At 62.3% G+C, this 114,275-nt stretch carries 99 protein-coding genes, 4 pseudogenes and 1 riboswitch (1 of these 104 running past the window's edge); of the genes and pseudogenes, 62 read left to right on the top strand and 41 right to left on the bottom strand.

Annotated elements, in window-relative coordinates; genetic code table 11:
• Positions 1–70 precede the first annotated feature (70 nt).
• From ACRQ5Q_RS06860 to ACRQ5Q_RS06875, 4 genes are read left to right on the top strand one after another with little or no spacing between them, the layout of a single operon-like run.
• Positions 71–829, top strand: a complete 759-nt coding sequence (locus ACRQ5Q_RS06860) for an ABC transporter substrate-binding protein (protein WP_439373528.1) — start codon at positions 71–73, stop codon at positions 827–829.
• A gap of 32 nt (positions 830–861) precedes the next feature.
• Complete coding sequence (locus tag ACRQ5Q_RS06865) at positions 862–1,515, top strand: amino acid ABC transporter permease (RefSeq protein ID WP_439373529.1); 654 nt, start codon at positions 862–864, stop codon at positions 1,513–1,515.
• The gene (locus ACRQ5Q_RS06870) at positions 1,512–2,243 is read left to right on the top strand and encodes an amino acid ABC transporter ATP-binding protein (protein ID WP_439396617.1); all 732 of its coding nucleotides are present in this window, start codon (positions 1,512–1,514) and stop codon (positions 2,241–2,243) included. Before ACRQ5Q_RS06865 ends, ACRQ5Q_RS06870 begins: the two co-directional genes overlap by 4 nt.
• 12 nt (positions 2,244–2,255) lie before the next feature.
• Positions 2,256–3,542, top strand: a complete 1,287-nt coding sequence (locus tag ACRQ5Q_RS06875) for an NAD(P)/FAD-dependent oxidoreductase (RefSeq protein WP_439396619.1) — start codon at positions 2,256–2,258, stop codon at positions 3,540–3,542.
• A gap of 49 nt (positions 3,543–3,591) precedes the next feature.
• Here ACRQ5Q_RS06875 and ACRQ5Q_RS06880 read toward each other — a convergent pair whose 3' ends face one another.
• From ACRQ5Q_RS06880 to ACRQ5Q_RS06895, 4 genes are all read right to left on the bottom strand, one after another.
• Positions 3,592–3,822: a hypothetical protein gene (locus ACRQ5Q_RS06880; RefSeq protein WP_439396621.1), complete on the bottom strand. Its 231-nt coding sequence runs from the start codon at positions 3,820–3,822 to the stop codon at positions 3,592–3,594.
• Between the two features lie 194 nt (positions 3,823–4,016).
• Positions 4,017–5,606 (bottom strand): gamma-glutamyltransferase family protein, encoded by a 1,590-nt coding sequence (locus tag ACRQ5Q_RS06885; RefSeq protein WP_439373533.1) that lies wholly within the window; start codon positions 5,604–5,606, stop codon positions 4,017–4,019.
• Between the two features lie 287 nt (positions 5,607–5,893).
• The gene (locus ACRQ5Q_RS06890) at positions 5,894–6,070 is read right to left on the bottom strand and encodes a hypothetical protein (protein WP_439373534.1); all 177 of its coding nucleotides are present in this window, start codon (positions 6,068–6,070) and stop codon (positions 5,894–5,896) included.
• A 10-nt stretch (positions 6,071–6,080) separates the two neighbouring features.
• Positions 6,081–6,314 (bottom strand): DUF6894 family protein, encoded by a 234-nt coding sequence (locus ACRQ5Q_RS06895; RefSeq protein WP_018646193.1) that lies wholly within the window; start codon positions 6,312–6,314, stop codon positions 6,081–6,083.
• A gap of 196 nt (positions 6,315–6,510) precedes the next feature.
• Between ACRQ5Q_RS06895 and ACRQ5Q_RS06900 the strand changes: the two genes are divergently transcribed.
• The 3 genes from ACRQ5Q_RS06900 to ACRQ5Q_RS06910 all read left to right on the top strand — a co-directional run bounded on the left by ACRQ5Q_RS06900 (position 6,511) and on the right by ACRQ5Q_RS06910 (position 10,690).
• Entirely contained in the window at positions 6,511–8,583 is a 2,073-nt protein-coding gene (locus ACRQ5Q_RS06900; RefSeq protein ID WP_439396623.1) for a PQQ-dependent sugar dehydrogenase, read from the top strand.
• Positions 8,540–9,478 (top strand): SMP-30/gluconolactonase/LRE family protein, encoded by a 939-nt coding sequence (locus ACRQ5Q_RS06905; protein ID WP_439373535.1) that lies wholly within the window; start codon positions 8,540–8,542, stop codon positions 9,476–9,478. The genes ACRQ5Q_RS06900 and ACRQ5Q_RS06905 overlap by 44 nt, the downstream gene beginning before the upstream one ends.
• A 186-nt stretch (positions 9,479–9,664) precedes the next feature.
• A complete protein-coding gene (locus tag ACRQ5Q_RS06910) occupies positions 9,665–10,690 on the top strand; it encodes a histone deacetylase family protein (RefSeq protein ID WP_439373536.1) in 1,026 nt (341 codons plus the stop codon).
• A gap of 137 nt (positions 10,691–10,827) precedes the next feature.
• Here the strand turns inward: ACRQ5Q_RS06910 and ACRQ5Q_RS06915 are convergent, their stop codons facing one another.
• The 4 genes from ACRQ5Q_RS06915 to ACRQ5Q_RS06930 all read right to left on the bottom strand — a co-directional run bounded on the left by ACRQ5Q_RS06915 (position 10,828) and on the right by ACRQ5Q_RS06930 (position 19,533).
• A complete protein-coding gene (locus ACRQ5Q_RS06915) occupies positions 10,828–11,808 on the bottom strand; it encodes an LLM class flavin-dependent oxidoreductase (protein ID WP_439396625.1) in 981 nt (326 codons plus the stop codon).
• On the bottom strand, positions 11,805–12,536 hold the full coding sequence (locus ACRQ5Q_RS06920) for a 4'-phosphopantetheinyl transferase family protein (protein ID WP_439396627.1): 732 nt from the start codon (positions 12,534–12,536) through the stop codon (positions 11,805–11,807). The genes ACRQ5Q_RS06915 and ACRQ5Q_RS06920 overlap by 4 nt, the downstream gene beginning before the upstream one ends.
• 247 nt (positions 12,537–12,783) lie before the next feature.
• Positions 12,784–12,954, bottom strand: a complete 171-nt coding sequence (locus ACRQ5Q_RS06925; protein ID WP_439373539.1) for a hypothetical protein — start codon at positions 12,952–12,954, stop codon at positions 12,784–12,786.
• A gap of 144 nt (positions 12,955–13,098) precedes the next feature.
• On the bottom strand, positions 13,099–19,533 hold the full coding sequence (locus ACRQ5Q_RS06930; protein WP_439396629.1) for an amino acid adenylation domain-containing protein: 6,435 nt from the start codon (positions 19,531–19,533) through the stop codon (positions 13,099–13,101).
• Between the two features lie 135 nt (positions 19,534–19,668).
• Here ACRQ5Q_RS06930 and ACRQ5Q_RS06935 point away from each other — a divergent pair, with 135 nt between their 5' ends.
• From ACRQ5Q_RS06935 to ACRQ5Q_RS06945, 3 genes are all read left to right on the top strand, one after another.
• Positions 19,669–23,139, top strand: coding sequence for an ATP-binding protein (locus ACRQ5Q_RS06935; RefSeq protein ID WP_439396631.1), 3,471 nt, complete (start codon positions 19,669–19,671; stop codon positions 23,137–23,139).
• Positions 23,136–23,930, top strand: coding sequence for a protein-L-isoaspartate O-methyltransferase family protein (locus tag ACRQ5Q_RS06940; RefSeq protein WP_439373542.1), 795 nt, complete (start codon positions 23,136–23,138; stop codon positions 23,928–23,930). The genes ACRQ5Q_RS06935 and ACRQ5Q_RS06940 overlap by 4 nt, the downstream gene beginning before the upstream one ends.
• Before the next feature lie 94 nt (positions 23,931–24,024).
• Positions 24,025–24,975, top strand: coding sequence for a DUF6492 family protein (locus ACRQ5Q_RS06945; RefSeq protein ID WP_439373543.1), 951 nt, complete (start codon positions 24,025–24,027; stop codon positions 24,973–24,975).
• A gap of 37 nt (positions 24,976–25,012) precedes the next feature.
• On the opposite strand, the gene ACRQ5Q_RS06950 is transcribed toward ACRQ5Q_RS06945, so the two are convergent.
• Both ACRQ5Q_RS06950 and ACRQ5Q_RS06955 read right to left on the bottom strand, forming a co-directional pair.
• Positions 25,013–26,080, bottom strand: coding sequence for an endo-1,4-beta-xylanase (locus ACRQ5Q_RS06950; protein WP_439396633.1), 1,068 nt, complete (start codon positions 26,078–26,080; stop codon positions 25,013–25,015).
• Positions 26,077–27,165: a glycosyltransferase gene (locus tag ACRQ5Q_RS06955; RefSeq protein WP_439399702.1), complete on the bottom strand. Its 1,089-nt coding sequence runs from the start codon at positions 27,163–27,165 to the stop codon at positions 26,077–26,079. Before ACRQ5Q_RS06955 ends, ACRQ5Q_RS06950 begins: the two co-directional genes overlap by 4 nt.
• 262 nt (positions 27,166–27,427) lie before the next feature.
• Here ACRQ5Q_RS06955 and ACRQ5Q_RS06960 point away from each other — a divergent pair, with 262 nt between their 5' ends.
• Positions 27,428–28,864: a lipopolysaccharide biosynthesis protein gene (locus ACRQ5Q_RS06960; RefSeq protein WP_439396635.1), complete on the top strand. Its 1,437-nt coding sequence runs from the start codon at positions 27,428–27,430 to the stop codon at positions 28,862–28,864.
• A 247-nt stretch (positions 28,865–29,111) separates the two neighbouring features.
• A complete protein-coding gene (locus ACRQ5Q_RS06965; protein ID WP_439373545.1) occupies positions 29,112–30,674 on the top strand; it encodes a L,D-transpeptidase in 1,563 nt (520 codons plus the stop codon).
• 21 nt (positions 30,675–30,695) lie between these two features.
• Here ACRQ5Q_RS06965 and ACRQ5Q_RS06970 read toward each other — a convergent pair whose 3' ends face one another.
• The gene (locus tag ACRQ5Q_RS06970) at positions 30,696–31,508 is read right to left on the bottom strand and encodes a class I SAM-dependent methyltransferase (RefSeq protein WP_439373546.1); all 813 of its coding nucleotides are present in this window, start codon (positions 31,506–31,508) and stop codon (positions 30,696–30,698) included.
• A gap of 101 nt (positions 31,509–31,609) precedes the next feature.
• On the opposite strand from ACRQ5Q_RS06970, the gene ACRQ5Q_RS06975 reads away from it, so the two are divergent.
• The 5 genes from ACRQ5Q_RS06975 (at position 31,610) to ACRQ5Q_RS06995 (ending at position 35,075) form a co-directional block, all read left to right on the top strand.
• A complete protein-coding gene (locus ACRQ5Q_RS06975; protein WP_439373547.1) occupies positions 31,610–31,774 on the top strand; it encodes a hypothetical protein in 165 nt (54 codons plus the stop codon).
• A 73-nt stretch (positions 31,775–31,847) separates the two neighbouring features.
• On the top strand, positions 31,848–32,432 hold the full coding sequence (locus tag ACRQ5Q_RS06980; protein ID WP_439373548.1) for a HutD/Ves family protein: 585 nt from the start codon (positions 31,848–31,850) through the stop codon (positions 32,430–32,432).
• 107 nt (positions 32,433–32,539) lie between these two features.
• A complete protein-coding gene (locus ACRQ5Q_RS06985) occupies positions 32,540–33,730 on the top strand; it encodes an adenylate/guanylate cyclase domain-containing protein (RefSeq protein ID WP_439373549.1) in 1,191 nt (396 codons plus the stop codon).
• Positions 33,731–33,833: 103 nt separating this feature from the next.
• Positions 33,834–34,013, top strand: a complete 180-nt coding sequence (locus tag ACRQ5Q_RS06990) for a hypothetical protein (protein ID WP_439396637.1) — start codon at positions 33,834–33,836, stop codon at positions 34,011–34,013.
• A 264-nt stretch (positions 34,014–34,277) separates the two neighbouring features.
• On the top strand, positions 34,278–35,075 hold the full coding sequence (locus ACRQ5Q_RS06995; RefSeq protein ID WP_439396639.1) for an adenylate/guanylate cyclase domain-containing protein: 798 nt from the start codon (positions 34,278–34,280) through the stop codon (positions 35,073–35,075).
• 46 nt (positions 35,076–35,121) lie between these two features.
• On the opposite strand, the gene ACRQ5Q_RS07000 is transcribed toward ACRQ5Q_RS06995, so the two are convergent.
• Genes ACRQ5Q_RS07000 through ACRQ5Q_RS07010 form a run of 3 tightly spaced genes read right to left on the bottom strand, consistent with a single transcriptional unit; the run spans position 35,122 to position 38,031 of the window.
• Positions 35,122–36,135, bottom strand: coding sequence for an SIS domain-containing protein (locus ACRQ5Q_RS07000; protein WP_439396641.1), 1,014 nt, complete (start codon positions 36,133–36,135; stop codon positions 35,122–35,124).
• Positions 36,132–37,088 (bottom strand): N-acetylmuramic acid 6-phosphate etherase, encoded by a 957-nt coding sequence (locus ACRQ5Q_RS07005; protein WP_439396643.1) that lies wholly within the window; start codon positions 37,086–37,088, stop codon positions 36,132–36,134. Before ACRQ5Q_RS07005 ends, ACRQ5Q_RS07000 begins: the two co-directional genes overlap by 4 nt.
• Before the next feature lie 19 nt (positions 37,089–37,107).
• On the bottom strand, positions 37,108–38,031 hold the full coding sequence (locus ACRQ5Q_RS07010) for a BadF/BadG/BcrA/BcrD ATPase family protein (protein WP_439396645.1): 924 nt from the start codon (positions 38,029–38,031) through the stop codon (positions 37,108–37,110).
• A 118-nt stretch (positions 38,032–38,149) separates the two neighbouring features.
• Here ACRQ5Q_RS07010 and nagA point away from each other — a divergent pair, with 118 nt between their 5' ends.
• From nagA to ACRQ5Q_RS07060, 10 genes are all read left to right on the top strand, one after another.
• Positions 38,150–39,328 (top strand): N-acetylglucosamine-6-phosphate deacetylase, encoded by a 1,179-nt coding sequence (gene nagA / locus ACRQ5Q_RS07015; RefSeq protein WP_439396646.1) that lies wholly within the window; start codon positions 38,150–38,152, stop codon positions 39,326–39,328.
• Entirely contained in the window at positions 39,329–40,561 is a 1,233-nt protein-coding gene (locus tag ACRQ5Q_RS07020) for an aspartate kinase (RefSeq protein WP_439396648.1), read from the top strand.
• Positions 40,562–40,738: 177 nt separating this feature from the next.
• Positions 40,739–41,488, top strand: a complete 750-nt coding sequence (locus ACRQ5Q_RS07025; RefSeq protein ID WP_439373557.1) for an IclR family transcriptional regulator — start codon at positions 40,739–40,741, stop codon at positions 41,486–41,488.
• Between the two features lie 86 nt (positions 41,489–41,574).
• Complete coding sequence (locus ACRQ5Q_RS07030; RefSeq protein WP_439373558.1) at positions 41,575–42,522, top strand: amidohydrolase family protein; 948 nt, start codon at positions 41,575–41,577, stop codon at positions 42,520–42,522.
• On the top strand, positions 42,519–43,442 hold the full coding sequence (locus tag ACRQ5Q_RS07035; RefSeq protein WP_439373559.1) for an SMP-30/gluconolactonase/LRE family protein: 924 nt from the start codon (positions 42,519–42,521) through the stop codon (positions 43,440–43,442). The genes ACRQ5Q_RS07030 and ACRQ5Q_RS07035 overlap by 4 nt, the downstream gene beginning before the upstream one ends.
• 491 nt (positions 43,443–43,933) lie before the next feature.
• Positions 43,934–45,298, top strand: coding sequence for an MFS transporter (locus ACRQ5Q_RS07040; protein ID WP_439396650.1), 1,365 nt, complete (start codon positions 43,934–43,936; stop codon positions 45,296–45,298).
• A 3-nt stretch (positions 45,299–45,301) separates the two neighbouring features.
• A complete protein-coding gene (locus ACRQ5Q_RS07045) occupies positions 45,302–46,216 on the top strand; it encodes a DUF1932 domain-containing protein (protein WP_439373561.1) in 915 nt (304 codons plus the stop codon).
• 94 nt (positions 46,217–46,310) lie between these two features.
• Complete coding sequence (locus ACRQ5Q_RS07050) at positions 46,311–47,588, top strand: MFS transporter (RefSeq protein WP_439399704.1); 1,278 nt, start codon at positions 46,311–46,313, stop codon at positions 47,586–47,588.
• Entirely contained in the window at positions 47,585–48,544 is a 960-nt protein-coding gene (locus tag ACRQ5Q_RS07055; RefSeq protein WP_439396652.1) for an amidohydrolase family protein, read from the top strand. Before ACRQ5Q_RS07050 ends, ACRQ5Q_RS07055 begins: the two co-directional genes overlap by 4 nt.
• Positions 48,545–48,580: 36 nt before the next feature.
• Positions 48,581–49,258, top strand: a complete 678-nt coding sequence (locus ACRQ5Q_RS07060) for an RraA family protein (RefSeq protein ID WP_439373563.1) — start codon at positions 48,581–48,583, stop codon at positions 49,256–49,258.
• 155 nt (positions 49,259–49,413) lie between these two features.
• Here ACRQ5Q_RS07060 and ACRQ5Q_RS07065 read toward each other — a convergent pair whose 3' ends face one another.
• On the bottom strand, positions 49,414–49,911 hold the full coding sequence (locus ACRQ5Q_RS07065) for a winged helix-turn-helix transcriptional regulator (protein WP_439373564.1): 498 nt from the start codon (positions 49,909–49,911) through the stop codon (positions 49,414–49,416).
• Between the two features lie 205 nt (positions 49,912–50,116).
• Here ACRQ5Q_RS07065 and ACRQ5Q_RS07070 point away from each other — a divergent pair, with 205 nt between their 5' ends.
• The 9 genes from ACRQ5Q_RS07070 (at position 50,117) to ACRQ5Q_RS07110 (ending at position 60,235) form a co-directional block, all read left to right on the top strand.
• The gene (locus ACRQ5Q_RS07070; RefSeq protein ID WP_439373565.1) at positions 50,117–50,755 is read left to right on the top strand and encodes a 2-hydroxychromene-2-carboxylate isomerase; all 639 of its coding nucleotides are present in this window, start codon (positions 50,117–50,119) and stop codon (positions 50,753–50,755) included.
• Positions 50,756–50,815: 60 nt separating this feature from the next.
• The gene (locus ACRQ5Q_RS07075) at positions 50,816–52,363 is read left to right on the top strand and encodes a class I adenylate-forming enzyme family protein (protein ID WP_439396653.1); all 1,548 of its coding nucleotides are present in this window, start codon (positions 50,816–50,818) and stop codon (positions 52,361–52,363) included.
• Between the two features lie 45 nt (positions 52,364–52,408).
• Positions 52,409–53,146, top strand: a complete 738-nt coding sequence (locus ACRQ5Q_RS07080; protein ID WP_439373567.1) for an SDR family oxidoreductase — start codon at positions 52,409–52,411, stop codon at positions 53,144–53,146.
• A gap of 11 nt (positions 53,147–53,157) precedes the next feature.
• Complete coding sequence (locus ACRQ5Q_RS07085) at positions 53,158–54,339, top strand: acyl-CoA dehydrogenase family protein (protein WP_439373568.1); 1,182 nt, start codon at positions 53,158–53,160, stop codon at positions 54,337–54,339.
• Positions 54,340–54,361: 22 nt separating this feature from the next.
• Complete coding sequence (locus tag ACRQ5Q_RS07090) at positions 54,362–55,492, top strand: acyl-CoA dehydrogenase family protein (RefSeq protein ID WP_439396655.1); 1,131 nt, start codon at positions 54,362–54,364, stop codon at positions 55,490–55,492.
• Between the two features lie 15 nt (positions 55,493–55,507).
• Entirely contained in the window at positions 55,508–56,698 is a 1,191-nt protein-coding gene (locus ACRQ5Q_RS07095; RefSeq protein ID WP_439396657.1) for an acetyl-CoA C-acyltransferase, read from the top strand.
• Between the two features lie 19 nt (positions 56,699–56,717).
• Complete coding sequence (locus tag ACRQ5Q_RS07100; RefSeq protein ID WP_439373571.1) at positions 56,718–57,728, top strand: NAD(P)H-dependent flavin oxidoreductase; 1,011 nt, start codon at positions 56,718–56,720, stop codon at positions 57,726–57,728.
• Positions 57,729–57,801: 73 nt separating this feature from the next.
• On the top strand, positions 57,802–58,962 hold the full coding sequence (locus ACRQ5Q_RS07105) for an iron-containing alcohol dehydrogenase (protein WP_439396659.1): 1,161 nt from the start codon (positions 57,802–57,804) through the stop codon (positions 58,960–58,962).
• A gap of 73 nt (positions 58,963–59,035) precedes the next feature.
• Positions 59,036–60,235: an ABC transporter substrate-binding protein gene (locus ACRQ5Q_RS07110; protein WP_439396661.1), complete on the top strand. Its 1,200-nt coding sequence runs from the start codon at positions 59,036–59,038 to the stop codon at positions 60,233–60,235.
• A gap of 268 nt (positions 60,236–60,503) precedes the next feature.
• On the opposite strand, the pseudogene ACRQ5Q_RS07115 reads toward ACRQ5Q_RS07110, so the two are convergent.
• Positions 60,504–60,623 (bottom strand): annotated as a pseudogene (locus tag ACRQ5Q_RS07115) (LysR family transcriptional regulator); the annotation flags it as partial.
• Positions 60,624–61,057: 434 nt separating this feature from the next.
• On the opposite strand from ACRQ5Q_RS07115, the gene rpoH reads away from it, so the two are divergent.
• Positions 61,058–61,966, top strand: a complete 909-nt coding sequence (gene rpoH, locus ACRQ5Q_RS07120) for an RNA polymerase sigma factor RpoH (RefSeq protein WP_439396662.1) — start codon at positions 61,058–61,060, stop codon at positions 61,964–61,966.
• 28 nt (positions 61,967–61,994) lie between these two features.
• Here the strand turns inward: rpoH and ACRQ5Q_RS07125 are convergent, their stop codons facing one another.
• Complete coding sequence (locus tag ACRQ5Q_RS07125; protein WP_439396664.1) at positions 61,995–62,225, bottom strand: hypothetical protein; 231 nt, start codon at positions 62,223–62,225, stop codon at positions 61,995–61,997.
• A gap of 291 nt (positions 62,226–62,516) precedes the next feature.
• On the opposite strand from ACRQ5Q_RS07125, the gene groES reads away from it, so the two are divergent.
• From groES to ACRQ5Q_RS07150, 5 genes and pseudogenes are all read left to right on the top strand, one after another.
• Positions 62,517–62,831: a co-chaperone GroES gene (gene groES, locus ACRQ5Q_RS07130; RefSeq protein ID WP_439373576.1), complete on the top strand. Its 315-nt coding sequence runs from the start codon at positions 62,517–62,519 to the stop codon at positions 62,829–62,831.
• Between the two features lie 35 nt (positions 62,832–62,866).
• Positions 62,867–64,489 (top strand): chaperonin GroEL, encoded by a 1,623-nt coding sequence (gene groL / locus ACRQ5Q_RS07135; protein ID WP_439396665.1) that lies wholly within the window; start codon positions 62,867–62,869, stop codon positions 64,487–64,489.
• Between the two features lie 197 nt (positions 64,490–64,686).
• Positions 64,687–65,028: a hypothetical protein gene (locus ACRQ5Q_RS07140; protein WP_439396667.1), complete on the top strand. Its 342-nt coding sequence runs from the start codon at positions 64,687–64,689 to the stop codon at positions 65,026–65,028.
• A 521-nt stretch (positions 65,029–65,549) separates the two neighbouring features.
• A pseudogene (locus ACRQ5Q_RS07145) lies at positions 65,550–66,006 on the top strand (Hsp20 family protein).
• A gap of 12 nt (positions 66,007–66,018) precedes the next feature.
• On the top strand, positions 66,019–66,459 hold the full coding sequence (locus tag ACRQ5Q_RS07150; protein WP_439396669.1) for a PDZ domain-containing protein: 441 nt from the start codon (positions 66,019–66,021) through the stop codon (positions 66,457–66,459).
• Between the two features lie 62 nt (positions 66,460–66,521).
• Here the strand turns inward: ACRQ5Q_RS07150 and greA are convergent, their stop codons facing one another.
• Together greA and ACRQ5Q_RS07160 are read right to left on the bottom strand one after the other, a co-directional pair.
• Complete coding sequence (gene greA / locus ACRQ5Q_RS07155) at positions 66,522–67,001, bottom strand: transcription elongation factor GreA (protein ID WP_439373580.1); 480 nt, start codon at positions 66,999–67,001, stop codon at positions 66,522–66,524.
• A gap of 615 nt (positions 67,002–67,616) precedes the next feature.
• Positions 67,617–67,913, bottom strand: coding sequence for a hypothetical protein (locus tag ACRQ5Q_RS07160; RefSeq protein WP_439396671.1), 297 nt, complete (start codon positions 67,911–67,913; stop codon positions 67,617–67,619).
• Here ACRQ5Q_RS07160 and ACRQ5Q_RS07165 point away from each other — a divergent pair.
• Entirely contained in the window at positions 67,912–68,856 is a 945-nt protein-coding gene (locus ACRQ5Q_RS07165; protein ID WP_439396673.1) for an ATPase domain-containing protein, read from the top strand. The genes ACRQ5Q_RS07160 and ACRQ5Q_RS07165 overlap by 2 nt on opposite strands.
• 141 nt (positions 68,857–68,997) lie before the next feature.
• On the opposite strand, the gene ACRQ5Q_RS07170 is transcribed toward ACRQ5Q_RS07165, so the two are convergent.
• Together ACRQ5Q_RS07170 and ACRQ5Q_RS07175 are read right to left on the bottom strand one after the other, a co-directional pair.
• On the bottom strand, positions 68,998–69,495 hold the full coding sequence (locus ACRQ5Q_RS07170) for an Hsp20/alpha crystallin family protein (protein WP_439373585.1): 498 nt from the start codon (positions 69,493–69,495) through the stop codon (positions 68,998–69,000).
• 81 nt (positions 69,496–69,576) lie between these two features.
• Positions 69,577–70,032 carry an Hsp20 family protein gene (locus ACRQ5Q_RS07175; protein WP_439373586.1) on the bottom strand — a complete coding sequence of 152 codons (456 nt, stop codon included), beginning with the start codon at positions 70,030–70,032 and terminating at the stop codon, positions 69,577–69,579.
• Positions 70,033–70,924: 892 nt separating this feature from the next.
• Here ACRQ5Q_RS07175 and ACRQ5Q_RS07180 point away from each other — a divergent pair.
• A complete protein-coding gene (locus ACRQ5Q_RS07180) occupies positions 70,925–71,509 on the top strand; it encodes a hypothetical protein (RefSeq protein ID WP_439373588.1) in 585 nt (194 codons plus the stop codon).
• A 209-nt stretch (positions 71,510–71,718) separates the two neighbouring features.
• A complete protein-coding gene (locus ACRQ5Q_RS07185) occupies positions 71,719–72,501 on the top strand; it encodes a LuxR C-terminal-related transcriptional regulator (RefSeq protein ID WP_439396675.1) in 783 nt (260 codons plus the stop codon).
• Here ACRQ5Q_RS07185 and ACRQ5Q_RS07190 read toward each other — a convergent pair.
• The 4 genes from ACRQ5Q_RS07190 to ACRQ5Q_RS07205 form a co-directional block, all read right to left on the bottom strand.
• Positions 72,498–73,916 carry an HlyD family type I secretion periplasmic adaptor subunit gene (locus ACRQ5Q_RS07190; RefSeq protein WP_439396677.1) on the bottom strand — a complete coding sequence of 473 codons (1,419 nt, stop codon included), beginning with the start codon at positions 73,914–73,916 and terminating at the stop codon, positions 72,498–72,500. The two genes, ACRQ5Q_RS07185 and ACRQ5Q_RS07190, sit on opposite strands and share 4 nt — an antisense overlap.
• Before the next feature lie 50 nt (positions 73,917–73,966).
• Positions 73,967–75,703 carry a type I secretion system permease/ATPase gene (locus ACRQ5Q_RS07195; protein WP_439396679.1) on the bottom strand — a complete coding sequence of 579 codons (1,737 nt, stop codon included), beginning with the start codon at positions 75,701–75,703 and terminating at the stop codon, positions 73,967–73,969.
• Positions 75,704–75,841: 138 nt separating this feature from the next.
• Positions 75,842–76,300 (bottom strand): hypothetical protein, encoded by a 459-nt coding sequence (locus ACRQ5Q_RS07200; protein ID WP_439373591.1) that lies wholly within the window; start codon positions 76,298–76,300, stop codon positions 75,842–75,844.
• A 250-nt stretch (positions 76,301–76,550) separates the two neighbouring features.
• Complete coding sequence (locus ACRQ5Q_RS07205; RefSeq protein WP_439396681.1) at positions 76,551–77,714, bottom strand: hypothetical protein; 1,164 nt, start codon at positions 77,712–77,714, stop codon at positions 76,551–76,553.
• Positions 77,715–78,604: 890 nt separating this feature from the next.
• Here ACRQ5Q_RS07205 and ACRQ5Q_RS07210 point away from each other — a divergent pair.
• On the top strand, positions 78,605–80,554 hold the full coding sequence (locus tag ACRQ5Q_RS07210) for a PAS domain S-box protein (RefSeq protein ID WP_439396682.1): 1,950 nt from the start codon (positions 78,605–78,607) through the stop codon (positions 80,552–80,554).
• 625 nt (positions 80,555–81,179) lie between these two features.
• On the opposite strand, the gene ACRQ5Q_RS07215 is transcribed toward ACRQ5Q_RS07210, so the two are convergent.
• The 5 genes and pseudogenes from ACRQ5Q_RS07215 to ACRQ5Q_RS07235 all read right to left on the bottom strand — a co-directional run bounded on the left by ACRQ5Q_RS07215 (position 81,180) and on the right by ACRQ5Q_RS07235 (position 86,620).
• Positions 81,180–81,407, bottom strand: coding sequence for a hypothetical protein (locus ACRQ5Q_RS07215; RefSeq protein WP_439375510.1), 228 nt, complete (start codon positions 81,405–81,407; stop codon positions 81,180–81,182).
• A gap of 375 nt (positions 81,408–81,782) precedes the next feature.
• A pseudogene (locus tag ACRQ5Q_RS07220) lies at positions 81,783–82,074 on the bottom strand (site-specific integrase); the annotation flags it as partial.
• A 139-nt stretch (positions 82,075–82,213) separates the two neighbouring features.
• Positions 82,214–83,590 carry a SagB/ThcOx family dehydrogenase gene (locus tag ACRQ5Q_RS07225; RefSeq protein ID WP_439396684.1) on the bottom strand — a complete coding sequence of 459 codons (1,377 nt, stop codon included), beginning with the start codon at positions 83,588–83,590 and terminating at the stop codon, positions 82,214–82,216.
• Between the two features lie 93 nt (positions 83,591–83,683).
• Positions 83,684–85,930 (bottom strand): TOMM precursor leader peptide-binding protein, encoded by a 2,247-nt coding sequence (locus tag ACRQ5Q_RS07230; RefSeq protein ID WP_439396686.1) that lies wholly within the window; start codon positions 85,928–85,930, stop codon positions 83,684–83,686.
• A 219-nt stretch (positions 85,931–86,149) separates the two neighbouring features.
• Positions 86,150–86,620: a hypothetical protein gene (locus ACRQ5Q_RS07235; protein WP_439396687.1), complete on the bottom strand. Its 471-nt coding sequence runs from the start codon at positions 86,618–86,620 to the stop codon at positions 86,150–86,152.
• 244 nt (positions 86,621–86,864) lie between these two features.
• On the opposite strand from ACRQ5Q_RS07235, the gene ACRQ5Q_RS07240 reads away from it, so the two are divergent.
• The 3 genes from ACRQ5Q_RS07240 to ACRQ5Q_RS07250 all read left to right on the top strand — a co-directional run bounded on the left by ACRQ5Q_RS07240 (position 86,865) and on the right by ACRQ5Q_RS07250 (position 90,050).
• Positions 86,865–87,725: a VOC family protein gene (locus ACRQ5Q_RS07240; protein ID WP_439396689.1), complete on the top strand. Its 861-nt coding sequence runs from the start codon at positions 86,865–86,867 to the stop codon at positions 87,723–87,725.
• A 701-nt stretch (positions 87,726–88,426) separates the two neighbouring features.
• Positions 88,427–89,296 carry a hypothetical protein gene (locus tag ACRQ5Q_RS07245; protein WP_439396690.1) on the top strand — a complete coding sequence of 290 codons (870 nt, stop codon included), beginning with the start codon at positions 88,427–88,429 and terminating at the stop codon, positions 89,294–89,296.
• 157 nt (positions 89,297–89,453) lie between these two features.
• Positions 89,454–90,050, top strand: a complete 597-nt coding sequence (locus tag ACRQ5Q_RS07250) for a tyrosine-type recombinase/integrase (protein ID WP_439396691.1) — start codon at positions 89,454–89,456, stop codon at positions 90,048–90,050.
• A gap of 44 nt (positions 90,051–90,094) precedes the next feature.
• Here ACRQ5Q_RS07250 and ACRQ5Q_RS07255 read toward each other — a convergent pair whose 3' ends face one another.
• The 3 genes from ACRQ5Q_RS07255 to ACRQ5Q_RS07265 form a co-directional block, all read right to left on the bottom strand.
• Positions 90,095–90,661: a hypothetical protein gene (locus ACRQ5Q_RS07255; protein ID WP_439396693.1), complete on the bottom strand. Its 567-nt coding sequence runs from the start codon at positions 90,659–90,661 to the stop codon at positions 90,095–90,097.
• 144 nt (positions 90,662–90,805) lie between these two features.
• The gene (locus ACRQ5Q_RS07260; RefSeq protein WP_439396695.1) at positions 90,806–91,597 is read right to left on the bottom strand and encodes a hypothetical protein; all 792 of its coding nucleotides are present in this window, start codon (positions 91,595–91,597) and stop codon (positions 90,806–90,808) included.
• Positions 91,598–91,915: 318 nt separating this feature from the next.
• Complete coding sequence (locus tag ACRQ5Q_RS07265) at positions 91,916–92,353, bottom strand: hypothetical protein (RefSeq protein WP_439396696.1); 438 nt, start codon at positions 92,351–92,353, stop codon at positions 91,916–91,918.
• A 650-nt stretch (positions 92,354–93,003) separates the two neighbouring features.
• Between ACRQ5Q_RS07265 and ACRQ5Q_RS07270 the strand changes: the two genes are divergently transcribed.
• The gene (locus ACRQ5Q_RS07270; RefSeq protein WP_439396698.1) at positions 93,004–94,593 is read left to right on the top strand and encodes a metallophosphoesterase family protein; all 1,590 of its coding nucleotides are present in this window, start codon (positions 93,004–93,006) and stop codon (positions 94,591–94,593) included.
• 821 nt (positions 94,594–95,414) lie between these two features.
• Here ACRQ5Q_RS07270 and ACRQ5Q_RS07275 read toward each other — a convergent pair.
• The 6 genes and pseudogenes from ACRQ5Q_RS07275 to ACRQ5Q_RS07300 all read right to left on the bottom strand — a co-directional run.
• Complete coding sequence (locus tag ACRQ5Q_RS07275; RefSeq protein ID WP_439396700.1) at positions 95,415–96,269, bottom strand: TIR domain-containing protein; 855 nt, start codon at positions 96,267–96,269, stop codon at positions 95,415–95,417.
• Positions 96,270–96,637: 368 nt separating this feature from the next.
• A complete protein-coding gene (locus ACRQ5Q_RS07280; RefSeq protein WP_439396702.1) occupies positions 96,638–96,901 on the bottom strand; it encodes a hypothetical protein in 264 nt (87 codons plus the stop codon).
• A 21-nt stretch (positions 96,902–96,922) separates the two neighbouring features.
• Positions 96,923–97,330 (bottom strand): hypothetical protein, encoded by a 408-nt coding sequence (locus tag ACRQ5Q_RS07285; protein ID WP_439396704.1) that lies wholly within the window; start codon positions 97,328–97,330, stop codon positions 96,923–96,925.
• 521 nt (positions 97,331–97,851) lie between these two features.
• Positions 97,852–98,094: a hypothetical protein gene (locus tag ACRQ5Q_RS07290; protein ID WP_439396705.1), complete on the bottom strand. Its 243-nt coding sequence runs from the start codon at positions 98,092–98,094 to the stop codon at positions 97,852–97,854.
• Between the two features lie 28 nt (positions 98,095–98,122).
• The gene (locus ACRQ5Q_RS07295; RefSeq protein ID WP_439396707.1) at positions 98,123–98,275 is read right to left on the bottom strand and encodes a hypothetical protein; all 153 of its coding nucleotides are present in this window, start codon (positions 98,273–98,275) and stop codon (positions 98,123–98,125) included.
• A gap of 663 nt (positions 98,276–98,938) precedes the next feature.
• Positions 98,939–99,270, bottom strand: a pseudogene (locus ACRQ5Q_RS07300) (IS5 family transposase); the annotation flags it as partial.
• A gap of 269 nt (positions 99,271–99,539) precedes the next feature.
• Positions 99,540–99,744, top strand: a riboswitch (cobalamin riboswitch).
• A 129-nt stretch (positions 99,745–99,873) separates the two neighbouring features.
• Here ACRQ5Q_RS07300 and ACRQ5Q_RS07305 point away from each other — a divergent pair.
• The 5 genes from ACRQ5Q_RS07305 (at position 99,874) to ACRQ5Q_RS07325 (ending at position 106,455) form a co-directional block, all read left to right on the top strand.
• Entirely contained in the window at positions 99,874–102,297 is a 2,424-nt protein-coding gene (locus tag ACRQ5Q_RS07305) for a TonB-dependent receptor domain-containing protein (RefSeq protein WP_439396709.1), read from the top strand.
• A 14-nt stretch (positions 102,298–102,311) separates the two neighbouring features.
• On the top strand, positions 102,312–102,626 hold the full coding sequence (locus ACRQ5Q_RS07310) for a hypothetical protein (RefSeq protein WP_439396711.1): 315 nt from the start codon (positions 102,312–102,314) through the stop codon (positions 102,624–102,626).
• Positions 102,627–103,345: 719 nt separating this feature from the next.
• Positions 103,346–103,579: a hypothetical protein gene (locus ACRQ5Q_RS07315; RefSeq protein ID WP_439396713.1), complete on the top strand. Its 234-nt coding sequence runs from the start codon at positions 103,346–103,348 to the stop codon at positions 103,577–103,579.
• 70 nt (positions 103,580–103,649) lie between these two features.
• Positions 103,650–103,937, top strand: coding sequence for a hypothetical protein (locus tag ACRQ5Q_RS07320; protein WP_439396715.1), 288 nt, complete (start codon positions 103,650–103,652; stop codon positions 103,935–103,937).
• Positions 103,938–106,071: 2,134 nt separating this feature from the next.
• On the top strand, positions 106,072–106,455 hold the full coding sequence (locus ACRQ5Q_RS07325) for a hypothetical protein (protein ID WP_439396716.1): 384 nt from the start codon (positions 106,072–106,074) through the stop codon (positions 106,453–106,455).
• 250 nt (positions 106,456–106,705) lie between these two features.
• On the opposite strand, the gene ACRQ5Q_RS07330 is transcribed toward ACRQ5Q_RS07325, so the two are convergent.
• Positions 106,706–107,068 carry a TIR domain-containing protein gene (locus ACRQ5Q_RS07330; protein WP_439399706.1) on the bottom strand — a complete coding sequence of 121 codons (363 nt, stop codon included), beginning with the start codon at positions 107,066–107,068 and terminating at the stop codon, positions 106,706–106,708.
• An 848-nt stretch (positions 107,069–107,916) separates the two neighbouring features.
• Between ACRQ5Q_RS07330 and ACRQ5Q_RS07335 the strand changes: the two genes are divergently transcribed.
• Both ACRQ5Q_RS07335 and ACRQ5Q_RS07340 read left to right on the top strand, forming a co-directional pair.
• Complete coding sequence (locus ACRQ5Q_RS07335; RefSeq protein ID WP_439396718.1) at positions 107,917–108,540, top strand: helix-turn-helix transcriptional regulator; 624 nt, start codon at positions 107,917–107,919, stop codon at positions 108,538–108,540.
• Positions 108,541–108,667: 127 nt separating this feature from the next.
• Positions 108,668–108,934, top strand: a complete 267-nt coding sequence (locus ACRQ5Q_RS07340; RefSeq protein WP_439399983.1) for a hypothetical protein — start codon at positions 108,668–108,670, stop codon at positions 108,932–108,934.
• On the opposite strand, the gene ACRQ5Q_RS07345 is transcribed toward ACRQ5Q_RS07340, so the two are convergent.
• Positions 108,912–109,166, bottom strand: coding sequence for a PilZ domain-containing protein (locus ACRQ5Q_RS07345; protein ID WP_439396720.1), 255 nt, complete (start codon positions 109,164–109,166; stop codon positions 108,912–108,914). The genes ACRQ5Q_RS07340 and ACRQ5Q_RS07345 overlap by 23 nt on opposite strands.
• Before the next feature lie 427 nt (positions 109,167–109,593).
• Between ACRQ5Q_RS07345 and ACRQ5Q_RS07350 the strand changes: the two genes are divergently transcribed.
• From ACRQ5Q_RS07350 to ACRQ5Q_RS07370, 5 genes are all read left to right on the top strand, one after another.
• Positions 109,594–110,226 carry a LabA-like NYN domain-containing protein gene (locus ACRQ5Q_RS07350; RefSeq protein WP_439396722.1) on the top strand — a complete coding sequence of 211 codons (633 nt, stop codon included), beginning with the start codon at positions 109,594–109,596 and terminating at the stop codon, positions 110,224–110,226.
• 676 nt (positions 110,227–110,902) lie between these two features.
• Complete coding sequence (locus ACRQ5Q_RS07355; RefSeq protein WP_439396723.1) at positions 110,903–111,073, top strand: hypothetical protein; 171 nt, start codon at positions 110,903–110,905, stop codon at positions 111,071–111,073.
• A 490-nt stretch (positions 111,074–111,563) separates the two neighbouring features.
• On the top strand, positions 111,564–111,830 hold the full coding sequence (locus tag ACRQ5Q_RS07360) for a hypothetical protein (RefSeq protein ID WP_439396725.1): 267 nt from the start codon (positions 111,564–111,566) through the stop codon (positions 111,828–111,830).
• A gap of 873 nt (positions 111,831–112,703) precedes the next feature.
• Positions 112,704–114,038: an NtaA/DmoA family FMN-dependent monooxygenase gene (locus ACRQ5Q_RS07365; protein ID WP_439396727.1), complete on the top strand. Its 1,335-nt coding sequence runs from the start codon at positions 112,704–112,706 to the stop codon at positions 114,036–114,038.
• Positions 114,039–114,068: 30 nt separating this feature from the next.
• Positions 114,069–114,275, top strand: the 5' portion of a protein-coding gene (locus ACRQ5Q_RS07370) for an ABC transporter substrate-binding protein (RefSeq protein WP_439396729.1). It continues 1,482 nt past the right edge of the window; the window shows 207 of its 1,689 coding nt (coding positions 1–207); it begins with the start codon at positions 114,069–114,071; its stop codon lies off the right edge, out of view.

A 114,275-nucleotide genomic window follows, 5' to 3' on the forward strand; every position in this document is an offset into this window, starting at 1 on the left:
CGTGGGCCGCAACGTCTGCGATCAAGACATCTGCGAGCGCCGGCACCGGCCGGACCCAAAGGGGGATGCGATGAAGCGTTTTGTTCAGGCCGCAGTCGCGGCGCTCGCACTTGCGGCCGTGGCGCCGGTTTCGGCGCAGCAGGTGCTGAAGGTCGGCTCGACGCCGACAGGCATTCCCTTCACCTTCCTCGACACCAAGACCAACACCATCCAGGGCATCATGGTCGATCTCGTTACCGAGATCGGCAAGGACGCCGGCCTCAACGTGCAGATCGAGCCGATGGCGTTCTCGGCGCTGATCCCGTCGCTGACCTCGAGCAAGATCGACATCATCGCCGCCGCGATGTTCATCACCGCGCCGCGCAAGGAGGTGATCGACTTCTCCGACCCGATCTACACCTATGGTGAAGGCCTCGTGGTGCCGAAGAGCGACACGAAGGCTTACACAACGCAGGACGACCTGAAGGGCGAGACCGTCGGCGCGCAAGTCGGCACCGCCTTCGTCGACGCGCTGAAGAAGACCGGCCTGTTTGCCGACGTGAAGGCGTACGATACCATTCCCGACATCCTGCGCGACGTGAACACCGGCCGCCTCAAGGCCGGCTATGCCGACTATCCGATCCTTGCCTACAATCTGAAGCAGGGCGGCTTCCCCGAGGTGCGCCTCGTCGACGGCTACAAGCCCGTCACCGTCGGCTCTGTCGGCATCGGCGTGCGCAAGGGCGAAACCGCGCTGCTCGGCAAGATCAATGCCTCGCTCGCAAAGCTGAAGGCCGACGGCACCATCGACAAGATCCTCGAGAAGTGGGGACAGAAGGCGCAGGGTTGATTGGCAAGACCTGATCGATCGAAGGCTGCCCGATGAAAGGCTTCCTGCACGACGCCGCCGAGTTCTTCCCGATCCTGATGAACGGCGTCGCACTGACGATCGTCGTCACCATCGGCTCGCTGCTGCTCTCGACGGTACTTGGGCTGATCTGGGCGATGATGCGGGTCTCCGGCATCAAGGCGCTGTCGATGCTCAGCGCCAGCCTGATCAACGTGATCCGCGGCATCCCGATCATCGTGCTGCTGTTCTATCTCTACTTCGTCATGCCGGATCTCGGCGTCACACTGTCGGCCTTGCAGGCCGCCATCCTCGGGCTCGGCATCGCCTATTCGGCCTATCAGGCCGAAAACTTCCGGGCCGGCATCGAGGCGATCGACAAGGGACAGATCGAGGCGGCGCAGTCGATCGGCATGGGCTGGTGGCTGACCATGCGGCGCGTGGTGCTGCCGCAGGCGGTGCGCATCGTGCTGCCGCCCTACGGCAACGTCATGATCATGATGCTGAAGGACTCCTCGCAGGCCTCGACCATCACGGTCGCCGAGCTCGCACTGCAGGGCAAGCTGATCGCGTCCTCGACCTTCAAGAACACCAACGTGTTCACGCTGGTGGCGCTGATGTATCTCACCATGAGCATCCCGCTGATCCTGCTGGTCCGTCACTTCGAGAAGCGGGCCGGCAAGAAATGATCGAGCTGAGCGACGTCCACAAGAGCTTTGGCAAGGTCGAGGTGCTCAAGGGCATCACGGCTTCCGTCGAGAAGGGCGAGGTGGTCTGCATCATCGGCCCCTCAGGCTCTGGCAAGTCCACCATCCTGCGCTGTATCAACGGGCTCGAAAGCTACGATCGCGGCGAGATCGGCGTCGAGGGATTGAGGGTCGACCGCGACGCGCCGTCGATCGTGAACATCCGCACCCAGGTGTCGATGGTGTTCCAGCGCTTCAACCTGTTCCCGCATCGGACAGTGCTGGAGAACGTGGTCGAAGGTCCGCTGTTCGTGAAGAAGGAGCCGCGTGCCGAGGTGCTCGAGCGCGGCCGTGCGCTGCTTGCCCAGGTCGGCCTCGCCGAGAAGGCCGACATCCATCCACCGCAGCTCTCCGGCGGCCAGCAGCAGCGCGTCGCGATCGCGCGGGCGCTGGCGATGCAGCCCAAGGCGATCCTGTTCGACGAGCCGACTTCGGCGCTCGATCCCGAGCTCGTCGGTGACGTCCTCGGCGTGATGCGCAAGCTCGCCGACGACGGCATGACCATGGTGGTCGTCACCCACGAGATGGGCTTTGCCCGCGACGTTGCCGATCGGGTGCTGTTCATCGACGGCGGCGTCATTGTCGAGCAGGGGCCGGCGAAATCGGTGCTCAATCAACCGCAGCACGCCCGCACGCAGGACTTCCTGCGCCGCGTGCTGCATCCGCTCTGACCGGACTTCGCCATGACGACGCGCCTGCCTCTGCCGCCTTCGCTCTATGCCGACACCGCGGTCGCGCCGGTCGCGACGCCGCCGCTCGATCTCGACAAGACCGTTTCCGTCGCGATCGTCGGCGGCGGCTACACCGGCCTGTCCACCGCGCTGCATCTCGCCGAGCAGGGCGTCGAAGCGCTGGTGCTGGAGGCGCAGGAGCCGGGCTGGGGCGCATCAGGAAACAACGGCGGCCACACCAATCCTGGCCTGAAGCACGATCCCGATCAGATCGAGGCGGACTTCGGCGCCGAGCTCGGCCGCCGCATGATCGCGTTCTCCTACGGCACGACGAACTTCACCCACGATCTGATCCGCCGTTACCAGATCCCATGCGAGGCGCGGCAGAACGGCACGCTGCGCGCGGCCTACAACGAGACCAGCGCCGCTGCAATCGAGGCGACCGCGCAGCAATGCATCCGCCGCGGCATGCCGGTGTCGTACCTGAACCGCGAGCAGCTGCGCGAGATGACGGGCACCGACCGCTACATTGGTGCCATGCTGGATACGCGCGGCGGTGACCTGCATCCCCTGAGCTACGCCCGCGGCCTCGCGCGCGCCGCAATATCGGCGGGCGCAAAGGTGCATGGCGAAACGCCCGCGCTGTCGCTTCGTCGCGACGGCAATCACTGGCGCATCGAGACGCCGCGTGCGGTCGTGCATGCGGACAAGGTGCTGCTTGCGACCAACGGCTTTACCGACGATCTCTGGCCGGCGCTCCGCCGCACCATCGTGCCGGTGTTTTCCTCGATCGCCGCCACCGCGCCGCTGTCGGACGCGGTGGCCCGTTCGATCATGCCGACGCGTCCGGTTCTCTACGAGAGCGGCCACATCACCGTCTATTATCGCATCGATCAGCAGAACCGGCTTCTGATGGGCGGCCGCGGCCCGATGCGCTGGATCAGCTCGCCGCACGACGTTGCCTATCTCATGCGCTATGCGGAGAGGCTATGGCCGCAGATCAAGGGCGTCGCTTGGACCCACGGCTGGAACAGCCGCCTCGCCATCACCAAAGATCATTATCCGCATGTGCACGAGCCCGCGGAAAACGTCCTGATCTCGCTCGGCTGCAACGGCCGCGGCGTCGCGCTCTCGACGGCGATGGGCGCGCAGCTCGCCCGCCGCCTGATCGGCGGCGCCAGGGCCGAGATCGACATGCCCGTTACCGGCATCAAGCCGATCCCGATGCATGCGTTCTGGCCCGTCGGCGTGACGACCGCCGTGATTGCGGGCCGCGTGCGGGATCGGCTGGGCATTTAAAAGGCGCCGCCCTGTTACGGGCGACGCCTTGCAGGAATGCCAGCCCGCGTCAGCAGCGGCCCTGCTTCCACAGTCCGGGCGGGCAGCCGTGACCGCGCCAGCCGACCTTGCGCCCATGGTACCATCCGTACGGCGCGCCATGGTGATGATGACCCATCGAATGGCCATGACCATGGCCGTGACCGTGTCCACCGCCATGGCCGCCCTTGGCCATCACGGGACTGGTGAGCGTGAGGCCGGCTGCAACGATCAGCGAAGCTGCGAGCGCAAGTTTCTTCATGTGTGTCCTCCAGTGGGGCGAGCGCACTTGTCCGTTCAATGAACGAACGATGCGCAGCTAAGTTCCTCGCAAATGTGGACGGGTCGTGACGCTCGTGGAGATGTTCAATCGCGCATCGGCTCAACGCGTGCTGGCACATTCTCGCTCGCGACGTGCAAGCGGTTCACCGCGGGTACGCTCTCTCGTCAGCGGACTCAGGCTTCCGCCACAGCATCGGCCCAGGGCTGGAAGATGTCGACGGCGCCGGAATTGACCTCGCCCTCGCGCATCACGACGCTCGGGCAGGCGAATTTTTGCGGCAGCGCCTGCACCGGGCTCTCCTCGTAGTCGAAGCGCGCGGCCAGCGTCTTGCGTATGCCCGCCGGCAAACGTGGATCGCCGATCACCACCGCGCCCTCGCTGGCGTCGATGCGCGGCTGGTGGATGGCGGCATCCAGATCCATGCCGTAGTCCATCGCAAAGGATACGAGCTGCATCACCGACGGCAGGATGCGGCGGCCGCCGGAGGCGCCGGCCGCAAGACGCTTGCCGTCCTTCGTCTCAGCGATGACGGGCGTGTAGTTGCAGAGGCAGCGCTTGCCAGGGGCGAGCGAGTTGGTGGTGCCCGGCGTCGGGTCGAACCACATGATGCCGTTGTTCATGGCGATGCCGGTGTGCGGCGTCACGTATTTCGAGCCGAAGGACGACAGCAGCGTCTGCGTCACCGCGGCGATGTTGCCGTGGCGGTCGACCACGGAGAAATGCGTGGTGCAGGCGGGCGCGAGATATTCGGCGCCGAGCGAGCGCTTGCCGTCGGCATCGCCCATGTCCTTGAGCCGCTCGCGGAAGGCGGCCTGCAAGGCGAGCGCATATTCACCGTAAGCGGCTGCATCGGGCTCGCTTGCCGGCTTCAAATTCTGCTGCAGCAGACGCAGCGCATGCGCCAGGGTTGGCCCGGCCGTGAGCTCGGGCGTCGCATACACCTTGCCGTCGCGATAGGGAATCGCCAGCGGGTCGCGCAGATGGCTGCGGAACGCGGCGAGATCCTCCACCGACAGCGAGCCGCCATCAGCCTTGATGTCGGAGGCGATGCTCCTGGCGAGATCGCCCTGGTAGAAGTCGCGCGGCCCGGCCTCGGCAAGATGCGACAGCGTCGCCTTCAGACCGTCCAGCGGCAGCCGCGTCTCGGACTTGATGCCCCAGGGCGCGCTCGGCGGCAGGCCTTCCTTCAGGAACGTCGCCGCGCTTGCGGGATAGCGCCTGAGGTCCGCCGCCGAGTTCGCGATCGTCAGCGTGGTCCACCAATCGACCAGCATGCCTTCGCCGGCGAGTGCGACAGCCGGCGCGACCAAATCCTTCCACGGCAGCTTCGCGTAGCGCTGATGTGCCTCCTCCATGCCGGCGACGACGCCTGGCACTGCGACCGAGCCTGGCCCGTGGATGTTGCGATCGTCCTTCACCCGCGACCAGGGGAAGAGATCGGAGGCCGCACCCTGGCCGCCGAGCGGATAATCCGCAACGCGCAGACTTTGCGGCGCACACATGCCGTAGTCGATCACTTCAGTGCGATTTTCCCTGGCGCGGTGGAGCACCATCGCGCCGCCGCCGCCAATACCGCTGTTCCAGGGCTCGAGCACGTTCAGGGCAAAGGTGGTTGCCACGATCGCGTCCACGCAGTCGCCGCCCGCCGCCAGCACCGCCGCTCCCACCTCGGCCGCCCGCCGCGACTGCGCAGCGACGATGCCGCCCTTGGACTTGACGGCGGGCTTGCGGACGGTTTGGGCGAGGCTGAACTGATGAGGCATGGCGTCGTGTTTTCTGCGTCTTGTTCTATGTGTTGGATTCGTTGCGTTGGCGTCGAGGCTCCGCGTTGGCGAGCCTGCGGACAATGGCACAGTGCGGCCAACGAGAACAAAGGGAGGCGCGACATGGCAGGTGTGAAGCAAGCGCGGGGTGGCGCGGTCGGAGTTCCGACCCTCGACGAGCCCGCGAGCCTGAACGCGATGACGCCCAAACGCATCATGGCCGGGACAAGCCCCGGCCATGATGCGAAGGACACTGAATCAGCTGGAAAGCGTGGAGGCCGCAGCGCTCAGAGCGAGCGGTCGAGCCGGCTTGCCTGATACTTGGCGCGCCATTTCGGACCCGGGCCGCGCATGTAGTGAAGCTCGGGGCGGTAGGGGTTGCCGGCCACCTTCACCAGCGTCTGCCACTTGCTGACGACGAAGGTCAGGGGCTGGCGAAGCAGGCTGAGTGAAGCGAGTATCATGGCATCGACCTCAGTGCGGCTTGCCGAGCATGGCGGTGAAGGGGAGATCGAAGATCTCCTCGCCGTCGTCATCGCTGACATGGATCACCCAGTCGCGCCAGTCCTCGGCACCGGGCGTCTGGATCATCGAGTGCATGATCTGGGTCGCGCGGTCGCGCGCCTCGGTCAGACTGGCGACGGCGGCGCCGTAACGGTCGATCAGCGTGCCCTCGGTGTTGGAGCAGTGAAAATAGACCTGGACCATAAGCGCCTCCTGTAGAAAGCGATTGGGCAAACAGATACCACCCCAAGCCTTCGCGAAACATTCGGGTCGAGCCCGGTAAGGGAATTTACGGAGATTGGTCGGCACCAAAGTCGTTACAGGTTTAGTCACAGGCGAGGGATGACTGGACGGCGCCCAGGCCTCATGGAACAAGCGTCCCCGGGAGTCGGGGGCCACCGTGAACCAGTTCAAATTCGGGAGCGAACGGCAACATCTGCGCCTTCTGGCTGCGGTCTTGGCCGGCGCACTGCTCGGCTTGGCCCCGGCTTCGTCCGAACCGATCAGGAAGAGCGGCTACGCGATCGGCACCGGTAGTTGCGGCAGCGGCGACCTCGTTTTTCCCAGGATCCAGATCGACATGAAGGCGGGATTTTGCGCCGGCCTCGTTGCCAGCGAAGAGGATCGCCTCAAATTCCCACGCTCGATCGTCCAGGTGCCTGGTCGCGACCTGTTCGTGGTGGCCGACATGGGCGGCTGGGGTCACACCGACGGGCGGCTGTTGCTGCTCGATCCGCACGCGCCCCCGGGGCAACGCTTCAAGGAGCTGCTGACGGGGCTCGAATACCCGTTCGGCCTCGTCGTCGGCCCGGACAGGAAGCTCTATGCCTCGACCGCCGAGGCGATCTTCCGGTTCGACCCGCTCGCGGACAATCCACACGGCACAATCGAGACCATCGTCCGTCATATGCCCGGCCGCCGGATCACGCTGCCTGACGGCACGAAGCTCGACGAGAGTGCGCACCCGCTCAAGCAGTTCGTGTTCGATCGGAACGGCCGGCTGTTCGTCAATGTCGGCTCGCACAGCGACGACTGCATCACGCCGGCGCCGATCAACAAGCCCTGCGCCGCGGCCGAAAGCGGCTCGGCGATGGCCGCGATCTGGCTGTTCACGCCGCCCGCAGGCGGCGTCTTCCCGGCATTGAAACCTGGCGACCCTGATCCGCCGCACACGGTCTATGCGCGCGGCCTCCGCAACTCGATGGCGCTGGCGCTGCATCCGATGTTTCCGGATGCCGGCTACGCCTTTCTGCAAGGCGAGAACGGCCGCGACCTGCCCGATAACTTCAAACCGAACGAGGAGATCAATGCGATCGAGCAGGGCCGGCACTACGGTTGGCCGTATTGCTATGACCTGTCGACGCCGAGCCCCGAATTCAGGCTCGTGCTGCAATCGGGCATCTACAAATCGTTCTGCTCAGCCAATCCGCTCTACAAGCCGCCGATCTCGCTGATGCCGCCGCACGGCGCGCCGCTCGCGATGCTCTATTACCACGGAGCCAAATTTCCGGAGCTGGAGGGCAAGCTGCTGGTCGGCCTGCACGGCTACCGTCCGACCGGCAGCCGCGTCCTCATCTACGATGTCGACGATCACGGTTTCCCCAAGCCGAGCGCTCCGCCGGTGCGATATCACGTCAGTTGCGCTGCCGATCCCACGCGCAGTTTCCAGACCGACGCCGGCGAGGTCGCTGCCGCGCCCTTCGATGAGCTGATCGCAGGCTGGCACCGCGTCAACGGAGCGCGGCCGCAAGGCGCGCCGGTCGGCATGACGGTCGCGGAGGACGGCGCCATCTGGCTGGTCGAGGACAAGAACCAGACCGTGATCCGCATCGATCGCGCCGCGGGCGATCCGCCTCAGCCGCTCTCCTGCGACGCGCGCAGCCAGGCGATGATCGACCAGCTCGCGGCCTTCGTCGCCAGCGATGCGCAGAACAGCATTCGCCTCACCACCTTGCGCAAGGGCCTCGTCGAGAAGCACTGCCTCGGCTGCCATTCCGATTTCGGCCTTAAGGCAAGCCAAACTGACGCGGAGAAGGACGCAATAGCGCTGCGCTTCGTGCTGGCGCAGGACGGCTGGATCTATCCGGGAGATCCCGATGCCGGCAAGCTGCGCACACGCCTGCGCGGCCTCGGCGCCGAGAAGCTGATGCCGCCGGGCGGCGAGAGCCTGCCGAAGACGGAGGCCGGTTACACGCGCCTGCTCGATACTGCGGACCTGCTCGTCGCCAAGATGGTTCCGGGCACGCGGATGCGGATCAAGCCCGGCCCGCCGCAGCGTAAGTTTTTCAGCAAAGCCAACAAGGAATGCGGCGAAATACCGGCCGCCAAGGTCGTCGTCGTGACACAAAGGAGCGCTGTAGACAGACCCGGCTTCAGTCGCTTCTTCCGGCCGGCCGATCCCTATCTGAATGGCGAGTGCACCGACGACGATGGCTACTACATCCGGCAGGAATTTCTGGTGCCTGTGCAGTAGCATCCTGCTTGTCGCGACGCCGCCGGCCGCTGCCGAAACAAAACTGTTCGATAGCGTGCAGGTGACGCCCGCCGGCGAATACACATTCGGCATCGAAGGGCCCGCCGCCGATCTCGACGGCAACCTGTTCGTCGTTAATCTCGGCAAGCCCGGCACCATCGGCAAATTGCCCGCGGGCGCCGCCGCTTCGGCGCTGTTCGCGACACTCCCCGAAGGCAGCGTCGGCAACGCGATCCGTTTCGATCGCAGCGGCACCATGTTCATCGCCGACTACAAGAAGCACAACATCTTCGCGATGGCGAAGGGTGCGACCGAGCCTGCCGTCTGGTTTCACTCCGACGAGATGAGCCAGCCCAACGATATCACTATCGCCCGCGACGGCACGATCTATGCGAGCGATCCGAACTGGAGGGGACGCGAGGGCCACATTTGGCGCATCGCCAGGCGAGCAGACGGTACGGTGCAGGGCCAGGTGATGTCGGCGCCGCGCGCGATGGGCACTACCAACGGCATCGATCTCAGCCCTGACGGCAAGACGCTCTATGTCGGCGAATCCAGCAGCGGCCAGATCTGGTCCTATGCGATCAACGGCAACGAGCTCACCGGTGCAAAGCTTGTCAAGGCGTTCCAGCCCGACACGATCGATGGCCTGCGCACGGACGTTGCCGGCCGTCTCTATGTCGCGCGCATTCTCAAGGGCACGATCGCGCTGATGAAGCCGACCGGCGCGGTCGAGCGCGAGATCCCGCTGAGGGCCAAGGAGCCGACCAACCTTGCCTTCGGCGGCAGCGACGGCAAGACCGTCTTCGTCACCCAGCGCCAGGGCGGCTTCATCGAGGCCTTCCGCACCGACCAGCAGGGCCGCGAGCACTGTCTTCAGCGCGGGCGCTGCTGAGCCGGCGGTCTGCTTCCCGTGCAGAACAGTGGCGTGAGGGCGGCATTCTTCTTGCTTGCATCGGGCCGCCGCAGGCATCAAGACAGCTGTGGCACCGTCAAAGCGTTTTCAAGCGAAGTGGATACCGGTTCGCGCAAAAAAACGCGTCAGAACAAGAATCCAGCACGCGACCCACGGAGTGTTTCAGTGAAAGCCGTCCATACCGAACTGCACCGCAGCCACGATCCGCAATTCTTCCTGGTGCGCGGCGTCGTCAAGCGCACCACCGAGCAGCCCGAGCGCGCCGACCGCCTGCTCAAGGGCCTCAAGGACGGCAAGCATCAACTGGTCGAGCCGACGGCATTCGGGCAGGGGCCGCGCGCACGCATTCACAGCCCGGAATATCTGTCGTTCCTGAGCGAAGCTTGGAACGCCTGGACCGCGCTCGGCGATTCCGGTCCGGAGATGATCGGCAACATCCATCCCGTGCGCCACGCCGCGACCTATCCCACCCACATCGTCGGCAAGCTCGGCTGGCATACCGCCGACACCGCGGCGCCGATCGGTCCGGGCACCTGGGCCGCGGCCTGTGCCGCAACGGACGTTGCGGTCACTGCCGCGCAAATGGTGATGGATGGGGAGGATGCGACCTACGCGCTCTGCCGTCCGCCCGGCCATCACGCCTATCGCGACATGGCCGGCGGCTTCTGCTTCCTCAACAACAGTGCGATCGCCGCGGCGCATCTGCGGCTCAAGCACGAGCGCGTCGTGATCCTCGACGTCGACGTTCATCACGGCAACGGCACGCAAGGCATCTTCTACGCGCGACCGGATGTGTACACGATCTCGATCCATGCCGATCCGGTCGCGTACTATCCTTATGTGTGGGGTTACGCGCATGAGCGCGGCGAAGGCCCGGGCCTCGGCGCCAATCTCAACATTCCGCTGCCCATCGGCACCGGCGATGACGGCTACATGCAGGCGATGGACGTCGCACGCAAGGCAATCGAGTCCTTCGCACCCGGCGCCCTCGTCATCGCACTCGGCTTGGATGCCTCCGAACACGATCCGCTGAAGGGCCTCGCCGTCACCACGCCCGGCTTCCGCCGCATCGGCCAGGCCATCGCGAGGCTGGCCCTGCCGACCGTGTTCGTGCAGGAAGGCGGCTATCTCTCGGATATCCTCGGCGCGAATTTGACTTCGGTGCTGGCGGGATTTGAAGAGGCAAGGTGACTTTCGCTGAATGGACCGTCATTCTCCTTCATTGCGAGCGAAGCGAAGCAATCCAGAATCTTTCCCCGGCATCAGTCTGGATTGCTTCGTCGCAAGGGCTCCTCGCAATGACGATGTGGATGCAGTGTGATCAGTAGTCAAAACATCCCGCTTGCCGTCAGCGCCTTGCAGACGTGCTGCATCTCGGTCTCGTCCGCGACCATGTCGAGCATGATCGTGGTCAGCCCCTTCGCCGCAAACGCCCTCAGCCTGGCGCCGATCTCCTCGTAGCTGCCGACGAGATAGGGGCAGTCCGCCTGGAACGTCAGGAACGGCAGCAGCCAGTAGCCGTTGGGCTGAAGCTCGCCGCTTTGCCCCTCGTACAGCCGCCGCTTCCACACGGAGTCGCTGTTCTCAACGGTGAGTGCGAGCAGCTCGCGATCATCGGTGCTGTCGCGGAAGCGCGCCTTGGCCGCCTGCCGCGCCTCTTCGCTTCTCTCCCTTGCGAAGATGCCGAAGTTCACGCCGGGTGCCGCGAGGCCATCATCGAGATCTGGCGGCAGCATCTGCATCTTGATGCAGCCGGTCTCTCTGGCGACGCGCTGCGCCGCTTCCGATTGGCCGGCGATCAGGAATTCCGGCATCAGCTCCGCCGGCAGGCGCGGACGAAGCTGCAGGTTGCTCGCGCGATAGAACCGGCCCTTGATCGTCACCGGTCGCGGGCTCGAGAGCAGCTGGCGCATCAGCGCGACGAACTCGCCGAGCCTGACATAGCGATCGGCATGGGTCTGCTCGTCGCCGAGCCCCTGCAGGTCGCTGATCGCCGTCCCCGTGATCATGTTGAGATAGACCTTGCGACCGTAGAGCTGTGCAAAAGACGAGACGAATTTCGCCGCCGTAAACGGGTGCATGTAGACCGGGTTGACGGCGATCAACGGCGAGCTCTGCGTCGTCTTCGCCATGATGTGCTGGGCCATCGCCCAGGGCTCGACGAACACGTCGTTGCCTTCGAACAGCAGAATGCCTTCGAAGCCGTTGCGGTCGGCGAACTCCGCCACCCGCATCAGCTCACCGACATATTGCTTGGGATCGCGGTTGCGCGAGATCGCAGGGAAGACACGCAGCCGCGAGGACGTCATTCAGCGGCTTCCTGGAGCGGCCAGGCATTGTGGTTGATGGGAAGGCCGCCGCGCGCCCGGGAGCCGTCGGCGATCGCGAGGCGATGCGAGGGCGAGGGCGAGCACAGCGAGAAGTGCCAGCCGTCGGGATCGTCGGCGATGTCGGGCTTGAAGCTGATCTCGATGGCCTCGCGCGAGATCTGCATCGCGAAGGCGTCGAGCGGCAGGTTGAGGCCGAAACCCTTGGCCTTCAGATAGGCTTCCTTGAGCGTCCAATAGTCGAAGAATCGCTCTATCGCCGCCGGCTCTGGCAGCTTGCGCAACGTTTCGACCTCCTCCGGCGCAAAGAAGCGATCCGCAGTGGAAAGCGGGGCCACACTCCGTGACACGGTTTCGACGTCGACGCCGACAGCCTCATGCCCGGATACGACGCAGGCAACGCAGCCGTCGGCGTGCGACAGGCTGAAATGCAGCGCGGTCGAGGTTTGGGGCGATGCAACAAACGGGCGACCATAGCGGCCGGCCCCAAAGGACCAGGCGGTCGGAGCGACATTTGGCGCGACCTGCGACAGCGCCAGACGGAGCATGGCGTGCGCGTAAATATATTGCCGCCGATGCCGCTCGAACTTGAAACGGTCGGCGCGGATCCGTTCGTCGACCGACAGCAGCCGTCGGCACGCATCGGCTGCGCCTGGCGTGTCAATGGTCGCGATCAGTCCGACAAACAGTTCAATTCTGTCGTCTGCCATCAATTGGGCCTTTGGCGTCAGGCAGAGGCCCAAGCCCCGGCTCTGACGGAAGAATCAACTGAGCAAGAATCAACCAGTGGACCGGTCTTAGCGGTCCACCCAGGCAAATTCTTGTCGATTTGCAGGCCGGTCTTCGGGCGCAAGCTTGCGCGAGACCCCAACTCGACCAGCGAGCGGCCCGATTTAAAAACCGGAGGCCGAAAAAATGAAGCCTGAAAGATTGGTGCGGCGTCCCTGCCGACTAGTCTTACTTTTTCTTCTTGGCCTTCTTCTTCGTGCCGCCCAGCATCGAAAGGCTGGCATCGACGTCCTTCAGCGCGGACTGCAGCTTCTTCTTCTCGCCGGCCAGCAGTTTTTGCAGGGCCTTGCGGTCCTTGTCGCTCAACGAGGTACCCTTGGTAAATTTGATGAAACCCATAACGCACTCCCCCGGTTTTGAAAAAAATCGTCCAAATCAAAAAGACGCGAATAATCTTGCGCGGTGGCGCCAAATAATCAAGATGCAACTTGATCATGCACAGCTTTGACGAGTGAACCTGTATTCGACCTCGTGCACGGCCGGTCATGCCGCCTTGCGCGCGAGCAATTGGCCGAGTGGTGTGCCGGGTTGGGCAACCGCTGCCTCCAGCAGCGCGACGAGCTCTGCCATCCATGTGCGAACCGTGCCGCCGTCCAGGAGCTCGTGCTTGTAATTACATGAACCGGTGATTCCTGTCGGGCGCTCTTTCAGCATGAGCGACAGCCAGGTCTGGTCGATCGGCAGCACCGGCTGGCCCTCGCGCGCGACGTTTCCGATCGATTGCACCGCAATCTCCGGCAGGTCGAGCGGCTGGCGCAGCGGATTCTGCAGCGTGAAATAGACCTGGAGCAGCGCTGCGGGGTCGATCCCCTCCCGCTCCAGATGGTCGGCCAGCATGTTGAACGGCAGCTCCTGCCGTGCATGCGCATCGAGCACGCTCTGGCGTACCCGGTTCAGGGCCTGCGTGAACGACAGATCCGCAGTGATTGTCGTACGGACGATCACCGTGTTCTCGAACGGGCCGACGATGCGGTCGGTGTCCGGCTGGGCGCGATTGGCCATGGCGGTGGCGACCGAGATGTCGGTGCGGCCGGTCCGCGCCAGCAGCACGGCCTTCAGGCCGGTGAGCAGGCACATGAACAGCGTGCCATTGTGCTGACCGGCGAACGCTGTGAGCCGTGCGATCAGATCGGGCTCGAGCCCGAGCGGATGGTGCCCGGTGGACGCGCCCGGGTCCGCTTCGCCCTCGAAGATCGCGGCCGCGCCGCGCAGATTCTCCGTCCAGTCGGCGGCCTGGCGGCGGGCGGCGTCGGTGCCGCACCACCAGCGCTGCCAGCGCGCGACGTCCGAAAAGGCCGGAGGCGTCGGGAGCGGCGGCGCGGGGCGCCTGGCCAGCGCCGCATAGCGGTTCGACAATTCGTCGAACAGCACGCCGATCGACCAGCCATCGGCAATGACATGATGGATCGTCAGCAGCAGCACGTGGTCGTCGGCATGGAGCCGCAACAGCCGCGCCCGCAATAGCGGCGGCCGCGCGATGTCGAACGGCGTATAGGTCTCCTGTTCGATCAGCAGATCGATCTTCCGCAGTTCGAGCGCCTTGCGCCGCTTGTTGTTGTGCGGCCGACCGTCGCCGATGACCTCGACGGTGAGGACGGGCCCGAGCTCGCTGGGAGTGGCGATGCGGCTGACGGGCTCGTCGCCGTTCCGGCCGAAACCGGTCCGCAGCGATTCGTGGCGGCGCACGATGTCGCCGAATGCTTGCGCGAGGATGGCCGGATCGAGCGGGCCCTCTAGACGGAAGGCAAAGGGCAGGTTGAACAGCGGCAGGCCGGGCAGTTTCTGCTCGATCCGAATCATCTGGTCCTGTGCCATCGAGAGCGTCGGCGGCCCGCTTGCGATCAGCCGCGAGATGCTTGTGGCAAGGTTGCGCGGCTTCGCTGCCACGGCTTCGTCGACACGACGGGCAAGCTCTTCGACGGTCGGCGCTTCGAAAATGGTCTTGATCGGCAGCGATACGCCGAGCGCGCGGGCGACGCGCGCCATCACCTGGCCGGCCAGCAGCGAATGGCCGCCGAGATCGAAGAAATTGTCTGTCACTCCCAGGCTCTCGACCTTCAGCAGGTCGATCCAGATGTCGGAGAGCACCTTTTCGGTGAAGCGCCGCGCCGGCACGGCGGCATCGGGGTCGGTCGTTTGCAGCTGCGCGGGCGCCAGCAGCGCGGAGCGATCGATCTTGCCATGGGCGTTGAGCGGCACCTGGTCGAGGAACAGGAAGGCGGAGGGGACGGCATGGCCGGGCAGCCGGCTCTTCAGGAATTCGCGCAGGTCGCTGGCGCTGACCCGGCTGCCGGGCTTCGCAACGATATGGGCGATGAGCCTGACATCGCCGCTCGCCTCGCGGCGCGGTTCGACGATGCCGGTGCGCACGCCAGGATGGTCGGCAAGCGCATTCTCGATCTCCTTGAGCTCGATGCGGTAGCCGCGGATCTTGACCTGATGGTCGGCGCGGCCGAGGCATTCGATCATGCCGTCGGTGCGGCGACGGGCGAGATCGCCGGTGCGGTACAGGCGGGAGCCCGCCTGGCGCGAAAACGGATCGGGCAGGAACCGCTGCCGGCTCTGCGCGGGATCGTTGACATAGCCACGGCCGACGCCGGCGCCGCCGATGCAGAGCTCGCCGGTCACGCCGACCGGCTGCGGCTGGAGGTCGGCGTCGAGCACGTAGAGCTGGGTGTTCGGCAGCGGCGCGCCGACCGGAACGTTGCCCGTCGCTATCGCGGGCGCCCTGGTCAGACGATGAAGCGACACGTCGTCGGAACATTCCGACGCTCCATAGGCATTGATCAGCGGCACGTTCGGACAGCGGGCGAACCAGGTGCGGCAGAGGTCGATGGGCAAGGGCTCGCCGGTCGAGATCAGGAGCCGCAACTTCGCGAAGGCGCGCCGGACCGGCGCTTCGTGCATGCGATCGAGGATCACACGGAGCAGCGAGGGGACGATCTCGAGCACGGTGATGTGCTCGCGCTCGATCTCCCGCGCGAGCAGGATCGGGTCCTGCACGATCGCGGTGCCGCAGACATGTACGCGCGCGCCTATCATCGGGCCTGCGAGAAATTGCCAGACAGAAATCACAAAACTCTGCGGCGCGGTCTGCGCGATCACGTCCTTGGGCGACAGCTTCAGCTCGGAAATCAGCGAGGCCAGATGGTTCGACATGCCGCGCTGCTCGATCATGACGCCCTTCGGCGCGCCGGAGGAGCCGGACGTATAGATGAGATAGGCAAGGCTCGATGCTGTGCGCCGCGCGGCGCGGGCCGGCTTGGTTGCGCCTGGGGCGATGGTGTCGTCGATCTCGGCCACCTGGATGCGCTCGACCAGCGGCTCGAGCAGCGCGGCGACCATGGCCGATTGGGCGCGCCCTGTCAGCAGCACGCGGGCGCAGCTCGATCCGAGGATGGTCGCCAGTCGCGCCGTCGGCTGGTCCGGATCGAGGTTCAGGAAGGCCGCGCCCACGCGCTGCACCGCGATCATGGCGGCGAGCAGATCGGGGCCGCGCTCGGCGAGCAAGGCGACCACCGTCTCGGCCCCGACGCCCTCGCGAACGAGCCAGCGCGCGATCGCCTGGCTGCGGCGCACCAGCTCGCGATAACGCAGGGATGCGCGGCCGTCCGACACCGCGATCGCGTTCGGCGTCCTCTTCGCCTGGCGGTCGAAGCGTTCGCAGAAATTGCCGCGTGCGGCGAAGTTGGCGGGCACGCCGTGGCCTTTTGCCAGCAACTGCCGGCGTTCGGCCTCGGTCAGCAGCGGCAGGCGCGAGATGCGCTGTTCCGGGTCTGCGATGACGGCCTTGAGCAGTGTCTTGAACTGCGAGGCCATGCTTGCGATCGTTGCCGCGTCGAACAGATCGGTGGCGTATTCGAAGAAGCCGGTGAACCGCCCGTCGGCCTCGACCAGTTCGAGGGTGATGTCGAAGCGCGCAACTAGCGGATCCACCTCCAGCCGTCGCGTCGACAGGCCGGGAAAGCGTGCCGCCTCGATCGAGGCGTTCTGGAGGATGAACATGATCCGGAACAGCGGATTGCCGTCCGTCCTTCGCGCGACCTGCAGCGCGCGCAGTACCTCCTCGATCGCAAGGTCCTGGTTGCGGTAGGCGTCCAGCGTCACCTGACGCACCCTCCGCAACATCTCGCCGAAGCTCGGATCGCCGCCAAAATCGTTGCGCAGGATCAGGGTGTTGGCGAACAGCCCGATCAGGCGCTCGCTCTCGATCTGGTTGCGATTGGCAATCAGCGATCCCGTGGCGACGTCTTCGTGTCCAGTGTGGCGGAACAGGAGACACTGGAAGGTCGCGAGCAGGGTCATGAAGGGCGTCACGCCCTGGGCCTGGCTCAGCGCACGGACGTCGCCCGAGAGGGTCCTGGAGAACTCGAAATAGTGACGGGCGCCATGACCGCTCCAGACCTCCGGCCGTGGCCGGTCGGTCCGCAGCGGCAGCGTCGTGACGCCGTCGAGCTGCGTCCGCCAGTAATCGAGCTGCTCCTTCGCCGCCGGCGTCTGCGCCCAGTTCTGCTGCCAGAGCGCGAAGTCGCGATACTGGAAGGCGGGCGAGGGCAGCGCCGCCACGTCCTTCCTGTGTGCCGCGGCATAGTGGGCGGCGAGTTCCTCCCAGAACAACCGCTGCGACCAGCCGTCGGTGACGAGGTGATGGACGTTGACGACCAGCGCGTGGCTGGATGTGTCGAACGACAGCAGCGTGACTTTCAGCGGCGCTTCGTGTGCCAGATCGAATGGATACTGCGCGAGCTTGAGTGCCTCACGCCTGATCACCCCGACCCGCTTGTCCGCGGGGCAGGGCTTGAACTTGATCCGCTCGAACCGTGGCGGGGATTGCAGCACGCGCTGCGCGGGCTCGCCCTGCCGTTCGATGAAGACCGAGCGCAGCGCCTCGTGGCGTGCGCAGATCGCGGTGAGGCTCGCGGAAAGTGCGGCGACGTCGACCCGGCCTTTCAGCATTGCGACTTCGACGACATTGTAATTGTAGCGGGTGGGGTCGAGCCGCGAGAGCAGGTACATCCGTTGCTGCTGGAACGACAGCGGCGCGTCCGCTGCCGCCGCCTGGCGCCAGGCCGGTAATGACGCATCGCGATGGGCTGCCGCGGTCTCCAGCCGGGCCGCGAGCGCCGCCACCGTGGCGCAATCGAAAATGTCCTCGAAGGAGAAGTCGACGTTGAAGCGTTCGCGCAGGCGCGAGCGCATCTGTGTCACCGCGAGCGAGTCCGCGCCGAGCGCGAACACGTCCTGATCGATGCCGACCCGGGGCAGCTCCAGCAAGCCGGCCCAGATCGCGGCGAGCTGAGTCTCCAGCGCATTGCGCGGCAGGCGCGTCTCGCCGGCATCCGCAGTCTCTGCGATCAACCCGGCCAGCGCATTCCGCTTGACCTTGCCGCTGGCGCCCTTCGGCAGCGCGGGCACGCCGCGGATCAGGCTCGGCACCTTGTAAGCCGCAAGGCGCTTTCGCGCGAACTGGCGCAACTGGTCCGAGCTCGCCTCGGAATTCGGCCGCAGCACCACGACGGCGGCGACGTTCTCGCCGAGCTTTGGGTGCGGAACGGCAAATACGCCGGCCTCCAGCACCGCCGGATGGCCGAGCAACACGTCTTCCACCTCCAGCGGCGAGACCTTCTGGCCGCCGCGGTTGATCACGTCCTTGATGCGGCCGACGATGAAGAGATAGCCGTCGGCGTCGAGATAGCCGAGATCGCCGGTCCGGAACCAGCCATCGCGGAAGGCCGCTTGCGTCGCCGCCTCGTCATTATAGTAGCCGCGCGTCATGTTCGCCCCGCGCAGCACGATCTCGCCGCGCTCGCCGCTCGCAAGCGTACGGCCCGTCTCGTCCATGATGGCGATCTCGGGCCCCGCGGCGCGGCCGACCGACCCGACCTTGCGCAGCTCGAATGGGTTGGCGGCGATCTGCGAGGCCGCTTCCGTCATGCCGTAGGTCTCGAGCACGGGAACGCCGAACGTCGCCTCCAGCCCGGCAAGGATCGCGGGCGCGAGTGAGGCCGAGGCCGAGCGGATCACGCGCAGCGACGAGGCCCCGACGCGGTCGGGATTCGCTTCCGCCGCCGTCAGCAGCGCGCGATGGATGGTCGGCACCGCCGTGTACCAGGTCGGCTGCAGCTCTCGCATCCAGCCGAAGAAGGACGCGGCGTCGAAGCCGTCGGTGCAGATCACGCTCGAGCCCGCGGCCAATGCCGTCAGAAGACCGGAGATCAAGCCATGGGCGTGAAACAGCGGCAGGACGTTGAGCAGGCGATCATGCGACGTCAGCGACAGCACTCGGCCGGCATTAAAGGCGGAGAGGCACACGTTACGATGCGTCAGCGGCACCATTTTCGGCCGCGCCGCCGTGCCCGATGTCAGCAGGATGAAGGCATCCTCGTCGCCGCGCGAGGCGCCGCTCGTGCCCGCAGGCCCGATGGTCGGGCCCATGAAAGTGCAGCCGCCGAGATCGTCTTTCGGCCCCGGCACGAAATCGATCACGGTGATGCCAAGCGCCTTGGCGACGTCGCGACTGGGCGAGTTCATGTCGGCGCGGGTGACGAGTGCGGTCAGCTTCAATTCGCTGAAATAGCGTTGCAGCTCGTCCGCGGTCAGATCGGGATTGACCGGGATGCAGGCGCAGCTCGAGGCGACCGCGATCAGCGCGAGCGCGCTGTCGGCGCCGCGCGGCAGCGCAACGGCGATCCGGTCCGCAGGCGCGATGCCGAGCCCGCGCAGCATGCGCACGAGATCCTGCGTCCGCTCGCCAAGCGCGCCATAGGTGAGTGCCGGCCGGCCGGGGGCGAGGAGAGCGGCCGCCGCAGGAATCCTGCGGGCGTGGAAGTCGAGAAGGCCGCCGATATGGGAAAAGATCTTCGTTTCCAGGCTCGCGCCGGCCGATCCCGCTCCGGATGCAATATCCGACAATGCCATTCCCTTTTGATCTGATTGGGCTATTCTTCTCAAGAGTTAGGGAACGCGTCCAGTCTGAGGTGACGTTCGGGCCCCAAAATCTGTGGTTGAGGGGCCCAAAGCCCTTCGACGGAGTGATGGTCGGGCAGAATCACCATGCTGGAGAATGAGCCAAGTACGGCGACGGAAGGCAGGCTGAAGCGCTGGCTCGAGGGCGTCGGCCTCGGCCACTACTCCGATCTTTTCGCGCGGCACCGCCTGGATCTCGACGTGCTGGGGGATCTGACCGAATCCGATCTGGTCGAGCTCGGATTGCCGCTGGGCGACCGCAAGCGGCTCCAGCGGGCGATGGCGGCGCTATTCCGGGCCGAAACGGCGGAGCCGCCGGCCGCGGCGTCGCGCCCGCAGACCCGGACAGAGGTCGGGGCCGAGCGGCGCCAGCTCACCACGATGTTCTGCGACATGGTCGATTCCACCGCGCTCTCGGTGCAGTTCGATCCGGAAGACGTGCGCGACATGATTGCGAGCTTCCGTGAGACCTGCGTCCGCGTGGTCAAGCACTACGAGGGCTTTGCCGCCCGTTACGTCGGCGACGGCATCCTCGTCTATTTCGGCTATCCGACCGCACATGAGGACGACGCCGAGCGTGCGGTGCGTGCAGGGCTCGAGATCGTGCGGGTGCTGTCGACCGCGCGCGCGATCGAGCCGCGCGGCGCGCTCAGCCATTCGCCAGCTGTCCGCATCGGCATTGCGACCGGCCTCGTCGTGGTCGGTGACCTCGTCGGGCAGGGCACCGAGGAGCGCGACTCCGCGGTCGGCGAAACCGTCAATCTTGCGGCGCGCCTGCAAGCCCTGGCGCCACCCAACGGCGTCGTGATCTCCGCCTCGACGCAGTCGCTGCTGAAGGGCAAGTTCGACTACCGCAATCTCGGTGTCCATGCGCTGAAGGGCATCTCGGAAAAGGCGCAGGCCTGGCATGTGGTGCGCGCCACGCGGGTCGAGACCCGCTTCGCCGCGGCGATGGGGGCGCGGCTGACGCCGCTCGTCAACCGCGAGGAGGAGATCGCGCTGTTGATGGGCCGCTGGCAGCAGGCCAAGGACGGCGACGGTCAGGTCGTGGTCAAGTTCGGCGAGCCCGGCATCGGCAAGTCGCGCATCATCCAGGAAATCTTCGAGCGGATATCGGTCGACCGGCATGGGCAGGTCTCCTTCCAGTGTTCGCCCTACTACACCTCGACCGCGTTCTATCCGTTCGCCGAGCAGCTCAAGTTCTCACTCGGCCTCGACCGCGAGGATACCTCGGCGCTGTCGCTGGCGAGCCTGGAGACCGCGATCGCCGCCGCGCACGGCGACATCGAGCAGGTCACGCCGCTGTTTGCCGCGCTGCTGTCGATACCGACCGGCGACCGCTATCCGCCGCTCGGCCTGTCGCCGCAGCAGCAAAAGGATGCGACCGTCGCGGCGCTGGTCAATCACTTCCTCGGCCTCGCGCGGGAGATGCCGCTGGTGATCGCATTCGAGGATCTGCACTGGATCGATCCGACCTCCCGTGAGGTGATAGACCTGCTCGTCGACCGGGTGCAGAACCGGCCGATCCTGGTCATCATCACCGCGCGCTCCGAATTCCAGCCGAGTTGGAACGCGCATTCGCACATCACCACGCTGGTGCTCAATCGTCTGAGCCGGCAGCTGCGCACGACGCTGGTCGAGCGTGTCGCCGGACGGGAGCTGCCCAAGGAGGTGGTCGAGGAGATCATCGTCAAGACCGACGGCGTGCCGCTGTTCCTGGAAGAGCTCACCAAGACGGTTCTGGAATCCAATCTCCTGACCGAGCGGCACGGACGCTACGTGCTGTCGGGCCCGTGGCGGCAGCTCGCGATTCCGGCAACGCTGACGGACTCGCTGATGGCGCGGCTCGACCGGATGGGCCCGTTCAAGCGGATCGCGCAGATCGGCGCCACCATCGGCCGCGAGTTCTCCTACGAGACGCTCCAGGCCGTCGCCAATACGCCGGCCGAGCAGATCGAGGCCGCGCTCAACCATCTGGAGGAGGCCGGGCTGGTCATGCGGCGTGGCCATCCCCCGGATGCGCTCTACTCGTTCAAGCACGTGATGATCCAGAACGCCGCGCATGCGAGCCTGCTGCACAGCGAGCGCCGCAAGCTGCACGCGCGCATCGCGCAGGTGCTCGGCGAGATGTATCCCGAGAAGACCGATCGCGAGCCGGAGCTGCTGGCCCATCATCTGACCGAATCCGGCCAGAGCGAGGGCGCCGCCAGCTTCTGGCTCAAGGCCGGCAAGCAGGCGGCCAGGAGCGGCGCCAATCTGGAGGCGATCGGCCATCTGCGCCGCGGCTTGAGCGTCGTGCAGGCCAATGCGCGCATGCAGGGCGCCGACGAGATGGAACTCGAGCTGCGCATCGCGCTCGGCAACGCGCTGATCGCCGCCAAGGGCTATGCGGTGCAGGAGGTCGAGGAGAACTACATCCGCGCGCTCGAGCTGGGCCAGCAGCTCGACGACGACGAGAAGGCCTTTGCCGCCACCCGCGGCCTCTGGGTCTGCCACTTCATCCGCGCCGATCTCACCCGCGCACACGATCTCAGCGTCGAGCTCATGAAATTCGCCAAGCGCGAGCGGCTGAACGAGCGGTCGGCGCCGGCGCAGCAGACCGGTTACCTGATCGAGGCGCACCGTTCGATCGCGATGACCATGCTCTATCGCGGCCGCTTTGCCGCCTCGCAGCATCATCTGCATCGCTGCATCAACCTCTACAGCCCCGACCTGCATTCCGATCTGATGGAGCGGCACGGCACCGATCCCGGCGTCGTCTCGCTGTCCTATCTCGGCTATCTGCTCTGGTTCCTCGGCCGGCCCGACGCGGCGCGCCAGCACAGCGAACAGGCGATCGCCAATGCCGAGAAGATCCGACATCCGTTCACGCTGGCCTTCGCGCTCATGTTCGGCGCCTACCTCTGCCAGCATTTGCGCGACGTCGAGGGCACGCGCGATCACGCCAACCGCGCCATGATCATCGCGACCGAGCACAATTTCCTGCACTGGAAGCAGCAGGCCGCGATTCTGCGCGGGTGGGCGCTGACGCAGCTCGGCGAGGCCGACGAGGGTCTCAGCCAGATGCGCTTCGGCCTCGACGAATACGAGGCAATGGATTCCTGGCTCGCCGGCTGCTGGTTCCGCTGCCTGTTGGCTGAAGCCTATGCCAAGGTCGGGATGCGAGAGGCCGCCTTGCGCGCGCTGGACGGCGCGCTCGCGACTGCGCGGCGGACGGGCGATCATTCCTACCTCGCCGAGGTCTATCGCCTGCAAGGCGAGATCACGCTGTCGGACGGCGACCCGGCCTCGGTGCAGGAGGCCGAGGAGCTGTTCGGCCTGTCGCTGGACGTCGCACGCAAGCAGGGCGCGCTGTCGTGGGAGCTTCGCACCGCCACGAGCCTCGCGCGGCTGTCGCGCCAGGCCGGCAAGCGTGAGCACGCGCGTCTCCTGCTCGCGCCGATCGTGGGCAGGTTCAGCGAGGGTTTTTACACGCCGGACCTCAAGCAGGCGATGCAGCTGGTCAACGAGCTCGATGCGGATGCGCCGGTTCCTGAACAGGCCGATGCGGCGAGATGAGCGATCTCGCCGCCGCGCGTGCGCGCTATGTGGAGTTGATTGCCAGGCGCGAGCGGATTTCCTCACCGCGCCTGCTCGAAGCGCTCGCTGCCGTTCCGCGCGAGGATTTTCTGGCCAGAGGACCCTGGCGTATCAAGAGCGAAGCGGCGCGCAGCTACCGGTTGACGCCGGACGCCGAGCCCATTCATCTCTATGACAATGTGCTGGTCGCGATCGACGCGCGCCGCAAGCTCGACACCGGTCTGCCGAGCCTGTGGGCGCATCTGATCGACGTGCTCGACGTCAGGGCGAAGGACCGCGTGGTCCAGATCGGCTGCGGCCTCGGCTATTTCTCGGCGGTGCTGTCGAAGATGGTTGGTCCAAAGGGCAGCGTGCATGCGATCGAATGCGACGAGCGGCTCGCAGCGCGGGCTGCGGACTACCTTCGTAGCTATCGCAATGTCGAGGTCATCAACGGCGACGGTTGTGCGGAGATCGGCGAACCCGCCGACGTGATCATCGTCCACGCCGGCTTCTCGCATCCGTATCCGCTCTGGCTGCAATCGCTCCGCCCGCGCGGCCGCCTCCTGGTGCCGCTGACCCAGCGGGACCGCGAAGGCGCCGCCCTCAAGATCACGCGCAGGGGGAAGGGCTTCGAGGCCGAGGCGGTGCAGCAGATCCGGATCTTCCCCGGCCAGGGCCGCGGCGTGACCGCGCTCGACGACCGCGTCGCCGACTGGTGGCAGCGCGCCTCGGCCCTGGCGCCGCTGCGCTTTCGCGGGCTCGAGCAGGGGCTGCCGTCGGATGGCTAATTCTTCGTTTCATTTTACCTTGATTCCGTTTGTGAGTTTCCCGCATCTCGCGGTGCGGCTATGAGTGTGGCCTGATCGCCATCCGAGCGCGCCCATGCATTCCGTTGCCCTGCTGACTGCGAGCTATGCCAAGGATATCGAACGCTTTTCGCTGCTCAGCGAGAGCATCGACGCCTGGCTGACGGGATACACGCGGCATTATGTTCTCGTTAACGATGACGACGTCCCGCTGTTCGCGCGCTTCGCGTCCGACAAGCGCGTCATCGTTCCGGCCTCGCGTTACTTGCCGAAATGGCTGTTCGCGCTGCCGCCGGCGCTCCAGTTCATCAGCAAGCGGCGCGTCTGGCTGTCGCTGCTGTCGTCGCCCGTGCACGGCTGGCACATCCAGCAGATCCTGAAGATCGCCGGCGTCCTCAACGCGCCCGAGCAGCGCGTCTGCATCCTGGATTCGGACAATCTGTTCTTCCGCGAATTCGACGTCGGCCGGTATGCCGGCGGCGAGAAGACGCCGCTCTTCGTCACGCGCAACGGGATCGACGCCGGTCACCCCCTGCATGTGCTGTGGCTGCGCACAGTCGATCAGCTTCTCGGTGTCAAGGAACGCTCGTTCCCGGCCGACGATTATGTCGGCAACGCGCTGGTCTGGGACAAGGGCACTGCGCGCGCGATGACCGATGCCATCAAGTCGGCAACGGGCCTGAGCTGGGCTCTGGCGCTGTGCCGGAAGAAGAAGTTTTCGGAGTATCTGCTTTACGGAAACTTCGTCGCCGGTTCGCCGAAGCATCTGGCGGCCCATCGGGTCACGGAAGACAGCATCGCTGTCTCGCACTGGGATGACACGCGCCTCGATCGCCCGGCGATCGAAGCCATGATGGGCGCCGCGTCCCCCGAGCAGGTCGCGCTCTGCATTCAGTCCTACTCGTCGACCTCGATCGATGACGTCCGCGACGTCTTCCGGCTAAACTCGGCTGACAGGCGCAGTCCGAGCCTGGCTCCCGATCAGATCGGGGACACACAAGCGTTCGAGGCGCCCAAGACGCGCTAGCCTTCAAGACGCGCTAGCCTTCAAGACACGCCAGCCTTCAGACGTCCTTCGTGAACTTGCTGATGACGTCCATGAACGGCTTTGGCTTGAACTCGCCGTCGAGCGGCAAGGGACGGTTCGGCTGCTTGTCCTTCCGGGCGAAGGTGCCGTTGATCCAGCTGTAGCGATCCGAGATGCCCCAGGTCAGGATCGAGCGCACCGGTCCGCTGGCCGAGACGGCGGTCAGCAGATCGTCGACGCGCTTGGCGACAATGGCGTCGCGCTCCGCGGGACCACCCGCCAGCTTCTGGTCGTCGACGTCGAGCTCGGTGACGAGGACCTCGAGGCCCCAGGTGCGCAGCTCGGTGACGAATTCGGCGAGGCCATGCGTGTCGATCTCGAGCTCGGCATGCAGATGCGATTGCAGCCCTACGGCGTGCAGCGGAACGCCCTGGTCGAGCAGCTCCATGATGAGGTTGCGGTAGGCCGCGCGCTTGGCGATGAAGGAGTCCTTCACCGACTCGATGTCGTATTCGTTGATCGCGAGCTTCACGAAGGGATCGGCCGCGGCCGCCGTGCGGAAGGCCAGCGGAATCCAGCTCTTGCCGAGATGCTGCGTCCAGAACGTGTCACGTCGGTCGGTGATCCCCTTTGGATTGTCCGGGATCGGCTCGTTGACGACGTCCCATGACGTCAGCTTGTCTTTGTAATACGACACGACGGTGCCGATGTGGTCGAGATAGGTGCGCTCGACGCCCTTGGCGTCCTTGATCTGCTTGGTCCAGTCCGGAATGTCGTGATACCAGGCGAGCGTATGTCCGCGCATCGCCAGATCGTTCGCCCGCGCGAAGTCCAGGATCGAATCGGCGCGCTCGAAGGCAAAGGTGTGCGCGTCCGGCCGCAGCATCGGCCATTTCAGCTCGAGCACCGGCACCACCTGCGTGCAATAGGTGCTGATGGCTTCGCCGAGCCTGGGATCGGCTTGCAGGTCCCAGAGCGTGGCCGCTGCACCAAAGCCCTGACGGCGCGGGGCGAGCTTCGAGGCCGGTAACGCCGACGCGGAGACGCCCGCCGCGAGCGTCGCGGCGCTGCCGAGGAGGAATTGGCGTCGGTCGAGCCTGATCACGCGTGGTTCTGCATCACGGCTTCGGCGATCTCGTAATAGTGAAGCGCGCCCTTCTCGAGCGTCAGATTCTCGGTCACGTAGTCGCGTGGCGCGAAGCCGCCGGCGCTCACATGCGACCAGAACCCGCTCCAGCCGGAGATGAAGCGGGCAGCATCGGTAAAGGTTGCGCCGCAGCGTGCGTCGAAATAAGGTACCGACGAGACGCCGCCTTCGTACCTCACCTTGTGCGGGAAATATTTCGGATCCTGCCACGGCCCGCCGCGATCCCACGCAAAGACGGGAATGCCGCTCGACAGCGCCTGCTGGCAGGCGATCCCCTGGCTCTCATGCTCGCACAGGAAGATCATGCTGCGGCAACGCGCCAGCGCCGCCTTGTAGTCGTCTTCCTTGTAGTGCCCGTAGCGGATCACCTCGACCGTGCGGCCGCTGGCCTCGAGATGCCGGCGGATCGGCTCGATCAGTTCGGACTCGTATCGCCCGTAGTCCCAGCGAACCTTGTCATAGAGCAGCACGTCCATGCGCTTGCGGTCGGCCGGCGCCGGTGTCCACAGGTCGGTGTCGATGCCGACGGGCCAGGCGTCGACATGGGGCCAGTGCGGACGGAACATGTCGGCGTACCATCTGCACGGCACCAGCACGCGCTTGACCTGCAGGTCCTTCAGGCGCTCCGGTGCATCGACCGGGTGATCGTACATGGCGACGCCGAGCAGGAGCGGGTTCTTCCATTTGAACCAGTCGAGGACGAACGGCCGCCCGATGATGCAGGCGAGCTCCTCCGGGTGCTTCTGGATGTAGCGATAGTCGTTGACGCGATAGCGGATGCCGAGCCGGTCGAGGCCCGCGCAGAGATTGAGCAGGACACGCCGCTGTCCGCTGATGAAGGACTCGCCCTTGACCACGCGCCGCAGCAGCGGCCGGAGGTGCCGATCTCCCGGAAACCAGCGGTCGTCCCGCTCTTCGAAGAAGAGGTTGAGGACCATCCTGTCGCGCCTTTGCGTGCCGAAGTCCGCCGGAACCAGCGGAGCGTCAGTGTCACCATGCGGCCAGGAAGTCGGGTGCGCCCGCGTTCGTTCGGCAACGTCCATGTCAGTCACGTCCACGCATCGGATGGGTCGGGCGACCTTTTGATATTGTTGCTTCTTTTCTGTGATCCCGCCGGTTCCTACAAGGACAGGGCAAATTTAACGCTAACGCGCGATAACCGCGGACATGTTTCATTCGCGATCCGATTTGCAGGCTTATGCGACTATCTTGACCGGCGCTGGCGGCGCAGTGCGGTGGCCGCAGCAAAGGCCAACTGCTTTAACGCTCCGTTAATCCTCGAGGCGCCGACGATCCCGAGCTCGCATGCTGAACCGCCATTTCTCCATTTACCTCGCCGCCTACATCCTGCCGGCGGCGGTGGGTTTCTTCGCCGTCACCGCCTACACGCGGCTCCTGAGCCCGGCGGAATACGGCGTCTATGTCGTCGGTATCAGCCTTGCCGGCATTCTCGGCGCGATCTTCTTTGCCTGGATCAAGCTGTCGGTGTCGCGCTATCAGGCGATGTCGGCGGAGGTGGATTTTCGCGGCACGGCGATGGTCGCCTTTGGGCTCACGGTCGCAGTGCTTTGTGCCACCACGCCGCTCGTGTTCCTGTTCCGCAGCGATGTCAGTGTCGAGCTGCTGCTTGCCAGCATGTTCGTTGCGATCATGGCCAATGCGGTCGATGTCGGGCAGGAGTTCGAGCGCGCCAAGCTGCGCCCCTATCGCTTCGCCGCGATCTCGATCGGGCGCAGCGTGGCGAGTGTCGGCTTCGGGCTCGCCGGCATCTGGCTCGGCTGGGGCGGACTCGGCCTGCTCGCCGCGTTCGGCCTCGGCTCGCTCACGGGCATCATCCTCAATCTCGTCGGCGACCGCTGCAAGATCGCGCGCTTCCAGCACAGCCAGTTCATGCAACTCGCGCGCTACGGCCTGCCGCTGACGCTGGCCGGCCTCTCGGTCGCGCTGTACTCGAGCTGCGACCGTCTCATCGTCGCCTATCTGCTCGGCAAGGACGCCGCCGGCATCTTCGGCGTTGCCGCCGACCTGCCGCGCCAGTTCATGGTGATGATTGCGTCCAGCGTCGCGGCTGCGACCGTGCCTCTGGTGTTCCGGTCGTTGTCGGAGAACAACAAGGAGACGACGCGCGAGCGGCTGACCGAGAGCCTCGAGCTGCTGCTCGGCGTGGTCGCACCCGTTGCGGTCTGGCTGGCGCTCGCAACCGACCAGGTTGCGGGCACGCTCGTGGGCGTCGATTTCCGCGCCGGCGTGTCGGCATTGCTGCCGACCCTGGTGCTCGCCCGCTTCCTCGGCATCGCCAACCAGTTCTACGTCCAGATCAGCTTTCAGCTCGCCGAGCGTCCCTTCATGCTGGCGGCGCAGTCCTTCCTCACGCTGGTGGTGAGCGTGGTGCTGATGTTCGCGCTGGTTTCAGGCTACGGGATCTATGGCGCCGCGCTGGCGACGCTCGCGACCGAGGCGATCGGCTTCGTGGTTGCGGTCGTCCTGATGCAGCGCGCCCATCCCGTGCCGTTCGACGCCGCCCGCATCGCCGGCGTGGCTGTCTCCGCAGCGGCGATGGCGGTTGCGATCCTCCTCGCCCGGTCGCAGACCAGTGGCACCGGCTTCGTGGCGCTGACCATGGTGAGCCTTGCCGGCGGGCTCGCTTACGCGGCAGCGGCCTGGCTGCTCAATGTCGCGAATGTCCGGGCCCTTTCGATGCGTTTCCTGCGAAATTTGAACCGGAAGGCACTGGGCGTTTGACGGGTCGGGCGGCCGCAGTCCCGGCGGGGTGGACATTCTGCCGCAGCGGTGGACCGCCAGCTCCGGACCGGCCTGGGCCGCAAGCGCCCTTCCGCCCGTGCGGGCCGTCGTATATGAGAGATTTGCCGCCGGAACGTGCCGAATCTCGCCACAGACGGAACGTATGGCAGCTGTGATTTCTTAATTTAGAGATCGCAAACTGACATTTTGACCGGCACGCGCGGGCGGCATTTCGACCGAGGATGGCATGAAAAACCTGATGACAACGGCGCAATCCACCTTGGCGGTGCGGCGTTGGGGGCCTCCCGGAGTTGTGACCCTGGCGGCTATGGTCGCATTGGCGACGCTGGGCCCGGCGTCCGCAGCCAAGCAGGCGCGTCAGGTCGCCGAGGCGGTGGCCCAGCGCGAGGCCGGCGAGCCGATCATGGCGATCGTGTCGATCAAGAGCCAGCAGGTCACCTTCTACGACGCCGACGGCTGGATCCTGCGTGCGCCGGTCTCGACCGGCACCACCGGGCGCGAGACGCCAGCCGGCGTCTTCGCCATCGTCGAGAAGGACAAGGACCACCGCTCGACCATGTATGACGATGCCTGGATGCCGAACATGCAGCGGATCACCTGGAACGGCATCGCGCTGCATGGCGGCCCGCTGCCGGGCTATGCCGCCTCGCATGGCTGCGTGCGCATGCCGTTCGGCTTTGCCGAGAACCTGTTCGACAAGACCAACATCGGCATGCGCGTGATCATCTCGCCGAACGACGCGGCGCCGGTCGATTTCACCCACCCCTCGCTGTTCGTGCCGAAGCGGGAGGCCATTGCGGCAGTGCCGAGCCGGGCCGACAAGCTCTCGGCCGAGGCCGAGGAGGCCACCAGGGCCGCCGACGAGACCAAGAAGGCGGCGGCCGCGGCCGCGAAGGAGGCGGCCTCGCTCCCAGCCTTGCTGCGCAAGCTGGAGCAGCAGAAGGCCCGCGCCGACGCCGAGCTCGCCTTCGCCGACAAGACGCTCGCGAATGCAAAGACCGATCAGGCCCGCGTCAAGGCCGAGGAGCTGAAGCAGAAGGCGGCGACGAAGGCCGCCGATGCGGCGACGCAACTGGACGCCGCCAAGGCTGCGGCGCAGCCGAAGCGTGACGCGGTCGCTGCGACGAAAGAGGCGGCGAAGGTGGCTGCGGCGAAGAAGGCCGACGCGGTGAGGGCCGCGACCGATGCCAAGCTCGCGTTGGAGCCGGTCTCGGTCTATATCAGCCGCGCGACGCAGAAGCTCTACGTGCGGCGGAACACGCACAAGCCGGCGCCGGACGGCGGCGGCGAGGTGTTCGACACCAGCATCGAGGTCCCCGTCACGATCCGCAATCCCGACCAGCCGCTCGGCACGCACATCTTCACGGCCATGGCGAGGACCGACACGGGCCTGCGCTGGAGCGTGGTCACGATCGACAGCGGCGACGACGCCAAGGCCGCGCTCGACCGCATCACCATCCCGCAGGACGTGTGGGATCGCATCGGACCGACCGCGCTGCCGCGCTCCTCGATCATCATCTCGGACGAGCCGCTGAGCAGCGAGACCAACTACCGCACCGAGTTCGTCGCGGTGCTGAGCAACCATCCCCAGGGCGGCTTCATCACGCGCAAGCCGACCGCCCCGTCGATGGACATTGCCAGCGATGACGGCTGGGACAATGGCGGCAACGGCTTCGGCTACTTCTTCCAGCAGCGCGATCCGTACGCGCAACCGGTCAACCCGCGCCGGCAGCGCGGCGGGTACCAGTACTATCAATCGACGCAGCCGATGCAGCGGAGCTGGTGGTAACGCGCGCGGCGAAGCTCGCGATTACCGACGCGCCTCGATCACGATCGCCTGGATCTTGCCGTCGATCGCCCCGGAGCCATGGCGCGCCCGGAGCGCCTCGGCAACGACGTCGGTTGCAGCCTGAAGCTTGCTGGCGTCCCTGGCCTCGATCTCGCTGCGCAGCGGCGTGCCCTGGCAGAGCGCGATCGCGACGTATTCGGCCGACGGCGCGCGGCTGGTCTCGGATCGCGTTTCGATCGATATGTCACCGAAGCCCGCACGTTCGAGGTCGGTCCTGATGACGGCCTTGTCGTGATAGCCGTGCGGCGTCCGGACCATGAAACGGGGCGGATCGTCGGGAAACAGCTTTGCGAGCGCGACCGTGGCTTCGTGTGTGAGCACATTGTCCTCGATACGATCCCAGACATTGAACACGAACGTGCCATCGCCCTTCAGGACTCGTTTCACCTCTCCGTAGGCCTTGACGCGGTCTGGGAAGAACATCGCGCCGAACTGGCAGCACACCACGTCGAACTCGGCATCGCCGAAGGGTAGGGCCATTGCGTCCGCCTGCCGCCAGGTGATGCGATCATCATCGGCCTGGCGCTGCGCGGCGACCGCGAGCATGGGCTCGTTGAGATCTGTCGCGACGTAGCGGACCCCTGGCGGGAGCGCCGTCGCCATGGCGCGCGTCACGGCGCCGGTGCCCGCGGCGATCTCGAGCAGCACGGAAGGAGAGCGGGCCGCAACGCGCCGTGCCAGGTCCTGCGCATAGATGGAGAAGATCAGCGGGACGAGATACTCGTCATAGATTTTCGGAATCGAGCCGGCGAAAACCTTGTCAGTGCTGGACATGCTTGCCTCGCTGAAGGTTGGACGCGAGGCTCACGTTAGCATGGTTTCCCCCCGGTCGCGCCAGCAACGAAGTAGACCACGCCTTCCTGCCTGGTCTCGCGTTGCGAGCAACGGGCAAGACCGGGCTCGACAACGTCAGGGCCGAAGAGTGGAACAGGATCTACGACGTCAACGTCCGCGGCCCCATTCTGTGTTGCCGCGCCGCGATGCCGAAGTTCGACAATGCGCAGACGCTCGCGATCGATAGCGGCCTGAGCGGGATGTAGCTCCTGTCGCGCAATCCGGGCTGCGAGATGTGCTAATACATCCGTTCATGCTTCTCCCTGACGACCCCGACACATGAAAACCACGCTGCTGAAACCCGAACAGTACACCCGTTCGCCCTGGAAGAACGGCGGCGGCATCCTCACCGACATTGCGGGCGCCCATCGTGCAGACAGCCCGGTAAAGGACTGGGACAGCCTGCTCTGGCGCTTTGCGTCCACGCCGATCGTGACGCCCGGTCCGTTCTCCCACATGCCCGGCATCGACCGCCTGCAGATGGTCGTCAAGGGGCGCGGACTGGTGCTGAAGTCGCCGACGCAGCAGTTCGACGAGCGTGAACCTTTTACGACGGTGCGCTTCTCCGGCGAGCTCGAGATCGTCACCGTGCTGGAGGAAGGTCCCGTCGAGGTCGTGAACCTGATGGCGCGGCGGGGCGCTGCAGAGATCGAGCTTGTCGCCCTGAGGGAACTGGGCGAGCGCCCGTTGCCCCCCGGCACTCACCTCGTCTACGCGGTCTCCGGCGCTTGCAGCATTCGCCTCAATGGGGAGGGTTTCGTCGTTCCCGACGGCAGCACGCTGAAGGTCGAGCTGACCGAGGCGTCCGGTCTGGCGCTCGTTTCAGGCTTGGCGGTGTTGGCGTCGATCCAGCTCGTCGGCTAGGCGGCAACCGCCTTCGGATGCGCACAATCCGTGCAACTGGCCAGGTTGACGCCGCGGTACCGGCACACGATATCTGCTCGATGAAGGCCGCCGCTAAGGGGCAGGATATGAACGCGCCACACCCAAATCCCCCCACGCTGTCCGACGGCGTCGTCCACTGGCTGACCAACGGCACGCGCGACGAGCGCTTCATCGACAATATCTTTGCGGAGATGTGCATCCGCCTCCAGCAGGCCGGCATCCCGCTCAAGCGATCGACGCTTCACATGCTGATCAATCACCCGCAATGGCTCGGCGCCCGCTTCATGTGGTCCCACGGCATGCGCGAGGCGGAGATTGCATTGGTCGACTACGACGTTCGCGAGCGGTCCGAATATATCGGCAGCCCGGCCAACGAGATGCAGAACGGCGCGAGCGAGCTGCGGGAGAACCTCGAACGCGACCCCGCGCTCGGCCGCAAGCATGCGCTCTACGACGAGATGCGGCAGAAGGGTCTGACTGACTATGTGGCCTGGCCGCTGTATCACACGCTGGGCAAGCGCCATCTCATCACTTTCGCTACCGACCGGCCCGGCGGCTTCGAGGACGCGCATATCGCGGCCCTGAAGAACCTGCTGCCGGTGCTGGCGCTGGTCAGCGAGATTCGAGTCAAGAACCGCCTGGCGCGAACGCTGCTGGAGACCTATGTCGGCGCCCATGCCGGCGAGCTGATCCTGGCCGGCGCCACCCGGCGCGGCACCGGCACCACGGTGCGCGCGGCGATCATGATCTGCGATTTGCGCGATTTCACGAAAATCTCCGACAACTGGCCTCGCGACGACGTCATCGACCTCCTCAACGACTATTTCGACGCGATGTCGGAGCCGATCACACGGCATGGCGGCGAGATCCTGAAATTCATCGGCGACGGCCTGCTCGCCATCTTCCCGCTGAGCCAGCCCGATGCCTGCGCCAACCTGCTGCATGCCGTGAGAGAAGCGAGGGAAGCCATGGCCGCGCTGAATGAGCGCAACAGGAGCAGCGCCCGCGCGCCGCTTAACTACGGCATCGGCGTCCATGTCGGCGACGTCATGTACGGCAATATCGGATCGTCGAGCCGGCTCGATTTCACCGTGATCGGTCCCGCCGTCAACATGGCCTCCCGCCTCGAAGCGCTCACGAAGCAGATTGGGCGCAACGTGCTGCTGTCGCGCGACTTCGCCGAACTCGTGCAGCCGAAATTCGAACTGGAGCGCGTGGGCAAATACGACGTCCGCGGCTTCAGCGATCCGATCGAGCTGTTTGCGTTTCCTGGGTGAGGGATCGGCAAGGCCGTTCGGCGCCGGCGATCACTTCCGGTTCGCTCCGGTTGAGCCGGAGCCCGGTATCGCCTGCTGGCCTCCTTCGGTTTGCCTGGAGTCGTTGTCGCGCGGTCGTTCGGTCGTCGATCTCGCCGGCGCGCTGGATCCGCCGCCATTGTTGTCGGACGACGTGTTGAGGCTCGAGGCTCCCGCGCCCGTGGTGCCGCCGGTGCCGGATGAATCGATGCTGGAGCCGGTCCTCGACGGACCCGTGCCGCCTTGGGCGAACGCGCAGGATTGAGCGGCGAGAGCCGCAACGAGGCCTGCCAGAACAAGCGCTTTCATGTGCGCTCCTTTGCTTGAGGTCGGACGGCGCCGGCTCTGGTCCAGGGGGCGGAGTTCGAGCCGGCGCCGTTTGCCGGACGATGTGGGACCCGGCACGGGTCAATGCGCGGTGAGGTGAGGCTGTTCCTATTTGCGGGGAGGTTGCCAATGCCGCATTGTACGACTACGCTTCGCAGCAAGCCTACTATGCCCAGACGGTCCTGCGATCAGCCGCCCGTTTATGCCAAAATTCCTTCGCATCGGTGTCCATCAGTCGAACGTCTCCGGCTACACCTCGAAAGCGTGGTGCATCAGGCGTGCCGGCACGACGATCTTCCTGAAGTGGGGCGCCGTGGAGGTGCATGGCGCAGGCAGCGGGCGAAAGGTCTACTGGGCGCGCGTGCCGCAGGAGAAGACGATCCGCTGCCGCACGCCGCAGCGCGCCCAGGACTATGTCAAGGCCGCGATCGCGCGTCGCCGCAACCACCGCTATGAGCCGCTGGCCGGGGTCATCGCGAACCGGCGCCCATCGGCCGCACGCACCGCCGAGCTCAAGCACGCGCTCGCCACCATCCTGATCGTCGACATCGTCGGCTCCACCGCCAAGGCCGCCAAGCTCGGCGATGCGCGCTGGACCAAGGTGATGGGTCACTACTACGCCGCTGTCCGCAAGGAGCTGAAGAGCTCGCGCGGCAAGGAGGTCGTGACCACCGGCGACGGCGTGCTGGCGACCTTCAAGGCACCCGCCGCCGGCATCACTTGCGCAACCGCGATCCAGAACGCCGTGCGGACGCTGGGCCTCGAGATCCGGGTCGGTCTGCACGCCGGCGAGTACACGATCAGCGGCGGCGAAATGGTGGGCCTTGCCTTCCACATCGGCACCCGCATCGCCGCCAAGGCGCGCGCCGGCGAAGTCCTGGTCTCGAGCGCGGTGAAGGAGCTGCTGAAGGCGCAGTCCGCGATCAGCCTGAGAGATCACGGCGTGCACCGGCTCAAGGGCGTGCCCGAGCGGTGGCGGCTGTGGCGGGTGGAGGGGTGAGACGCGGCGCTCCGGCTTGCTCGCCAGGCCTGCGATCAATCAGCTGTCAAAACGTCTCGGTGATCTTGCTCAGGCGAGGGGGACGATCCGGGTCAAATCCGCGGGCGCGTGCCGCCTGCTCGATCATTCGATAGGCCGGAACGAGCATGGTGATCGCGTCGGTGGCAGGGTCATCCTCGGCCAGCCAGGGCAGCGAGCCATGCGGTCCGCCGCAGAGATGCAGCGTGAACTTCTGCTCGCGCAACTCCTCCGCAAGTGCGTCCACGCTGGCCGCAGTTTCATCCATGAGGCGCAGCATGAGGACCGGCGTACGCGACGACAGCGCGGCACGTGGCCCATGCTGCAGCTCGGCGGCGCTCAAGCCGATGGAGGGCAGGCGCAGGATTTCCGAAAGCTTGAGTGCGATCTCCCTCGCCGAGCCCAGGGCCAGGCCTCGAGCTGCCACAAACACGGCCGACGCCTCGACGAGATCATCGGCAATCGCGGACCAGTCGAGCGCCAGCGCAGGGCGCAGGCGCTCGGGCAGCCGGTCGAGGGCTGACCGCAGCGCACGATCTTGCGCCAGCTCGGCAACCAGTCCGGCACCGGCGGCCATCGAGCCGATGACGGTCTTTGTCGCCGCAACTGAATGCTCCTGGCCGGCTTCGATCGGAACGACGAACTCCGCTTCGTCAGCCACCGGCGACGAGGTCGTATTGACGATGGCAATGGTGCGGGCGCCCGAAGCGCGCGCCGACCTTGTCGCTGCGACGAGATCCGGGCTGCGCCCGGATTGCGAGATCACGATGAACAGCGCATCGCGCAGCATCAAGGGTGTGCGAAATGCCGTGACCACCGAGGGAGCACTCGCTGAAACGGGAAGGCGAAGCCGCGTCTCGACAAGGTATCTCAGGAAAACTCCGGCATGCCCGGAGCTTCCCCGACCACACACGACGCACAGGGGGGCGGAGCCTATCTCGATTCGCTGCGCGATGTCGCGGGTGGCTGGACGACCACGAACGATTTTCGCGACGGTATCGGCGCTTTCCAGGATTTCACTCGCCATCGCGGATGTCGTCACGATTCGGCCGCTCCCCCCTGCTTTCGTGCCGGCGGTGCCTTGGGATGCCGGTCACGATGCGAGTCCCGATCTCTGGCGAGCTCGGCAAACACGCGCCGGAGATTACCGTCGCCGTCCCTCAGAATGGTCTCGGCATCAGCCCTATCGACGCCCAGCGCCAGAAGGACTGCCGTCTTGACGTCTCCTTCGGCCTGCTCGAGCGAGCGTGCCGCGTGCGACGGATCGCAGCCGGCGATTTGCGCCACCATCGCCTCGGCACGCCGCTTCAGCTTGGCATTGGTCGGCTGCATGTTCACCATCATGCCGCGATACACCCGGCCAAGACGCAGCATGATTCCCGAGGAGATCAGGTTGAGCACGACCTTCTGCGCAGTGCCGGCCTTCATCCGCGTGGAGCCGGCGATCAGCTCGCGGCCAGTCTCGATCAGGATGGGAAACCTGGCCGACGCCAGCAGGGCGGTGCCGGGATTGTTGGCGACACCGATGGTCACGGCCCCGCAGGCGCCTGCCTGCTGCAGCGCCGCGACCGTGAACGGCGTCGTCCCGCTGGCGGCGACCGCAATCACCACATCATGCGCTGTGAGCCGCGCCGCATTGATCTGCGCAACCGCATCATCGATGTCATCCTCGGCGCCCTCGATGCTGGTGACGAAGGCACTGTCTCCCCCGGCGACGACGAAGCGGACGCGCTCTTTGGGCCAGGCGAAGGTCGGCGTCAGCTCGGCGCCGTCCTGGACCGCCACGCGCCCCGAAGTGCCGGCGCCGACATAGACAAGGCGACCATGATCGTCGAGCGCCGCTTTGGCCGCTTCGGTCGCCGCGGTGATCGCGGGGAGGGCATGGCCGATCGCTGCGACGGCCGCAAGCTGGCCCTCCCACATCGCCTCCATCGCGGTGGCCAGCGACCATGCATCAAGATCGGCAAAGCGGGGATCGACTTCTTCGGTGGCCATATTGTTGATCCATGCGCCATCAAACGCGGAACTTTGCAGCCGGCTCATGCTCGGTTTCCATTCTGGGTAGCTTGAGCCGTCCTCGCGCCACCAGTAACGCGCCGGCCGCCGCATCGCCGTCAGGACGCTTCAGGCGGGCGCGCAGGTCGGGCGTCAGCCAGGGCGTGATGGCATCCGCGAGCCCGCCCACCAGCGAGAGCCGGTCGATTCCTCTCGCCAGGAATAGATCGAGCAGATCGCCAATGGCATCTGCCGCGCGTTCGACAATGCGGCGGCCGACCGGATCGCCTCGATTTGCGTGCCGCATCACGATCGGTGCGAATGCGGCGTAGTCTGCGGCTCTGGCTTGTTCGGACCAGGCCACCGCCTGATAGGGATCATCATCGAAGGCGCCGAGCACCTCTGAAAGCAATGGCGTCAACTCGCCGCGACGATCGGCGGCCCGCAGCGCCAATCGGACAACCTGCAGGCCGATGTCGGCGCCGCTGCCTTCGTCCGACACGGGAAAACCGTAACCGGCGAGACGGACCTCGCGGCCGTCGACCAGGCCGACACCGACCGAGCCTGTGCCGGCCACGACGATGGCTCCGTCCGCCCCGCTATGGGCGCCAAGACAGGCCGCGAGGCCGTCGCTGATCAAGCTAACGGACGCAAAGGGATGCGCGATCTCGCTGAGCGCCGCTTTCGCGCCCCGGCGGCCGATGCCGGCAAGGCCGATTCCGGCGTGCATTTGGGCGAAATCCTCGCGGCTCAGTCCGGCCCGTGCGGCCGCCGCTTCGGTCGCCTCCATGATGGACCGCCAGGCCTTGTCCACGCCGATCCGCGTCGTGGCCGGCCCCGAGCTCGCTTGTCCGAGCGCCTTGCCGTTTTCGTCCTCGATCCGGGCGCGGCAGCGGGTTCCGCCGCCATCAATGCCGAGATACGTGGTACCTTTTGTTCCCATGGAAAGTTAACGCGAAGGTTTCGCTTGGGGTCCGCACAAGCTCCCTCTGGCGTACATATGAACTCCTGTGCGAGACTCGCCTCACGAGTCCGTGACGGCCATTCCCGGATCGATACAGATGGACCACGCTGGTTCTGCCGCTCTCACGATTGCTGCCCAGCACATCTTTGATGGCATCGACATGCGCGGGCCGGGGTCGGTCAGGATCGCGCAGGGACGGATTGAAAGCATCAGCTTCGACGAGGCCGCCGGGGCGTCAATCCGCCTTCCCCGAGATGCGATCCTTGCACCCGGATTCATCGACATCCAGGTGAACGGAGGCGGGGGCGTGCTTCTCAACGACCAGCCGACCGAGGCCGGCGTTCGCCGTATCGTCGAGGCGCACCGCACGGCTGGCACTACTGGCTGCTTGCCGACCCTCATCTCCGATCGAACCGAGGTCATCGAACGATTGGCTGCAACAGCCGAGGCGTGCCTCGAAATTCCCGGCGTGCTCGGCTTTCACCTGGAAGGTCCGGCCCTCAACAGGTCCCGCAAGGGCATTCACCCGGACGCCGAGATACGCGTTCCCGATCGGCGCGACCTCGCCGCCATCAAGAGTTTCGGGCACCGCGGTCGCTCCATTGTGACCCTGGCCCCGGAATGCGTGCCCGCGTCCATGATCGATGAATTGATCGACGCCGGATTGCGTGTCGCGGCGGGCCACAGCGACGCCAGCGCAGCCGAAACTGGGGAGGCGGTCGATCGCGGTGTCTCGGGGGTGACCCATCTGTTCAATGCCATGTCGCAGTTGAACGCCCGAGAGCCGGGCCTGGTGGGCGCCGCGCTCGGGGATGACCGGCTGTTTGCAGGGATCATCTGCGACGGCATCCACGTCGACCGGGTCGGTTTGCGTGTTGCCTTCCGCTGCAAGGGGCGCGATCGATTGATGCTGGTCACCGATGCCATGCCATTGGCGGGAACGAGCGGCCGGCAATTCATGCTCCAGGGCAGGGAGATCACGTTGCACGAGGGGCGCCTGACGGGCCCGGACGGCACACTCGCAGGCGCTCACCTCACCATGATCGAGGCGGTACGCAACGCTGTTGCCCTCATCGGAATCTCTCTCGTCGATGCCCTCATCATGGCGTCCCGGACACCCGCTTCGTTTCTGGGCCTTGACGCCGAGCTTGGACGCGTCGCGCCGGGATACCGCGCGGATCTTGTCGCTTTCAATCCGAATTTTGAGGTCGTCGGCACATGGATCGGCGGTAGGGGTGCGATGGGGGAGGCCAGCAAGGCTTTCGAGCGAGGTTAGATGCGCAATCATCCCATCATCGTGCAGAAATATGGCGGTGTCTGCCTCGAGACACCGGCGAAGATTCGCGCGGTTGCGCGCAGTCTCGCCGACCTGCACGGCCGCGGTCACCGCGTCGTGGCGATCGTCTCCGCCATGGGCACGACCACCGACCAGTTGATTCAGATGGCTCATCAGGTCAGCCCAGCTCCCAACCGCCGTGAGCTCGACATGCTGCTGACGACGGGTGAGCGCATCAGCATGTCCCTGATGAGCATGGCGCTTTCCGATCTCGGCGTGCCTGCGATCAGCTTCACCGGCAGCCAAGCCGGCGTGATGACCGACGACTCCCACTCCTCCGCACGCATTCTGGACGTGCGGCCCATTCGCGTGCTCGAGGAGCTCGATCGCGGACGCGTCGTGGTGCTGGCGGGATTCCAGGGCGTGAACCCGGCGACCAGGGAAATCACCACGCTCGGCCGGGGCGGCAGCGACACCACGGCCGTCGCGATGGCCGCCGCGCTGAAAGCCGAACGCTGTGAAATCATCAAGGAGGTCGACGGAATTTGTTCGGCCGATCCGCGCATTGTGCCGGATGCAAGACCCCTGCGGCAGGTGGACTTCGCATCCCTGTCGGAGATGTGCTTCTGGGGTGCGAAGATCCTGCATTTTCGCAGCGTAGAGCTGGCGCACAGTCAGGATGTGCCTCTGGTCCTCAAGCAATGGGGCGGCGTCGAGCACAGTACCCAAGTGATGAAAGAGGTTTCAGGCATGGAAAACGGGAAGGTTCTCGCCGTCAACTCGATAGCCCGCATTGAGCATGTGGAAATCGATTCCAGGGATCTCAATCACGGTTTCGAGAAGCTCGCGCAGCATCTCAAGCAAAACAGCCTGTCGTGGCCGCAGCTCCTTGCATCACACTTCGCCGCAGGAAAAACCAGCATGACGGTGGCATGCGATACTGAGTGGCTGGATGCCTTGCTGCGCACGCTGGAGCACGCTGGCGATCTGCGCAAGCAGCGCGAAGCTTCGAGTGCGGTGAGTCTCACCTGCTTCGGTGGCGTCTCATCGGAACTGCCGTTCAGGGCATTGCAGGTCCTTGGGGCTCACGGGATTGTCCCCGACAGGTACGTGTTGTCACCGCATTCGGTCAGCCTGTTTCTGCCCGTGGAGGACCGGGAGGTCGCGGTCAAAGCGTTGCATGCGCTTGTCCAGCAAGCCCAGGATCCGAGCAGCATCGCGAACGCGAACTGACGCGAGAGCCGTCTGCGAGATCGCTCCTTGGGAATCCGGTCGCGGCGGCGGTCACCAGCCTTCGCCCTTCGGCGTGGCAGCCTTCGCTCGCTTCGCTTTGCATATGTGGTGCTGACTTGCCTACCCCTTCTACCTGCAAGAAGAATGACGTAAGGATTGCAAGGAAGAGGATTTGAGATGGCCAAGAACACCGAGAAAAAGCCGCCTGCACTCAAGGGCGTGTCGGCAGCCGAACGGGCTTTGGCGGTGTTAACGGCCTTCCGTCGAGGCGACAGTGCCTTGAGCTTGGCGGAGTTGGCCGAGCGCACCGGACTTGTCAAAAGCACCATTCTGCGGCTTGCTTTGTCGCTGCAACAATACCGGCTGCTCGCGCGTTTGCCGGATGGTTCTTACCGGCTCGATGCAGAGACGTTGCGCCTCGGCACGGCCTATCAACAGGCGTTTCGTCTTTCCGATCACGTCATGCCCGTGCTCGAGCAACTCGCAGCGAGAACCGGCGAGACGACGTCCTTCTACGTTCGCAATGGCGAAGAGAGGCTGTGTCTTTTCCGGGTGGAGAGCACCAGTCGCATTCGGATGACCGTGCAGCCGGGCGACACCCGTCCGATGGATAAATCGGCCATCGCCCAGACCCTTCGTCGGTACGAGTCCGGAGTCCCCGGTCCGGACGACGAACTGCCGCTCTTCAGCTCCGGCGTCACCGATCCTCATGCCGCCGCGCTCGCCATGCCTGTGTTCGGCATCGGCGATTCCCTGGTCGGGGCGCTGGCGATTTCAGGGCCGGTCAGCCGCCTTACGGCTGCGCGGGCGGAGCAGATGAAAGGTGCGCTGGTCGAGGCCGCCACCAAGCTCACCCTGGCGTGTGGCGGGCCCCCCCTCTCCGGCACCGGAAAGGCCTCCCGAAAGCGGTCCAGTTTGACCGCATGAAACGAAACGTCGTTCTATTTTTGCTTGCCGCGTCCGCCGCCATCGGCCTATAAGCCTTCATAACAGACGATGGGAGGACGAACGTCGTGGCAGCAACGCTCACGCGCAGGACTGTCCTTGCTGGACTAGGCGCATCACTCGTTCCGCACCTCGCGGCGGCGCAGGCAGAGGGAGTGCGCTGGTCGAGCGGTTCCGAGAAGCCGCGCTTCTTTGCGCCGGCAGGCTCCACCGACTGCCATTTCCACACCTATGACAAGACCTACCCCGTCATGAAGGGTGCAACCCTGCTGCCGGAGGACGCCTTGCCCGACGATTATCGCGCCCTCCAGCGCCGGATCGGCACGACGCGGGGCGTCATCATCCAGCCCTCCACCTATGGTACCGACAACCGGCTGCAAATCGCCTCACGCCAGGCGCTGGGCGCGGAGAACTTTCGTGTTGTCGCGGTCGTGCCGGAGGACGTATCGGATGCCGACCTGCGACGGCTCGACGAGCAAGGTGTTCGGGGCGTTCGCTTCAACCTCGGATTTCCCGGCGTGTTGACGGTGGAGTCGCTCAAGCCACTCGCGCCGCGGCTGGCCGATCTCGGCTGGCATTGCCAGATCAACATGCGCCCCCAGCAGATCGAGGACCATGCGGACCTGCTGGCTTCTCTGCCCGGGCGTCTCGTGTTTGATCATCTCGCGCAGGTGCCGCAACCGGGTGGCGTCGAGAGCGCTCCCTACAAGATCGTTCGTGGCTTGCTCGACCGCGGCAAGACCTGGGTCAAACTGTCGGGTCCCTACGTGTCCAGCAAGCACGGCGCGCCGGACTACGCCGACGCAGGTGCCGTTGCCGCAGCTTACGTGAGGGCTGCACCGGAGCGGATGGTCTGGGGCAGTGACTGGCCGCATCCCTCGGAGCGCGACAGCAAGCCGGATGATGCGCGCCTGTTCGATCTCTTTGCCCAATGTGCAGGAAGCGACCTCGCGTTCAAGCGCATCCTCGTCGACAACCCAGCCGAGCTCTACGGCTTTCCGAAAGTCGCCCCATGACGTTTTTCAACCCGCCGCGCCGGATCGAAACCAGCATCTTCACGCGGCTTCCGGATCAGTTTCGCAAACCACGCCGCACGACCTGGGCGGATGCCAACCAGGGTGGACGTGAGATCGATTCGTTCCTCGAGGGACCTTCATTCGATCGGCAGGGCCGGCTCTACATCGCTGACATTCCCTACGGGCGCATCTTCCGGGTCACCCCAGAGGGAAAGTGGGAGCTCGTGTCGGAGTATGAAGGATGGCCGAACGGACTGAAGATTCATCGCGATGGCCGCGTCTTCATCACGGACTATAAGCGCGGCATCATGCTGCTTGATCCGGCCAGCGGCACCGTGACGCCGTTCCTGGAAACGGCCGCGAGCGAGAGCTTCAAGGGCGTGAACGATCTCGTCTTCGCACCGTCAGGCAATCTTTATTTCACCGACCAGGGGCAGACGGGGATGCACGATCCCACGGGCCGGGTCTGGAAGCTGACGCCCGACGGCCGTCTCACCTGCCTGATCGACACCATCCCGAGCCCGAACGGCATCGTGGTCGACGCCGAGGAGAGTTTTCTGCTGGTTGCGGTGACGCGGGCCAACCAGATCTGGCGCGTGCCGCTGCCGGCGAGTGGACTCACCACCAAGGTCGGCATCTTCTCGCATCTGCATGGCGGTCCGGGCGGACCTGACGGGCTGGCACTGGACGACGGCGGTAACCTCCTGGTCTGTCACACCGGCTTCGGCTCGATATGGCGGCTGTCGCCACTCGCCGAGCCGCTCGACCGCATCGTCTCATGCGCCGGCGTCGGCACCACCAACCTTGCCTTCGGCGGACCGGAGCGAAAGAGCCTCTTCATCACCGAAAGCCGTACCGGAACGCTGCTGCGCGCCGAGCTCGAAACGCCTGGCCTGCCGATGTTCTCGCACGCGGACTAAGTCAGGCGCGGCGCAGACAAGCCAGCAACGCCTCCGCCAACATGCCATTCCGAGCGGTAGTTCAGCGTCGAGCGGGGCGGCCACGACGCGCACGATGCGAACGAGGTCGTCGACGCCGCGCGGAAACGCCTTGGGGAAGCAGCTGATAGATCGAATTGCCGGTCGCCGAGACGACGCGATCCGCGTGGGCCAGCGCCAAATCGCCTTCGGCCCCCCCCCGCAGCCGACGCTCCGCGGCCGGCTCGCCATGCAGCGGAGCAGGGGCCCGCATATCGGATACGCGTGGCGGCATCCAGTTCCTCCCGGCTGGCGGACGCCGTAACTCACGGCCGGCGCTCTATTTTTCCATGGGAGCGCCTCTGTTCGGATGATGCAAGCGCCCGCCGTCGGTCTCTACAAAATGAAATACCGTTTCAAAAAAAATTGCAACGGCGTTCTATTTTTGTTAAGGGGCGTCATGGCCGGGGAAACACCGGCTCTGGAGGAAACCAATGGCCAGTGTCACTGCCGCGTCAGCTGTCGCGAGCTTCACGCCCGAGCAGGAGAAGATCCTCTCGAAGGTCATGTGGCGGATCGTGCCGTTCCTGCTGCTCTGTTACATCATCGCCTATCTCGACCGGGTCAACGTCGGTATCGCCAGCCTCACGATGAACCAGGACATCGGCATCTCGCCCTACCAATTCGGTTGGAGCGCGGGGCTGTTCTTTTTCGGCTATTTCCTGGCAGAGGTACCGAGCAACTTGGCCTTGCAGGCGATCGGCGCCCGCAAATGGATTGCCCGTATCCTGATCACCTGGGGCTTGATCTCGGCCGCCACCGCGTTCGTGGCCGGTCCCGTGAGTTTTGGCGTGATGCGCTTCCTGCTCGGGCTCGGCGAGGCCGGCTTCACGCCCGGCGTGTTCCTCTACTTCACCTACTGGTTTCCGGCGCGCATTCGGGGCAGGGCGACTGCAGCATTTCTGCTCGGTATCCCGATTGCCAACATCGTGGGCGCGCCGATCTCGAGTTCGCTGCTCACCCTCGACGGTCTTGCCGGCCTGCATGGCTGGCAGTGGCTGCTGATCCTCGAGGGACTGCCGGCGACGCTACTTGGCTTCGTGTGCTTCTTCACGCTCACCGACAAGCCAGAGCAGGCCAAGTGGTTGAGCGAGGAGGAGCGGCGCTGGCTGGTCGAGGTGCTCGCGGCCGAGCGGGCGGCAATTGCCGCCAAGCACTCGTCCCGGCTCAGGGATGCCTTCGTCAATTGGCGGGTTCTTGTCTGCGCTGTCGTCAACTTCTGCGCCATCATAGGCTCTGTCGGCCTCGGTCTATGGATGCCGCAGATCATCAAGGGCCTCGGCTTTGGCGTTGTCGCCGTCGGCTTCATCGCGGCCGTTCCCTATATTTGCGGCGCCATCGCCATGATGTTGTGGGCCCGCCTGTCGGACAAGGGAGGTGAAAGGAGCTGGTTCGTGGCATCCGCGCTGCTCGTCGGCGCAGCCTCGTTGCTTCTCTGCGGTTACGCGACATCGTCCGCGCTGATCTCGATCCTCGCGCTCTGCGGCGGCGTGATCGGGATCATGTGTTACCAGTCGACCTTCTGGCCGATCCCGTCGAGCTTCCTGACCGGCAGCGCCGCAGCTGGCGGCCTCGCGATGATCGTCTCGATCGGCAATCTCGGCGGCTTCGTCGGTCCCTATCTCATCGGCGTGATCCGGCAATCGACCGACAGTTTCTCTTGGGCCCTGATCTCGGTGGCCGCCTTTCTCACTCTCGCCGCCATCCTGATCCGGGTGGTCGGCATCAGCTTGCCGCGACAGGCGGGGACGGCCGACGGTCGCACCAGCTCGATCACACCTCTATCGAAAGGAATTTGAAAAATGAGCGACAAGCAGCAGTTTCGTCTCGGTCTGGTCGGCTATGGCGAGATCGGCAGCACGTTGGGCAAGGGGCTCCGTGGAGCCGGCCTGCAGCAGATCTTCTGCTACGACAAGTACGCTTTCGACGGCCCCTATGCCGATCTGATCCAGAGCCGCGCCAAGGCGGCAGGCGTCACCCTCGTCAAGTCCAACCAGGAACTAGCTGACGCGGCCGAGCTGATCTTCAGCGTGACGCCTGGCTCTTCGTCGCTCGAAAGCGCAGAGGCGTTCGCACCTGTGCTCGATGGCCGCCACACCTTCCTCGACTTCGCCTCCGCCACGCCGAAGGTGAAATACGGCGTGGCCGAGCGGCTCGCCAAGACGGGCGCCACACTCGGGGACGGCTCCATCATGGGGACGCCGAAGAACGGCTATTCAATGCACATGATGTCGAGCGGTCCCGCGGGACAGCGTGTCGTCGATCTGCTCGTGCCCTGGGGCATGAGCATCGAATTCGCCGGCGAGAAGCTCGGCACGGCGTCGGGAATCAAGATCCTTCGCTCCGTCCTGATCAAGGGCATCGAGGCCCTGATCGACGAGACGCTGCTAGCCGCCCGATCCTATGGTCTGGATGAGACGGTGCTGGCTTCGGCCTCGAAGACGCTGACCCGTCCCTTCATGGATACCGTCGAGAGCCTGACGCCCTCCGGCGTGATCCATGCCAAGCGGCGGACCGAAGAGGTCGAGATGGCTGCCGAGGCGGTCGCGGATGCGGGAATCGAGCCGTTGATGGCGCGCGCGACGGCGGCGCGGCTGCGCTGGAAGGACAGCCTCGGCCTGAAGGACCACTTCAAGGGCGTCGTGCCCGAAAACTACAAGATCGCCATCGATGCGATCGTGGCCAAGACGCAGGCCGGAGCCAAGGCGGCGGAATAGAGCCAAGACAACAGAAACGGCAACCAAGTAACAGAACAGGGAGAGAAACGTGACGGCCGCTCGAACTGATGCCGAAGACATCGAGAAGGTGACGATGCGCAGGGTGATCCTGCGCCTCGTGCCGTTCCTGATGATCTGCTACTTCTTTGCGCTGCTCGATCGCGTCAATGTCGGCTTCGCGGCACTGCAGATGAACAAGGATCTCGGGCTCACGCCAGCGATGTTCGGTTTTGCCGCCAGCCTGTTCTTCGTCTCCTACTTCCTCGTGGAAGTGCCGAGCAATCTGGCGCTGCAAAAGGTCGGCGCGCGGCGCTGGATCGCACGTATCATGATCACCTGGGGACTGATCACCGCGTGCATGGCCTTCGTGGTCGGTCCGTACTCGCTCTACGCCATGCGCTTCCTCCTCGGTGCGGCGGAGGCCGGCTTTTTTCCCGGCGCCATCCTCTATTTGACCTATTGGCTGCCGTCGCAATATCGGGCGCGCATCCTGGCGACGTTCACCGTGTCGATACCGCTCGCCACTTTCCTGGGGTCTCCGCTTTCGGTCGGCCTACTCGAGCTGGACGGTATGCTCGGCATGCGCGGCTGGCAGTGGCTGTTCATCCTGGAAGGTCTGCCGACCGTTCTGCTGGGCTTTGCGTGCCTGTTCGTCCTGACCGACAGGCCGGCGGAGGCGTCCTGGCTCACCGTCGCGCAGCGGGAATGGCTGACGGGCCGCATGGAGGCGGAGGCTGCCGCGCGCAAGCCGGTCGGACATCTCTCGCTCTGGCAACTCGCCACCAACAAGTATTTCCTGGTCATGGCCCTGGTCTGTTCCGGCGCCTCGGCTACCGGCAGCGTGTTGTCGGTCTGGCAACCGCAACTGCTCAAGTCGTTCGGCCTCACGAACCTGCAGACCGGCTTTGTCAATGCCATTCCCTACGGCATCGCGACCGTGCTCATGGTGCTGTGGGGACGTCATTCTGACAGGTCGGGGGAGCGCCGTTGGCACACGGCTATCCCGCTCCTGCTCGCCGCCGGCGGCTTCACGGCGTTGGGTATGACAGGAACCGCGGTCGTGCCGACGATCATCATGGTCACGTGCTGTCTGGTGGGTGCGTACGCCTTCAAGGGTCCGTTCTGGGCGCTTTCGGCAAGCTGGCTATCGGCGAGTACGCTTGCAGCGGGCCTCGCCGGGATCAACGCGATTGCCAATCTGATCGGTGGCGGGCTGATGGTGAACGTGGTCGGCGTGGTCAAGGAATGGTCGGGTAGCTTCGTGCTGGGGATGTTGCCTCTGGCGCTGCTCTGCGGCGTCGCTGCAGTTTGCGTTCTTGTACTTGGACGTAGCGCCGCGCGTGCAGCAGACATGGTGGCGGTGAAATCATGAGCCCGCGCAGCAAGCGACAAAAGCACGGCATCACGCGACGCGGGGTTCTCGCCGGCATGCTGGCGGCCAGCACGGGCGCGTGGGCCGCCGGAGTTGAGCAGGCGGTCCCCAACAGCACCGGATCCGCGCCGCCGCGCCTGGATGCGCCCGCGGGCGCGTGCGACTGCCACCACCACATCTATGATGAGCGGTTTCCCGTCTCGTCGCACTGGCGCCAGGGCTTTCCGCCCAGTGCGACCGTCGCGGATTATCGATCGCTGCAGCGCCGGCTCGGTACCAGCAGGAGTGTGGTGGTGCAGCCATCGACCTATGGTATCGACAACCGGTGTCTCGTGGATGCGCTTGGACAACTGGGCGCCGCGTCGCGCGGCGTTGCCGTCGTCGATACCGAGGTCAAGGATGCGGAATTGCGGACGCTCGCCGAGGCCGGCGTTCGCGCCATCCGCGTCAATTTCGTTTCTCCCCAGACTTGGGGAACGACTACACCGGAAATGCTGACCACGCTGGCAAAACGCGTGAGCCCGCTCGGCTGGCACGTGCAGATCCTGATGACGGGCGATCAGATCGTCACCCATGAGAGCGTCATCCGCTCGCTTCCCACCAGGGTGGTGATCGACCATCTCGGGCGGATCCCGCAGCCGGACGGCCTCAAGCATCCGGCGTTCTCAGCGGTTCGCCGTATGCTGGATGAGGGCCGTACCTGGGTGAAGGTGACCGAACCTTATGAGGACTCCAAGCTCGGTCCGCCCTATGCCGACTCCAGCGAAGTCGCCCGCGCCTATGTCAAGGCTGTGCCGGAGCGCGCCTTGTGGGGCACCGACTGGCCGCATCCGACGCAACGCGGCGCCAAGCCCGACGATGCCCTGTTGCTCGATCTCCTTGCAGACTGGGCACCGGACGAAAAAACGCGCCAGCGCATCCTGGTCGACAATCCCACCGAACTGTTCGGCTTCTAGGGCTTCGATGCTCAGGGAAACAGAGAAAGGTAACGCATGTCCGTAGGGTTCAGAATTCTGAAGCGGCAAAGAAAAGTGGCTACCGAGATCGTCGAACGCTATGCTCGCTTGCCGGTTGCAAACGTCAGCGACGGCATGTCCCGGATGACGGCCGCAGGAGCGCGGGTTCGGCCGATGCATCGGACCGGGGGAATGGCGGGCGTGGCGCTCACCGTCAAGACGCGGCCAGGCGACAATCTGATGATCCACAAGGCGATGGCACTCGCCGAACCCGGCGATGTCATCGTGGTCGATGCTGGGGGCGATCTCACCAATGCGCTGATCGGCGAAATGATGCTCACGAGGATCATCAAGAGCGGGCTTGCGGGCATCGTTATCGATGGTGCGGTTCGGGACGCCGGCTTCATTCGGGGCCAGGACTTTCCCGTGTTCGCAGCAGGCGTCACCCATCGCGGACCTTACAAGAACGGACCCGGCGAGATTAACGTTCCGATCGCGATCGATGGCATGGTGATCGAGTCCGGCGACCTCATCATCGGAGACGATGACGGGATGCTCTGCGTACCGTTTGACGACGTGGGTGAGGTGCTGAAAGCTGCCACAGCAAAGTACGAGGCTGAGCAGAAGCAGATCGCGAACATCATGGCGGGTACGCACGATGCTTCGTGGGTGGACAGGACGCTGCGCGAACTGAACTGCGAAGGTCTGGATTGAAGAGGTCAGTTTCGTGAGGCGCACGATCATACTCACCTCGGATGTGAGCATGATCGAGGCGACCCGGGATCGAACATTCAGGAAAAACTGAATGCCGTGTGGGTGCACGGCGCTCCAGCGGACCTGCCTTCCTGCAGCTGTTGAGACGTTGGACGTCAACCCGCGTTCTTCGCCGAAACGCCGATGCTCGTCGGCGAAGGCCGTCTCGCGCCGGGGCCCGGATGAACATGAACTGCCTTCGCCGTCAGCGGCTCGCCGCATTCGGAGCAGACCATGACAGGATCAAACATCTTGTGGCAGTTCTTGTGTTCATGCAGCAGCGGTCGTCCGCGCGAATCGACCATGTGGACGTTGCCCCAGTGCACAATCGACATGATGATCGGATAGAGATCGAGACCCTTTTGCGTCAGGATATACTCGTAGCGCTTCGGCGCCTCTTGGTACGGAATCTTGCGAAGTACGCCAAAGCGGACAAATTTCTTCAGCCGATCGGCGAGCAGATGTCGGGTGATTCCGAGCGAGGTCTGGAAGTCATCAAATCTGCGGACGCGCAAGAAACATTCGCGCAGGATGAGGAGACTCCAGCGGTCACCGATCACCGCCACGGTGCGGGCGAGGGAGCATGGCTCCTCCTCGAGGGTATCCCATTTCATTTGACGTCTCCAGCAAAGCCGTCGCAGCACTGCAAATAAATTCTAAATAAGAACTGACGGAAAATCAATGGGATGCTCGCATTCGCGCACTGCTACGCGCATTGTATGATAAACATCATATTGACAGTTCTAAAATAGAACTTTATTGCTGCGGCACGATCAATCGGGTGGCGAGCAACGCCGCCGTCAACGGGAAGGGCGTTCCATGGCTGCTCCGCTCAAGGTCGAGTTTCATTTCGATTTCGGCAGTCCCAACGCTTACCTCGCCGAGCTCGCGCTGCCCGGCATCGAGCAACGAACCGGCGTCAAATTCGAATACGTGCCGGTCCTGCTCGGCGGCGTCTACAAGGCGACCGGTAACCTGTCGCCCGCCGAGTCGCTGCGCGGGATCAGGAACAAGCCGGAATACAACGCGCGCGAGACCCAGCGCTTCCTGCGCCGGCACAACATCACCAAGTTCACGATGAACCCGTTCTTCCCGGTGAACACGCTTGCGCTGATGCGCGGCGCGGTTGCCGCGGAGTTCGAGGGGGCGTTCGAGCCCTACTTCCGCGCCGCCTACCACCACATGTGGGTGGAGCCCAAGAAGATGGACGATCCGCAGGTCTTCCGCGACGCATTTCTGTCATCGGGGCTGGACATCGATCGCATCATCGCCCGCGCCCAGCAGGACGACGTCAAGAAGAAGCTGATCGAGAACACGACCAACGCGGTGGCGCGCGGCACGTTCGGCTCGCCGACGTTCTTCGTCGGCGAGGAGATCTACTTTGGCAAGGACAGCCTGCGCGATGTCGAGGACGAAATCCTGGCGCAATCGGCCGCGGCGCAGCGCAAGAGCGCCTGACCGCGCCGAGGCATCCAAAACGAGCCGAGCCCGCAAAGGGCCTTTCATTGGGAGGTTTCATTGGCGAACTGGCAGCAGGCTGCAGCCGAGATCACGAAGACGTTGCCGCACCGCATCCATGAGGTGATGGACACCTATGTTGCTTCCACGCCAGACCGGACGGCGCTGATCGAAGACAACGCTTCCATGACCTATCGCGAACTGGACAGGGCGGTTGGTGCCACGGCGGATGCGGTCCGCGGGCTCGGCGTCCGCGCCGGCGATCGCGTGATGCTGGTCAGCGAAAATTCGATCGCGCTCGCCTGCCTGCTGTTCGCCGCAAGCCGCCTGGACGCCTGGGCGATCGTCGCCAACCCTCGGCTGTCGCCACGTGAGCTCGATCAGATCAGGGATCACAGCGGCGCCCGGCGCATGTTCTTCACGGCAAAGGTCTCCGAAGAGGCAGCCGCGCATGCGGCCCGTTACGACGCTCCGGTGCAGGATGTCGGGCCGTTGCACGGCATCGGCGTGTCTGCCCTGAACCAGGACACGCAGGCCGAGCCGGTCGAGGCCGACGGCGCCCGCCAGGTGGCGGTGCTCATCTACACGTCCGGTACGACCGGAACGCCGAAGGGGGTCATGCTCACGCATCGGAACCTGCTGTTTTCCGCGAGGACCACCGCCAATCTGCGCAGCATGACGGCGGACGACGTGCAGTATTGCGTGCTGCCGATCTCGCATATCGTCGGCATCTCGCTGCTGACGATGACGCTGATGGTCGGTGGCGTCACCCGGTTGGTCAGCAAGTACAACCCCGCTGCGCTTGCCAAGGCGCTGGCCGAGGAAGGCATCACGCTCCTGAACGGCGTGCCCGCCACCTACCAGCGGCTGCTGGAATACAAGCAGATGGCAGGCCTGCCGAAGCTGGAGCGCGGTGCACTGCGCCTGATGAGCGTCGCCGGCGCGCCGCTCGACCTCGAGCTCAAGGCAAGGGTCGAGAAGGAGCTCGGTCTTCCGCTTGGCAACGCCTTTGGCATCACCGAATGCTCGCCCGGAATTTCCGGCGTGCGGCCCGAGGCGCCGCGCAGTGACAACTCGGTCGGCACCCTTGTGCCGGGTATCGAGGCCCGAATCGTGGCCCGGGACGGCGCCATCGTGACGAACGGCGACATCGGCGAACTGCATGTCCGCGGACCAAATGTGATGCGCGGCTATTATCGCGCGCCCGACCTCACGGCGAAAGCAATCGACGCGGACGGGTGGTTCAACACCGGCGACCTCGCGCGCTTCGAGGGAGATGCGATGTTCATCGTTGGTCGCACCAAGGAGATGATCATTCGCTCCGGCTTCAACGTCTATCCGGCCGAGATCGAGGCGGTGCTGAGCACGCATCCAGACGTGGTGCAATGCGCCGTGGTCGGGCGGCCGGTCCCAGGCAATGAAGAGATCGTGGCCTTCGTTCAGCTGCTCAAAGGCTCCTCGGCAACGGCGCAAGACGTGATGGCGCATGTCGCGCCTGAGCTCACCTCCTACAAGCGACCGTCCGAGATCATCCTCATGGACGCGCTGCCGGCCACGTCGACTGGTAAGCTCCTGAAGCACAAGCTCGCGGAATCGCTCCGCAATTGAGGCGGGCGAAATCGCTTCAACATCTCACGAGGCTGGAGAAGTCCCATGCAGAAGAGAAACAGGACGGTTGCGGTGATCGGTGCCGGTGACTTTATCGGCGGCGAGATTGCCAAGAAATTCGCCTCCGAAGGCTTCACGGTGTTCGCCGGCCGCCGCAATGGCGACAAGCTTGCGCCCTTGGTCAAGGATATCGAGGCTGCCGGCGGCGAGATCCACGCCCGCTCGCTTGATGCGCGCAAGGAGGAGGAGATCATCTCCTTCCTGAACGACGCGGACAAGCACGCGCCGCTCGAAGTCTGTATCTTCAACATCGGCGCTAACGTCAATTTCCCGATCTTGGAGACCACCGAGCGGGTGTTCCGAAAAGTCTGGGAAATGGCCTGCTATTCGGGCTTCCTTGCCGGCCGCGAGGCGGCACGGCTGATGCTGCCGCGTGGTGAGGGCAACATCTTCTTCACCGGCGCGACTGCGAGCTTGCGCGGCGGCTCCGGCTATGCCGCCTTCGCCAGCGCGAAGTTCGGCCTGCGAGCCGTCGCACAGGCGATGGCGCGCGAACTCGGGCCGAAGAACATCCATGTCGCGCATCTCATCATCGACTCCGGCGTCGATACCGAATGGGTGCGGCAGCGCCGGCTTGAAGCGCTCGGCCCCAATGCGCTCGACAATCCGGACCTGCTGATGCCGCCAGCGTCGGTGGCCGCGTCCTACTGGCAGCTCTACCAGCAGCCAAAGAGCGCCTGGACGTTTGAGCTCGAGATTCGTCCTTTCGGCGAGAAGTGGTAGGGATCGCCCCGATGGAGCTCGCGCTATCCCCGGACGATGCGGCCTTTCGCGACGAAGTCCGTGCATTCATCAAGGACAATTATCCGGCTGAAATGCGCGTTCCCAATCCGGAGACCGACCTTTCCAAGGAGCAGATGCTTCTATGGCATCGCATCCTTCATAGGAAGGGCTGGATCGCGCCGCTCTGGCCCAAGGACTATGGCGGGCCCGGCTGGTCCATCACCCGCCGCTTCATCTTCGAGCAGGAGACCACGCGCGCCGGCACCATGCCGCCTTTGGCATTCAGCGTCACCATGGTCGGCCCCGTCATCTATACGTTCGGCAATGAGGCGCAGAAGAAGAGGTTTCTTCCCCGCATCCTCTCGGGCGAGGACTGGTGGTGCCAGGGCTATTCGGAACCCGGCTCGGGCTCGGATCTCGCCACCGTACGCACCAAGGCGGTGCGCGACGGCGACCACTACATCGTCAACGGCCACAAGACCTGGACCACGCTGGCGCAGCATGCCGACTGGATCTTCTGCCTGGTGCGGACCGATCCGACCGCAAAGCCGCAGTCCGGCATCTCCTTCCTGTTGATCGACATGAAGTCGCCGGGCGTCACCGTGCGTCCGATCATCACCATCGACGGCTCCCATGAGGTCAATGACGTCTTCCTGGAAAACGTCCGGGTTCCCGTCGAAAACCTGATCGGCGAGGAAAACAAGGGCTGGACCTACGCCAAATTCCTGCTCGGCAACGAGCGCACCAGCATGGCCGGCATCGGCCGCTCGACGCGCTATATCGACAAGCTGAAGAAGATCGTGAAGGCGGAGATTCCCGCAGACGATCCGGCCCATATCGAATTTGTCAGGGACATCGCCCGCATCGAGCTCGATGTGCTGGCGCTGGAAGCGACCGAGCTGCGCGTCGTTGCTCAAATGGCCCGCGGCATCGATCCGGGACCCGCGGCCTCGCTGTTCAAGATCCGTGGCACCGAGATATTCCAGGACATCACCGAGCTGACGCATCGCGCAATCGGCAATTACGGGCTGGCCATCCGCGAGCATCCAGTCAGCGCCAATCACTTCATGCCGGGACCGGACTACGGCCACACCGCATCGGAGAAGTACCTCAACTCGCGCAAGCTCTCCATCTACGGCGGATCGAACGAGATCCAGCGCAACATCATCGCAAAAGCGGTGCTCGGCCTCTAGCGATCGACAGACAGGAAATCGGATGGATATCCAGTTCACGGAAGAGCAGGAGCTACTGCGATCAAGCGTTCAGCGTCTGCTGCGCGATCAGTACGATTTTGATGCGCGCCGCAGGATCCTCGCGAGCGAGGAGGGGTACAGCCGCGAGCAATGGCACACCTTTGCCGAGCTAGGCCTGCTGGCGGCGCCGTTCTCCGAGGACGTCGGCGGTCTCGGCGGCGGCGCGCTGTCGACCATGATCGTCATGCAGGAGTTCGGCCGTCATCTCGTAGTCGAGCCCTTCGTCGAGACCGTTGTGCTCGCCGGCGGCCTGCTCGAGCGCGTCGGATCCGCCGCACAGAAACAGGCGTTCATTCCGGGCATCATCGCCGGCACCGGGACCTGGGCGCTCGCCTGGACCGAAAAGAACTCGCGCTTCGATCTCGCCAACGTCACCACCACGGCACGGCGACAGGGAAACGACTATGTGTTGACCGGCGAGAAGACCGCAGTCATCGCCGCGCCCTGGGCAAACTTTCTGATCGTTTCGGCGCGCACCTCCGGCCAGCAGCGCGATCGCGGGGGCGTCAGCCTCTTCGTGGTCGATCGCCGTGCCACCAACCTCGATCTGCAAAGCTTCAAGACGATCGATGGCCGCCGCGCGGCGGAGATCAGCCTGCGTGGCGTCACCGGCCAATTGCTGGGTGAGGAAGGCGAGGGGGTAGCCGCGCTGAAAGCCTGCCGCGACCGTGCCATCGGCGCGCTCTGCGCCGAGGCGGTCGGTGCGATGTCCGAACTGAATGCCGCAACGCTGGACTATTCCAAGACCCGCAAGCAGTTCGGCACGACGATCGGCTCGTTCCAGGTGCTGCAGCATCGGATGGTCGACATGTTCATCGCGCATCAGGAAGCGCTGTCGCTGATGCAGCATCTCACGCTGAGCCTGGATGCAGGCGAGCCCGCCGTCTCGCGGCTCGCCTCGGGCGCCAAGTCGAAGATCGGTTATGCCGGCAAGTTCATCGCCGACCAGGCAGTGCAGCTGCATGGCGGCATGGGCATGACCGACGAATTGAATGTCGGACATTATTTCAAGCGGATTTCCTCCATCAACATCCAGTTCGGCGATCCCGCCTACCACGTGCTGCGTTATGCGCAGCTCGACGCGGCCGCCTGAGACAGAGAGGCAAGCATGTCATCACCCGAAGCAGTGATCGTTTCCACCGCGCGCACCGGCGTCGGCAAGGCCTATCGCGGCGCGCTCAACAACACCGATGGTCCGACCCTGGCGGGCCACGTGATGGCCGAGGCGGTGAAGCGCGCCGGCATCGCGCCCGGCGAGGTCGAGGACGTCGTGATGGGCTGCGCCATGCAGCAGGGTACCATGGTCATGAATGTCGCCCGCAAGGGTGCGATCCGCGCCGGCCTGCCGGTCACGGTCGCCGGCACCACGATCGACCGGCAGTGTGCCTCTGGGTTGCAGGCGATCGCAGTGGCTGCGCGTTCGGTGATATCAGACGGCGTCGAGATCGCAATCGGCGGCGGCATCGAGTCGATCAGCCTCGTGCAGAACGATCACATGAACAAGTTCCATGCCATCGATCAGGATCTCATGGCGATGAAGCCAGAGATGTACATGTCGATGCTGGAGACGGCCGAAGTGGTCGCCGAGCGTTACAAGATCGGCCGCGACCGGCAAGACGAATACAGCCTCGAATGCCAGCGCCGGGTCGGCGCGGCGCTGCAGGGCGGCCGTTTCGACGACGAGATCGTGCCGATCACGACCAGGATGGCGGTCGTCGACAAGGACACCAAGCAGGTCAGCTATCAGCAGGTCACGCTGAGTCGGGATGAAGGCCCGCGGCCGGATACCACGGCGGAAGGCCTGTCGAAGATCAAGCCGGTGTTCGAGGGCAAGACCATCAGCGCAGGTAATGCCAGCCAGCTCTCGGATGGCGCCTCCGCTTGCATGATCATGAGCGACAGAATCGCCGCGCAGAAGGGCTTGAAGCCGCTCGGCATCTTCCGCGGTTTCGTCGCCGCCGGTGTCGAGCCGGACGAAATGGGCGTCGGGCCGGTCGCTGCGATCCCGCGGCTCCTCAAGCGTCACAACCTCAAGATCGATGACATCGATCTCTGGGAGCTCAACGAGGCTTATGCGGTTCAGGTGATCTATTGCCGCGACAAGCTCGGGATCGATCCGAACAAGCTGAACGTCAACGGCGGCTCGATCGCAATCGGTCATCCCTACGGCATGACCGGCGCGCGGCTCACAGGCCACCTCCTGCTCGAAGGCCGGCGGCGCAAGGCGAAGTACGGCGTGGTGACCATGTGCATCGGCGGCGGCATGGGCGCGGCCGGCCTGTTCGAAATCGTCCACTGAGCGGAAACGGAGTTTTCACGTGAAGACAGCAATAACCGAACTGTTCGGCATCCAGCATCCGATCATCCAGGGCGGCATGCACTATGTCGGCTTCGCCGAGATGGCTGCGGCCGTGTCGAATGCCGGCGGTCTCGGCATCATCACGGGCCTGACGCAGAAGACGCCGGAGCTACTCGCCAAGGAGATCGCGCGCTGCCGCGACATGACCGACAAGCCGTTCGGCGTCAATCTGACCTTTCTGCCGACGCTGTCGGCCCCGCCCTATCCGGAATACATTGCCGCGATTCGCGAGGGCGGAATCAAGGCGGTCGAGACCGCGGGCCGCAGCCCGGAGGCCTACATGCCGGCGCTGAAGGCCGCCGGCATCAAGGTGATCCATAAATGCACCTCGGTGCGGCATTCGCTCAAGGCCGAGAAGATTGGCTGCGACGCCGTCAGTGTCGACGGTTTCGAATGCGGCGGTCATCCCGGCGAGGACGACATCCCGAACATGATCCTGCTGCCGCGGGCGGCGGATGAGCTGAAGATCCCGTTCGTGGCCTCCGGCGGCATGGCGGACGGACGCAGCCTTGTCGGTGCGCTCGCGATGGGCGCGGCCGGCATGAACATGGGCACCCGCTTCGTCGCCACCAAGGAAGCGCCGGTCCACGACAACGTGAAGCGGGCGCTGGTCAAGGCGACCGAGCTCGACACCGTTCTGGTCATGCGCGCATTGCGCAACACCGAGCGCGTACTGAAGAACAAGGGCGTCAATGAGCTGCTCGAAATCGAGCGCGAGAAGGGCGCAAATCTGAAGATCGACGATATCCTCGACCAGGTGGCCGGCGTCTATCCGAAGGTGATGGTCGACGGTGAGATGGATGCCGGGGCCTGGAGTTGCGGCATGGTGGTCGGGCTCATCCACGACATCCCCACGGTCAAGGAGTTGATCGACCGCATCATGGCAGAGGCGGAAGCGATCATCCGCCAGCGGTTGACCGGCTTCCTCGACGGCAGGGTCGAGACGCAGCGGGCGCGCGCGGTCGCCTGAAGAACGGGGTGGCTGACGCGTCGTGACCCGGCGACGCAGCGGTGCGGAGAAAATTACATCAGGGAGGAAGAGCATGCCTGTCGTCGGTAGCCATCAATATCCCACCATGGAATCCGTGATCTACGGCAAGCCCGCGGCGGAGGCGCTGCGGGAGGAGGCCGAGCGCCTGGGCGCCCAGCGCGTCTATCTGATCGCGAGCCGCACGCTCAATACCACGACCGACGAGATCGAGAGGATCCGGAAGGCGCTCGGCGGGCGCCATGCCGCGACCTTTGACGGGGTGCCGCAGCACACGACCCGGAACGTGGTGACGCAGATCGCCCGGCAGGCCAAGGACGCCCAGGCCGACCTGGTCGTCGCGATCGGCGGCGGTTCGGTGGTCGATGCGGCAAAGATCGTGCTGATGTGCATGGAGCACGACATATTCGAGCCCATGGGGCTCGATGGGTTCGAGACCACGCCGGACCGCCGCTTCGGGCCATTCCGAACCCCGAAAGTGCGCATGATCGCCATCCCGAGCACGCTCTCCGGCGGCGAATACAATTCGGGCGCGCTGGTCACCGACACCAGCCGCAAGCTGAAGCAGATCTTCAATCACCCGATGATGATGCCGCGAAGCATCATCCTCGATCCGGCGATCACGAAATACACACCCGAGAAGCTCTGGCTGGGATCAGGCACGCGCGCAATGGATCACGGCATCGAGGCGATCTGCTCCAGCCGTCCCAGTGTGCTCGTCGACGCGGTGTGCCAGCAGGGATTGCGCTATCTGTACGACGGGCTCCGGCGCACAAAGGACAAGCCGAACGATGAAGCGGCGCGGCTGAACTGTCAGTTGGGGTCCTGGATGTCGGCCTTCGGATTGCAGTCGCGCGTTCCGATGGGTGCCAGCCATGCCATCGGCCATGTCCTCGGCGGGACCTGTGACGTGCCGCATTATTTCTGCACGGCCGTGATGATGCCGAGTGTGCTCCGATACAATCGCCCCGCCACGGAAGCCGCACAGAGGTTGGTCGCCGCGGCGCTTGGCGCACCGGAACGGGATGCCGGCGACGCTTTCGCGACGTTCGTCGCGGAGCTCGGCTTGCCGCGCAGGCTCGCGGACGTCGGCGTTGCCGAGGACCGTTTCGAGTTGATCGGCAAGAACGCAATGCTGTCGATCTTCACGAGAGCGAACCCTCAGCCGATCCGTGAGCCCGGCGACGTCGTCAAGATTCTCAAATTGGCCGCCTGAAGAAGCGCCAACTGTCCGTCACGGCCTGCCGCACGGAAGGCCGCGCGCAAAAGCAACACTGGAGGAACACGTGATGTTTAGGAGCATCCGACTGGCCTGTGCACTCTTGATTGCGGCAGCCGCACCCTGCTGGGCGGGCGATCCGGTCGGTGTCACCGCAACAAGCATCAAGATCGGCGGCATCTTTCCCCTCAGCGGGCCTGCTTCCTCGATCGGCCAGGTCGGACATGGCGTGCTGGCGTATATGCGATCGGTCAACGAGCGCGGCGGCATTAACGGACGCAAGATCGACTACCTGATGCTCGACGACGCCTACAGCCCGCCGAAATCGGTGGAGCATGCACGAAAACTGGTCGAGAGCGACGAAGTGGCGTTCATGTTCAGCCAGCTCGGTACCGCAGGCAACACTGCGGTGGCGAAATATCTGGCTGCCAAGCGCGTGCCGACGATTGCGATCGTCACAGGCGCGAGCAAGTTCACAAGTGTCAAGGACTATCCGCTGACCACCACCGGACTCGTCAGCTATGACACCGAAGGGAAGATCTACGCGAAGTATCTGATGCGCGCGTTGCCCTCGGCAAAATACGCCATTCTCTACCAGAATGACGATCTCGGCCGCGACTACGTCAGCGCGTTCAAGGCAGTTCTCGGCGCCGATTTCGACAAGCGCGTGGTCACCGCCAGCTACGAGGTCACCGAGCCGACGATCGACTCGCAGGTCATGGCGCTGAAGAGTTCCGGCGCGCAGGCGCTGTTCATCGCCGGCACGCCCAAGTTCGCCGCGCAAGCCATTCGACGCGCGGCGGAGACGGCATGGAAGCCAACGATCCTGATCAATTTCCCGTCCTCGTCGATTGCCGGAACGATCAAGCCGGCGGGGCTGGAGAATTCCGTGGGCGTCATCGTCGGCACCTTCAACAAGGATCCAAACGACGAGAGCTGGAAGGACGATGAGGCCATCAAGGCCTATCGCGCCTTCTTCGATCGGTATCTGGCAGGCTCCGATATCACCAATACGAGCTATCTGACCGGCTATCAGCAGGGCATGCTGCTGGAGCAGATCCTCCACCAATGCGGCGACGACCTCTCGCGCGAGAACATCATCAAGCAGGCGAAGTCGCTGAAGAACTTCACGTTGTCGACAGCACTGCCGGGCATCCGGATCAACACCAGCGAGACCAACAACATGGTCTGGACGCAACTGCAGCTTCAGCGCTGGACCGGGAGCCGCTGGGAACCGTTCGGTGGGATTCTTGATGCGAGCTCGGAGTAGCCCATCCGACGCATGACGTTCTAGGCCTCGAGGTGCGGTCCGACGAGGCCTGGAAACGATCAGGATGAATCCACCATGGTTGACCTGCGGATACTCCTACGTGCCGGAGTCCCCGGGTCTGAAAGCGACCATCGCGGCGCGAGATGGCTGCGTTCGCGAACGACAATCCGCCTTCCGGATGGTGTTGCGTTGGAGAGCAGCAGGTAGGCACACCATCCGCTTGCATGGGCTGCTGCTTGCCCACAGTTATTGCTCCAACGACCGATCGCTAGCCTCCATGGGCGGGCTTGTTGATCCCAGGTGTTTGCGCGATCTGTGCCGAGAGAAAGTCGGCCAGCAAGCGCACGCGGGCGATGCCCAACCGTTCCGGTACGATCAGCATGTTCAGCCCCGAGCATGCAACTTCGCGCCGGGCTCGGGGCTCCCGGGACAAGCGGATTCGCCCATCACCTCGACCGAGGAGGTCATGGCCGGCAGGAGAGCAGGGGGCACTGGTCGGGCTCATCCCCCGTCTCATCGGGCCGCGGCAGCTTGGCTTCCGACGAATTGGCTAGCTGACACGAGGAACAACCTATTGGGTTCGCAGTTCTTTTGGCGCCGCCGGCCTGAGTGCCGTTGGGCGCCTCAGGGCCCAGCCAAGCCAGGCGACACGGCGGCTCGTACCATTTTGCTCCATAGAGGATTTGGATATGAAAGCTAACCGTATCGTCGCTTGGCCGTCGATCAGTCTCACTCACCTCGGTGAGTCCCGGCGGCTGCGTCTTCCCTCTGGCCGCTCGTTAGGGCTCGAGAGCGCCGATGGCTTCTGAAGGAGGGCAGGTCATGTCGATCAAGTCAGCCCTCCCTGCCATCCATTCGGAAGCCGGGTTGTCCCGGTATCTGCAAGAGATCCGTAGCTTCCCGCTGCTCGATGCATCCGAAGAAGTAATGTATGCGAGGCGTCTTCGGGATGCCGGGGATCGCGAAGCTGCCTACCGTCTGGTGACGAGCCATCTACGATTGGCTGCCAAGATCGCCCTGAGATACCGGCGCTATGGATTGCCCATCGCCGACCTCATCTCGGAAGCCAACGTCGGATTGATGCTGGCCGTCAAGCGGTTCGACCCTGAGAAGGGATTTCGCCTGGCGACCTATGCCGCTTGGTGGATCAAGGCGTCCGTGCAGGAATTCGTCCTGAGATCGTGGTCACTCGTTAAGCTCGGCACGACTGCGGCGCAAAAAAAGCTGTTCTTCAACCTTCGAAAGTTGAAGAGACGCCTTGGTGCGTCGGACGATGGCGAGCTTTCGCCGGTGCAGGTGAAGCAGATCTCTGAGCATCTTCAGGTCAAGGAGACCGACGTCGTCGAGATGAACGGGCGGATCCGTGGCGACATGACGCTGAACGTTCAGCTCAGTGACGAAGAAGGCGAGCAATGGCAGGACAGGCTCGCCGATTCATCTCCTGATCCTGAAACCCAGCTCGTTGAGACCGGAGACCGTGAACGGCGGAAGGCCGCGCTCTCGGAGGCGCTGGGTGCGCTTTCTCCGCGAGAACGCACCATCGTCGAGGCCCGCTACATGGTCGAAGAGCAAAGAACGCTCGACGATCTTGCTCATGCCTTCGGGATCTCTCGTGAGCGTATCCGCCAGATCGAGCAGCGTGCGTTGAAGCGCATCAAGACGATGCTATGCGCACGCCTTCCGGATCTTGAGGCTGCTTCAGCAAGCGCATACCAGAAGCAGAATACATAAGACCCCTGGCCGGCTGCAGACGGATCGATCAGCAGCCGGTGCAGATATCGGGCACGATGGCCTCCGCCGAAAAATCACGATCCTTGCGACCATCTGACCTTGTTCTTGCGGGCTTGCCCGGTGGCTGGCCGCTTTGATTGCTGACAACCTGCTTGACGGCGGCCTCGGGGCTTCGTGCTGCCCGCGGCGAATCCGCTTCTTTCGCCTGCAGCGAAACCAACATTCCGAGTAGAGCAGCAAGTACCAATAGCGTCCGCATCTCTAGTTACCCTCCTTTCGACGATGCACCAATCTGCTGCGCAGAGATGCTCTGCAGCCGAGCAAACATCTTGGTTTGCAGATCTAGGTTTTCAACGTGCGGCGAGCGATTCCGGACGCTGGGACGGGTCTCCTTGGGCCAGCCGCGAGCGATAGCGGCAGCCGGCCCTCGTCGCAAAAATTTCTTCCCTCCTCTTGAAAGTAGATCCCTGGCGCCTTGGTGCTTTTTCGCCCGGGGGCCGTTTCGGACCCGGATTTTGGACATCGCTGAACCTACCCAAGGAGGATGTGCATGCATTTCCGCCCCTTGCACGATCGCGTGCTCGTGCGACGTCTCGAGGCCGAGGAGAAAACCGCCGGCGGCATCATCATTCCCGACACAGCAAAGGAGAAGCCGCAGCAGGGCGAGATCGTCGCCACTGGCCCCGGCGCACGCAACGAGCAGGGCCAGCTCGTTCAACTCGACGTCGAGCCCGGTGACCGTGTCCTGTTCGGCAAGTGGTCTGGCACGGAGGTCAAGATTGACGGCGAGGAATTCCTGATCATGAAGGAGAGCGACCTTCTAGGTGTTGTCGACACGACAGCGACCGTCAAGAAGGCAGCATAGCGCGCTGACAGTCATAGAGGAAAGGAGAGATCAAAATGGCTGCCAAGGACGTGAAGTTCGCAACCGAGGCCCGAGAGCGCATGCTGCGGGGCGTCGACACACTGGCAAACGCGGTGAAGGTCACACTCGGTCCGAAGGGGCGCAACGTCGTGATCGAGAAATCGTTCGGTGCGCCGCGCATCACCAAAGATGGCGTGACCGTCGCCAAGGAGATCGAGCTGGAGGACAAGTTCGAGAACATGGGCGCGCAGATGGTGCGCGAAGTCGCCTCGAAGACGAGCGATGCCGCCGGTGACGGCACCACGACGGCCACCGTGCTCGCGCAGGCCATCTTCAGGGAGGGCAGCAAATCCGTCGCCGCCGGCATGAACCCGATGGACCTGAAGCGCGGCATTGACCTGGCTGTCGACGCTGTCGTTTCCGACCTGAAATCACACGCCAAGAAAATCACCTCAAATGACGAGATCGCCCAGGTGGGCACGATCTCGGCCAATGGTGATACCGAGATCGGCCGCTTCCTGGCCGACGCCATGAACAAGGTCGGCAACGAGGGCGTGATTACCGTCGAGGAGGCCAAGAGCCTGCATACCGAGCTGGAGGTGGTCGAGGGTATGCAGTTCGACCGCGGCTACATCTCGCCATACTTCGTCACCAACACCGAGAAGATGCGCGTCGAGCTCGAGGATCCCTACGTTCTGATTCACGAGAAGAAGCTGTCCGGCTTGCAGACCATGCTGCCGCTGTTGGAGCAGGTCGTTCAGTCCGGTAAGCCGCTCCTGATCATCGCGGAGGACATCGAAGGCGAAGCGCTCGCGACATTGGTCGTCAATAGACTGCGCGGTGGACTGAAGGTCGCGGCCGTCAAGGCGCCGGGCTTCGGCGACCGGCGCAAGGCCATGCTGGAGGACATCGCGATCCTGACCGGCGGCAATGTCATCAGCGAGGACCTCGGCATCAAGCTGGAAAAGGTCACAGTGAAGATGCTTGGCCGCGCCAAGAAGGTGGTCATAGACAAGGACAACACCACCATCGTCGGCGGCGCGGGCGCCAAGAAGGACATCGAGGCGCGCGCCCAGCAAATCAGGCTGCAGATCGAGGAAACCACCTCCGACTATGATCGGGAAAAGCTGCAGGAGCGCCTCGCCAAGCTTGCCGGTGGCGTTGCGGTGATCCGGGTGGGCGGCGCGACGGAGGTCGAAGTCAAGGAACGCAAGGATCGCGTCGATGATGCGATGCATGCAACTCGCGCGGCGGTCGAAGAGGGCATTCTCCCGGGCGGCGGGGTGGCCCTGCTGCGTGCCTTCAAGGCGCTGGACGGCATCAAGACCGAGAACGCGGACCAGAAGGCCGGCATCGACATCGTTCGCCGCGCCATCCAGATGCCGGCTCGCCAGATCGTGCAGAACGCCGGCGAGGATGGCTCAGTGATCGTCGGCAAGCTTCTGGAGCACCAGAGCTACAACTGGGGCTTCAACGCGGCGACTGGCGAGTACGAGGACCTCGTGAAAGCCGGTGTGATCGATCCCGCCAAGGTCGTCCGCACCGCCTTGCAGGACGCCGCGTCGGTCGCATCGCTGCTGATCACGACCGAGGCACTCGTGGCCGAGAAGCCGAAAAAGGCTGAACCTGCTCCGGCCGCTCCGGCCATGGACTTCTGAACAAGCGAGCCCGGCCGATCAAGGCCGGGCTCTACCAATGAGAGGAGAGAAGATCGCTTCCAAAGATGGAGTCTGCCATGAACAAGTCTAATCGTCGTCAGCTCAGGATGAGGCAGGACACGATCCACTGGTTCATGTTCCACCTGAGCTTTGTCACCATCGCCTGGATCTGTTTTCGAACGATTGGAGGAGTATAGATGCTGAGCCATCACCATACGTTCTCCGCCCGGACGGAGACCAATCGCAAGCTGCCGGGACGCCTGCTCGCTCTGGTAATGGGCAGCGCAATGTCCCTGACGGCCTTCGGTGCGTACGGCGTGGAAAGCCCGCGGGGACCCGAGGCCTCACAGGGTGCCTTCACTGGACTACCACTGCCGCCAATCCCGTATCCCGACACGATGCCGTGGCTGAAGTGGCAGCCTGCGGCGGCAACGATGAAGATCGACATCTTGCTGCCGCCGACCCCTACGCCGACCGGTATTTGGCCGCAGCCGACGCCCGCCCGACCGGACTGGCGGCAACAAGCTGAACGTCAGTGAGCGGCCTGCGAGGCCGCTCACTAGCTCATGCAAGATCAGGAGCGAGCGACAATCATGTCCGGGCCGAATTCGGCAGGACATCTCCTGCGCGGGAGCTCCGACGCTGCCACCGGCGCGACGATGGGAATCCGGCGTCCGGGACTTTCTTATCCGAGGCAGCGAGAAAGTGATCGCTCACTACGAGCGCCTGCTCCGAACTGCGAAGAGCGAGCAAGAGCGCCAGCTCTATCGAGCGCGAATTGAGCGAGAGCAACGAGTGATGAACGATTTACGCCAGGGCGCTTTCCCGGATCGCTTCGCCGCGTAATTACTGAGCCCCCGGCGAGCGTCTGCTGCAGAAAAAAATGCGCACGTCCTCTTGAACTCCCGAGTGCCAGTTCTAGTTCGTTTCTCGACCGCGACTGCGGTGTGCCGAGCGCCAGGCCGGGCTCGGCACGAGGCTGGACCGGGGTGTCCGACCATGATCGAAACTCCCATCCTGCCTTGCTTCGTATCCATATTGCTCTTTGGAGGACTTGGCTATGAGGACACTTGATTTCGCGCCACTTTGGCGCACCACGGTCGGCTTCGATCATCTGGCTGACCTCGTCGACGGCATGTCGCGCCAGCCGACCGAGGACAACTACCCGCCGTATAATATCGAGCGGTCCGGCGAGGACCACTATCGAATCACGCTGGCGGTGGCAGGCTTCGGTCCCAACGACATCTCCGTGACTGCCGAGCAGAATGCTCTCGCGATCGAAGGCAGGAAATCCGATGGTGCTGCGCGCGAGTATCTGTATCAAGGTATTTCGGCGCGACCGTTCCGGAGAGTCTTCAGCCTGGCTCGACTACGTTCAGGTGAAGCAGGCATCCTTCCGAGATGGTCTCTTGATCATTGATCTCGTTCGAGAGATTCCGGAAGCGATGAAGCCGCGCAAGATCCAGATCGGAAGTGGAACGGCTGCTTCGTCGCAAATTGAGCATGAAGCCGCTTAGTAGCCTCGATCCATGCTGAGCGCTGTGATGGTCACGGACGCTGTCCTGGGCATCGTGCTGCTCGGCCATGCCGCGGCGTTCTGGGCAATTCCGATCGTAGCATTGCAACGGGCGATTCTGCCGCTGCCTGGTGATCCCATGCGTGGCCGCATTGGCGTTTCACTGCGCGAGCTTCAACCGTCGACCAACCAAGGCCGCAACGAAGGGACGGTGATCGCGGAGGTCGCGCCAGGCTCTCCGGCTGAAAAGGCCGGCTTGCGGAAGGACGATATCGTGATCATGGCAGATGACCGTCCGATCCGAGCCTCGCAACTGCGCAATAAAATCGGCCTTGCACGCGTCGGTCAGGACGTGAAGCTTACCATCCTGCGGGGCGGCCAAACCAGTTCTGCAGTCGTGAAAGTTGCCCCGCCCATCCAGGCAAGCAGCAAATCCACTCGTCTGTTGCGCTGATGCGGGTACGAAGCAATGTGGCAGTCAAATCGCAGGTTGGCTCAAAGCTGGCCCTTCTGCTCCTAGGGAAGCCACCTAACTCGCTCAATCTTGTAACTCTTCTCGCCTCCTGGAGTCTCGACAGCTACGACTGCGCCCTGGGACTTGCTTATCAACGCCCGTGCGAGAGGCGAGCTGACTGAAATCCTGCCTCTGGCCGCATCAGCTTCCGGCTCGCCGACGATGTGGCAAATTCGCTCCTCGCCCGTATCCTGATCCGTCAGCGTGACCGTCGCGCCGAATTTGACAGTTTCGCCAGAGAGCTTCGAGACATCGATGACCTCTGCACGTGCAAGTTTGGTTTCCAACTCGGCTATGCGAGCCTCGTTGAAGCCCTGCTCGGCCAGCGCGGCCTGGTACTCCGAATTCTCCATGAGATTGGGCTCGTCCGCGATCGCTTGCTGAATACGCTCGGCAAGATGGGGCCGCGTATTTCGTATGCGGTCGGCTAATTCGTTCTGAAGAGCGGCATGACCGGCCGCAGTCATAGGGAGGGTTGGCATCGCATTCGCTACCGAGTTTCCTGAGAGCGCTGCCGAGAGCCGAGAACGGCCACGCTGTCGTCCGTCGGCCGACGCGAACTCGGTGCTATTCGGCTGGCAACTATGCTGAACATCGCCTGTTCCAAGGAGCGCCTGTGCCCACAGCCGTGGCCCCCCTCCGCTGGACGGATTGCTTGATAGCGATCCCTCTTGGCGACCGAGGAACTGACGTTCCGGTCGTGAGTTTTGCGCGTATCAAGGTGGACTTGGCACGCTCCCGGCCGAGCGCCTCGGAGCGTCGCCTTCGTTGCATTGCGACAATGAAGATAGGTGGCGACCGATGTACCAGCATCCCGAACTCACGCCTCGGATGACGAGCGTGGCAATGCTCCTCACTCGAAAGCAGCACCTGATCAGCCGCCTCGAAGAAGATCCAGGTCCAGGGGAGCGCGAGGAGATCGAACGTCTTCTCGAAAAAATAGATGCCGAACTGGACGCAGTTGATAGCCCGGATAGGCTTCGAGAACCGCGGCGGCGAGCCCCGCAGCGGCCGAGCAGGGAGTGACTTCAACTCGCGTAGTCGCGCGGCGTTCGTGGCGAGGGTTTGACATCATGCCGCCGGGTAACTCCAATCTCCTATTCCCGTCGGAACTCAGCCTCGACCCCAAGCAGCAACAGACCGTCGTCTATGCCTCTGATCTTGAGCTCGGCGAAACCACAAAAATGACTTTCGACGAGGTGAAGCGGGTTGCACCTAAGCGGGTCGTTTTCGGTAGCCGCTCCGAAATCAGGCTGCTCGCGCAGAATCCGCTGCGATACCGCCGGCAGGTCATTGCTCTGAAGCATTTCCTGGCCCAGGAGGGCTGCACCGGGTTGTTTCTGGACGACCTCACCGATCAGGCCGACGATCTCAATCTGCACAGTCTCGTCCATGGCGTCGTCAGGGCTCGAGCATAATGCGCTTCAATATGGCGCGGAGCGTCGCAGGCTGCGCATCTTCAAGATGAGGGGGCGCAGCTTCCGTGGTGGCTTCCATGATTTCGTCATCCGCAAGGGCGGAATAATTCTGTTTCCGCGGCTGATTGCGTCCGAGCACCTCGATGGCAAGCCGCCGGCAGAACCGCTCCTGAGCGGTATCAACGAGCTGGATCAATTGCTGGGACGTGGTCTCGACCGTGGCACGAGTACCCTGCTCATGGGGCCGTCTGGCTCCGGCAAATCATTCATCGCCATGCAGTTCGTCATGGCGGCGCTCGCTCGTGGTGAGCGCGCCCTCTTTGTGACCTTTGATGAGACCAAAGCAATCCTGATGAAACGTGCAGCCGGCATGGGCTGGCACTTGGATCAGCCGATTGCATCAGGGCAGTTGGTGCTCGAGCAGGTCGATCCCGCTGAGCTTTCCCCAGGGGAGCTCACAGGGATGATCCGCAAGCGCGTCGAGGCGGACAATGTTCGGGTCGTGGTGCTGGACAGCCTGAGCGGCTATCAGAATGCCATGCCTGCCGAGCAGTTCATGACTGGACGTCGGACTCGAGCTTCAACGGCAGCAGCCCGGCCTGCCGGTCGTGTACTGCAGCGGCTATCCAGATCTCATCGAAGAGACCGGCAGACATATGAACGGCAGTCTGCTCCTCAGCAAGCCGTTTTCCTCGCGGGAACTCTCGGCCAAGCTGGAAGCGGTGCTACGCACCAAAGCCAGCCAACAGCCTGCTTGACTCGGACGCACGCCAACTTGAATCCGCGCCGGTTTCAGTCGAGGCCGGTCCGCACCATGGCGCGAGCCAGCTCGAGTTCGCTCATGGCTTGGCGCAGCGATCGACGGGCAGCATTCTTGTCTCCGTTTGCACAGGCCACTTTCAATTCCTTGATGTGCTGAGCCGCGATCTCCGCATGCGCAACGACATCCGCAGCGCCTGCAAAACTGGATTTCCGCTTTGTGTCCATGGTCGGGCACTTCCCCGGGACGATTGCTCTGGTAGAAGCACGACGGGAGCGGCGGCCGCTCCCGTCGATTTTGTCATTTCGAGTTGATCGCGATACGCTTCACCTTGGATTCCGCTTGCGGCAGCTTTGGCATGGTGACCGTCAGCACTCCGTTCTTGAACGCAGCAGAAATCTTGTCCTGGTCCACGTCTTCGATCGAGATGCGCCGTTCAAATCTGCCGTAGTACCGCTCGCTGAACCGGCGATCCTTGTCTTCCGTCTCGGTCTTCTTCTCTCCCTTGATCGAGAGAACGCCATTGGCGAGTTCGATCTGGACGTCTTTCTCGTCGAGACCCGGCAACTCCGCCGTGACCTTCACGTCCTTGTCACTCTCGTTGACCTCGATGCTGGGCCAATTCATCGACTGGTCGAGAAGGCTGCCGCCAAATGGCGCAACATCGAAGCCGCGGAAGACATCATCGAATAGCCGGTTCATCTCCCGATGCAGGGTTAGAACCGGATTGTAGTTTTCGGAGCGACGGGCGGTCAGATCACGACCGCGGCTCCAGGGGATCAGATCAGTGATAGCCATAGAGCTTCTCCTTTACCTTTGTTCCAAAGCTTCGCGACGCGGCGAAGCCACGCGGCAAAATTCAACTGGGAGCAGGCGGTGTCATGCCGCCTGCTTGTTCTCACCTTGCTGGTGATCACCACCTGTGCTGATCGCAATCTGGCGCGGCTTCATCGCCTCGGGAATCTCCCGAACCAGATCGATCTTGAGCATGCCATTCTCGAACGAGGCGCCCTTCACTTGCACGTACTCGGCCAGATTGAAGGTCCGTCGGAACGGGCGCGAAGAGATGCCTTGATAGAGATATTGATGGCTGCCCTTTTCGGCCTTGCGACCCTCAACGCTCAGCGTGTTCTGCTCGGCCGTGATGGAGACCTCGTCAGGCGTGAAGCCGGCAAGAGCAAGCGAGATTTGGTAGTGATCCTCGCCGACACGTTCGATGTCGTAGGGCGGGTAATTGTCCCCACCGGTCCATCGGCCGGTGTCCTCGAGGAGGTCGAACAGACGATCGAACCCAACGGTCGACCGCCACAGGGGGGCAAGATCAAGCGTGGTCATAGCCATATCCTCCTTTGAGCAACATGGATAAGAGCACCCGGACACCTGCCGGGTGCCCGCTGACCGGGCCCTGTACCAGGCGCCCGATCGTGCCGTGCAATTGCTGCGCGGCTAACCATGAAATTAGAAGCGGGTCGTATCGTTTCAAGGCCTTCCAGGCACTTGCGAAAATTGCAGTGTCGCACCCATGTCTTTGTTGGGTCCGGCTGAGACGAATGTGCAAGGGGTTCCTATCGTCCTGCTGCGCCTCGGCCGGTCCCTCGAAGCTTAACCCGAGGTGAGACCGACCATGGCCCAGGCAACCCCTGACGACGTGATCGATACAGCTCTTCTGGAATCATTTCCTGCGAGCGATCCGCCGTGCTTCGCCGCGCTCGGCTGCCGCGAAGATACACAACGCCGCTGAGGCCTGCTTCCGCGATACCATTGCGCCGCTGCTCGACGCCCCGGGGGTAGAGTTCATCGGCGAAATCAATGAGAGCGAAAAGACGGAATTTCTCGGAAACGCCGCAGCACTGCTGAGCGGGAGAATATTGGTCAGCTTCGTTGATCTTCCTGCGGTCTTGCTCGATCCCAGTTGCCTTCGTTCCGTTTCCTTCACGCCGTTCTGGTGCGAAACTGGTTCGAAACTCCGGAATTGGCCTGACGGCCAGAGGCCGGTGATCGGCAGCTTGTGGTGGTGCAAGGCGGACCTTCGAACACGCAAGTTGCAGAGGGCCTCTTGCGGCAATCTCGGCCCGGGTCTGGAACTCGATCTGATCCTTCATCAAGGCATGGGCCAGACGACTGCGCGCTTAATGGGCGTTTAACGCTTTTGCGCAACAGATGGATCACCAGCGCGGAATTAGTCCTAGTTACAAGTGCGAGCCGAACTCCCAGGGAGGGGAATCGGATGGGACTGCTTTTTGTTGGAGTGCTGGCAGGAGTCCTGATCGGCTTTGGCTGGTTCGCGCCTTCCCAAGGCTATTTCCTTGGGTGTGGGTCCCCACCCTGTTTCGACCGGGTTGCGGTCGCCCGAGCCGCGCAGCCAACCCCGACGGCATTGGCGCCGGATCCCGTGATCGTCAAATCGAATTCTGCAACTGCGGGAAGGTCCGGCAAGAAATCTTCTCCAAAGAAGAGCGGATCGGTCGACCTCGCCACAGCGGCGTCACCGCGGACGAGCATCAGCGTCCCGGCTTCCGAACGGCCCGCGGAAGCATCAGATCCTGTCCTGGAGAAGGCGAAGGTCACCATCGCGACGAAGATGGAGGATCCAGGATCGGCCGAATTCATCGAAATGAAGCGCACGATGCGAAAGAACACCCTTGGACGTCCCGTGGATACGATTTGCGGGCGTGTGAAAGGAAGAAGCGCATCAGGCGGCGAGACCCGAGAGAGACCGTTTCTTTATCTCGTGAAGGAGGATGAAGCATATGTCGTCGACGGCAAGTCGGGGTCGGCGGCGTCAACGGCGTATCGAAATATCTGCAATTAGGGAATGCGTCGACGGCGTCACCGCGCGGTACGCGCCGAAATGAATTTGAGCGGAAAGAATTTCCACCCAGACGCCAGGTAAACCCGCAGAAGGCACTGGCGGCTGCACTGCGCCGCTCTCGTGATGATCATTCAGGATGAATGCAGCAGCAGGGGAGAAGCAATACGGAATGGGAATTTCGCGGAAGCTCTTTTCATCTCGAGGAAATCATGGACGACATAACCAACTCCTCAAAGCGGTTCGATGGATCGCTTCACCTGCCGGTTCTGGTGATCGTCGAACCGTTCCTGCTGCCTCGCACATGTATTCTGAACGTCCTCAGGCGGGAATTGGCGGAATTCGAGATCCTCGACATGGCAACGGTCGAAAGCCTGGACTGCACGTCGACCCGCGATGTTCGTCTGGTGGTGCTGAGTATCGCAGACAAGCCCATCGACGATCCCGCGGTTGAGGGCAGTCTCGCCTTCGTCGCGGAGTGTTGTCCCAACGCCGCCGTTGCAATCCTGTCAAACCATGACGACGAGCCGACCGTGCAGGCCGCGATGCAGCGCGGCGTACGCGGCTTTCTTTCTACCTCGCTGCCGATCGAGATCGTCATAGCTGGCCTGCGCCTTGTCCTTGTCGGCGGCGTCTACAGGCCGTTGCCCTTCGCCGGGATCAACAGGATACCGGATTTCGAGGCGCCAGACTCACGCGGGCTTGCGCGCGCATATCTTGTGAACGAGGGAGCCGGAGTGACTATCGAGAGGAGCGTCACGGATCTCACGCCGCGTGAGCAACAGGTTCTGGCGGAATTGGAGCTCGGCCTCCCCAACAAGCTGATCGCCGCCAAATTGAACCTCTCGGAAAGCACAGTCAAAATGCACATCCAGCATATCATGCGCAAATGTGCTGCGCACAATCGCACGGAAGCCGTGCTCCGCTGGCGCGGCCGGTTGCCGGCGCAGGGTCGCGATCACGAACCCGGCGCAGGTCCGATGCAGGAGACTTAGTCCTCTCTGAATGCGCCACGGAAGCTGTCGAGCAGGGGCCTGAGCGCGTAGAGAGCGACCGTACCGCGCCCTGTCGTGATGAACACCTGAACCGGCATGCCGGGGACGATCTGGATGTCGTTTGCGACGATCTGCGCGTCGTCGATCCGGATTTTGGTCGCGTAGTATGGCTGGTCGGTACGCTTGTCGAGGAGCCGGTCTGCGGACACGTGCACGACGGTTCCCTTCAGGCGGGGCACGCGACGCTGATTGTACGGTACGAGGTGAACCTCGGCATTGAGGCCGGGATGAACCACATCGATGTCCTCGGGCCTCAGGCGCGCGGTCACGATGAGACGGTCTTGCCGGGGCACCAGGTCCATGAGCGGAGCGCCCGCTCCGATGACGCCGCCGGCTGTATGAATCCGCAAATCGGTTATCACGCCGTCCTCCGGCGCCTTGACCTCCGTTCGCGATAGCTGGTCCCTGGCCGCGAACAACCGCTCGCGGAGCTGGAATATCTGGTTCTGTGCTTCACGAAGCGACTGTGCGATCTCGTTCTGCCTCTCGCTCTCGAGCTTGAACAATGTGGCCTGCTGTTCGCTGATGACTTGCGCGGCGCGGGAAATCTGCGCGGCGATCTCGCCGCGGCGGCCCTCGACGTCGGCCAGCTCCCGCTGCAGGTTCAGAAGGCGCGGCCGCCGTTCGAGCCCCTTGTTGACGAGGGTCGTGACCATATCCAGTTCCTCCCGGACGATGCCGACCCGCTGCTCGGTGGCGCTCTCCTGCGCCGTGAGACCTTCGATCTCCTTTTCGACTTGACGCCTTCGTTCGCGAATGACCGCGAGCTGTGACTCGTGAACCTGCAGGCGTGCCTGAAAAATGAACTGCTGCGCCGACATCGCAGCGGCTGCCACTCCGTTCTGCCTGCTGTCCTGTTCCAGCGCGTCCGGAAACGCGATCCTCTCAAATCTCTGCTGCTCGGCTTGAAGCCGCGCGGCACGCGCGACTGCATCCCACAATTGGCCCTGAAGGCTTTGCATCTCCGAGCCGGCCCGGGTGTCGTCCAGCGCGATCAGCGTTTGGCCGCTTCGTACGATATCGCCGTCCGAAACCAGGATCCTTTTGACGATACCGCCTTCGAGATGCTGTATCGTCTTCCGGCTCGATTCCGATTCCACGACGCCCGACGCGATCGCGGCGCTCTCGAGAGGCGCGAGGCTCGCCCATGTACCAAGCCCCAGCATGAAGCAGAGCACCAGCAGGTTACCCGCGACGGTGATAGCGCGAAGCCTTCCCCGTGGCGAGGTCGGCGTAGGCGTCGAGCACCATGGAAATTCCAGAGGCTCGAAATCGTCGATTGCGGTTACCACGACGCCAGATCGTCGGGCGGGCGGGGGGCGCGCCGGCGCTCGCACGAGCTGGTCCCAGATCATGGGAAGCCTCGAGACGGCGGGATGCTTCCAGATGGTGAGAGAATTCCAGATCATGGCGCAACCCGTGAAGTAACCTGGGGTCGGCTCAGGTGCCGTTCAAAGATGTCCTCGCTGTCGCCGAACGCGGCGACCGCACCGTCTTCCATGATGGCAATCTTGTCCGTGGCGGCGAGGAGACCCATCCTGTGAGTGACGACGACAAGGATGACGCCTGCGAGCTTCATGCGCTCGATGGCATCCAGGAGCATTCGCTCGCCCCCGTAGTCGAGGCTGGCGTTGGGTTCGTCGAGAACGATGAGGCGTGGACTGCCGAAAAATGCGCGGGCAAGACCGAGACGCTGCCGATAGCCGCGCGAGAAGATCGTTTCACTGTGAACCACCGTGTCGTAACCCTGCGGCAGGCGCATGATCGCCCCATGGATTCCCGCGAGCTTGGCAGCTTCGACGACCTTCCGCCGGTCGGCATCTTCAAGGCGTGCGATGATGTCGTTGATGGTGTCGCCGATCAGATTGATGTCCTGGGGGAGATAGCCGAGGCCGTCGCCGTTTCGGCGCTCGCGAAGCAGCGAGACGTCGGTATTGTCGAGGAGGACACGGCCATGCGTCGGCATCGACAGCCCGGCGATCACCTGGCCGAGCAAGGACTTGCCTGACCCGGACGCACCGATGATGCCAAGGCATTCTCCGGGCATGAGGCTGAAGGAGACGCCGTTCAGCAGAAGATGGTCGGTCCCCGCAAGCCACACGCCCACATTGTCGACGACGAGGCCGCTTCGCGCCTGCGGCGGGAAAGCGCCCGCGCTCTCCTGCCGGGCGACGGGCAATGCGGCGAGAAGTGCGCCGAGCCGCTGACAGGCGCTCACGGCCGTCACGAGTGATTTCCAGCCTGCGACCGCACTTTCGACCGGCGCGAGCGCCCGGCCGAACATCAGCGTGGAAGCAAAGATGATTGCCGGACTTTTCCCGTGATCGAGGACGAGCCACGCGGCAGCCCCCATGATCAAGACCTGCGACAGCGCGCGAACCGGCTTGGCCGCCAGAGAGACGATCTCGCCTCGCCGGAGTACCACATCGTGCTCCCTGCGTGCCTGCTGCGCATCATGGTGGATCATGCGCGCAGCGCTATCGAACATTCCCATGGCGCGGATCAGGTGGATGTTGCCCGCGGCAGTCTGAAGGCGGCCGTAGCTTCTGGAGAGCGCGGCGCTGGACCTGAGCAAAGCGTCTTCCGTGACGAGCTCTCCGGCGATCGTGAGTGCGAACAGGAAGGCGACGCAGCAGGCGCCCACCACGCCAAGCAGGGGATGGATCAGAAAGAGGACCAGGAGGAACAAGGGCGACCAGAGCGCGTCGAACAGCATCGCACATGAGCCGGACTCGACGAACTGGCGCAGCACGGTGAGATCCCGGTATGCGCCCGACGCTTGCGTCCAATCGCTGCGAAACGCCGATTCGAGGCTGGCCGAAAGCACGCAGGGACGAAGGCGATCGTCGAGCCAGGCGCCGAGGCGTCCAAGGACGGCGCGTCGCAATGCATCGAACACGCCGCCGACGACCACCGTGATCGCGACGATGAGCGTGAGCAGGAGCAACGTGTCGCCGCTCCGGCTCGACAGCACCCGGTCGTAGATCTGAAGAAGATAGATCGAGGGCGCAAACAGCAGCAGGTTGTAACTGCAGCTATATGCGAATACGAGACCTAGCGGTCCCACGCAGGACCGGAGGGCTGTGTGCAGTGGCGTCCGGATCTGCGGCAGTATGGGCAACCGAATGGGCGGCATCAGCATGATCGTCACCGCCTGAAATCGAGGTCCGGCGCACTTTGATAGTCAACGCAACCCGGCAACCACATCGGTGGATCTTTGGCGTGAAATCCGGGACCGGCGGCCGCGGCAGCCGGTCCTGCCAGTCGGACGAGCGGCTCGTCAGAGCGTGTCGAGATGGAAGGTCACTCCGCCACCCCAAGCGAAGTTGCCGTCTCCGCCATCGCCGCCGATGCCGGCGACGACTTCCTGGTGCTGGTCCACCGCGAGCTTGTTGATCTGGGTGGCATCCGTATTGGCGTAGACCTTGGAGGTATCGTAGCCGCTGTAGGACTTCTGGCTTCCGTTCGACTCGGCGTCTCCGCCATAAGCCTTGGAGAACACCGAGGCCTTGGCGTTGGCGCCGCCGGCATCCCAATCCGCCGTCTGTTTGACGTGATCGCCGGTGCTCACGTGCACGTCGGCGCCTTCCGCCTTGTTGGTCGGATCGTAGTTGACAGTCGGCTTGCTGATGATGGCTCCCTTGAAAGTTCCGTCACCGCCATTTCCGGCACTTTGACCACCGGTGTCGATCGATTTGACCTTGATCGTATCCGAGATGTTGATTGCCTTTGGCATCATTTGAGGCCTCCGTCGTTTTGTTGGGTGTCGTGCAACATCCATCCCGATCAGGCGGACGCGCACGGCAAGTCTGGTCCGCCCGTGCGCCAGAGCGATAGATGTCAAATCGAACACCATCCGGCTTGGTGGGCCTACCTACGAAAGTACGACATTTCGTCCGGGGAGGGCGCCTCTGCGCGGGCTTTGCAGGCGAAGAGTGGCGACGCGCGTGCCGCGATGCGAGCGGCCATGCGAGCGATACGACGTTTCGCTATGCCACCAGGTGAAGATCCGACAAGAGATGCGCGGCATCGCCACCTGCCGCGAGGTTGCCGTAGCCGCCGTCGCCGCCAACGCCGGCGATCTGGGTCGCGCTCTGGTCGATGTGCACGTCGTTGACCTGATCGGCCACGGCCGTCGAATGTGGGCCTGCGATTGCTATGTTGATGGGTGCATAGATCGCGACGCTGACGTCGATCAGACTGCCCGCAAAATAACCGTTGCCGCCATTGCCTGCGCTGTTCGAACCGGTCGCGATCGTATCGGACCCGCCCCACAGATTATGGGAGAGAAGGTTTGCATGGCCGCCCGCGGCGGCGTTGTCGTTGCCGCCGTGCCCGCCAATGCCCGCGATCTGAACCGCGGATTGATCCACGGAGACATCATTTATCTGGACCGCGTAAGCGCTGGAGCCATAGCCCGCGATCGCGACGTTGATCGGGTTGTACACCACAAACGAGGTATGGACGAGTTCCCCGTAGAACAGGCCGTCACCGCCGTTGCCGGCCTGGCTCCCGCCGGTTTGAACGTCAAAGACGCTCGATCCCCAACTGGGGTCGAGCGTGATGACGCTGCCGCCGGCGGCCACATTGCCATGTCCGCCACTTCCGCCGACGCCCGCGATCTGCGTGGCCGATTGGTCGATGTCGACCGTGTTCGACTGACTTGCATGTGCAGTGCCGCCCGAACTCGCCAACGCAATATTGATCGGATGATAGATCACCACGGGAGCGTCCACGATCGCACCCGAGAAATAGCCGCTGCCGCCGTTTCCGGCGCTGTTGTCGCCGCTCGTGATCACGCCGGAGCCTGAAAACGCACTGATGCTCCCACCGGCCGCAATGTTGTTGTCGCCGCCATGGCCGCCGACGCCGGCCATTTGCAAAGCGGATTGATCGACATTCAAATTGTTGGACTGGTTCGCCAGGGCGACCGAGCCGTATCCCACGCTGATCGAAATGTTGATCGGTTCGTAGACCAACAGGGACGCGTGAATGATGCCGCCGTAAAAATGGCCATCCCCGCCGTTCCCTGCCGTGTTCGCCCCACTCTCGACCGAAGCTATGCCCTTCTCGGGAAAGGATGCGCCGGCAGCAGGCTTCGTGGACGAAACCTCCAGGCCCGCTGCAGCGTGGTAGCCGGCGTGGCCGCCCATCTCGCCTCCCGATGGGGGATGTTTGAATTGAACCGGGTCGGAGTCTCTGTGCTGGGTATTCGCGCTCGCGGCGTTTGCTCCAGGACCAGCAAACGGGCCGGGACGATGGACCAGGGCGCCACTTCCGACCGGGTCAGCCAGGAACGGAGCTCTGGGTGCAGGGCCCAATTCGCCCGCGCCATCGTACCCATCGTGGTGATGAGAGGCGTGATGCAGCCGGATTGCATCCGACATCCGCGTAAAATCCATCGTAGCCTCCCTCATCGCAATCGCTCCGCGCGATCGGACGGGTTCTGGACTCGGAGAGAATGTCGTCCCGGGAAGGTCGAATGCCCAGCCGTCAGTTCGGATATAGCGCTGGTCTGGCAGCCGTAACATCGGCTACATCCGTTCGGGTGCGGTTACAGCCTTTGCATCAATTCCCCCAAGTCCGCGCACTCATCTCGCCTGCGGCCAAGATGAATCCGCCGCATTGCCGGATTTGAGCCGTATTGCGACCTGGGTCGCGTAGCGGGGCTGACCGGCCCGACGAGCGGCACGGTGACTGAAAACAGGCCTTGGCCTTTATCCAACGTTTACTATCCGTCGATTTAGAAACATTCCATTGCGCGGCGACGCAAAATTCGTTGCAGGGGCCAAGCGCATGGAGGGATTGGACATAGTCGGAGTTCCAGAGGGATGATGTCCACCTCGGTCAAAATGCGAAGAACTCGATTCGAGCAAAACTGGTCCGCTGCTGCCCTCTAATCCGACCTGAAATCAGAGGGGTCGCCACTTCGCTGAAGGCCCACGAGCTGACGTTCGCCTCCATGCCACCAACCGCTCCGCGCTCGCTCGGAACCTGTCCCAAGCTTTGGAGTTGGTCCCACTCCCCTTTTTGAGTTCCAAAAATGAAAAAGACCCCTGTCGGGGATGCCCGCAGCCTCGAACTGATGGTCAACGCGATTGTCGATTACGCGATCTTCATGCTCGATACCAAGGGCTTGGTCAGGACCTGGAACAAGGGCGCCGAGCGCCTCAAGCTCTATGCCGCCGATGAGATTGTCGGGAAGCCCTTCTCGACCTTCTACACGCCTGAAGATCGAGAGAAGGGTCTGCCGAACAGGGCGCTGGCGACAGCCGCGGAGACCGGGCGCTTCGCCTCCGAAGGCTGGCGAGTCCGGAAAGATGGCAGCCGCTTCTGGGCGCTTGTCGTTCTCGACGCCATCCATGACGAGGAAGGCCGCCTCGTCGGGTTTGCGAAGGTGACGCGGGACATCACCGAGCGGCAGCAGGCCCACAACGACCTTCTGGAAAGCGAGAGACGATACCGCCGGCTTGTGGAAGCCGTCGTCGACTACGCGATTTTTCAGCTCGACCCTTCCGGGAATGTCGCAACCTGGAATCCCGGAGCCGAGCGCATCAAGGGCTATCGGCCGGAGGAGATCATCGGCCGGCACTTCAGCACGTTCTACACGCCTGAGGATCTCGAAAGAGCGGTGCCGAAAGCGGCGCTGGCGGAGGCCACCGAGAAAGGGCGGTTCGAAGCCGAGGGCTGGCGCATGCGCAAGGACGGCACGCGCTTCTGGGCGTCGGTCGTCATCGACCGAATTACCGACGAGAGTGGCGCGATCATCGGCTTTGCGAAAGTCACGCGTGATCTGACCGAACGCAAGCAAGCACAGGACGAACTTCAACGCGTCCAGGAGCAGCTCGTCGCCTCGCAGAAGCTCGAAGCGGTCGGACAGCTGAGCGGCGGTATCGCTCACGACTTCAACAATCTTCTGATGATCGTCCTCGGCAATCTCGAGAACGCGGAGCGGAGCAGCCGCAATATCGGGGGGCCGAACCTGCACCGCGCGCTGACGAATGCGAAGCGCGGCGCTCAACGGGCTGCGGCACTGACAAGCCGGTTGCTCGCCTTCTCACGCCGCCAAGCGCTGGACCCGAAGCCGGTGAACCTCAATGGCTTCCTGAGTGGCCTGCAGGATTTCCTTCAGCGCACCCTGGGCGAGCGCATCGAAGTTCAGACCGTCGGCGCAGCCGGCCTCTGGCAGATCGAAGCAGACGTCAACCATCTGGAATCGACCATCGTCAACTTGGCCATCAATGCCCGGGACGCGATGCCGGATGGCGGAAAGCTGACCATCGAGGGGGCGAATGTCTCCGTCGACGACGACTATTCGCGTATCAATCCGGAACTCGCGGCCGGGCAATATGTCGTCATCAGCGTGAGCGATACGGGCTCCGGCATGACAACAGAGGTGCTCAATCGTGCGTTCGAGCCGTTCTTCACCACCAAGGAGCCGGGGCAGGGTACAGGTCTTGGACTTAGCCAGGTCTATGGCTTCGTCAAGCAATCGGGCGGACACGTGAAGATCTACAGCGAGGTCGGGGAAGGCACGAGCATCAAGATGTATTTCCCCCGCTACGCCGGCAATGCGCAACCTGCGCCGGACGATCCGGACGAGCTCATATCGGAAGGCGTGTCTCAAGAGACTATTCTCGTGGTCGAAGACGATGCCGATCTCAGGACCTACGTCTCGGACGTGCTGCGGGATCTCAACTACCGGGTTCTGTCAGCCGCCAGCGCGCAGGCCGCCTTGACCATTCTGCTGCAGGACGATCAGCATGTTGATCTCCTTCTGACCGATGTCGTCATGCCCGGCATCAACGGCCGTGAGTTGGGAAGGCGCGCGCAGCAGATCAGGCCGCATCTCAGGACCCTCTACATGACTGGTTACTCGCGCAACGCCGTCGTTCACCAGGGACGGTTGGACGAGGGTGTCGATCTCCTGGAGAAACCGGTCACCCAAGCAAGGCTGGCGTTGAAGGTTCGCGAGCTTCTGGATCGAACCTGAAGAACGCCAGATTGCAGCCCGCGTTATCAATATTTGAGCAGCTGGCCGGACTCCGCTTCGTAATTCTAGATGCGAGCTCAGTTCTTCAAGCCGATACTTGAGCAATACCACCAAATATCATTGCCTCTCCAACCCATGTTTATCGCGTCTTTCATGGCAGTCGGCATAGGTTTGGTAGTTGTAGACGTTTCGGCTCTCCGAGCGCAGTTCGGCAAGGGAGCAGCAGAGGTCTCATGCGGAGCCGAAGTTCAAGACGCCGCCCTCCGTGACATAGGAAATCTCAGCGCCGTTCCTGGACGGTTGGAGATTGTCTAGGGTGCCGGGTATTTGCTGAGCCTGCCAATAAGGGATGGCGTGACTGCATGAAGGCGTTGTTATCGCTTCAAAGCGAAGAATGGTTCGCGACGGACCAAGCCCCCTAGTTTGCCTTGACTTTCTCACTTCGTCGATTGCACTGCCAAAGCAAAGCCCGCGACGGATCGCTCCGCGCGGGCTGCTGTTTGGCTTGCTCGGAAGAGCTTGGCCTCCGTTGCTCAGTGCATGTGGCCGATCAGATAGACGCCACCACCGAGCACGATCACGGCCGGAACGGCCCAAAGCAGAAGTACGGGCATCGTTTCTCTCTTTAGTTCGAGCTGCAAACCTTGACGGTCTTCATGCCGGCCTCGGCTTCAGACCGGGTCTTGTAGACGGTGTCGCCGCTGACGACGGTGGTTTCCGTGGTCGTGGGCTTCGTCTCGGTGATCGTGCATTTCTTGGTCTTGACGTCCTGCACCACGTAGAACGACTGCGCGAACGCAGGCGCCGCAAACGACGTCAGCACGGCGGCGGCGATGATGGTCTTGATGTTCATGATGTCCTCCTCCAGTAGTCCGGTCATCCGGTCTGTCTTCTACAAACGTCAAAAATTGCCGCTTGTTCCCGAGGGGATCTCCGAACCAACCCCCTGTCCCAGCGTTGAGGTGCAAACTGGAGGCTTCCATGCGGGATGTGAGACTTGTGACGACTTCTCTGGCAATGCTAGTTGCGCTGGGTGCTGTAGCGCAGGCCGAGCCTGTGAAGGACCACATGCCCGCCACTGTTCAAAGCGCCAGCGATGGTCGCCCTATTCGCGTGGTGCTCCCTGCGCCTTGGGAGCCTGCCAAGGCTCAAGCCGAAGCGTCGACTCCACCGTCGAGGCGGTGAGCGGCAAGGCCGCCGCCCAAAGTTCTAAGATTGAAGACGAGAGTGGCAACCACGGCCAGGCGATGCGCTCCGGAACGGTGTCATGACCAAGCGTCACACCGTAGAAGAACCGAGTGCGCAGACGATCTGGTTCAGCGCCGCCAAGACAACCCCGTCGCAACCAGATGAACCTGGAAGGCGCGGATATCCTCCAGGTCGAGGCGGTCGGGAGAACGACCGAAATATCGGCTCAACTTCGCCACGGCGTTGAGGTAGGATTGCTGCGTCGCCGGTGACAGATTGCGGACCGTCATGTCCTCGATCATGCGGCGGCGAAGCGGACTGATCTCAGCCATCGGAAAACCTCCTGTCTAAAGGGTCGGGCTTCGAAAACCCGCAATCCTCTCAGACAGGAGGCAATCTTGCTATGCCTCCCTACATGCCGCGCCAGCGGCTTCGTTCAATCCCAAATCGATTCACTAACCCCCTCCCGCTTTAGCTGGGGATTGACGGCGTCTTGCCGCGCCCGAGCGCGAATTGACCGACCGGGCTCTCGACGTGGAATGCAAGCCCCGTCGTCTCTGCAAACAGCTCGATGTTGTTGGTGCCGATGGCGCAGCCGCCAAGGCCCATATCGGTCGCGGCCAGGTAGAACGTCTGGATCAGATTGCCGACATTCTTCAGGATCAGCGAATATGCGATCGAGCTGTATTTCCAGGAGATCCGCCCGAAGCGTGCGGCGATGGTGATCAGCACCTGCGGCGGACCGGGGGCGTCCATGGCAAACTCGGCGGCCATCGCAAGCGCCTGGAGTTGCTGGGCGGAGGCATCGATCGCGACCAGCGCGTGGCGGCCCGCATCGTAGTGATAGAGCCCACGCGCAAGCCCCTCGCAGTTCAACGCCGCCAGGTACAGTTCGAGCTCGTACGCGCTGCCTGCCGACGGATAGGGCCTCGCGCTGTAGCTGCTCTCCGGAGTGCCATCAGGATTCGTTCCGGTCGTCCATTCCGACAGCACCCGAGCCGTGGTGCCGAGAAACTGCGCGAGTTCGGCGAGCGTGATCGGGTGCTCATCGTCGAAGTCGCGTATCGATTGACGCGCATGCAAGAGCGTCGTGAAGGGCGAGGCCGGCCGCGGCGCGGAGAATTTGCCGAGGTCGATTGTCTTGCCGGGCCAGGGCGGGCGCACCGCCGGCAGCGGTGGAACGGCGCGCGCATAGGCATATGCGCCGCCGACCGGATCGGCATGGCGGCCCTCCGTGCTGCGCGTGTGAAACAGGAGATCGTGGAAATCCCAGAGAACGAGATTGCCGTCGCCTTCATTCAGCTGAAGGCCGTCGCCGTCTTCTGCGCCGAGCTTGATCAGCATCTTGCTGTCGAGCAGCAAGCCGAGCAGATCGAGGTTGAGGGGGGCCGCGATGCGGCGAAGCTTGCTGATCTTTTGCGGCCGCGACAGGGCTGCGAGCGTGGCCGCGATGGCGGGATCGCAGATCCGGAACAGCGCGCCGGCGCGCGGCGATTCCAGCACCATCTCGTTGCCACGCCGGCGCAGATAGGCGAAGCGCGACAACACGATGGTGTCGCCATTCCCGAGCTTTGCGCGCTCCGGCCAGAATTCGGCGAGGTGCGGCTCGATGACCACGAGGTCCTGCCCGTCGCGCGGAGAGGTGAGCGCATATTCGAGCAGCCTGGCCCGCCCCAGTCGCTGCACCAGGGCATGAACCTGCCGCGCAAGGACGCTTCTGCCGGCAAAGGAGGCGAGCGGCAGGCCGGCGGCGAGTTGTCCCACGCGCTCGATCGCTGCGGCGCTGACATGCCCGAGATTGACCGAATTGCCGGTCGCGGTGGCGGCGATGCTCCCGTCCGCCTGCATGTGCAGGGAGCAACGACCGTTCAATCGGGCGACGATGATGGGTGCGATTGTCCTGGTCGATTTTTTCCGAGGCGCGCGCACGGAGTCGAACCCTCAGGTGTGCGGAAGGAACGGCGTCAGTTCGCTTTCCAACCGTGGGCGATCCAATAGTCCAAGCTTCACCGGCACATCGTAGAGCCGGCCCGGCCCGAAGCGGCGATAGAAATGCCGCAGGCCCGGGACGAGCACCCTGACCACGGGGACCTCGACGTCAGGCCGCGTCTGGTCGAGCACGAGGAAATCATATCCCGCACGCGTCGCAATCTCGATGCAGGCATTGGCCTGGTCCCGCGTATTGTTAGGAACCTTGAGGCCTGGCGCCGGCGGCACGGTCGGCTTGTCGCTGGGGATCAGGAACGGATAGTCGTCGAGCCGCAGCGGCGTCACGCCGTCAAGCGACGGTTTCTCGCCGCTTCCGCCGCCCATCATGCCGATCGACATGAATTGGGTCAGCTCGGTGAGGGAGCGCAGCAGGGCGATCCGGCGATCGAAATGCGAGCCGGAGCCGAACTCGATGTTTTCGTGCCCGTTCTGCATCCAGTGCATGATCGCGACGTATGAGGGAATGCCGAGATCGCTGGTGATGTCGAGCACCCAAAGCCGGCGCCCCGCATCGGCAAACTGGGTCTGCAGATCCCGCACATAGGAATCCTCGAATTGCGTGAGGTCGAGCTCGGCACGCCGCACCCGGTTGTACCACCAGATGGCATAGGCGTCGCGTTCGACCAATTCGAGAAAGCCCTGGACGATGGCCTCCTCGCGGGTGTTGCCGGCCGCGCATCCGTTGGAATCGGTGTGGAAGCCGCCGTAGAAGAAGTACAGCAGGCCGGTCGGAAGATATTTGAAGCGCTGGTCGCGGATCGACCAGACCGGCGACCATTCGGCTTTGGCCGAGGGATCGAATGGCTCGGGGACCGGATGTGAATCGTCCGCTTGCGGGGCATGCCTGTTTTCAAACTGCGCCTCGCTGAAGAGCTGGACGTCGTTGGGAAGCAGTGCGTCACCGGGAGCGAAATCGCTGAAGCGGCGGGTCGCCCTGATCTCGTCACCCTGGAAAATGCCGGAGTAACGCTCGATCGCCTCCATCAGCGCGCTCGCCTCGCCCTGTTCGGCGGTGGAGCCCTTGCCGAAGCTGCCGCCGCTGAGGCCGGATCTGAGCTGGTCGACGTTCCAGGCCGGCGCGGAGAAATTGTGGTGGGCGAAGAAATTGGTGTTCATCGGCAGGTCGGCCTCGATCCGCTCGAGTCGCGAAACCACGCCGGTCAGCGGGCTCACGTGCTTGCGGAAGCGCGCGACGGTGGCGCGCGACGTCACGGTGCGGTATCCGCCGCTGGTCATGACGAGCTTTCTGCCCTCCGCGATTTCGATCGGCGCTGCCGCCCGGCGCGGATTCTGCAGCTTCTTGCTGCCGCAGGTCGGACATTGCGGGCGGCGCGCGACGTAGTGCTTGGCGATGACGGCGCCGGTCAGGTCGAAGCTTGCGATGTGATCACGCAGATCAGTGCGGAACCCCGAGGCGATCGCCTTCGCGATTTCGACAGCAGCGAAGTGGATGGCGGTCTGTCCAATGGTGTTGCTGACCAGCGGCGATGTTGCGACCCGATGCGCCGCTCCGCGCTCGAGGAATCCCTTGATCTCCCGATTGCGGATCATGCGATCGAACAGGCAGGTCCAGCAGGCGCTCTCGCCCGGCTTGAACACGGGTCCCACCAGCGGAAACACGCCGGACGGCTGCACCAGCAGCCAGGGCGTCTTGTCGGCCACGCGCTTGCCGTTCGCCTCGGCGAGCCGCCGTTCGAGATAGTCGTTGACCAGCGTGATGGTCAGCTTGGGCGACCGCTTGGTGACGTGAACGCCGAGCTGGCTCAGAGCCGCGCTCAGCTCCCTCGCGCCTTTGACGTCGATCGATTCCACCCGCACCGGGCAATTGCGCAGATTCTGTTCCGCGACCTCGGTCGGCAGGCCGAGGCTCTCCCAATATCCATCGACGGCGATTGCGGATGCGCGTGGTGGGGCGCTGACGACGTATCGGCGCTCCACGAGCCGCCTGATCGCTTCCTCGATCTGGTCGACGGGAAAATTCTTCGATAGCTGGCGAACGATCTCCGCTGCCGCCTTTCCATTCTTTCCGATCGCGGCAGTCACGGCGCAATACAGCTCGCCGTGCAGGAAGAACTTGCGGTTCTCGGAATAGAGACAGACCGCGTCGGGAGGAAGCACGTAGGCGGTGAAGTTCGGCGCGAATCGCAGAACGCCCTTGCGGGTCTGCTTCGCAGCTCGGCTCTTGGCATTGACTGTCATCGGGTCAGCACGCTGATCCTGTTCCTCAACCGCCGGCTCCGTCAGGCTTGCGCACCGAACGCCACGATTGGCATTGCTTGAAACAAGTTGGAACACACTCGCCCGCCATCGGCAAGCTGACCGTCAAGGCGCAGCAAACGTCGTGACGAAAAATTGGCCGGGTCGTTTGCCGACCCGGCCAATGAAATTGCGATGTTTCGATGCACGGTCGAGAGAGCGCTAGCACCAGCGGCAGCGGCCCCACGATGCGCAGCACCCCGCGCATGTCACCCATGGCACGCCGATCCAGCCGATGCCGCAGCCGCCGCATCCACCGCAACCGACGCCGCAGCGGCAACCTCGGCATGCCCTGCATCCGCCGCAGCCTCGGCAACCGCCGCAGCCTCTGGCGCCGCCGCAGCCGCCACAGCCATGGCCGCAGCCGCATCCCCGCGCAAGCATCACGCCGCTGGCGGTTTTTTGATCGTCGAACAGATGGAAGGTCGCGAGACTGACGTCGGCCAGTTCTTCCTCGCTCAGCGAGGTCACGTGGTTGGGCGTGAAGTTCGGTCTCTGCGGCGACACGCCGGTCGGTACGGCCGACGCCAACGCGCTTCCCGCCAGCGAAAAACTGAGACCGGCCACGCCCAGCGCCGGTACCGCGGCTTTCGTCATTCGCTTCTTTTTCGAAGCTTGCTTCGCCCGCTGCATGGCCGCATCCTCCAGAGTTGGAAGAACGATTTTGAGAAGATTATCCTACGCCGAGCGAGCACCGCAGGCAAGATTTGCGAGCACGCAAAATGTAATGAGGCGCGTTCAGATTGCATTCATCTTCATGAACGATGTCGCCGCAGTTTCATGACTTGCATGACAGATCATGACAGTGCAGCGAATTGCACCAGGTGCGGCTTGATGCATTGCGCAATCAGCCGCCTGCATGAATGGGGAAATTGGCTTGGTCGATCAACTCGGACGCTTCGCCTGGTATGAGCTGCTGACGACCGACATGCCGGCGGCAGCCGCCTTCTACGGCAAGGTGGTCGGCTGGGCCGTGAACGACGCGACGACTCCGGAACTCGCCTACACGGTGCTTGCTGCTGGTGACGCACCGGTCGCTGGATTGATGGCGCTCCCCGAAGAGGGAGTGCGCTTGGGCGCAACGCCGAGATGGGTCGGCTACGTCGCCGTCGATGATTTGGATGCGAAGGCCGCGCAGGTCCACCGTCTCGGAGGCGCCGTCCTTGTATCGCCGACCGACAGCAACATCGGCCGCATTTCAGTGGTTGCCGATCCGGAAGGTGCGACGTTTGCGCTGGTCACTGAACTGGCATACGGCCAGCAGCAACCAGGCAAACTGAACGAGCCCGGGCGCGTGGGCTGGCACGAGTTGCTGGCCGTGGACGGCAACGGGATCTTTCCGTTCTACGGCAACCTGCTCGGCTGGCAGAGGGTGCGCGCTGAATCCGATCCGGCAGATCTGTATGAATTGTTCTCCGTGGCTGGACAGACCATCGGCGGCATGCTCACCAAGCTTCCAAGCGTGCCGCAGCCGTGCTGGCTGTTCTACTTCGATGTCGACGACGTCGGGGCCGCCGCCGGGCGCGTTCACGCGGGCGGCGGCCGGGTTCTCCAGGGTCCGATCGAGTTGCCCGATGGTTGCTGGATCGTGCGATGCGCTGATCCGCAAGGCGCCCTGTTTGCGCTGCAAGGAGCCTGGGATCAGAGCGGCCAGCGAGCTTCGACAGTCGGCTGGTCTGCCAGCTGGGGCGGCATCGCTTCAAAAGGCAGGGTGGTCGTCCACAAGACCAGGCGCTGAAGCATGATCCGGAAAAGTGCGCAGCGGTTTTCCGGAAAGATCATGCTCAAACAACAACCTGAAGCGCGATGATGATTCATCCCGATCTCATCGCGCTTTAGCTTACGTTTGAGGCCATTGGCCTGCGTTGCGCAAAACCAGCGAGTGCTTGATGTTAGGCGTCAGGCCTTAGGCAGGAGAACTCGAAGCGCCTGGTGCCCATTTTGGACGATCCATGCACGAAACGATGCGTCAAGCAGTTCTTTCATGGTCAGCCCGCAATAGGCAGCACGGATCTCACCATCCGGATTACCTTAGTGACGCCGCTACTGCGCTCAGCAGTCGAAAGCCGCAATCGTTGATCGTTTCGTTGGCGGCAGAACGTCGGCGTCGAGTCCCACCAAGGCAAGCCGTTGAAACCACTGGTGGGCCCGGCAGGACTCGAACCTGCAACCAGACCGTTATGAGCGGCAGATTATCGATCGCCTTCGTTGATTTTGCTGCGTTTTCGGTGGGGTTCAATCGCGTTCGGCGCGTTTCGTTCGCGCTGTTTCTGGTGCGAAACTGGTGCGGTTGACCCTTGACCTTCGTTCTGTGGAACAGGAGGTCGGTGGTTCGAGCCCACCCAACTGTACCACCACTGCTAAATCACCCTGCAGTTCCAGTATCTTGCTGATAGACCAGACGTTTTTGCGCCTTGCAAAATACAAAAGGCGCTACAAATGGCAATGCGTATGGTTGGTCTAGTTCGAGCGAAAGCTGGCGGTTTAATTGCTCGCAAGAGCATCCCTATCGATGTCCGTGACGAGTATGCGCGCCTGTACAAGGTGCGGTGGGAAGCGCAGCTCCGCATTCCTCAAGGCACTCCAGCTCCCTTTGCGAAAACCCAGCACGGCGAGTGGTTGGCCGAGATTGAAACGCGCATTGCAGCGCTTCGAGCGAAGAAGAACGGCGAAGGTCAACCTCTCACCCGTCTCAACGCAATAGCGCTCGCGGGGCGCTGGTACGTTTGGTTCGTGAAGCAACACGAGACCAATCCCGGTCCCGCTAAATACTGGCGAGAGTTCGGTGACCACCTCGTGTGGAACGTCATCTATCCCGAAGCCCCCGACAGCTACGATGAAGCGCCGAAGGACGATCCTGAGTGGGATTGGGCCAAAGAGCCCGACGTGCGTGAAGCGGTGAGGCCGCAAGTCGCCGAGTTGGCGCGCGTTGCGACGTTTTTGGCCAGCGAGGGGATGGTATTGAACGCCGCCGCCTACGCATCATTCGTGGACGCAGTAGGCGACAATCTTCTTGCTGCTGTCTCGGTGCTGGAAAAGCGTGCGAACGGCGATTACTCGCGCGACGAAAACCCTGACACATTCCCGCAATTCACGGATGGACCTGTGCGGCCCTCGGGGGTTAGCTGCTGGGAACTTTTTGAAGCCTTCGTCCTCGCGGTCAAGCCCCCCGACAAGACCGTGACCAGATGGCGCTCCGTCTTCCTTGAGATGCAACGCGAGTTTGCTGAGGTCGGAGCAGATGGGATTTCGGAGGACGCCGCGCGGGCGTGGATACGGGGCTCATCAATAAAGAACGTCAGCCGATAACCGTTCGCGAGGTCTGGTTGTCCTCCGCCCGTCGTGTGTTCGCTTGGGCGCGCGAGCACAAGCAGGTCAGAAAAAATCCGTTCAAGGAGGTGCGCGTCGACGTTCCGCGCAAAGCCCAGACGCGAGAAGAAGGCCGAGCTTCACAGACGCTGAGGCAATGACCATTCTCAACGCCAGCTTGGGCTTTGAGAAGCCTACCACGCCCACAGAGAGAGCGCGCCGCTGGGTGCCTTGGCTCTGTGCATATTCTGGGGCGAGGCCGGGCGAAATCACGCAGTTGCGCGGGGTCGACGTCGAGGACCGCAATGGCCTCTACGTAATGAAGCTGACGCCTGAGGCGGGCACTATCAAGACAGGGAAGCCGCGTGTTGTACCCATCCACGAACACCTGATCGCTCAAGGTTTCGTTGAAATGGTCAAGCAGGTTGGTAAGGGCGCGCTGTTCTACAATGATAAGACACCGCAGCCGTCCAATGTAGATCCTTTGAAGCCCTCGCGACGTCGGTCTGACACGGCGCGCGCTCATCTAGGGACGTGGGTTCGGGGGTTGGGTGTCGATGATACTAACATCAGCCCGAACCATGCTTGGCGTCACACCTTTAAGCGTATAGCCGACGAGATTGGGATGCCGGAGAAGATGAACGACGCCATTACCGGACACACGCAGGCCACCGAGGGTCGGAAGTACGGCGCGCCTACTGTCGTGGCTATGGCTAGTGCGCTTGCGAAATTCCCGCGCTACAAGCTCGATTGAAGCTCGCAAGTACAAGCCAACAAAGCAGGCCGGGGGCAGGAGCGTCAACCTGCCTCGTCGGAGCCGCGAGGAGTTAACAGATCAACTTCTGTCGCCCGCGATTGAGCACTACGACGGGTTCGTCGCCGCTTTGGTGCGGCCGCTTCTTCTTGGCGCTGGTCAAGGTGATGCGTGGCAGTGTGTTGGCGATGTCGAGCGTCCGTTTCGGCCGCTGTGCGCTGAGGGAAAAGGTTCCGGGCGATAATGTAAAGGAGCCCGATGAACTGAATAGGCGTTTCGACGATCAACGCAGTGATCGCGATATCGCTTATGCCCCAATGGTTGATCGCGTTAAAGATGATTACAGCAAAGGAGGCTGCAGTGCAGACGACTGTCGCTGCGAAGAATGCGACGCCGAACTGTTTCTTTAGCGTTCGATCGAGTTCGCTCGACAGCATCAGATCGAATAGAGCGGGGTCGATGCCAGCCTGAGTAAGGTCGTGCAGAAGCTTGAGCTGAACCTCTCGTACATCGACCGGCTTTTCTGGGGAGAAAATGTCCCAAATGAATGAGCCCCGGATCATTTTAAGACTGAGCTGGGCAACGGCCTTCGTCAACTCGATCTGATCCATTCACTCCCCCTAAACCCGCAAAACCAAAAGGTGCAATGTAGACGTGTTGAACCTCTACAGCGTTATCGGCCGCCTCGTCTATCGAAGAAAGTAGGGGCCGCACCTAAGACTTCAAGCGGAAAACATCGGTGCGGCCAGTGCCAATCAGGCGGCCTTCATGAGGAAGCTCTTCGCTCCTCTGCCTTTGCCTTCCGAGCCATACGTGACCCCCAGCTCCTTGAGCTTCAAGGCGGTCGGGTGGTTATCGTCACGCAACGCCTTTTGCAGGTCTTTCCGCTGGTGAGGCTTGAGACCAAACTCACGGCCGATGAGGCTTATAGAGGTTCTACCGGGGCTCCGATTTGACATGAAGGTGACCAGTCGGTCGTGAGGTAGACCGCTGCGCTCCACACGTATCTTGGGGCCATCAAGTTCAAAGTCCCAGTCTCGCACTGAGATGTTGGGCAACTCTTGACGGATGTACTCAAGTATCTCGGAGCCCCGCGCCCCGCTCGGCAGTACCATGAAGACGTCGGTTGGCGCGCATCGGCCTTGCTCGTCAACGACTTTGCGGAGCCGTACCCGGCCCATGGCCTGTATGATGGAAGTCGCGAGGTGTCGCCGCTGCAGTAGCTCACGCACGTTCGCGTGGTCTTTCCAGGTGGGATTGTCATGCCATGCGTCGGCTTGAACTCCTCGGAAAGCAAAGAACACACCAGTACCCCAAATGCGATCCCTGAACGGAAGCCCGAAGATCACGGCAGTGTCGAAATCCTTGTAGTCGTTGCTGCCATCGATTGCGCCCCAATGAGCCGAGGCTACTTCGGTCACCCCGAGGTCTGCTTGCGTCGGCACGAGGTGCTCAACGTGCTTGTGAACGCAGAACAGGACCTTGCGGTTTGCCGATAGTCTCTCATTGAGGTTTGCTTGTAACTGCGGGAAACGTTTGCCTGCCAAGTCCTCCATCCTTGTCTTACCGATGCTTGCCGTGCGAGCCACATGTCTGCACGGTCTTCCATGAGCTGGTACATCAGATCCACACCGGCCGTCGCATCCAGAACTACCGGGCCGGGAAGCTCCAATGGCACCGCAAGCGCTGCCGAGTTGATGGAATGCTGTTACCAGAGACAGCGATCAAGGCGAACTGGTCGAGTAGCGCCTCAGCATCACCGAGCACCTTGTCGTACCTCATCGCGAGACGTAGACGTTCCTTGTCGTCATCCTTACCGATTTGCCTGTCGTAAGGGAGCTGACGCATGGCTGTTCTCAAATCCGTTAGGTTAGCCGATACTGGAGCTTCGCCTGCGCCCAGACCAGTGACGTGCCAACCTGGAAGGCATCCTTGGTGTCAGCCTGGGCCAGCATCCTGTCGCGCAGGGCCTCCAAGGCCTGCACCTCGCTTGCATGAGCCAGCCGCAGCTCGTGCGGTATGAGGCCGACCAGGAACGTGAGGTCATCGAGCTTCACCTGGCTGTGCTCTACGACGTTCGCTAACGCTTCATCCACAATGGTCAGGAGGCGTTGACCGCTCCAGCGGGTAAGTCTCTTCCAGCGCTCCGCTTTGACACCAGACAGGGTTTTGTTCGCTCTGGTGTAAGCCTCGTGGGTGATAACCACGATGTCACTATTATGGAGTTGTTCAGGGGTAGCTCTATGATCAGTGTGGTCCGCAATGGCTACCTGACGACCAACGTAAGCGTTGATGTCGGACACCACCTCGTCCACCTGAGCCTTGAGCTATATGCCACGAACATCCCTGCGGCTGCTCGCGTCAGGCGGCGAACTGAAGTCGAACGTACGATCAAAGAAAGCACCGCTGAATTCTCAAGCCGGAAAATACCTGACGACCCGGGCATCGTACGATTTCGTAAGAAGGCAGGGGCTACTAGCGCTTGGATCGTCGAAGTGTTTGGTGAGGCCAAACAGCTATGATGTCCCTTGCCGCTTGCCGTCTTGCCGAGTGGTAGCCCGAAGTGGTAGCAATGCTTCCGCAGCCAAGCTGATTTGATCTTGTTTTTCAGTTTCTTCCTGTGTTGCCCTTCATCTCCCCTAGGGAGCGTCAGTACCTATCACCGTCTCCAATTTCCGAGAATTAGGTACGAACTTTGCCGCCGTTTTTAGCATCAATTGGCTCGCCGCGCCTCACCGGCGTGACGGTGGGGGCCAGTCCTATGCTGCGATGCCCAACAGCTCGCCTCCACTGCTTCGGACGAGTTGCATGCGGCGCGACGTTCAAGCCGCCAAATGACGGTTCGCCTTTGTTGCCCGATCATTAGCTGGAGCGTCATCGGTTGTGATAGCACGCGACGAGGGTTACGACCTGGAGTATAGTTTATTTTAGTACACCGTAGATGGAGCTAGTCATGGGTTTCCGCCTTTCGCTCAGACATGCAAATTGGATAGCTCACATCCTAGAGCCGTCCGGACCCACTCCCCAGTTCGAAAACGATAGTGAAGAGCGCTTCGCCCTCGAAGCACTGCTCAGATCGGCACGTTATAGCTTCTATGGTACGCGACCTCGTCACATGGATTTCGATGATGCTCTAAGGTGGGCAGTGCAGGCTCTCGAAAATGGGCGAAAAGCGTCCGAGGTGCTAGCTCCGCTGATTGAGTTCTTTAGAGACAGGCCCTGGACTGCGCTGCTTATTCCAAGTGGAGACTGGAATTTTGATCGATTTTTCTCCTCGTCAGAATTGCTCGAACGGCTTGTCCACATTCGTCCTGACGACCCGGGGCTCATTCTTCAACTGGAAGAGAGCATTGATGAGGGAAGAAGGGTAGAGCTAGATAACGTATTCCCGGCCTTCCGAGTAGCTTTGGCCAATGCAACGAAATGGCCCGGCGTTTTGGTGTGGACGCGCACAGGCGATGCGGCTTTTTTCGAAGTGCCGGCCCCGCGCGACTTGGCGTTTGATCGGCTGGAATGGATCTTTTCGCACCTCGCTGTAACTTACGGTCGACCTGACATATCCCTCTTGCTTCAGCAGTATGCGCGTCAAATGAACAACGTAAGGGCGGATGTTGTCCCTCTTCGCATGCTGCATCTCAGCGACATTCACCTCGGAAGCGGCGACGCAATGCGACGATTGCCACGAGTAAAACAGCTGATCCAGCAGCTTGCCATTGAGTTGGGCGATGATGAGCCGCTTGTACCTGTTGTGACAGGCGATTTGATGGACACTCCGGATGAGGCGCATCTGCATGCCGTGCGCGATTTTCTTGAATTTCTCCATAGCGTCGGCACCGACGAGCCCGTCGTTATTCTGGGTAATCATGATGTTCGCAAGGATGGGTGGCTAAGTGCAGAGCTTCAGAATGCGATGCGCATTCAAACCGATCGAGTTCGATGGTTCGATGCCTCACGCGTGGGCTTTGCATGCTTCAATTCTGTCCGGGGAGGCCGTCTCGCCTGTGGATCCATTGACGAAACGGAAATGTTGGATGTTGGACAGGCTCTCGACCGCCAACGCGAAAAAGCGCAGAATTATGTATTGGCCGGACTGCTGCATCACCATCCCATTCCTGTCGAACGGCCGGATTGGTATCGGCAGGACTGGTTCGAACGCCTTTTAGGCAAAACCTTCGAAAAGACTGACGCGTTGGAAAATTCTGAGCAGTTTATGTCGTGGCTGCGCGCTCGCTGCATCCGACTAGTCCTACATGGGCATAAGCATATTCCCCGGGTGGAGGTGCATGATGGCATTACTGTTGTCGGATGTGGCTCGACCGTGGGAAAGGTAAATACCACTGAACCAGGAACTACGTACATGTCCATCAATGTGGTTACGATAGACAACGCGCGAGGTCGCATTTCCTGTCGGCTTCGGGCAGAACGTATTCCCGGTGGAGGCCTCAATTCTATGTTGCAACACGAGGCAATAATGACCGGCAACGCCTACCGACAAGACGAACTTGAATGGACGCGCCGGTCCCTTGGTCAGTCGCCCACTTGAGGGTGGTAGCGGGCGCGAAGCAGCGAGCCAAATTTTGTTGGGTTTCTGCAACTATCCGTGGTCACCCCTAGGGAGGGCCAGCCCAAGACGCGTCTAGGCCGCCTATTAGAAGCGTTGGACATCACGTCTTGGACAGTGCGGTATCGGCAAATTCGATCAGCTTAATGACCGTCCTGAAAGTTTGGCAAGTCGAGCAGTCGGTCATCCGCGTTTCATCGGTCGGTTGTAGCTGACAGAGCGAGACTGCAGCGCCCTCTGCCTCGACTACTTCGCTTAGGAGGCGCTCTACAATTGAAAGATGGCAATGACCTGCGGGTCTCTCGCAGGCCACGATGACCTTGAACGCTCCCGGCTAGCTCCAGTCGGGCTGCTGCGAGACAGGGATTTGAGGTTGAGGAAAATACAAAAGCCCGCTACAAAATGGCATCGACGGCTCTAAAAACGCTAGGTTTATCAGGAGCAAAGCCGCGGAACTGCAGTACCCACCCAACTGTACCAATGATTTCAATAGCTTAGTCAAGTGTGTCCGCCCCTTAAGGCTTCTGCCTTGGGGAAAGTATTGACCTGGACATAGACCTAAATCGATCGTAGAGGCGCTCTTCCGTCCCGGCGCAAGATCGAGGAGCATCTAGGCGAGCTGGGTCAAGGTCGAGCGGCACTCGAACGGTGAATCTTGCTCGGTGCTTCCAGCTCGGCCTTGAGGCAGATCGTCTAGGTGCTACGATTGATTGAAAGGACATGAGCCGTTTGCCGCCTTGGCGCTGCGTGTCGCACAATACTTGGTGTCCTCAAACAGATTTGGACAACGCCTTACAGCTGGTTCACTCCGATACGCTGTATTTACTGAAATCGGTCTCGCGATCGCCTGCAATCACATAAAAAAATTTAACGAAGTGATCTGTCGAGCCTCGCTGGTCTTTGTATCTGACTTCGATAATTTTGATGGCTGCGTAAAAGCCTTCCATGTTGCGAAGAATCAGGTATTCGCCCTCGCGCACAAGGCGCGACCTAGACGTAAAATCGTACTGAGACGCGTCGGTGATGTCCTCTAGCGATCTAGCGCCTTCAGCAATAGCAATGCCTTTGATGTTCCGTCCATCGTCGTAGGCATGAATAAGCCCTGGACCGCCCGCTGACCACGCTGTCTCAAACGCTTGCTCGTCGGCTCCAATAACGTAGCGTCCATTAAAGCTTGTGTAGTCAAAGCCGACGTCGGCCACCATCGAGGAGACTTGAGGTGGTTCTACGTGAGAGTCTTTCTTGTTCTCTTCGACGCCCAACTTTTTGAAAAGAATATGGGCTACGTCGTTGGGGGAATATTCCGAAGCTGGTAGGTAGGCGGTGGCACTCGAAATTCCATCAGGCCACGCCTCATCAAACCGAATAGGCAAAATATACTCGGAGCGTTCGGTCAAAGCCCTTTCTATCGCCGCACGACGCTCGTGCCGCGTCCAATGTTTCTCGATGTATTCTTTGGAGATAAGCATTAGCGCGAAGTGTGAATCTTTGGAGTAAATCCGGTGGAACTCCTCGGCTAGATTCTTACCCCACAGCTCGGGTGCAAAGAACTCGTCGTAGAAAACCCGCACGCCTCTCTTATGGAGCGCTTTCGCTACTTTCTCGGCAAATTCTCTTTGCTCACCGGCAAACGAGATTGCCACCTCGAACCTGCTCAACCACCATCTCCTTGCGTGCCTTACTTACGTCCCTACGCTCACGGCGATTATATAGGCCGCTCCACACTTCGCCAGACTCGCCCTCAAATCGTTTTTTGTCGGGAGATCCGGCCTAGGGGTACCCCCGGGGGAAGGGGTGCCCTTGCTTAGGCGTATCAGGCCTTAAAAATTGCTAGCAGAAATTCCGGAAAGCCTCGGATACCCGGGGCCACGAAGGATGTTCGACAGGAAATGTAAGGACCACCTATACGCCTGCCTTTAGCAGGCTCCCCTTTGGCTGGTCCCTTTAGTCCCGAAGTCGTCAAAACTTGATATAGACCCTTATATTATATCAAAAGTTGACGACTTTGGCCCAAGAGCCGGTATCCCTATTCTCCGTCGTTCATGCCTGCGTGCGACCTCGCGAACAGCGCCTCGATGGCCTCGCTGCGAATTTTCTTACGTATCGCCCTTCTCTGACGCCTCATCTTGTCTTGGATCTTTTTCGCAAGCCGCTTGGTCTCCTGTAGCCGCTCGAGGTCCCCCTCGCGCTCACCGGGGATGGCTGCGCGAGCGATCTTGGGTTTTTGCGCCTTGCCGCCCTTCTGAATCTTTTCGATCAGGTTCCGATGTTCGTGGTCGATCTTGCTCATGCGACAGCGGTCTTTTGTTGCTCACCGTCTCGTAATTGTTTCTGACTTCTTGAACACAAGTGACACAATGCGCTCCCAGAGGAGGTGTTCGCGCGCAATCTTCGCCTCGGTCTGAGCGCGGCCGTTGCCGCGTCGTTCCATATCCTTGATCGCCTTGCGTATCAGCTCCGGGCTTTCCCCAGCCGCTTCCGCAAGCCAGATGATCATGGGTCCACAGTTAAGGCGCTGGAACAAGGTGCGTGCGCCTGTGATGGTGGTGTCGCTGCGTCCGTAGTATCCACCTTCGGGATCGTTGTAACCGCCTGCCCAGCCGAGCCAGTGATCCTTGTGGGTGTCGTAGTTGCTGGTCGATAGGCGGTCGGTCTCTGGCATCTTAGCTGGCAATCGCCTGATTGCATGCAAGAGTTGTTTGATCGTAGGTTCCTTCATCTCAACCAGTCTTAAGCATGTTTCGCAGTCCATGGCCCCTTGCCCAAGCTAGTAGAGGTCTCGCTATTGGGCTGGAAAGTGGGACACAGCCAGTGAAAGCTCGCGTGCCAATGGTCCAGGCAGTGCTTCGTTGAAAATCGCTGCCAGCGCTCGGTAGTACCAGATTGTGCCTTCGCGTCCTCCGGTGAATCGATCCCAAAATATCTCACCAATGTCCCGATAGTCGCTAACAATCGCTTCCGCGTTATCAACTTTGTCGGCAAGGGAGACAAGGAGAGACGTTGCGGGCTTTGGCCGTCGATGATCGGCGAGTAGGCTGCCGCCTGCCGTATGACCGCGTGAAGGTGCCGCATCTCATCATGGATCATGCGCCGCTTGAAGTAGAAGCAAAGCGTCTTCTCGTTTTTGGCATCGTGGCCGGCGGCGGGCAGCGTAGCGGCTCCTGTTTCGCGCCGCTGACAAGCCAAAGCGCGGGCCCGGGGGGCGGCGTTCCGGTCTTGTGTCGGACACGGGGCGCTCTCTCAACGTGTGGCTGAGGCTACGGGCGGAGTTTTGGGCAGGCGGCAGGCGCGCTTCTCCGTATCCACGGCGATCGCCGAGAGCGTTTCGTTCTGATCAATGAGAAGAGAGATCGCCTTCGTCGCCCAGTCCTCGTAGGTCAGGGTGCCGGTTTCCCACAAGAAGACAAGCGCGCGGGCGACCGCGTTATGGCGGGATAGCTCCTGCAGCTTGCAGAAAAGCTCGGCGTTCATTTGTACGGGCATGATCTTCTCTCCGTCAGTGTCGGGGTTTTCAGTCGAAGCTAGGTCCAATCAATGCCGGCTCCAGTATGTCGGCGCGATCGCGCCAGTGGTCGCGATCTTTCGTGATCTCACGTTCGGCACGCGACACGCGCTCACCGAGGGCCTTTCGCTGCCTGGCGAGCTGTTTCTGCAGATAGGCCATGCTGATCTATGTTCGCACTGCTTGGTCATCGCGGGCGATCCTGCTCAAGTCGTCGGTGTGTGAGCCGAAGATGCGGAGCCGGAGCATCCCCTTCGTTTCGGCTATCGTTTCGGCGCATTTAGCACCACAACCGGTTCCATAATCGGCGCCGATGGGCCACCTTTTGCAGTGTTTCTGCATGATCGGCTGAGGGTTAATAAACCGGGTGGCGCTCACCCCCATCCGGGAGTCCTTGGTGGTTGCACCAGTTTATCCAGTTGCGCCGGGGTCTCAACGAAATCCCTTTGGGCGATAGGGGCGGCGCGCGCGGGATTTCGGAGGCAAGTGGTGGACCCAGTAGCCATGAGACTCTCTGGTACTTTTCGTGGTCTGTTTCAAGAGCCGCTTGCATCTGGGGGGGCGTCCACAGCTGGGTTTACGGCCTAGTTCTACTTGGTGGGAAACAGGTTCTCCACGATACGAAAGTCAGAAAGTTGTTAGACACGCAATGCGCGAGACATCGCAACCACGCCGCCCGCAGCGCGCTTGCCATCGCAGAACGCGGCCCAATCAGCCATTATCGTGCGCTGCTTCTGCCGCGCCGATATAGGTCTTGATGTACATGGTGCAATCGGGGTTCTTCGCGTGCCCGACGGTGGCGTTGCAGGCAAGTCCAACTAGGACGCGGACTCCCTTGTGATGTAGGCCCCCGTGCTGATGCACGCGAACAATGGAGGTGTCTATCATCTGAACAGCGGCGTCATGGGCAGCGGCAAGCGCGTCGATGATGCGGCCCCAAACGCCAGCCCGCCGCCAACGAACAAAGCGGTTGTAGCAGGTGGTGTACGGACCGGACCAAAGATGTCGGGCAGATCACGCCAAGGTGCTCCAGAGCGCAAGACCCAGAAGATGCCATTGAGGACACGACGGTCGTTCACCCGAGGAACGCCACGGGGCTCGTTCGGTAGCATCGGCTTGATGCCAACCCATTCATAATCGGCGAATTCGTAGCGCATGATTCGAGCCCCCAGTTTGGAAGCTTGAATCACAGCGATCTGGTCGGGCGCAACGCTTCGAGGAAGGAGCTGGTTGGACGCTTACGGGCTAAAAGCGGACATCAGCCCGCCGACAATCCCTGCTGAAACCGCCGAAAATGACCCGCAGCCAACCAATGTGAATTTATCCGTGCCTCAATGGCTTTTTGACGGGCGGCGTGTCCCAACTGGCACACCTCTAATCTTCGAGCTGACGGAGACTAGCGCCGCTTGACTCGCCTTTGAACTTCATTAAGTCTGAGAGCGGTAGTGCCCGAAGGGCTAATCAAGGGAATGCGGTGCGTCTGTTGCAACGGACAATGCCGCAGCTGCCCCCGCAACTGTAAGCGGCGAGCCGACGATCATTTAATGCCACTGGGATTGTCTTGATCCTGGGAAGGTGATCCGAAGCAGCGACCCGCGAGCCAGGAGACCTGCTACCAGCAATGGTCATGCGCGAACGCGTCGGGCGGGGTGCTCCGAAGCGTTACAAGAGGCGTTCGGGGTCTGCCGTATCAGGGGCGAAGGGCAGATCGTCGTGCCAGTGCGCGTGACGGGTGTATTGTTTCGCCGTCGAGCACAACCGTGTCGATTTCTAACTTTACTGGGCGCCCGGCGCCGTCGCGCATCTGCGCGCAATCTCTCCGCTTGATCTCGTCGAGGCAACGCTGGCGATGCTCCGCGCTGATCCCCGGGGTGGTCGTCGCGCTTTTGGCCAATGCATCTGCGTCAACGCAAAGCCCACAACAGCTTGAGCCGGTGACCGTCCGGCCGCCCAAGCCGCATGGCACTGCGAGCCGGCCCGGCCAGGAACCGGCAAATGTGCCGAAGCGGACCAGGCGCGCCGCACAGGCCGCACGGCCCAAGCCTGCGACGCGATCTATCGCAAATTCCGAGCCCGCGCCGACACCTCTCAATAGCAATGTCGTTGCAACAAGCTCCAACCTGCTCGGCCTTTCCGTCTTTCAGACGCCGGCAACAGTCGAAGTTGTCAGTCAGCAAACCATGCGCGAGCAGGGCTACCGCACCACTCCCGAGACGGTAGCAGGCGCCGTCGGCGTGCTGGCGGTCGATGTGGCAGGGGCACCTTCCGGCTTTTCCACACGCGGCTTTTCCTTTGGCGAAGTGACCGTACTCTACAACGGCCTATGGATTGGCCCGCAAAGCATCACGTCGCGCGTCCTGGATACTGCCAATCTAGAGCAAGTCGAATTTGTTAAGGGACCCTTGTCGCTAATGTCAGGCCTTGCCACGATCGGCGGCTCCGTCAACTATGTGAGCAGACAGCCCACGAGCGGTCCTATCAAGAACGAACTTGACACCTCAATAGATACACTTGGCACCTATCGGACGCATTTCGGGTCTGGCGGCAGCACGTCAGTTGACGGGCTCGACTACCGGTTCGATGTCAGCTCTTCGAAGATCAACAGCTTCATCGAAGGCGACTATCAACAGCTCAACAATATCTCGGGCCAGCTCAACTACCGGGTGACCGATTCCTTCAAAGTATTCGGTGCCATCGAGTACAATCAAGATTACGGCCACGCCTATTGGGGCACACCGCTAACAACGACAACATTCTCTGGACCTTTTTCCACGCACGGTGTCGTCGCGGGATCGGCAATCAGCACCTTTGATGGTTCAGTTATTTCGCCTGTGACAGTGGACTCGCGAACACTAAGGACGAACTACAATGTCGCCGACAATTCCATCGGTTCACATGGTCTCTGGCTGCGTGGCGGCTTCGAATGGGCGCTGAACGAGGACATTACGATCAAGAATCAAGCCTATGAATTTGGAGCCAAGCGTCACTGGTTTGACAGTGAAACTTACGCGTTCAACACTGGAACCTCGATGATCGATCGAGACCGCTTTTTTGTTAATCACAAGCAGCAGGTAATCGGCGATAACACCGACCTGATCTGGAGTTCGTCCTTTTTCGGCATGCAGAATCGCTTCGCCACGCAATTGGCAGTAAGCCGAAACGAGATTCAGTTCGCCCAGGAGCAGAATCCTGACGAGTTTCCGTTCGACTCCGTGACCGTGGTAAATCCCGCCCCTGGGCTTTATAGCCTGCCACCGCAGCCAGGCATCCGCAACAGCCGCCTAGACGATGCAGCGATCACGGTCGAAGACCAGCTCAAAATTACGCCGATGCTGGCTCTAATCGGTGGCATACGCGTCGAGGACATGACGTTGACTCGGGATGGTATCAACTTCGACGGTACGATTCCAGCAGGGCAGCCCTTCACCAAGAACTGGCAACCAGTATCTTATCGAGCCGCCGTGACCTTCGAGCCAATCAAGGGTCTGTTGTTCTATGGCATGTACGCCACAGCATACGATCCGGCAGCCGCGGGTATCTTTTCAGTAACGCCGGGCACGACGCTCGACTTGACCAGCGCCCGCATCTACGAGACCGGTGTAAAGGCGATTTCGGCTGATAAGCGAGCCGAATTTACCTTCTCGGTCTATGACATCGAGCGGCGAAATGTCTACGTAGCGCTAACCAACGCCGTCGCCACGGAGGCCGGCGAAGTGCACAGCAAGGGCGTCGAGCTTGCCGGCGCTGTGCGACCGATCGAGAACCTCAAGATCTGGGGCAATATCGCGATCACGCAGGCGACGTATGGCAATTTCGACGTGTGGACCGGTAATACACCCTCGAATGTCGCACCCGTAATCATCAATGCAGGGGCGTCATACCGGTTCGATGGCTGGCGCTGGCCGGTCGAGATCGGTGGCGCAGTGCGATATGTCGGACAGCGCTATTTGTTTGAGGATAATCTCACCGCTATGCTGCCCTACACCACCGCTGATCTCTTCGCATTCGTGGATATTTCTGGCCGCGATCTGCAGTGGCAAGGTTTAGAGAAGATGAGGGTTGGTTTTCGTGTGCGCAACGTGACGAACTCCGTCTATGCTGTCGCGTCTGATCCGGGGTATCCCGACCAAGTTTATCTCGGCGCGCCTCGGACATTCGAACTGTCCGCCTCGGCCAAGTGGTGATGCGCCAAAGATGCGTGGTCCTCGCGACCGTGCACCGCTGGTGGGGCGTCGCATTCTGCCTGCTGTTTGCCATGTGGTTTGCGTCGGGAATCGTGATGCACTTCTTGCCTTTCCCGGCGCGTACGGAACAACCTCTGGCGAGCGGCATGGATATGTCGCGCGCGACCGCCGACCAAATCGACTATGACCAGTGGACGGTCGCGACCAATTTTGACTCCGATCGTCCGCTCAAACGTATCGCGCTCCATGACCCGTCCGGCACCGAGATTTACATTTATCGAAATCAGGCGACGTGGTCCTCACCACCACGCGCAAAGAGCGCCTGCTGAATTATGTCGGCAGCATCCCGCATTGGCTTTATCCGACCCAATTGCGCCATCACCGGCGCGCCTGGAGCGAACTGATGTGGTGGGTTTCGCTGATGGCAACGGTCGGTGTCGCACTTGGCGCATTGCTTGGGCTCGTTCGGATCGGTACCGGTCCGTCGCCACATGCGATGGCCCCTTAGGCGCTATCCAACTATATTCCGTGAGGTGTCCTCGGAGCGCATTGATGAGCTGGGTTCGTTCCCGCACCGGGATCGCGACCTTCACTTCCTTCAGGATCTTTACCCTGGGCATCCAAAAAGTACAGGCTCGACAGGTCCAATGACACGTCGATTCCGGCATAGTTCTCCACGGCTGTCCTTCGCGAAGCGCTTTCGTGCGTGTGCTTTGGAACTGATTGAGCCTGCACTAATTGCTGCCCCGACGCTGAGAACGCCTCCTTCTATGGTCCAGAGATGCAGTGCTACTCGGCTGCGCTGCCCGGCTGCGCTGGCCGCCGAAACCGCTGCAAAGCCGACGGTGCGTCCTATCGGTTGGCGAAGGGTGTCTGCCAAATCGTCACCACGTTTCATGGCACAGAGCGAGATACGGTCGATCGGATTCCACGGGGCGAGACAACACGGCCGGACCCAAGCTGATTGAGCAGAAAGACGGCGGATCACAACCATCAAACGCCGCTAAGCGTCTGTTGCAATGCTAAAGGCGTCCGGCTGGAGAACAACGTGGTTAAGGCAATTTGTAATACCGTGATGACACTTACTTTTGTCGGCGTCGCCGGCAGCAACATGTTTTGGAATTTAATGAATGATTATTTCGCCTGCGGCCTTGCGCTAGCGGCTTCAGTCGCCGCCGGCTTTTGCGTTGAGCGCGTCTTCATCGAGCGGTCCCGTCGCGAGATGATCCGCCTCCACGGCGCGGACTGGCATTCGGCAGAGGACCGACAGCCCGGCGCATGAACGCCACTCCTCGCACGCTCGTCATCTTCATCATTGGATTCTTCGCATTCGATCCGAGGGGCCTGCCCTGATGACCAAGCCGGCCCATCCATTCCGGACCGCTCGCATCGAGCGCCTGGTGGAGCTGCTCGAGGCAGACTACAGAGTGGCAGTTGATCCGAATACCAATGAGCGCAACACGAAATCGGAGGCATCCGATCCGGAGGTGCTTGATTGCCAAGCACTACCCGGTCCTAATCCAGGAGGATGCGAGCAGGCGCGTTCGTTGCGAGCGAACCCTACGGCATGGAGGTCTCGAAAGGCGGTCGACACACCCGAGGAAGCGATAACGATCTGGAACGGCGCCGCCACAAGCTGACCTCGACGTGCTCGGGGCCATGACCAAGGGCCCGCGCTTGGCTACAGCTGGTTTGTGCAGTGGATTCGGAAACCTTGCGCATGTTCGGCTTCAGTGCGACGTGCAGTCGTTTCAGGGGCGTTCGGCGTGATATATTCCAGCGCTTCCGCCAACCGCTACCAGCGCGTGATCGAGATTGCCTCCGGGGTCGAGGCGGTGCAGCTGAGAAGAGAGACGACCGTCAAGGCGCCGCGTTCGCCGAGACAGTTGGCCGGCAGGTCAATGTGGACCGACTGCAAGTGATCCTTGGTCTTTGGCATAAGGACCATGAGCCGCAATGCGCGACAGCGATACTCGCTTTGCGGATGCGTGCTCTCCACTCGCAGATTCAGCGCTGAAGCTATCATTACACTGGCTTGTGCGAAAGCCATGGCACACGCCAGTGCCAACCGCCGCAGCGTTCGTCATAGTTGAGCAGGCCGGCGGCGACATTGCAGCCGACAAGCGGTGGCAAGCTGACGCCGGGACAGTGAGTTGTCAAACCATCGGAGATTCCGTCGCATCGCTCGCAAACCTTGAAGCTGAAGTCCCGGCTGTAATAATGTCCGGGGAAGCTTACTACCTTTCCCATACCTCTACGCAACCTCCTCGTTGACATCATTGAATTGCGATTGCGTCGGATCACCAGATCTGCGAGCGCGAGAAGGGGTAGATCACCTGGCAGAAGCCGCAGCTCATGCCGCAAGCTTCAACGCGGGGCTTGGCTTCGTGCGCTTAACGCCGTTGTCCGTTAGTCGTCCCGCTCCACCATTCTTTGGATTTCGAAAATGGGCCGTGCGGTCGTTTCCGCACGGCCCAGTCAGGGAGAAACGCCCCAAAGGGCGACTGAAGGAGCATCGGGGTGAGTAGATTGTTCACTCACCGAGAACTCCAAACTTGTGCGAACGTCGTCTAATCGCGCGGCCAACTGCACACATAAGCGTTTTTGGCGCTGGCTCGCGGCGATTTTCGCGCCTGACTCGCATGTTTTGTGCGCAAATAACACTTCAGCCGCAGCTACTGCATCAGCCACTCGACCCGAACCGTCGGGGCCACGTCACGAAGGTTTTTTCCGCTCAATGACGGTGACAACAATAGTGGGATCGAATTCGCCCGGTCCGGTGTGCTCTAGCGCAGAGTTCAAGATTGCTAAATCAATCCAGATTAGGCGGCGGTTCGTCATACCGAAAGCGTCCGCAGCTCGCTTCTCCAACGGTGGCAATTCCCGTTCGTTGTCACTACTTGAGGTGCGCTCAATTCGAGCTGCCTAGCACTCAGCTAACCGCTCAGGCCTATAATTCCGCGAAATGGCGCATAATAGGTCGAAGCCTCGCGCTGAGGGCGGCGGCTCAGCCGTGGAACGGGTTCACAGTAGCGGACGCTGATCCTAGGCGTTCTGCCAAGGACCGTAGGGCTGCTCGCGTGGATCGCAAACGCAAAGGCTGTTTCGAGATCGCTCTCGGTTGACCGGCTGATGCAGCTAGACCGGCCCAACGTTCCTAGCGTGCAGGTTCTATGGCGACCGCCGAACTATTCCGGAGCGTTCTCCGGAGATCCTGTGGAAGCACACGATGATCCCGATACTCTGCGCGAAATCCTTAGAAGGCCAGCGGGGAGCCTATCCTCGACCGGGGATCCGACCCCGGCGGCCTGTGTTCGGCCCGATACTCCTCGGGCGAGATGTCGATCGCCAACGTTGAGATCGCCACCTGCACCAGTTTGAGTCTAGTAACTCGACGGCGAGAGGTTTATCACGACCTTGCAAAGTGTGCGCATTTGTAAGTTCCGTAGAAAGTTTTGGCGCCACGCCAAACGGTTTCTCGATTGAGATCCTAATCCCCGGCTAGGCGGAAACGGCGAGAGGCGCTGGTCTGACAGAGCTGGCCCCGGCGCCGACGAGTTTAACGCGAGTTGCTCCACACCCCCGTCGGTCCCGTCAGGCGTTGAAATTCGTCAAAGACGCCGTCTTAAGACCGGATTTGTGCTAGGCGCGCTGCATATTGCAGGAATCCGTATGGGTATTTGGCGAGTTTCCAGCAGATATTCGCGCTCGATCGAGGCTGATTACGGGATCGATCAGTCGCAGCGTTGTTTGGCAAGAGGGTTGGGAAACTTGATGCGAACGATTCTTGTAGCCCTGAGTATTTGGTTGTTGATCAACGTCCTCTTTGTACTAGTCATGATTCCCGCGCGCAAACCGTGGAAATCTAGCCATCAGCACGGCACCTCCGGTAGTCGTTCACCCGCATTAATTAAAGAGAACGCCGAACCATCAAGCGAAGAGGATGATAGCTTTTCTCTTCGCCACGTTGTCCTCGCGATCGGGCTGGGTGTCTTCTTTTCGCTGACGCCGCCTTTGCTTCAGGCTTACGATGTTGTTGACGAGTTCGTTAACCCTCGCCGATCAAGACGGAACGCTTCGGCGACCCATCACAGCCTTGATCAGCACGCCGACGAAGTCTCCGATGTTGAGACCGGCCAGGACAAGAACCGTCGGTAGTCACCATTCGGGATGAATGTTCAATCCCATTTTGTCTCGAACACCAAATGACGTGTTGCGGGAGATATTGGTGTCGGCTCGAATTTGCCCGTGTAGTGTTTCTCAACTTGAGAAAGGGGAGAATGATAATATCGCTATGACGCTATCCATCCTTGTGTCTTCTCACTGCTTAAAATAGCTACCTCTTCATGGCGATATTCCAATCGATATCGAATCCTGCAGCCAGCAAATCACGGCTCAGGGCCCGTTTTCACGCTCCGCCGGCATCGAATGGTTCATAAACAACGCCTCCGAAGTCGAGGGGCACTTCGATATCGCCGCGCTTGAGCGCACAAACGCGTGCTTGTCCGAGGCGGCCTATGAAATACCCCAATTCGAGCAAGACATTCTGACGCGCGCGGGGTTGAAGATCATCGCTGTTCTTCATGGCGCCGATGTCATCTGGCGTCAGCAAAATGACGGCAAAGCGGACTTCGCTGCGCGCTTCAATCTTCTCAAGAACGGTGCGGCCTTGGTTGGCTTGTTCGTGCAGAATGATCGCCTCGAACCCGAGCTGTTCAAGAAACCGGGCGACGGATTCGCGCGCGCTCTCATTGTGGCCGTGAACGATGATGACCTTAGCGTGCTGCCGGACCGGGGCGGAGCGGTAGCAGAGTGGCTTTTGTCGTACCCGTGATCCTCTTCACGTGTTCGATGTAATCCCGTGCAAACGTACGATCATCTGCGCGGCCATGTTCTGCACGTTCTGCGCGTCCTTCCGGTGTTGCGCAGAATTCCTGAGCTTATTGGGCCAAAAATGGCGAACTTCGGCTTTTAGTAGCGTTAAGATCGCCCGACGATGGGGGGCGCGTAGCGGGTGAAACTTTTGCAGAGACCTGAGGGGCCGTTCGACCTCTACACTTGGAACTTGACACAAGCGCGACGGTCGCTCGCGAACGGCATCTAGCGCCGGACGTGTGGGATCGACTGTGCGCGCCGGCGTTCTCTTTTAAGTCGCGATGTTGCTTCCACGTTGTCGTTGGATGATCTCGCTTGCTCCGTGTGAGGCAATGCAGGCCCGCCGAGCCATGCGCACGATGGAGACGTTCGACTTTGCTGGTCATCCAAATATTGAGCGTCGCCTCTTCGACGAGCCGAGGCGCGACTTTGGGCGCTGACCGCATTTAAACTGAGAGATGCCGAGCCGCGTGAAGGCGATCAAATGAGAATCGCTGAGCATGTGCGGTGCAGTAAAGCGCGCTTGCCTCGACCCTGGCCGAGCCGTCATGTTTTACGATCGTCCATGCCATCATGATTTGCGATCGTCCATTTGGATCAGAGAGTGTTTTGCGGGCATCCCAAATGGGACTGTCCTTAGCACTGCGTTTCACTAAAAGTTGACACAATATGCCGACATTGGTGTCGCTTTCAGCCATGTGAAGTTTGGCCGTGACGCGCGCCAACTGATTTGCTGGGTCTCAAATGCTCGATGCGCGCCAGGGAAGCTACGAGACGGCGATGTCTCCTAAGGAGTACTCGAGCGTTCTCATTGCGCTCGATTTGATAAACCACCCTGCAATCTTGCTTGATCGAAACGGCTCAGTGTTGGCGGTTAGCGGCAAGGCGTCAAAAGTCTTTGACAGTGAGTTCTCCGTACGTGGCCGGCGGATCTATGTGGCAGACTGCCAATCGCGATTGAGGCTTGAGGCGCTGCTGGATCGCGCGCGGCTGATCTCCGAGAAGCAAGTGCCCTCAGTTTCACATCTCGCAGTAAATCGCGCCAGTCGTCGACCCATCGTGATGGAAGCTATCCTGCGAAGTTCTGGATCCAACACCCTGCCTTGTGACGTCAGCGTTGTCCTTCTGCTGACGGACTTAGATGAAATGCCTGTCATTTCACAGGCATCTCTCATGGAAGTCTTCGGCTTGACCCCCGTTCAAGCGCAACTCGCATCGCGGTTGGCAAAGGGAAAATCGCTGGAGCAAATCGCCCGTGAGATGAACATCTCTCCAGGAACAGCCAGAAACCACCTCAAGGCCGTATTTCTACGCACCGCGACCAGGCGTCAAGGCGAGTTAGTCTCGCTGTTGTCGCGGCTGCGATAAATGATGCGTTAGGCTCAGACCACAATACGAAGCAGACACAAATGTCGATCCACCAATTCAGATCTGCCCGTACCCGATGGCTGTTCCAATGTATTAGGCTAGTTTCGTTGGATCGCCGTTTGGCGCCATGAAAAAGCTGCTTGATAGGAAGGAGCGTTCGTCCCGAACGATGAAGGTTAACCGTGCGCAGGTCGACGCCCGCCCGGTCAAGCCGAGCGCCGAGACCGAGTCGCTGACGCTCATTGTGCTATTCAGCACAGCAGGCCTCGTCCTGTCGGTCACGCTAGCTTTTTATTGGCCGGAAGTCACTGCCGGTTATCTGGCATACTGCCTTGACCGTGGCACTCCGTCGCGCACGGAACCGCGCGCTTTTATGAGGAGTGCGAATCAATAAACGTGACGCCGATCCGTCTCTCTTTTCGCCAGACGATCCGGCAAAGCCGACGAAGATGTTCACTCTGAATAACCAGCGCGAAAGTATTCGGAAACCAGAGCGGGCTCGTGACCTCGAAAGCAGCGCCTGTTTGAGAAATATTGCGGATCACGCAGGGCAGGCTGCCGCCTGAGAACTCGATAGCTCCCGATTTGAGAACTCGACGCCTGTAGGAAGATCGATGTTCTTCCATGCAACCGAAGAACCTGTTCCGCTCGTTGTTTTCCGGTGCAAGTGCGTGCAGCTATTATATGACCGCCGCGAATTGAACGGAATATCTCAAACGGGACTGTTGGGCCGTCATTTCAGAGTTAGAAATGGATGTCGGGTGGGGCAGGTCCGGAGCTGGCAATGACCGCGTTTGGGGAGTGTGCCTTGAGGAAAGTGTTGAGGGGCTGGCGGCGCGAGCGCTCTATCCAGGCAGTCCGACCGACGTGACTAGCGCCGCCTTCATCGATTCGTGAGTTCTTCGCGAGCGAGGCGGGCCGACAATTTCGCTAGATCCGAGCGCATCGCCTGGGTCCTCCCAGCAGTTGCTCGCGATCGATGGTACAGGGGGATAGTCCCCTCCATTCGGTAGCCGAGCGCGAACGTCGAGTTCGCTCATTGGAGATCCGTGTATGATAGGTTACCCGGTCAATAGGGTTGCTCTGTTCATCGATGGACTGAATTTGTCCGCAACCTCCAGGGCGCTCGGCTTCGATATCGATTACAAGCGCTTGCTCCAAGAGTTCGAGAGCCGGGGCAAGTTATTGCGGGCCTTCTACTACACGCGGACAATTGAACGGGACCAGGAATTTTCGTCGCTGCGCCCGATGATCGATTGGCTTGACTACAATGGGTTCACGGTCATCACGAAGCCGACCAAACAGTACATCGATGCGAGCGGCCGACGGAAAGTCAAGTACAGCATGGACATTGAGCTCGCCGTCGATGTGATGGAGCTCGCCGGGCAGGTCGATCAGATGGTGCTGTTTTCAGGCGATGGCAGTTTCCGAAAGCTCGTGGCAGCCGTACAGCGGCGAGGTGTCCGGGTTACGGTGGTCTCTTCGCTGGCGACACAGCAGCCGATGATTGCGGATGAACTGCGCCGCCAGGCTGACGAGTTCATTGACTTGCTCGAGCTGCAGGCAAAAATTGGCCGTGTCGCTGTTGTGCGGCCGCGGGCAGCATCTGTCGCCAGGAAACTTGCAATGGGCGAGCTGGCCAGCAGCACTCGTCCGACCAGCTCTACATCTGCTGCCCCAGAGTAGGACAATGAGCCAGAAAGCGTGCGTACTTCGGCAAACGCCGGCGCTTACCCCTCATCGGCTGCCGCCGACGCGAGCAGGACGCGCTCTGAAGCTTTTCTGCGAGGGGCACATCGAACTGATCATCAGTGATCAGTAGAGGTTCGTTTGGTCCTTAGGGTATAGAGGTCTCTGGTGAGACCGCATGGCGAGTTGTTGCGCTCTCCCACTTCCGTAACAGCCTTCAAATCGGTGGTGCGTCTTACAGACCCACTAGGCCAAACAGCACGACCACTCCGCTTGCGCTCAGCAAGCCATACCTCGACATTGCCGAGGCTATCAGCTTTCGGTTCCGATGAGTTGGACCCACATCCTACGTGGAACATTCCAAAAATCGATCCGATCTTCGAAGCTCTAGGCGAGCATATCCGCTGCATGGGATCGCCAGCCGAGTGAAGTCAAGATCGGGGAGAACTCGAGCCGACAATCGCGCTAGGTCAGTTCAAGACGCAGTAGCAACAAGTTCTATCCCAAATGGGACTAGCTCTCCTGCGCGCATAGAGGCAGGGTAGCTAGCTCAATAAGGGTGGCGATGAAGGACAGGTCTTTCAATCCCTTGGTCTAAGCGGCGCTACAAAGCGCGCGGCGGAGGTACGAAGTTCTGTCCGATCCTCTCGAACGAAAAGGTTCTGCATGTAGGATGAAGGAAAGCGACAATCGCCATGAGGTTTCGGTGGTGACCGACGGACGCGAGATCGAGAGATACAAGCAAGAGATTGCGCGTCTCGAGCAACTGGTCGTGCAGCTCTCTGAAATCGTCCTGCGCAATGTTATAAAGCAACGCCCGGGCCGAAAATCGGGACATCCGTGAGCTTCTAAGAGGCGCGCCGAACTAGGCGACGGAAAATTGAGCGTTGCATAGTAGCGCGCCTTTCCAATGGCGTGGCTCCCTCTGGCGGGGAGGGAGCGGGCCCCGCCCTTTGCTCCAATGGCTTTATCTGTAAGAGCCTTGGCAGTCCTCGCGCCCCGACCTCTTTGCCCTCGTTCGCCCACCGCGCGTCTCCCCCAGGACGGTCACTCAAGCTTTCGACCATGGACGGCGCCACACCACTTAGAAAAGAATCTATGAGAACGCTTTCCCATCCTCCGTATCGGCATCTGCGATGCGCAAACGAATGCAAAGGGAAATCTGCATCTTTTGATACAAGTCTTGGCGGCTTCTTCCGCTTGCGCGCGTGCGGCTTGCGCTGCAACGGGCTCTCGTGCACCGAGCCGCTTTGCGTCTCGGCCGTGCGGCTTCGTCCCTCGCGCACAGACTGCGGAGCTTCTCGCGGGGGCACTCGGGAAAGGGGCCTGCGGTCATGCGCCGGCGTCGCACCTGCCAGGCCGAACGGCACTGGCGCCATGTAAAAGCGGATGGCAGGGATATTTGCGTTATCGCCAAAAACGTGGAAACGATCGACCAGCTCAACTGGTTGCGGCCGGAAGGCTGCTACGAGGTGCAGTGCTTCCTGTTCAGCGCCAAGCCGGCCGCCGAGGTGGAGCAACTATTGCTACGTTTCGGCACGAAGGCTGCGAGGGCAGCCCAAAAGTGGCGGCCCCCTTCGATCTGGGCGGCACATCGCTGAGAAAATCGATCGGCCCGAAGATCTGCCGGCAACGCGGATCAGCTAAGAGGGCGAAGTTCGGTGAAAATAGAGCTGAGACAGCAAAGTTCCTATTGGTGGCTCGCGGGCCGGCGGGCTTAAGCCCGCACCGCGCAAGCCACCACCTCATTTCGTCGTCCGAATCAGAAGCTCAATAGCTCAACCGTGGCGTTGAGACATGACGCTGATGAGACACGCCATAGGGTCAGGATAATTCCGAAAATTCGGTAAACGCGAGACAGGACAGCCGATCAGTGATCTAATGAAACTCACTGCCCCGATTGGGGCTCGGTTAATGTCGACGGGACAGAAACTTCCTGAGAGCTCGGCAGTGGCATCATCTTGCAAGGCGACGGACGAGTAGAATTCCTGAGCGGCGATCAGTCCTGAAAGATCAGAACGAGCAAGCTTGACTGCGACGGCATGCGCCTTTCTGGTGGGGGAGCCGTGCGCCCCGGAGATACAAAATCTATCCGGCGGTGCGGTAGGCGACCGAGCGACGCAGGAAGTGCTCTTATCGCTGGCGCGGGATTGCCTTGTAGCGCATTCGTCGTTTACGTGAGTCTGAGTTGTGGCTGCTATCGGTCCGTCGATGTGACTGCAATCCGGATGGATGGGGGCGTCTCAGCCACGGAGTTTATCGTTCCGCACCGTCAGGCGTTCCCAACAGAAATGAATTGTCCGGCGGGGGGAATTGAAACAGGCATTCTTATTTTTCCTCCGTGGTTGACGCTGGTCCACTACTCAACAATGTTAAGGTGCCATGACGCGCTCATGGCTACCGAAAATTGAGAAGAGTGCGATGACGTTTTTGAGCTTCCGGCGTACCACTATCACTAGCGGATATACTGCGTGATGTCGTCGCCGCTTGAACGTGAGCTTCATCTTGGCCTGAACCTGCATGGCGCTGGGGGACATGCGGCAGCGTGGCGGTGGCCCGGAAATCCTCCCGGGGCATTCTGCGATATTGAACATTACGTACGAGCTGCAAAGCTCGCGGAGCGTGGAAAGCTCGACGCGGTCTTCCTCGCCGATACGCCAGCGCTCAATCCAGCGATCGACAAAAGCCCGCCGCTCAATGGCATCGAGCCGACGATTACGCTTGCCAGCATCGCACGAGAAACAAAATTTGTTGGGCTCATCGGCTCGGCATCCACCACCTACAACGAGCCTTATAACCTCGCGCGACGATTCCAGTCGCTTGACGTTGTCAGTGGCGGCCGCGCGGCCTGGAACGCAGTTACGACATCCAATGTCTATACGACGAGGAGCTTTGGCGGCCACGAGCAATCCCGTGATGACCGTTATCGCCGCGCTGAAGAATTCGTGGGGGCCGTGCGAACCCTTTGGCAGAGCTGGGGAGAAGGCGCCCTTATTCTGGACCAGGCCTCGGGGCGGTTTGGTGATCCGAGCAGGCTGCGGACGACGAGGCATGCCGGCGAGTTCTTCGACATCAGCGGGCCTCTGACACATCCGGGCTCAAGGCAGGGGCAGCCGGTTATTTTCCAGGCCGGCGGATCGGATCAAGGGCTTCATTTTGCGGCCCGAAGCGCCGATGCCGTGTTCTCATCGACAGGCAATTTGGAAATCGCCTTGCGCGAGGCCGATCGCCTCAGGTCGTTTGCTTCTCAACATGGACGAAGGGCGCCCCTTGTCCTGCCGGGCGTCGTCACGTTCGTGGGCGGAACGGAAGAGGAAGCCATCAAGCGCAAGGCGGAGCTTGACGACCTTATCAACTTTGACGTTGCCCTTGATGCGCTGTCCAGTCGTTTCGGCATTCCTGCCGAAAGGCTGAAAATCGACCAACCAATCGACCCCAACTTACTGCCGCGACATGCGGACGCGGCTTTTTCCATCGGCCAGTATCGCACTGTGGAAGCGCTCGTCCGCTCCGGCAAAACGGTCCGACAGATCATCGTCGAGGCGCCTGCTTACGGTCACCGGTTGCTGCTTGGATCGCCGGAGCAGATTGCCGCTTCCTTCGAAGATTGGTTCCGGGCTGGCGCAGTGGATGGGTTCAACGTCATACCGGATGTTCTGTCCGACGGCACGCCTGCATTCGTCGACCATGTTGTTCCCGTTCTGCAGCGGCGCGGCTTGTTCCGTTCGGACTATCGCGGCGAAACGCTGCGCGAGCATCTTGGCATTCCTCTGCCGGGCGAGCGCACCGAGCAGGTCTCCGCCGCCTGAGTTCTTCTCCCTTCACATTCGGAGCTTATCATGTCTAAGCCGGCCGCCGTTCGTTCGGCGTTTCTTCTCAAAAGTCTGAAGCGTCGTCTGAAGTCTCACGCCGCAATCATCGTCGTCGCGATGTCTGGCCTTACCATAGCGGATGCCGTGAAGGCGGAAGATGCTTCTGCTGGCAAGCCACAATCGGGCGGGATCATCCGGTACGGTCACTTCCAGGAACCGCCGTGCCTCTATGGT

Origin of the sequence: Bradyrhizobium sp. PMVTL-01 (assembly GCF_051861855.1) — a bacterium.
Lineage (GTDB): Bacteria > Pseudomonadota > Alphaproteobacteria > Rhizobiales > Xanthobacteraceae > Bradyrhizobium.

Excerpts from the sequence above, each read along its gene's own strand:
- ACRQ5Q_RS07105 (WP_439396659.1), top strand. The coding sequence starts at position 57,802 with ATGCCTGTCGTCGGTAGCCATCAATATCCCACCATGGAATCCGTGATC.
- ACRQ5Q_RS06965 (WP_439373545.1), top strand. The coding sequence starts at position 29,112 with ATGAAAAACCTGATGACAACGGCGCAATCCACCTTGGCGGTGCGGCGT.
- ACRQ5Q_RS07250 (WP_439396691.1), top strand. The coding sequence starts at position 89,454 with ATGACCATTCTCAACGCCAGCTTGGGCTTTGAGAAGCCTACCACGCCC.
- ACRQ5Q_RS07340 (WP_439399983.1), top strand. The coding sequence starts at position 108,668 with ATGAAAAAGCTGCTTGATAGGAAGGAGCGTTCGTCCCGAACGATGAAG.
- rpoH (WP_439396662.1), top strand. The coding sequence starts at position 61,058 with ATGTCGATCAAGTCAGCCCTCCCTGCCATCCATTCGGAAGCCGGGTTG.
- ACRQ5Q_RS07140 (WP_439396667.1), top strand. The coding sequence starts at position 64,687 with ATGCTGAGCCATCACCATACGTTCTCCGCCCGGACGGAGACCAATCGC.
- ACRQ5Q_RS07010 (WP_439396645.1), bottom strand. The coding sequence starts at position 38,031 with ATGGGAACAAAAGGTACCACGTATCTCGGCATTGATGGCGGCGGAACC.
- ACRQ5Q_RS07200 (WP_439373591.1), bottom strand. The coding sequence starts at position 76,300 with ATGATGCCAAAGGCAATCAACATCTCGGATACGATCAAGGTCAAATCG.
- ACRQ5Q_RS06985 (WP_439373549.1), top strand. The coding sequence starts at position 32,540 with ATGAACGCGCCACACCCAAATCCCCCCACGCTGTCCGACGGCGTCGTC.
- ACRQ5Q_RS07085 (WP_439373568.1), top strand. The coding sequence starts at position 53,158 with ATGGAGCTCGCGCTATCCCCGGACGATGCGGCCTTTCGCGACGAAGTC.
- ACRQ5Q_RS07090 (WP_439396655.1), top strand. The coding sequence starts at position 54,362 with ATGGATATCCAGTTCACGGAAGAGCAGGAGCTACTGCGATCAAGCGTT.
- ACRQ5Q_RS07170 (WP_439373585.1), bottom strand. The coding sequence starts at position 69,495 with ATGGCTATCACTGATCTGATCCCCTGGAGCCGCGGTCGTGATCTGACC.
- ACRQ5Q_RS06865 (WP_439373529.1), top strand. The coding sequence starts at position 862 with ATGAAAGGCTTCCTGCACGACGCCGCCGAGTTCTTCCCGATCCTGATG.
- ACRQ5Q_RS07350 (WP_439396722.1), top strand. The coding sequence starts at position 109,594 with ATGATAGGTTACCCGGTCAATAGGGTTGCTCTGTTCATCGATGGACTG.
- ACRQ5Q_RS07235 (WP_439396687.1), bottom strand. The coding sequence starts at position 86,620 with ATGCAGCGGGCGAAGCAAGCTTCGAAAAAGAAGCGAATGACGAAAGCC.
- ACRQ5Q_RS07295 (WP_439396707.1), bottom strand. The coding sequence starts at position 98,275 with ATGGCCTATCTGCAGAAACAGCTCGCCAGGCAGCGAAAGGCCCTCGGT.
- ACRQ5Q_RS06945 (WP_439373543.1), top strand. The coding sequence starts at position 24,025 with ATGCATTCCGTTGCCCTGCTGACTGCGAGCTATGCCAAGGATATCGAA.
- ACRQ5Q_RS07150 (WP_439396669.1), top strand. The coding sequence starts at position 66,019 with ATGCTGAGCGCTGTGATGGTCACGGACGCTGTCCTGGGCATCGTGCTG.
- ACRQ5Q_RS07205 (WP_439396681.1), bottom strand. The coding sequence starts at position 77,714 with ATGGGCGGCCACGCCGGCTACCACGCTGCAGCGGGCCTGGAGGTTTCG.
- ACRQ5Q_RS07210 (WP_439396682.1), top strand. The coding sequence starts at position 78,605 with ATGAAAAAGACCCCTGTCGGGGATGCCCGCAGCCTCGAACTGATGGTC.
- ACRQ5Q_RS07070 (WP_439373565.1), top strand. The coding sequence starts at position 50,117 with ATGGCTGCTCCGCTCAAGGTCGAGTTTCATTTCGATTTCGGCAGTCCC.
- ACRQ5Q_RS06970 (WP_439373546.1), bottom strand. The coding sequence starts at position 31,508 with ATGTCCAGCACTGACAAGGTTTTCGCCGGCTCGATTCCGAAAATCTAT.
- ACRQ5Q_RS06890 (WP_439373534.1), bottom strand. The coding sequence starts at position 6,070 with ATGATACTCGCTTCACTCAGCCTGCTTCGCCAGCCCCTGACCTTCGTC.
- ACRQ5Q_RS07320 (WP_439396715.1), top strand. The coding sequence starts at position 103,650 with ATGACCAAGCCGGCCCATCCATTCCGGACCGCTCGCATCGAGCGCCTG.
- greA (WP_439373580.1), bottom strand. The coding sequence starts at position 67,001 with ATGCCAACCCTCCCTATGACTGCGGCCGGTCATGCCGCTCTTCAGAAC.
- ACRQ5Q_RS06895 (WP_018646193.1), bottom strand. The coding sequence starts at position 6,314 with ATGGTCCAGGTCTATTTTCACTGCTCCAACACCGAGGGCACGCTGATC.
- ACRQ5Q_RS07180 (WP_439373588.1), top strand. The coding sequence starts at position 70,925 with ATGGGACTGCTTTTTGTTGGAGTGCTGGCAGGAGTCCTGATCGGCTTT.
- ACRQ5Q_RS07270 (WP_439396698.1), top strand. The coding sequence starts at position 93,004 with ATGGGTTTCCGCCTTTCGCTCAGACATGCAAATTGGATAGCTCACATC.
- ACRQ5Q_RS06935 (WP_439396631.1), top strand. The coding sequence starts at position 19,669 with ATGCTGGAGAATGAGCCAAGTACGGCGACGGAAGGCAGGCTGAAGCGC.
- ACRQ5Q_RS06920 (WP_439396627.1), bottom strand. The coding sequence starts at position 12,536 with ATGGCAGACGACAGAATTGAACTGTTTGTCGGACTGATCGCGACCATT.
- ACRQ5Q_RS07080 (WP_439373567.1), top strand. The coding sequence starts at position 52,409 with ATGCAGAAGAGAAACAGGACGGTTGCGGTGATCGGTGCCGGTGACTTT.
- ACRQ5Q_RS06995 (WP_439396639.1), top strand. The coding sequence starts at position 34,278 with ATGCCAAAATTCCTTCGCATCGGTGTCCATCAGTCGAACGTCTCCGGC.
- ACRQ5Q_RS07045 (WP_439373561.1), top strand. The coding sequence starts at position 45,302 with ATGAGCGACAAGCAGCAGTTTCGTCTCGGTCTGGTCGGCTATGGCGAG.
- ACRQ5Q_RS07355 (WP_439396723.1), top strand. The coding sequence starts at position 110,903 with ATGAAGGAAAGCGACAATCGCCATGAGGTTTCGGTGGTGACCGACGGA.
- ACRQ5Q_RS07285 (WP_439396704.1), bottom strand. The coding sequence starts at position 97,330 with ATGAAGGAACCTACGATCAAACAACTCTTGCATGCAATCAGGCGATTG.
- ACRQ5Q_RS07345 (WP_439396720.1), bottom strand. The coding sequence starts at position 109,166 with ATGGAAGAACATCGATCTTCCTACAGGCGTCGAGTTCTCAAATCGGGA.
- ACRQ5Q_RS07165 (WP_439396673.1), top strand. The coding sequence starts at position 67,912 with ATGGCGTCGTCAGGGCTCGAGCATAATGCGCTTCAATATGGCGCGGAG.
- ACRQ5Q_RS07255 (WP_439396693.1), bottom strand. The coding sequence starts at position 90,661 with ATGGATCAGATCGAGTTGACGAAGGCCGTTGCCCAGCTCAGTCTTAAA.
- ACRQ5Q_RS07195 (WP_439396679.1), bottom strand. The coding sequence starts at position 75,703 with ATGCTGATGCCGCCCATTCGGTTGCCCATACTGCCGCAGATCCGGACG.
- ACRQ5Q_RS06940 (WP_439373542.1), top strand. The coding sequence starts at position 23,136 with ATGAGCGATCTCGCCGCCGCGCGTGCGCGCTATGTGGAGTTGATTGCC.
- ACRQ5Q_RS07360 (WP_439396725.1), top strand. The coding sequence starts at position 111,564 with ATGCGCCGGCGTCGCACCTGCCAGGCCGAACGGCACTGGCGCCATGTA.
- ACRQ5Q_RS07230 (WP_439396686.1), bottom strand. The coding sequence starts at position 85,930 with ATGACAGTCAATGCCAAGAGCCGAGCTGCGAAGCAGACCCGCAAGGGC.
- ACRQ5Q_RS06880 (WP_439396621.1), bottom strand. The coding sequence starts at position 3,822 with ATGAAGAAACTTGCGCTCGCAGCTTCGCTGATCGTTGCAGCCGGCCTC.
- groL (WP_439396665.1), top strand. The coding sequence starts at position 62,867 with ATGGCTGCCAAGGACGTGAAGTTCGCAACCGAGGCCCGAGAGCGCATG.
- ACRQ5Q_RS07040 (WP_439396650.1), top strand. The coding sequence starts at position 43,934 with ATGGCCAGTGTCACTGCCGCGTCAGCTGTCGCGAGCTTCACGCCCGAG.
- ACRQ5Q_RS07055 (WP_439396652.1), top strand. The coding sequence starts at position 47,585 with ATGAGCCCGCGCAGCAAGCGACAAAAGCACGGCATCACGCGACGCGGG.
- ACRQ5Q_RS06905 (WP_439373535.1), top strand. The coding sequence starts at position 8,540 with ATGGCTACTACATCCGGCAGGAATTTCTGGTGCCTGTGCAGTAGCATC.
- ACRQ5Q_RS07290 (WP_439396705.1), bottom strand. The coding sequence starts at position 98,094 with ATGCCCGTACAAATGAACGCCGAGCTTTTCTGCAAGCTGCAGGAGCTA.
- ACRQ5Q_RS07160 (WP_439396671.1), bottom strand. The coding sequence starts at position 67,913 with ATGGACGAGACTGTGCAGATTGAGATCGTCGGCCTGATCGGTGAGGTC.
- ACRQ5Q_RS07175 (WP_439373586.1), bottom strand. The coding sequence starts at position 70,032 with ATGACCACGCTTGATCTTGCCCCCCTGTGGCGGTCGACCGTTGGGTTC.
- ACRQ5Q_RS07325 (WP_439396716.1), top strand. The coding sequence starts at position 106,072 with ATGCGAACGATTCTTGTAGCCCTGAGTATTTGGTTGTTGATCAACGTC.
- ACRQ5Q_RS07005 (WP_439396643.1), bottom strand. The coding sequence starts at position 37,088 with ATGGCCACCGAAGAAGTCGATCCCCGCTTTGCCGATCTTGATGCATGG.
- ACRQ5Q_RS07125 (WP_439396664.1), bottom strand. The coding sequence starts at position 62,225 with ATGCGGACGCTATTGGTACTTGCTGCTCTACTCGGAATGTTGGTTTCG.
- ACRQ5Q_RS06870 (WP_439396617.1), top strand. The coding sequence starts at position 1,512 with ATGATCGAGCTGAGCGACGTCCACAAGAGCTTTGGCAAGGTCGAGGTG.
- nagA (WP_439396646.1), top strand. The coding sequence starts at position 38,150 with ATGGACCACGCTGGTTCTGCCGCTCTCACGATTGCTGCCCAGCACATC.
- ACRQ5Q_RS07365 (WP_439396727.1), top strand. The coding sequence starts at position 112,704 with ATGTCGTCGCCGCTTGAACGTGAGCTTCATCTTGGCCTGAACCTGCAT.
- ACRQ5Q_RS07185 (WP_439396675.1), top strand. The coding sequence starts at position 71,719 with ATGGACGACATAACCAACTCCTCAAAGCGGTTCGATGGATCGCTTCAC.
- ACRQ5Q_RS06860 (WP_439373528.1), top strand. The coding sequence starts at position 71 with ATGAAGCGTTTTGTTCAGGCCGCAGTCGCGGCGCTCGCACTTGCGGCC.
- ACRQ5Q_RS06960 (WP_439396635.1), top strand. The coding sequence starts at position 27,428 with ATGCTGAACCGCCATTTCTCCATTTACCTCGCCGCCTACATCCTGCCG.
- ACRQ5Q_RS07050 (WP_439399704.1), top strand. The coding sequence starts at position 46,311 with ATGCGCAGGGTGATCCTGCGCCTCGTGCCGTTCCTGATGATCTGCTAC.
- ACRQ5Q_RS07280 (WP_439396702.1), bottom strand. The coding sequence starts at position 96,901 with ATGAGCAAGATCGACCACGAACATCGGAACCTGATCGAAAAGATTCAG.
- ACRQ5Q_RS07095 (WP_439396657.1), top strand. The coding sequence starts at position 55,508 with ATGTCATCACCCGAAGCAGTGATCGTTTCCACCGCGCGCACCGGCGTC.
- groES (WP_439373576.1), top strand. The coding sequence starts at position 62,517 with ATGCATTTCCGCCCCTTGCACGATCGCGTGCTCGTGCGACGTCTCGAG.
- ACRQ5Q_RS07245 (WP_439396690.1), top strand. The coding sequence starts at position 88,427 with ATGGCAATGCGTATGGTTGGTCTAGTTCGAGCGAAAGCTGGCGGTTTA.
- ACRQ5Q_RS07035 (WP_439373559.1), top strand. The coding sequence starts at position 42,519 with ATGACGTTTTTCAACCCGCCGCGCCGGATCGAAACCAGCATCTTCACG.
- ACRQ5Q_RS07225 (WP_439396684.1), bottom strand. The coding sequence starts at position 83,590 with ATGCAGGCGGACGGGAGCATCGCCGCCACCGCGACCGGCAATTCGGTC.
- ACRQ5Q_RS07190 (WP_439396677.1), bottom strand. The coding sequence starts at position 73,916 with ATGATCTGGGACCAGCTCGTGCGAGCGCCGGCGCGCCCCCCGCCCGCC.
- ACRQ5Q_RS07215 (WP_439375510.1), bottom strand. The coding sequence starts at position 81,407 with ATGAACATCAAGACCATCATCGCCGCCGCCGTGCTGACGTCGTTTGCG.
- ACRQ5Q_RS06875 (WP_439396619.1), top strand. The coding sequence starts at position 2,256 with ATGACGACGCGCCTGCCTCTGCCGCCTTCGCTCTATGCCGACACCGCG.
- ACRQ5Q_RS06925 (WP_439373539.1), bottom strand. The coding sequence starts at position 12,954 with ATGGGTTTCATCAAATTTACCAAGGGTACCTCGTTGAGCGACAAGGAC.
- ACRQ5Q_RS07020 (WP_439396648.1), top strand. The coding sequence starts at position 39,329 with ATGCGCAATCATCCCATCATCGTGCAGAAATATGGCGGTGTCTGCCTC.
- ACRQ5Q_RS06915 (WP_439396625.1), bottom strand. The coding sequence starts at position 11,808 with ATGACGTCCTCGCGGCTGCGTGTCTTCCCTGCGATCTCGCGCAACCGC.
- ACRQ5Q_RS07060 (WP_439373563.1), top strand. The coding sequence starts at position 48,581 with ATGTCCGTAGGGTTCAGAATTCTGAAGCGGCAAAGAAAAGTGGCTACC.
- ACRQ5Q_RS06980 (WP_439373548.1), top strand. The coding sequence starts at position 31,848 with ATGAAAACCACGCTGCTGAAACCCGAACAGTACACCCGTTCGCCCTGG.
- ACRQ5Q_RS07025 (WP_439373557.1), top strand. The coding sequence starts at position 40,739 with ATGGCCAAGAACACCGAGAAAAAGCCGCCTGCACTCAAGGGCGTGTCG.
- ACRQ5Q_RS07335 (WP_439396718.1), top strand. The coding sequence starts at position 107,917 with ATGCTCGATGCGCGCCAGGGAAGCTACGAGACGGCGATGTCTCCTAAG.
- ACRQ5Q_RS06885 (WP_439373533.1), bottom strand. The coding sequence starts at position 5,606 with ATGCCTCATCAGTTCAGCCTCGCCCAAACCGTCCGCAAGCCCGCCGTC.
- ACRQ5Q_RS07110 (WP_439396661.1), top strand. The coding sequence starts at position 59,036 with ATGTTTAGGAGCATCCGACTGGCCTGTGCACTCTTGATTGCGGCAGCC.
- ACRQ5Q_RS06930 (WP_439396629.1), bottom strand. The coding sequence starts at position 19,533 with ATGGCATTGTCGGATATTGCATCCGGAGCGGGATCGGCCGGCGCGAGC.
- ACRQ5Q_RS06955 (WP_439399702.1), bottom strand. The coding sequence starts at position 27,165 with ATGGACGTTGCCGAACGAACGCGGGCGCACCCGACTTCCTGGCCGCAT.
- ACRQ5Q_RS07065 (WP_439373564.1), bottom strand. The coding sequence starts at position 49,911 with ATGAAATGGGATACCCTCGAGGAGGAGCCATGCTCCCTCGCCCGCACC.